Here is a 103,334-nt window from a genome sequence, read left to right as displayed (position 1 = left end):
ACGACCTAGCGCCGATGATAGTATGGATACCCATGTGAAAGTAGGACACCGCCAGACGCCCCATAAGAGAAGAACCCGGTTGAGAGATCAGCCGGGTTTCTTGCGTTGTGGTAAGGAGTAGGAGGCAATGATTATAGATGCCTGCTAGCCAAACATAACAGCAGCCTTGGTGCTGCTGTTTGTATTGATGCTTACTGTATATAGAGTGGATTAGCCAAGTCTATAAAATTTCTGCTGCCGCAATGCTTCGTACAGCACAATTGCAGCGGCATTGGATAGATTCAGAGAGCGGATATGCTCAGACTGAGGAATGCGCAGGCAGTTATTGCTACGTGCCTGAGCGAATTCTGCGGGCAGGCCAGTAGTTTCACGGCCGAATAAAAAATAAATTTCCTGCGAACTATCCCTAAAATCAAACTCAGTGTAGTTGCGTGTGCCATACGTTTCTATCAAGTATACCTGTGCATTAGTTTGAGCTTCTGTCATCTCTATAAAGGCTTCCAGGCTGTCGTGGTAGTGAATGTCTACGTGAGGCCAGTAATCTAGACCGGCGCGTTTAAGCATTTTGTCGTCAGTGGAAAAGCCGAGTGGGTGAATCAGATGCAGGCTGGTATGAGTGCCGGCACAGGTACGGGCGATGTTGCCAGTGTTGGCGGGTATTTGAGGTTGGTACAGGACAATGTGCAGTGGCATTCTGGTAGTTCTTAAAAAGATTTAGTGTATATCAGATTGGATAACTATTGTATTGCAAAATTTCTTCATAAATCTGTGCTCGCTGTCTGGTTATTTGGACAGGCTACACTAATTCATACAACTTTTTAGGAGGTAATGTAAACTTAACTTTAAAAAGAAAAAAGATGAATCAACAAAGACGCGTACGATGGACTTTTAGTGCTGATTTCAAAGCGCAAATGGTTAAACTTTATCAGTAGGGGAAATCGCGCAGTGAATTAGTCAAGGAATATGATTTGGCACCATTTGCTTTAAACCGCTGGATAAACCAATCAAGTAAAAGCGGTTCATTTAAGATTAAAGATAATTGCATTCCAGAACAAAATAACTGATTGCGTTACGCCAAAGAGCCTTAAGCAGCTATGGATCGAAAACGATATCCTAAAGCAGACTGTACTAATCATGGCACGAAAATCAAAAAGTAAACCAACATCGTTATACTGTAGCGGCATTATGGCACGGCTTAGGGATATCCAGACACTATGCCTATTATTAATGCTAAGCAACTAAACAGAAATCGGTTGCTACTTACGCCGATAAAATATTGATTATTTTTAATCGCAGCTATCAATCGTATGGGACTAGGCGAGTTTGTTTTGCCAGACAACAAGCAGGCATCAGCATTTCCCGTCGTTATATTGCCTGGGTAATAGAGTCGCTATCATTGATATCAAAGTATACGCTTAAACGATATCGAGAATAGTTGACGCAGTAGCGTAGCAACTGCTAATCATTTACTACGTCAGTTTGAGATAGGTATCACAAACGGCAGATTATAGTGGCAGACTTAACCTATATTCGTATTAACCATCGCTGGAATAATTTATGTGTGTTACTGAATGTATCTAATCGCCCGCTTGCCGGTTACAGTGTCGGTCAACATACAATAGCAGATATAGTGATGTCTGCATTAAGCCAGATTAAGCAACCATTGCTCTCATTAAATCTATTTCATTTAGATAGCAAAAAGGTGTTTGATGACCTAGTTACTAGATAGATATTTCAACGCATTTAATGTTCAATACTCCTGAGTAAAAAGGGTGTTTATATGACAATGCAGTAATTGAAGTAACATTTAAAAGCATTAAAACTGAGTTTATTAAAGGAGAAAAATTGATGACAAGTGGAAAACTACAACTAGCCTTTGCTATTTATGTTTATTGGCACAATCACAAACGAGTACATTCATTGTTAGACTACTTGCCTCCTGTAGAATTTAACAAACGACTATCCTTTAATTTTATGGTTTGAATCTGTATTGTCATTAAAATAAAACCATTAACTAAATTTAACTTATAATTAATTGCTGTTTTTTTGGAAAATCTGTCATAAATTTAGTAGAATATTTCATTGGTTTAACTTGAATTAAAGGAATGAAAGAAAATTCGTTTAAATTAAAAATTTTTTCATTGTGCAACTATTCATAGTTTTCAAATTTGAACGGCAATTTTTACTGCAAATACACACATACCGGTCAGCTTTCGGTTAATCAGTAAAAATAAACCCTGCTACTGCTAAATTAATTAAATAACATATTATGTGCGCTTAATAAGAGCGCATAAATTTTGCTTATTAAGCAATATATTGAATCTTAAGGAATAAAATGAATCGTATTTACCGATTAATTTGGAGTGCTTTGCATCAGACTTGGATTGCTGTTGGCGAGCTTACTCGTGCATATAAAAAAACAGCCACAGTAAGTGTGGCCATAGCATTGAGTGGCATGGTGTTTAGCACGCAGGCAGCAGCAGAAACACAGATTATTACCCTCCCCGGTGATGGTATAGCGTATGAACTTCAACCACTTGACGATCTGGATGGAATTACAAATACTAATGTCAGCAAAAACGGCACCGATGGGAAAGCAGCTTACATCTTCCAGACAAAGGATGGAACTCTTATCGCAGATAACCCGATTTCTGTAAATTCAGACGTGAGAATTGGTGGTGGTAATGGCGGTAATGGCACTGATGATGATGATGGTGATGGTGGTGATGGTGGCCACGGCGCAGTAGCAATCAGTGGAGATCATCTGCGAATTGAGAATAATGGTTTCATCGGCGGCGGTGCAGGTGGTGAAGGCGGTGAAGGCGGTTATGGAAAAAAAAGCGGCAATGGCGGCAATGGCGCAGTGGCTATCAATGGAAATTATCTGCAAGTTAATAATAATGGTTTGATTTCCGGAGGAAATGGCAATCTTGGTGGCGGCTACGGTGGCAGCGGCGCAGTAGCCATCAAAGGAGATCATCTTAAAATCGATAATCAAGGCTCAATTAAAGGTGGCAATGGTGGTTATGGATTTGATGGGGGTAATGGTGGCAGCGGTGGTGCGGCCATCAATGGAGATGATTTGCAAATTGATAATAGCGGTACGCTTCGTGGTGGTTCAGGCGGTGACGGTCACAGGGGGGACGGGCTTCGCCATGGTGGTCATGGTGGAACTGCAATCATTGGAAATAATTTAACTATTAATAATAAAAATAATGGAATGATTGAAGGCGGCTACGCTGGCAACAATGACTATGGTGGCTATGGTGGCTATGGTGGTATGGCTATTAATGGCAATCAGTTAACAATTGAAAATCAGGGAACAATTCAAGGAGGTGACGGCGGTATCGGTACCGTCCATCATGGTGGTGATGGCGGCATGGCTATTAATGGTAATCAGTTAACAATTAATAATCAGAGAACTATTCAGGGTGGCGAAGGTGGCGCTGGTGATATGCATGATGACAATGGCGGCGATGGTGGCAACGGTGGAATAGCAATTAATGGCGTTCATTTGCATATTGAGAATAGTGATATAATTCAAGGAGGTGATGGCGGTTATGGAGGTCACGCCATAGACAAAAACAGTGGCGATGGTGGCAACGGAGCAGCGGCGATTAATGGTGATGATTTGCAAATCGTTAATAGTGGCACAATTAAAGGTGGCAAAGGTGGCAAGAGAGGTTTAATTCAAGATGACAACGACGACGAGTGGCGCACCGTTAGCGCTAATGACTTATTAGGTAGTAGTGGCAATGGTGGAAATGCCATCAGTGGCAGCAACCTTACCATTATTAACCGCGGGCATATTATTAAAGGTGAAAAAGGAGATAATAGCCAAGGTAATACTTCCGTCCAAGATGGTGCAGCCATTTACTTGTCCGCAGGTAATAGCAGCCTGACCCTTAAAGCAGGCTCTGATATTCAGGGTGATATTGTCCTTGCTAGTGACGCGAGAGCTAGTAACTCCTTAAAAATCATCAGCAAAGCAGAAACCACGATTAATGGCAATTTAAAGGCAAATGATAACACTAATGTTACCCTTTCCGGTAAGCAAGTATCATTCTCAAAAAATGCTGACTTTGGTAATGGAACTACCCTCACTTTTGCCGATGGAATCGACATAAAAGCAGATAAGGCCTATCTGCATGCAGATAAAATCACTTTTAATAATACCAATATTCACCTCAATATCAGCAACTGGGATCAAAGCGAAATTACACTAGCAAGTACCGATAATGGGATCAGTGGTAACTATAATGATAATACTACTACTAACAGCTTATTAACTGCGCATGCTAAAGATTATGTTGGACTCATGCTGGATAATGGACAGAAAAATTTAAAATACGGATTAAAATGGTTTGATGAAAGTGGTGATGGTCATGGCATCTTTGATTTAAGAGAAGATGCAACTCTTAACCTTAATGTTAATCTAACTGGTAACAAGAGTAAAAACGATAATAATTGGGATGGGCAAAGCTTAACTAAAAAAGGGCTGGGCACACTGCAACTATCGGCTAAAAACACCTATAGCGGTGCAACCAACATCAATAATGGTACTCTTAGATTAGCTGTAGCCGATGCTATAGCCCGTACTTCTGAGATGAATATTAAGCCAGAAGGTACCTTAAATCTAGGCGGCAACAACCAAGAAATCAGTCTGATTAAGAATCAGGGAGTAATACTGATCAATGATCTCGGTGCTAGCCGATTGAGCAATGCGGTTACCGTAACAGGTAATATGCATAATAGCGGTACACTGATCCTCAATAATTGTAAAAACTGTACAGGACAAACTTATATTCAGGATGGTAACTGGATTGGTGAGGGGGGAACAGTTCAATTCGGCGCTATACTGGGTGACGATCACAGCATAACTGACAAACTGCAAATCAATGGCACTGCAACAGGCACTACTAATGTTCAAGTAATGAATGAAGGCAGCACCGGTGCACAAACAATAGAAGGTATTGAACTTATCAGCACAACCAGTACAACCAGTGATGCCTTTAAACAGAAAGGGCGTATTATTGCCGGTAGTTTTGAATATCATCTGCAACAAGGAACAAACTCTGGTCAAAATATGAATAACTGGTATCTGACCAGTAAGGTGAAGACAAATTCTGGAGATAATCCATCAGATGCTACTGGAGATGGTGCTGGCACAGGCAGTTCGGATGCTGATAACAGCGGTGGCAACAGTTCTGGTACAGGAAATAATTCGCATTCTTCAAATAAAGAAATTCGCGTTTTTCGTCCCGAGGCAGGCAGCTATGCCAGTAATCTGGTCGCGGCCAATACCCTCTTCAGCATGCGTTTACACGGTCGTCAGGGCAATGGCTGGTACACAGATCCGGTTAGCGGAGAAAAAAAAGACAATAGTGCATGGGTAAGAATTGTTCAGGGACATAATAAAAATACCATGTCTGATGAGCAATCCAAAACCACTGCCAATCGTACTGTGTTCCAGATCGGTGGCGATATTCTGGCCGGATCGCTCGCAGAGTATGATCAGTTGCATATTGGTTTAACCGGCGGTTATGCCAAACAGAACAGTACTACCCGCAACCATCTTTCCGGATACCATTCTGATGGTAAAGTAGAAGGTTACAGTGCTGGTATATATGCTACGTGGTACCAGAATCCGCACGAGCGCAACGGTGCTTACATTGATAGCTGGATTCTGTATAACTGGTTCAATAATACCGTTCAGGGAGAACAGCTTGCCAAAGAAAAATATCACAGTCATGGCATGAGCGCATCACTAGAAACAGGTTATGATTATCATGTAGCTGCATATCAGCTATCTGCTGATATGCAGCATGATATCTACCTCCGTCCGCAGGCGCAGATTCAATGGTCAGATGTTAAAGCCAATGATCATACTGAACGTAATGGCACTCGTGTGTATGGTAAAGGAAACGGCAATATTCAGACTCGTCTGGGTATGCGCGTGTCACTAGACAGACATCATCAGCATAAAGAGTCTGCCAGTCGCATAGAACCGTTTGCAGAGATCAACTGGCTACATAACTCAAAAGACTATGGCGTTAATATGACGGATGCAACAACAACCATCAGGGGACGTCACAATATGGCGGAAATTAAGATAGGTGTGGAAGGACAAATAAAAGACAATTTACGTTTATGGGGTAATATATCGCAGCAGTTGGGTAAGCATGATCAGCGTGATACGCAAGGTATGGCTGGGATAAAATACATGTTCTAAACAGAATTGTTCAGTAATACAAGCAAATAAAAGCACCTCTGATGAGGTGCTTTTTTCGTAAACATTTTTTGATAAATAGTCGAGTTGTAATGCGGAAAGAAGAATGGATTGGCTGAATTAAATGATTTTGAGCTGTTTTAGTGATAGTTTTAGAAAGGCATAAAAAATAGGAGCAAATACCAACCCGATTACGCCAAATAGGGTTTCGGAAAGGACCATGGCAATAAGCAGCTCACAGATGCCGGCATGGATTTTGGTGCCTACTATTTTGGCATTCAGTATATATTCGATTTTGTGAATAATGATTAGGTATGCCAGTACGATGACGGCAATCCAGAATGAGATGGTAAAGGCAACCAGACACATGATGGTATTAACTATCAGATTGCCGATGATGGGTATTAAGCCAAGTATAAAGGTAGCGAGTATCAGGCTTTTACTGAATGGCAGATGGATGCCGAATACGGGTAAGACAACCAGCAGGAAGAGGGCGGTCATGATGGTATTAAACAGGGCGATCATGACTTGTGAGAAAGCGACGTACTGGAATACTAATATCAGGCGGTCGAGACCATCTTTTAGTGCCTGCATGTAGATGGTGGAGGTGGAGGGAGTTTCGGTGATGTTGCGTTTATTTTGTTGATAGCCTGCTATTAAGCCGATAATCATGCCGATGATGATGATAAGTAGTGAGTGGAATAGCTGTTTGATTACTGACTGAAGATAGAGGACATGTTCTTTGATGAAGTTTAGCGCATTGGCACGCAGCTCAATCAGATTATCGGGCAGATAATTACTCAATTCTTTAGGCAATGAGTTGGCAATGCTGTTAAATAGGTTTTGAATGTGGGTGAGGGTTTGTTGCGGGTCTTTGGCAACGCCGATAACCCAACTGATAAGGTAACCAAAGCTGCCAATGAGTAGAGCCATAATGAGCAACGAGAGCAGTAATACGGAAAACAGTTTTGCTTTGTTACCCCAGCGGTGTATTTTTCTGGCCAGAAAATCTTCGAGCTTCTGGGTAAGGGTATAGGTGAGTAAGCCAGAAATAACCCCAGACATGAGATGTGTCTGCATAAATATGATAAAAAATATTGAGTACAGTACTACGAAAAACAGACCAATTTTTTGTTGCTCATTTAACAGCATGATTTATTCCTGATTGGGACTGATTAGGCAGTTTGAATGGTTTAAGGGTACTTATGGTACTGCATGATAATGTTATTTTGTGTAAATAAAACAGTAATGAATTAAGGATAAACCAAGCTAATGATTTTTTATGTTTCGGTATGACAATGATTTATATATTGTTTAACTATTACTGATTGGGCTGATGTGGTTTATTTTGAGCAGAATTCATCCTGCAGGCTGTCCTGCTGCCAGTGATATTCGATTCTGGTTGCAATTTGTTGGGCGGTATTTTTGTCGACTCTGTCTTGTACGAATGCTAGCGCCATGTCCATGCCGGCACTGATGCCGGAGGAGGTGTAGTACTTACCGTCAGTTATCCATCTGGCTTTTTCTACCCAATGTGTTTGTGCAGATGAGGTTTTTACCCAGTCGAAAGCGCGTTTGTTGGAGGTTGCCCGTCGTCCATTGAGTAATCCTGTTTTGGCCAGCAGGGCACTGCCAGTGCATACGGTTAGTACATACTGGCTTTTTTGTGCCAGTAACTTTAGCTGGTTAATAAAATCGGTGTGTTGAATCAGGATGCGGGCGCCCTGTCCGCCGGGGATAAAAAGCGTATCAATATTTGCCGGGATAGCAGTAAAGCTTTCGGTAGCAATGCATACGCCATCCTGATTGCTGATTGAACCACCGTTTTGGGAGTAAAACTGTATATTCCAATCTGGTACTTTGCCAAATATTTCTACAGGGCCGAATACATCCAGTGTTTCAAAATTTGGATAGAGTAGAGTGGTAATTTGCATATGTTTTTCCTTTGTAGCAGCAGGCATAGGGATACAGTAAGCCCGTATGCCGAGTTAAAGCGGTTGATTTGTAAATAGAATAACATTTTCTCGGGCTGGGAGCTGGTTAATTTGTAAGTTGATTAAGAGGATTGTTGTAATTAGGCTTGTCCAAGTGATTTTTATCTGGGCTGGTAGGTAGGGAATATGTTGCAATCAGAATGATAAGTTGAGGCTGAAATGTATATTATGGCCGGATTCGGATACGGTTTTACCCAAATAAGGGTAATATTTTTTATTGGTTGTCGATGGTGAGGTTGAGTGTGGAGCCTTGTTGTTGCCATACTTGCTGTGAGGGCATTTGATGTTGTGGGCATCACGGTTGGGGTAACAGACCAATACATCGAACAGCCGGTTATTATTTGGGACAAACGATACGTTGAGACCGTTGTTCTGAATGTTGTTGGTGTAAAAATATTTGATTAGCAAACAATATTTCCGTCGACAGGCAAAGGTGGCTGGTGTCTTGGGTGTCAAATTTAATGCCATCAGCAAAGCCACTGTTGCTGATGGCGGGATATGTGAGAACCTGATTGTTGTTAAGTTGGGTGGATTTAGTTGTTTTCGATGATACGGTTATTAAGTGGCTGAATAGGCCGGTTATTGTTTTTGGCCAAATAATGAGAGATGTCTTCGATTTCTGCTTTCGACAGGGTAATGGGTTGCCGGAATAATATCCATGTTACTGATTCGCTGCATGGCGGGGTAGTCAGTGAGCCGGTATAGCGGTAGTAACTATGGTTGTGCGGGAAAAGTTGTTCGGGATTGAATAAAATGTCGGTGCTTTCGTTACTATTTTGAGCCAGTTGTTTGAATATGGCCAGCTTTTCAAAATAGGAGTTTTCTTTGCCTTCCTGCACAAATACGCTAACTACAAGATTACTGTGGTCGGCTGCCTGATGAACAAAGTGTAATTCCAGCGGATAGCGTACACCATTGATGGTATGCTCGGCTGGTTCGTGGGCGTGAAACTGAACCAGTGTGTAGGTTTTGTTGTTGTAGGTAAGCGTGCTGTTTGGGCTAAAGTAAAAATGAAGTGAATGGCCGCTATTGGCTATTTTGTTAATGTTGGCATGACGATAGTTAAATTTCAGTTTGGGTAGTTTCTGGTTGGTTTTGCTGGCAAAGATATCAATCGGGGATTGAGTTTTGCCAGTGGCGCATGTTTGCGCACCAGCCATTTTACCCCAGTTTTCCGGGGCATAATCGCCTTGATAACCCCAGTGGGCATGTTCGGCCATGGCTGGGGTAGCCAGACTAAGGTTAAGACATAATACTAAAATGATTTTTTTCATAATGTGAGTAGTGTTGGTTTATTGGGTTATTTAGTTTATTCCTAATTGGTGACTGATTGCACTGTTTTGTTGTGAAATACAAATTTATTGTTAATTTAAGTATGTATCTATATGATGTTTATTTTTTTCTGGTGTAAATGATGTTGACTCTGGATTCTAAATTACCAGCGGTGGGGACAACGATTTTTAGTGTGATGTCGGCACTGGCGGCACAATATGGCGCGCTGAATTTGTCACAGGGATTTCCTGATTACGCGGTTGATCCGAAGTTAATTGGGCTGGTTGAGCATTATTTAGCTGCTGGTGATAATCAGTATGCGCCGATGATTGGTGTGGCTGTATTACGTGAGCGCATTCAGGCGAAGTTTCAGCGGGTGCATGGGCTGACAGTCAATGCTGAGCAGGAAATTACGGTTACTGCGGGGGGAACTGAGGCGATTTTTACGACTATTGCTGCGCTGATTCGCCCGGGTGATGAGGTAATCAGTTTTGAGCCTGCTTATGATTGTTATGCGCCAGCGGTAACTTTGTTTGGTGGCAAAATGATACCAGTACGGCTGACTGCGCCGGAATTCGCTATAGACTGGGATTATGTTAAATCATTAATAACGCCGCGTACGCGACTGATTATTGTGAATAATCCGAATAACCCGGCCTGTCGGGTGTTCAGTATGGCTGACATTGCTGCTTTGGCAGAGGTGGTGCAGGACAGTAATGTTTTTGTGTTAAGTGATGAGGTGTATGAGCATCTGGTTTTTGACGATATTCAGCCACATACGCTGTTAAAACATCCGTTGTTGCGCGAGCGGACTTTTGTTGTTGGTTCGTTTGGCAAGCTGTTACATGCAACTGGCTGGAAGGTAGGTTATTGTGTGGCTGCGCCGGCACTCATGGCTGAATTTCGCAAGGTGCACCAGTTTAATGTGTTTAGTGTGCATACGCCCACGCAGTATGCTATTGCCGATTATCTGGCCGATGCGTCACACTATGAAAATTTAGGCCGGTTTTTCCAGCAGAAACGTGATTTTCTGCTGGCCGGTTTGCATGATTCGCGCTTTAGGGTATATGTGCCTCAGGGAACGTATTTTATTGTGCTGGATTACAGTGCCATCAGTTCTGCGCCAGAGAATGAGTTTGTGCGTGAGCTAGTGATTAAACATCGGCTGGCCACAATACCTTTGGCGGCATTTTATCATGATGGTTTTAGCCAGCAGTGTGTACGGGTATGTTTTGCCAAGCGACAGGAAACATTGCAACAGGCAGTAGAATTATTGTGCGCGGTATAGAACAGAATAGTTAGAAATATGCAGAATAGACCACAGGGAGGAGACTATGGCAATACCTGAATCCAAAAAATGAATTAATAGAAGCGATAAATAAGAATTACGCATTGTTAATCAAAAAATTGATGTCTGTTCCTGTGCAAAAGGCATTTGAACCTCTTATGCAAGGACATGTTAAAGGCAGTACGATGAGTGTCGCACAATTGGTTTCTTATTTAATTGGCTGGGGAGAATTAGTATTGTCTTGGCATGTTCAGGAAGAGAAAGGGCAGGAAATCATTTTTCCTGAAGTCGGTTTTAAGTGGAATGAATTAGGACAATTAGCGCAGAAATTTTATTATGACTACAAAAATATAAATGATTATAATGCGTTACTTCGTCTTTTGGACAAAAATAAAAATGACATAATCAAGCTTATTGAAGGCTTTAGTAATGAAGCTTTATATGAGGTTACTTGGTATGGTAAATACACGCGAGGACGAATGATTCAACTGAATACATCTTCTCCGTATAAAAATGCGTCCGGTCGATTGGCGGCATTACTTAAAAAGCTTGGTAGTTGAGTTGTTCAGTTTTTTTAAGCGGAATTTAACTAGGTCTGACTGGTTAATAAATAATGGCAAATAGCTGAAACAGTTCGAGTTGAAGAGCATGTTTTTCTTTTTATTACTCGGAATAATACCCAGCCTATTATATTTAAGCCCTAATTTGTTATGTTCTTTGTGGTCATGAAAACTACCAGATCAATGAGCATGGAGTAAGTAATATCTGATGCTGTAAAATAATTAAAATGGCATATTTTAGTGTGGGTTTGTGTGCATCTACCATAGTCATTGACATAACGTTGCCCAGACAAAGAATGATTTTGGTCAGTTTTGCTAAGCAGTATCTCGTGCACTGGGAATAACTGTCCCAGAAAGTTCAGCAAAACAATAATGGCAATTATGGATTGGGTTTGACTAAGTATAAGCAGATTCAGATATCAAGTGGCTATTTGTTACGACGTTTGGCACGGGGATGGGTGCTGTCATAAATTTGTGCCAGATGGTTGAAGTCCAGTTTGGTGTATTGCTGGGTGGTGCTGATAGATTTATGACCAAGCAGCTCCTGTACGGCACGGATATCGTGAGCACTTTGTAACACATGGCTGGCAAAACTGTGCCGCAGCATATGCGGAGATAGGTGGCGGTCACTGTCGTGGGTAATCGACCAGACATTCAGGCGATTCTGGATTTGGCGTGTACTCAGGCGTGTGCCACGCTTGCTGGTAAAAACCGCATTCTCGCCGGCAACTGCGTAGCGGTGAGGCAAATAGCGCTGTAAGGCCGCGATACTTTTTTGCCCTAAGGGAACCTGACGCTGTTTGTTGCCTTTACCTTGCACATGTACCCAGTGTTCATCCAGCATCAGATGGTGTAAATCCAGGTATACCAGTTCGCCCAAACGTAAACCACTGCCATACAGCAGTTCGAAAATGGCCTGATCGCGCAGCGATAAGGGGTCATTAGCAGTAGGCTGGTCAAAAGAGTGATTGAGTTTTTCTGCCGGTACCGCTTTGGGTAAGCGGGCGCCGGCTTTTGGTGCTTTAATGTTGCTGGTAGGATTGGTGCTAATTTGCCCCTGCCGTTGCAGAAAATTAAAGTAAGTACGCCATGTGCTGAGTTTGCGTGCCAGTGAAGCAGGCTTATCACCCATGCCACTGAGCTTTTTCAGTGCGCCAACCAGATGCAGACGGGTAACGCAGGCAGAAGTAAGGTTAGCGGGCAAAATCTGACTTAGCTGAATCAGATCACGACTATAGGCAGTGCTGGTTAAGGGTGATAAGCCGCGCTGCTGTAGGTGCTGGAAAAATTCATTCCATAGTATCCAATTCGGAGGTGGTGCTGGCTGCATTTAAAGACTCTGAGCAAGGGCGTTGCGAAAAATTTCCGGCGTGCGGCTGATACGCTGGCGTTGGTAGTTAAAAAAGGCCATGCCAGTTTTTACCATGGCAATAGCTGCGCCATCATTGGCTCGGCGAATGCGGTAAATCAGGCTGAAACCAGTATTACTCAGGTCGATTATACCTAAATCAAAGTCTAGATCGTCACCATAAAAGCTCTGTCCCTGAAATTGCAGAGCTGCATCCAGCATAATCAGGCCGGTGCCACCCACATCCATTTCACTAAAGCCTAAAGAAGCCAGCAAACGCAGGCGTGCTTCATGGCACAGGCGCAGTACAGCATCATTGGCCAGATGGTTACCGTAATTAATGTCGCCGATATGGACACTGATGCGGGTATGAAAGAGCCAGTGTTCAGGTGGTTCGATATACATGCGGTTCATGGATTATCCTTACTGAGTTCAGGCCAGATGGTAGCAGTTTTTGCAACAGTCTGTGGCTGGCTGGTGTTTGCACCAGACAAATTTGTGCTAAGCTTTGCTGGTATTTTTCTGGTTATATTGCTGTTTTTCAGTTTATTAGATCATGGTTTGTTGAGCAGGGAGTATAACGATGTATCACAAAATTATGGTACCGGTAGATGAAAGTGCAGCCGCTATGCGAGCGTTGCAGGAAGCAATCATGCTGGCCAGATTGTGTAATGCTGTCTTGCGTGTGGTTAATGTTGTGGATCTGGCGCAATTTAGCTGGGGTGGGATAGGAGCACTGCCTTCTGAAGACGTACGCAAGGCAGTGAATGCTGCTGGCAAGAAAGGTTTGGAGCAGGCAGAAAAACTGCTTACAGAATCTGGCTTGCAGTATGAGATTGAGGTGGTGGAAAGCGCCGGTGATAAGGTGGCCGATATGCTGATTCAGGAAGCCACCGAACATAATGTAGATTTACTGGTGATGGGTACCCATGGTTTTAGTGGCTTTATGCATATTCTAATGGGATCGGTAGCGGAGGGTGTTTTGCGCCAGTCGGATATTCCGGTGATGTTATTACGAGTACGTGATGATGATTAATTAACTGCCAGCAGTTATCAGTTAGGCCAGACAGTACAGGCAATCGCCATAATTATTCCTGTCTGGCAGTGTGGCATTTGTGCTTTAAATTGTCATGTTTGCCGGCAAGTCATTGGCGCAGATTCGGGTTATGTTGCAGTGACTCAAGCGCAATATTAATAAAATTGGGGGCTATGCTTGTAATATCTATATTATGCGGATCAGTTAGCCATAAGTTGGTCAGCCCTATGAACAGTGCCTGAAAGTACAAGGCAGCCTGCTGAATATTGATGTTGGCTGGCAGAATATGTTGCTGGCTGCACACCTGAAAAACAGCACACAAGTTCTGCCACCATAAATTTTGGTATTTTTGCAACAACGCAACTATGGCACTGTTGTCTGTAGTGTGCTCACAATTCAGATGCAATATATAGCAGAATTTACGGTAATTATGGTCAGTAGCCATGCGCTGAAACATCTGTTTTAACGCCTGCATCAGATTGTTTAATGCATTTGGAGAGCTGGTGTCGATATCATGTTGTAGCTGCTCGCTCAGTTTGCTGAAAACTTGTTGGAATAACGCATCAAACAGGTCTTCTTTATTTTTAAAATGCCAGTATAAAGCACCACGGGTCACACCGGCTGCGCTGGCAATCTCCTGCAATGAAGCACGGCTTACACCGCGCCGATAAAATATATCCAGTGCCGCAGCCATGAGAGCCTCTTTAGTTTGCAGGGATTCCTCTTTGGTCTTGCGCATAATAAATTTCCGTTAATCTGTAAATTAAATTTAGGCAAATCTGTGCTTAATCCATATTGGCATAGATTATTTTGATTAAAATAACTAAAGTATTAAATTTATTACATCTGGTATACATACATTGTTGCATGTATAATGCGCAGCGTAAAGCTATTTTTATTTTATCGTCTGTTGTCGCATTGCAGACTGCCTGATATTTCTGTTCCGGCCGTTCGAGGTGTCGACATCGGCGCTATTTGTGTCATATTTTTTAGCGCAACAGAGTACAAATTCATTTAATTTTTAATTATATATGCACATATTGAGGTGAGTATGGGAACGAGTCGAAGAGCAGATAAATGGCGCATTAGTGCGATAGTACTTGCTAGTGCGCTGGCATTAGCTGCCTGTGGCAAAAAAGACAATGCACCAGCGCCACAAGCGCCAATGGTCAGCGTGCTGACTGTACATCCGGAAACAGTAACTGTAGATACCGAGCTGACCGGCCGTTTAAAACCGATTCGCGAGTCAGAAGTACGTGCCCGTGTTGCTGGTATCTTGTTGAAACGCTTATTTACAGAGGGCACCTATGTTAAAGAAGGGCAGCCACTGTTCCAGATTGACAATGCGCCTTATCTGGCTTCCCTGCAATCTGCCCGTGCCAGTTTAGCAACCGCACAGGCCAATGCAGCCAAAGCTGATGCCGACGTTGTCCGCTATCGTCCGCTGGTAGCCGCCAATGCCATCAGCAAACAGGAATTTGATCAGGCGATTGCACAACAGCGTCTGGCACATGCACAAATTGACAGTGCACAGGCTGCGATTAAATCGGCACAGATTAATGTAGGCTATGCCTATGTACGTGCCCCGATTTCAGGACGTATTGGTAAGGCATTGGTTACCGAAGGTGCACTGGTTGGCCAGAATGATGTTACTAAGCTGGCTTTGATTCAGCAAACCCATACCTTATATGTTGACCTGAACCAGACTGCCGCACAGGCAATGAAAATCCGTCAGGATATTGCTGCGGGCAGAATGAAAACCATCAATGGCGCCGTCGAAGTGGCCATCAAGCTGGATGATGGCAGCGAATACCCACAAAAAGGCCGTCTGCTGTTTACCGACATGACAGTGGATGAGGGCACTGGCGAAGTTAAAGTGCGTGCCGAAATTCCAAATGATAATGATATGCTATTGCCCGGCCAGTTTGTACGGGTAGAAATTCCGCAAGCTGAAATTCAGAATGCCATCGTATTGCCGCAGCAGGCAGTAACCCGTGGTGCCAGTGGTGATACCGTGACTGTGGTTAATGCCGATGGCAGTCTGGCTATTCGTCCGGTAACTGTTGTACAGCAAAAGGGCACAGACTGGGTAATCAGCGGTGGCTTGCGCGCTGGTGACAAAGTGGCGATGGATGGTCTGGCACTGGTGCAGTTAACCGGTGCGAAGAAAGTTCAGACTCAGCCGTGGAAACCGGCATCAGCCAGTGCACCGGCAGGAGCTCCTGCTCAGGCAGCTTCTGCACCCAAGGCCTCTGCGGCATCTGCCTCTCAGGCCAAGTAAGGAATACGTAATATGTCACGATTTTTTATTAACCGACCGATTTTTGCATGGGTGGTGGCGCTGTTCATCATCATTGCCGGTATAGTGTGTATTACCAAGCTACCTGTTGCTCAATATCCAACCGTAGCACCGCCCTCTATTACCCTGACCATTGCCTATCCGGGTGCCGATGCCCAGACTATTGAAGATACCGTATTGTCGCGTATTGAACGTGAGATGAATGGTCTGGAAAATCTGGACTATATGGAGGCCAAATCGCTGTCCAATGGTACAGGTACATTAACCTTAACTTTCTATCCGGGTACCGATGACGATATCGCCCAGATGAATGTGCAGAATGCCCTGTCACGGGCAGAGCCACGTTTGCCAGCTATGGTGAAACAGACTGGTGTACAGATTGCCAAATCACGCAGTAACTTCCTGATGGTAACCATGTATACCAGCGATAATCCCAATCTGACACCGGCAGACATGGCAGATTACGTGGCACGTAACATTCAGCCGGAATTGCAGCGTATTGATGGTGTCGGTAACGTAATGGTGTTCGGTTCCGAACGTGCCATACGTATCTGGCTGGATTCAGACAAATTGCGCAGTGTCAATCTGACACCGGCAGCAGTTAATGCTGCGGTAGCTGCACAGAACCAGCAGATTTCTGCCGGCAGTCTGGGTGCCTTGCCTTCTCCTGACAATATTCAGACTACAGCGACCATTGTCGTTCCCGGCCAGCTAAAAACAGTTGAACAGTTTGAAAATATTATTGTCAAAGCCAATACCGATGGTTCACTGGTACGCCTGAAAGACGTTGCCCGGGTAGAGCTGGGTAAACAGGATTACTCTACTGGTGCGCGTCTGAATGGTAAAGACGTGGTAGGTGCCGGTATTCAGCTAACCTCCAAAGGTAATGCACTGGCAACAGCCAATGCAGTTAAGGCCAAACTGGCTGATTTGCAGAAATATTTCCCGGCTGGCATGAGCTGGTCTGCACCGTACGACAGCTCTACTTTCGTGAGTATTTCCATTGAAAAAGTGGTACATACACTGGTAGAGGCCATCGTACTTGTATTCCTGGTAATGCTGCTGTTCCTGCAAAACATCCGCTACACCCTGATTCCGACCATTGTGGTGCCGATTGCCTTGCTGGGTGCCTTTTCCATCATGTATTTTGCCGGCCTGTCGATTAACGTACTGACCATGTTTGCCATGGTGCTGGTAATCGGTATTGTGGTCGATGATGCCATCGTGGTGGTGGAAAACGTTGAGCGTATTATGGCGGAAGAGCATTTACTGCCCAAACCGGCTACCGAAAAAGCCATGGGACAGATTTCCGGTGCCGTGGTAGGTATTACCGTGGTACTGATTACCGTATTTATCCCGATGGCGTTTTTCTCTGGTTCTACCGGTAATATTTACCGCCAGTTCTCCATCGTTATGTCAGTGGCCATCTTCTTCTCTGCTTTTCTGGCACTGTCTTTGACACCGGCTCTGTGCGCCACTTTGCTCAAGCCGATTGCCGAACACGAGGCCGAGAAAAAGGGCTTCTATGGCTGGTTTAACCGCAAATTTAACAGTGGTACCAAAAAATACGAATCCAAAGTCGCCTATGTACTGCATCGCAGTGTGCGCATGTTTATCATCTACGTCATTATTACTGGCTGTGCACTGTTTGTAATGGGACGTCTGCCGACTTCATTCCTGCCGGAAGAAGATCAGGGTTATTCTATCGGTTTGGTTCAGTTACCACCGGGCGCTACCCAGCATCGTACCTTGGAGACATTCAGGAAGATGGAAGATTTCACCCTCCATCAGCCTGAAGTGAAAAACATGGTATCAATATTGGGCTTCAGTATGACCGGTCAGGGGCAAAACGTAGGTTTGAGCTTTCTGGTACTGAAAGACTGGTCTGAACGTGACGGCGCAGAACACAGTGCCAATTCACTGGCCAAACGCATTACCGGCGCCATGATGGGTTCGGTTCGTGATGGTTATATCTTTGCACTGGTACCACCATCCATTCCTGAACTGGGTACCAGTACCGGCTTCAGCTTCCGTCTGCAGGATCGTGGTGGTAAAGGCCATGAAGCATTACTGGCAGCACGTAACCAGCTACTGGGTATGGCACGTGAAAGCAAAGTGCTGACACAGGTACGCCCGGATGGCATGGAAGACGAACCACAATTGCAGATTGATATCGACCGTGATGCCGCCAATGCACAAGGTGTATCATTCAGTGATATCACCACTGTATTGAGTACTGCGCTGGGTTCCAACTACGTAAACGATTTTCCGAACAAAGGGCGTATGCAGCGTGTGATCGTGCAGGCTGATGTTGCCTCTCGCATGACAACGGAAGACCTGAGCAAACTCACAGTTAACAATGCACAGGGACAATCCGTACCCCTGTCCGGCATCATGAAAACCCACTGGATCACCGGTCCGGCGCAAACTGTTCGCTATAACGGCTATACCGCCATGTCTATTACCGGTAATGCCGCTCCGGGTTACAGTACTGGGGATGCCATGGCCGAAATGGAAAAAATGGCCAGCAAACTGCCGGATGGCTTTGGTTATGAATGGACAGGCCTGTCCAAAGAGGAAAAAGACGCCGGTAACCAGTCTACCGTCCTCTATATGTTCTCCCTGCTGGCAGTATTCCTCTGTCTGGCCGCACTGTACGAAAGCTGGACAATCCCATTGTCTGTCATGCTGGTCGTACCGCTGGGTTTGCTTGGCGTGGTATTGGGTACATGGCTGCGTGGCATGGAAAACGACGTCTATTTTCAGGTGGGGCTGATTACCGTAATTGGCTTGAGTGCCAAAAACGCCATTCTGATTGTGGAATTTGCCAAAGAACTGCAAGAACAGGGTAAATCCCCGCTGGAAGCTGCACTGGCTGCTGCTCACCTGCGTTTCCGCCCGATTCTGATGACCTCTATCGCCTTCATCATGGGCGTAGTACCGTTGTATTTCGCCAGTGGTGCTTCTTCTGCCAGTCAGCGCGCAATTGGTACCAGCGTATTGTGGGGGATGTTAGTAGGCACCTGTCTGGCCTTATTCTTTGTGCCCGTGTTCTATTCAACTGTACGTAGCCTGTTCAGCAGAAAAAAGAACGACAAAGATAGTAATACGCCTGACAATGGCAAAAACCTGCCGATTACTGTAAACAGTGATGGCAGTGCCACCGTACAGCCAGCCGACCAGACAGACAAAGAGGATAAAGCATGAAACACATAGTAAAACCTACCCTGCTGGCTGCATTAATTGCCGGGGTAATGTCTGCCTGCTCAATGGCACCGCGCTACCACCAGCCGCAAGTAGAAATGGCAGAAACCTTTCCCCGTGCAGCCGTCAGCGACCAGCAGGCAGATGCCGTGGCAGCGGCCAATCTGGGCTGGCAGGATTACTTTGCTGATGAACGTTTGAAACAGATTATCAGTCTGGCCTTGACCAATAACCGTGATTTACGTGTGGCCGCCTTAAACGTAGAAGCGGTACGTGCACAATATGTTATCCAGCGTGCCGACCGTTTGCCGGCGCTGGGCGCTACTGGTAATGGTGGCCGTTCCCGTGTCGCGCAGGATTTAAGCGCCATGCGTGATGCTACTGGCCAGCAAACCAGCTATATTGCCGAATCATATAATGTTGGTCTGGGCGTTACCGCATTCGAGCTGGATTTGTTCGGGCGAGTAAAAAGCCTGTCTGATGCAGCCCTGAATCAGTATTTCCAGCAGAAACAGGTGCGCGATTCCACCCAGATTAGCCTGATAGCCAGCGTGGCCAAAGCCTACTTTAATGAACGCATTGCACGGGCACAAATGGATTTATCCAGCCACGTACTCATGTCACGTGAAGAAAGCAAACGCCTCACTGACCTGCAATTCAAAGCGGGCGTGATTTCACAGGTAGAAGTAGATGTAGCCGAAGCGCAAATCGAAACTGCCCGTGCAGATTATGCAGCAGCTAAACAGGCGCGTGATCAGGCGCATAATGCCTTAACCTTGCTGGTAGGCAAACCACTGCCAGATGACCTGCCCGCAGCAGCGCCATTAAGCCGGCAGTTTGTTAATGCAGAACTGCCAGTAGGCTTACCGTCTACCATTCTGTATCAGCGGCCGGATGTGCGTGCAGCCGAATTTGCGCTTAAATCTGCCAATGCCAATATTGGCGCTGCACGGGCAGCATTTTTCCCGCGCATCAGCCTGATTGGCGGCATTGGTTCTGGCAGCAACGATATTGGCCATCTATTCAATGGTCCAAACCGCACATGGAGCTTCACACCACAGATCACCCTGCCTATTTTCACTTGGGGACAAAACAAAGGTAATCTGGATTTGGCTACTGCGCGTAAAAATATCGCCGTGGCACAGTATGAGCAAACAGTACAGGCTGCTTTCCGTGATGTGGCTGATGCACTGGTAGCACGTGATTCGCTTAAAAAGCAGTATGAAGCGAAACTGCGTGGCGAGCAGGCACAAACCAACCGTTACAGGCTCACCCAGCTGCGTTATAAACACGGCATCGCCAGCTCACTGGAACAGCTAGACGCCGAGCGCGACAGCTACGCTGCTCAGCAGGCATTGCTCCGTACCCAGCAAACCCTGCTGGAAAACCGTGCTGATATCTATAAAGCATTGGGTGGTGGGCTGAAACAGCAAACAGTAGCACCTGCTGCAAACACAACCGTAACCACCACAACGACAACGGTGCAGTAATTGTGACCTCAGTCAGGATGGCTGGCTGCATTGTTCCAGCTATCCTTTTAGCAGCGCGAGCAGTGGCTGAAAATATAGCACTGGCTACCATCTGAACGTATCAGTCAGACAGTGCACGGACAAGGCTATAGCAGCCAATGCCTGATTTAACAGCAACATTTTTACCTGCTCGTGCTATACAAAATGATTTAACCCTTGAATAGATTCCGCTTTTCATGGTATAAATCGCGTTTTACAAAATTATTAGAAGTTTGGAGTTAACCATGGCACGTGTATGTAAAGTGACCGGTAAGCGCCCGATGAGTGGCAACAACGTGTCACACGCCAACAACAAAACCAAACGCCGTTTCTTGCCTAACCTGCAATCACGTCGTTTCTGGGTTGAAAGTGAAAACCGTTGGGTTCGTCTGCGCGTTTCTAACGCCGCTCTGCGCACCATCGACAAATTAGGTATTGAAGTAGTATTGGCCGACCTGCGCGCTCGCGGTGAAGCTTAATCATATAGTGATTTAAGGATAGAGCAATGCGCGACAAAATCAAACTGGAATCATCTGCTGGTACTGGCCATTTCTACACCACTACCAAAAACAAACGCACCATGTCTGGCAAATTCGAAATCAAAAAATTCGATCCAGTAGTGCGTAAACATGTATTGTACAAAGAAACCAAACTGAAATAATTGTTTCATACTGGTTTGAAAAACCTGAGCAGTTTATTGCTCAGGTTTTTTTCATTATAGATAATAAAACGCAGATCAGATTTACCGACTAAATAGCCGCACTATGGAAAACAACATGCATGAAGCACATATGGAATTACAGCACCGCATCGAAGAGCTGGAAATACAAAGCGCATTGCAGGAAGAAACCATCCAAAGCCTGAGCGATACCATAGCCCGGCTGCAACAAACCTTAGATTTACAACAGGCACAACTGCGCCTGCTTTACCAGCGCCTGCCAGACAGAGCAGATAGCGGTGGCGAACCATTTAATCCGGCAAGTGAAATTCCGCCACATTATTAACGGTATTAATTATTCAGCTATACGCTAATATGTTCTACTTTTTAACTTTGGTATTAAGGTGAATGGTTTTTTACAGGTATTTTTTGGTTTTAATAATATGCAAATAATGTAATAATTTTTAAGGTGAAAAATAAGGAGATGTATAGTAGTGTGTGGATATATCGCTATATCCTCATCAGAGTTTGGGATAACTATAGCTAATTGAGATCCGCCGTTCAGGAAAGGTTACTTTTGAGAAAAGATACTCAAAAGTAACAACAACACCTCCTTATAGCCCTAACTTTACCATACTTGATTCATCTTGTGTCTGTATTTTAATAAGAAAGTATATTTTATTTAGAATATACTAAAATATTTTGTAAAGACATATAAGATGTGCTAAGAAAAAGACACAAGCACTATGGATAGTGCCTAAATGTATGAAAAAACCTTAAGCTAATAACTTTCAAACAAAATTATGTTGAAAGGGATTATAATGATTAAATATAGTTTGATCAGGCTTAATCTGAATCCTCAATAATTGATTTGTTATCTCAATATCTGGCTAAGATTACACCTGCTGAATCTGATTTGGTTAATACAGATGCAGGGAATATAAAATAAGCTTTTTTATTGGTAAGACTATTTTATTTTACCTCTTGATATATTAATTATTAATGGAGCGCTCATGCCGTCATTTCAATCGCTTATTGAGTTTTGTCAGGATGACTGGAATCGCTATATCCAGCATGATTTTGTACAGCAATTGGGCAAGGGCACGTTAGATAAATCCTGCTTTCAGCATTATTTAAAACAGGATTATCTTTTTTTGATTCAGTTTGCACGTGCATGGGGGCTTGCGGTTTATAAAAGCCATGATATTTTTGAAATACGGCAGGCTTTAGCCGGGCTTAAAGCTATCGTTGAGATTGAACTGGATTTACATATTCAGTACTGCAAGCAATGGGGCATAAGCAAACAGGAGCTTGATAATCTGCCGGAAGCTAAGGCCAATATCGCTTATACGCGTTATATGCTTGATGCCGGACAGCAAGGTGATTTGCTGGATTTGCATATCGCACTGGCGCCCTGCCTGATTGGCTATGGTATGCTTGCGCGCTGGATTCTGGAACAATCATGGTATCTGGCACATAATAATCCTTATCAGAGCTGGATTGAGATGTATACAGGTGATGAATTTCATGCAGCCATGCAAACAGAGATTAACTGGATTAATCAGCGGTTGGCCAATATTGATTCGCAGCGTTTTGAGCAGTTGGCAAAAATTTTTACCAAGGCAACGCGATTAGAGGCTGATTTCTGGCAAATGGGACTGAATAAAAGCATTTAGTGATAAGTAACGTCGCTTATCTATTAATACTGTAGTGTGTAAGTCAAATAATGTATCGCTGTCCAAAGTGATAATTCAATATAGTTGAACTAAACAATTAATTTATTTAAAATTAATGACATCAGCCAACGCTGATTAATCTAATCTTAGAATTGTATTAATATACTTAATTCATATATAAATATGTGAATATGAGCAAGACAATGGATAATTTGTTTATTGGGCGAGAAAAGATATGGAGAAGCAGGCTTTTTCTGAAATAACATTGAGTCAGATTCTAAGAAAATTCTTTCCAAAAGAAAGTGTTAATAATCAGCAGGATACAAATACGTGCAATGCCGTTAAAATGGCCTTAGAACGCATTGAAAATAAGTCTTTATTTGATGAAGATTCTATAAGTTCTTTTTCACTGAAAAATAATACTGTATATCAGTTAAATAGCCTTGAAGCTAAGATAATTGAGCGTAAAATTATTCTCAATCTGAAACAAGTATTTAATATTCAGACTGTAAGCAGAGCTGCAATAGTACAAAGATTAAAACTGATTCTTGCTGAATGTGTTCCTTATATGGTTTACCGTTTGGATATAAAGCAATTTTTTGAATCTTTTCACTCGGAGGTTATTGAGAAAACAATATATAATGATATTAGATTAAGTCCTCAAACTAGAAGATTAGTAAAAGACTTGTTTGGCCGTTATAAATCTCTTAAAGGGAGTGGATGTCCGCGAGGATTGGCCATTAGCTCTGTCATCACAGAAATTTTGATGCAAAATTTTGATGCTGCAATCAGGAATCTATCCAATTGTTTTTTTTATGCACGCTACGTTGATGATATCATAATTATCATATCAAAAACGGAAAATACTAATGAGTTTAAAGGTAATATTGAAAAATTATTACCGATGGGGCTAAAATTCAATGAGCAAAAAACTAAAATTGTAGATATTTTAAAAAATAAAGGCAACGATAATTCATTTAAAAACAAAGGGAAAACACAGAAAAGTACAGTGGTGCAAACTAAAAATAATCCTTTTGAGTATTTAGGATATAAATACATAATATGTGAAGAATTAGAAGAAGGTAACAGAAAAATTATTGTTGATATGGCTGATAAAAAATGCAGTAAATATCAATTTAAAATTATTCGTGCATTTTATGATTTTTATAGAAACAAAGATTGTAAATTATTAGAAGACAGAATTAAATTTTTAACCTGTAATTATAAAATCACAAAAAATTATGGTAGTACTGAAGTACTGGCTGGAATTTATTTTAATTATCCTGAAATTTCAGAAGAACAAGTTGAACAAGGTAATTTAAAGAAGCTGGATAAGCTATTACAAGCCATGCTTTTGAGTAATAAATCCAGATTAACAAAATTAATATCGCCTTTGTTGAAACAAGAAATAAAGAATAATCTGATTAAGTACAGTTTTGTACAAGGTCATAAAAAAAAGACTTTTATTAAATTTGATCCAAAACGGCTTGCTGAAATAAAAAAATGTTGGGAGCACTGAGACACAATGGCTAAGGAAAATTTTTTTATTAAAAAAGGTAATTACGATAGAGTATTGTTAACTGAAACATTACCTTATGAAACTCCAATTATTTTTTCAAATGAAGGCTTATATAAGCAACTCAAACTTGCAGTAAATAATTGTGAGAAAAAAGATAGTTTTAAAAAAAAATTATTAAATGAATATATATTAAAAGAAAGAAAAACGACTAAACCTTTTTTTTACCAGATTAGAAAAAATGAGCTTGAATTTCGCCGTTTAGCATTACTGCATCCTTATAGTCAGAACCAGATAAAGAAATTTTATCAAAAATACGATCAGTTAATTATTTATTTTTGTACTCTAAGTCCTGCTTCATTAAGAAGTCCTAAAGCTGTAGCTAGTAGATTTTACATTAATAATCCACGAGAAAATAAGTATCGAACTAAAACGCAAAAAGTAACTCTACTTGATGATGACATCTATACTAAACATATGCTGTCTTATTTTGCTTATCATGGTTATACGCGGATATATAAATTTTATAATTCAAAAGAATATTTTACATTGGAAAGAAAATTTCCAGTACAAATGACTCTTGATGTTTCAAAATGTTTTGATAGTATTTATACTCATTCCATAGGCTGGGCTACTAAAAGTAAGGAATTTATAAAGAGTAATCTAAACAAATATAATTTTGGAGATAAATTTGATAGTGTGTTGCGTTCTGGAAATGATAATGAAACAAAAGGTATAGTTATTGGTCCTGAAGTAAGCCGTATTTTTGCAGAAATAATTTTTCAGGAAATTGATGTTACGGTAATCAATAATCTAAGGAAAGAAAATTTAAGCTTTGATCGAGATTATACTTTCAGGCGCTATGTGGATGATGTGTTTATTTTTGCACGCACAGAAGAAGAAACCAAACAAATATATACAGAATATGTATATATATTGTCGAAATTTAATTTGCAGGTTAATGAAGCAAAAACGACTGTTAGTCAACGTCCGTTTGTCAGTACAAAAACCAGATTAATTCATGAGGCCAAAAAAATTCTGGACACCTATTTTGATAAATTGGTGGAGAAAGATAATGATGGGGGAAAAGTTCTGGCCAAAATAATATACCCTGAAAAATTTCTAGTATCTTTTATTGCCGCTATTAAAAGTCTTTGCATCCAAAACAAGATGAAATATGATGATATAGCATCGTATATTATCTCTGTGCTTGAGGGATGGCTGTATAAATTAACAAAAATACATCGAGAACCGGAGAAAGCTGAGTGTGGTAAATATTCGGATACTAGCCACCAATCTAAACGTGATGATAAACGGGATATCGATAAGAATTATTATAATGCAATGAGTTTTATTAGTGAGGCTGCATTTTTCCTATATGGTGTAGCTCCTACGGTAAATTCTTCATACACATTAAGTAAGATTATTATTCATATGATTGATTCTGTAGCAGCGTATATTCCGTCGTTTAAAGAGGCAATAGAAAATCAGATATATCATCTTACCTGCCAGTTATTTTTATCTAAATCGAAACGGTCGTATATTGCACATGGTAAGGTAGTTTATCTGGAACTACTGAATATTATGTTAGCTGTAAGAAAATTGGGTAATCAATATCAGCTACCAGAAAGTATGATAAAAGAAATTTTCTGGCAGGATAATTATAATGATTATTTTTCAATAATATCCATTTTGTATTATATTAAAAATAATACTGAATATGATAATTTACGAGGGATAATAATAAAATATATTCAAGAAAAATTATCTGAAATGAATGATCTGGAATCAAATAGTGAAAAAATTCACTTGCTCTTAGATACTCTCAGTTGTCCATATATTTCACGTAAAGTGCGTACTAAGTGGGTAAAGGATGTTATGAAAAAAATTGGCTTTAAAGCTAATGCAGAACAAATTACAGATGAAATGGAGTCATCTTACTGGTTTGTAAATTGGTCGGAAAAAGTGGATTTAATGAATTTTCTAGTGAAGAAAAAATTACGTCAAGTATATTGATTTATATCTATAAATCAATATAAAGGTTTAATCTTTAGATTTGCAATATTCACTTTGTACAACTGCTAAAACGCATAGGCTATAGCTATCTACCTAGGCAATTAGATTAGAGCGAAAACTTGGACTTGCTGATTAACCATAGAGCAAATCATGACAATTGTGACAGGATAACTTGCCTACATTTCTGTACCCAAGTTTTACGCACCTTTATATGCTAGAGCTTTTATAACTTCTTCCTGAAGTTAAGGTTTTAAACTAGACTTAACAAACATCAGTTTAAATCTACGATTTTTTTGCCTCTAATTTCTTCAAGCCTTTGCCATCCTTAATTTTCATACTATTATATTTTTTGTCATTTATAAAAATTTTAGTTATCCCTGCCATTTTTTCGACAAAGAGTCTTAACCAGAATACCAATTTCAGCTTCTTTTAATATAATTACAATTTGCTTCCCCAATTATTTTTTAGGTTTAAATCCTCAGTGAGTTAATGACGAGAATTTTCCACCTTTTTGCTGCACTATTTCAAAAGGTTGTAATAAAGATTTATTCACAAGTATGATTTACTTTTATACGCACTAAAAAATCTTCTGCTAACTGCTGTTGCGATGTATTGATTATTCTTTGTTCTGCGTAAATAGTTGCAGTTCTAGTCGGGCTGTAGCTGTTATTATATAGTCTGATATTAAAGGGGCGCAGTCTGGTAAATTTATTTTGCCTTTGATTTCATAGGCAGTTATCTGGATATGATTATTTTGTCTGTTGTATTTTATTTTTGCTCCGCCGGATTTAAATGTGCCCGGGTTAAATGCAGGACTGAGATAAATATCTAGTTTTTTGTATATAGCTTCATTTATCTGATAATGGATTATCTGCTCCCAAGGGATGGCTTTTTCGAAGCAGGGGAGGACTAATCCTTGCGGTGTGATGGTAAGCAGTGGCGAACCAATACATTGATACATTTTGTAGCATCTGCGTAAACATAAAATACTGATTATTGAAAGGATAATGACGGTTATTAGCCATTCAGAATCGTGTTTTTCATCAGCTATTAAAAAGGCGTATGTTATTAAGATAAACAGGCTTGCCAGTAAGGATCGCAGCAATAATCTGATAATCCCACCCTGTTTTATGGTAACGGTTTGCTGATGATTATTAATGTGTTTTTTTAGATAGTTAATATTGGTTTTTGCTATCTTCTGTATATTTTTTTGGTAATTTGCTTGCAGTGCGTTTGCTTCATGACTGAACAGCTCTGTTAGCAGTGAGGTGGGGCTGATGCTGATGAGCAAACCACACAGGCGATTTAGTTCGCGATATTTAATGGCAGATAGCCGTTGAGCTAAAGTCGGGTGGGTGTCGTAAACAGAAGGTTGCTTTTTTAGCAGTTTGCTAAGTGATGGTATTTCTGACTGTGCTACATAGTGAGTAACATAATCTAAAGGCAGATGGGTTGTATGTGCGTTATGGTAATAATTGTCCAGTGCCTGATTGATGGGCACTTGCAGAAGATGTATTTTACTTAACGCTAAGGCAAGGTACTCTTTGGGGATGATTTTTAAAGCATTTGAATCTGCTCTATATTCTCTGGAACAATTCCATTGCCGTATTGCTCGGTTGAATGAACAGTAAAAATGTTTGGATAACAGGTATGCCGGATAAAATAAACGGGATCGGGAAAAAGAAGTAATTGCTTCGGTTAATCTGTCAATCTGACGATAAAAGTTTTTAGGTAGGCTCAGATCATTGCTGGCAATATGGCTCAATTCATGCGCTATTATGCTGCTTAACTCGGCTAAGGTTAAATAATTGATATAAGTACTATCGAGATATAAGGTATTTCCAGTCAATATGGTTTGGCGCGGATACAGATAAATTGTTTGATTACTTATTTTAAAGCCATGTCCTATGTAAAATACTATATTGTCTGGCATAACGTTTAATTCAAGCTTCTGAGCGATTTGCCTAACCAGTTTCCATAGCTTGGGATTGGTTTCTGGTGTGATAAGTATGCCGTTTACGCTGGCTTCTTCTGTGACATCCGGTTTGTTATAAATTGTCCAAGTGGAAAAGCATAATCCTGCCACGGCAATCAGGCCAATGGCTAACTTAAGCAGTATGACACCATCGGTGAGTATAAAAAGACTGCATGAAAAAGACAGAAAAAGGCTGATGGGCAATATCAGTAGAATAATGCGCATAATGTGTGAGGCACTGGTAAAATTGGTGCACAACTGTTTTCCAGATTTACCTGCTTTTCTGCCCAAGCGTTGAATGAGGAATAAAGCAATCACCCCGGTAAAGATACACACGCCGCCGCTAAGTATGCCACCCATGGCGAGTGGTTTGGCATACGTAAGAGTGAAATTATGCTGTTTAATCTTATTTTTGATTTCACAACGCTGGCAGTGATTATTATGGGTTTCAGGCTGCTGTAGCAATGCTTGCCGCTGTAATGAAAGCTCAATGATTTCCTGATTGATGCTCTCAAGCTGTTGTGGCGAGGGATAGAAGTGAAAGCTTAGGCGAATGCTGATAAGTGGCAATAAAATGATGAAAAAAAAAGATAGATTCGCTCTTTAAGCGAGAATGTATAAGCTGCGGTGTTTTTATTCAAGATAATCACCCTATTACTTTTTTCTGCACTTCTGTGGAAATCGGGATTATTAGCCAGCCAATAATAATTCAGAATCGATGATTTACTAAATTAAATTTATTTTAACCATTCTGCGGCCTAAAAACAATTCAATTGTACCTGCTATGTTTCTCATATTTGATTAAATTTATTTGCTTGGTCAGTACCGGCATGATTATCCGGTTTTGCGCTTCCGTTATTGAGGATGGCGGATAAGTCACCATCATTTGCCAGAAAATCAAAAGTCTGTACTGTGGGTTCGATAAGAGTCCAAAGTACTTCTTTATGATTGAGTCCCTGATCTGTTTTTAATTTGATCAATCCGTGTCCGTCCAGATAGAGGAGGTTGCCCAAAACATGGTCTTGGCTATGTTGTGCTATAAGCTGATCAAAAAAATCCTGTGATGAGGGATTGGGAAAACAATCGGTTAGTTCGGTAAGGATTTTATGCTGGAGAGCACGGTCAAGTTGCATGATTATCTGGGGTTGTTTGGTGGATATGGGATTATCTGCCATTGTATTGGTATATTGGCATTATTCGTTAATAGCTACAACCTACAACTTTTTGGCTATGTATGGAGAAGATATTAATGGGCAGTATTTATTCTGCTGATTATGTCATTATTGGATAAGCATTTAAGCATTGGTTACTGTAAGAGTAAATTCAGAATATAAGCTAAATATAAAGGGCATGTATTTTTATGCATGAATACCAGCCTTATGCTTTTAAATATTTGATTTTTTTAATTTTGAATGGATGATATTTTCGGCATTGATGATGGCTTTTGTCTGTTATGAGTATGCTATCTGTTTGCAATGACTTTCTGCAATGCTGCATTTATCTATATTTACGATGTATTTATATTTGGTAGCGATTGTATGATGCAGATGTAAGTGGTGGCTGGTTAATGTTTGGCTAATATGACTAAAGATTAATAATAATAATTCCCATTAACACTTGTATAAGAGAATCATTATTGATTACAATTGGCCATGTTTATATTAAATTTCGTCAAAAGGGGTTAATTCAATATGCGCCGCTCACCCAAGATTATTGCGCTGGCTATAGCCTGTATTGGTTTTCCAGCAATGGGGTATGCCGAAGGCGAGGCTCATTTGCCAACTGTTAGTGTTGAGGCAAAACGTTCTATGCCGAGTGTATTTAAGGATACTAAAGTTAAGGCAGGGGCTATTGAGAAACAGGGTGCGGTGGATTTAAAAACTGCATTAAAGGATATTCCGGGCGTGGAAGTACTGGATACTCAGGGAACCCGGCAGGGTAATGACAGTATGAATATCCGTGGTCTTAGTGGTAATCGTGTAGCGATGAGCATTGATGGTATTGATTTGCCGGAAGCGAATGAAATGAAGCATACCGGACAGTATGCAATTTTTGGTCGTGGTAATTTTATGGATGTTTCTGCACTCAGTGGTGTGGATATCAGTAAAAATGCCCGTGGCTTTGGTTTGGGTGGCGTGGTGGCTATGCACACGCTGACTGCGGATGAAATTTTGCAGGGAGAAAATCAGGGCGGCTATGTTGATACTCAATACAATAGTGTGGATAAATCTACAGCGGTAACTGGTGCGGCTGCTTTGAAAAGTGGTTACTGGCGTGGTATGGTGCTGGGGACTTATCGTAAGGGTAATGAGTCTGATAATCGTGGTGATGTTGGTGGCAAAGGGGCGTTGCGTACTAAGGCAGACCCTGCTGACCACAACAGCCGCTATTTTCTGACTAAGCATGAATTTGATATTAATGATAAAAATACCATCAATTTTACGGCTGAGTATTTGAGTCGTAATCAGTGGACTGATTCGCTGTCACAGGTTAATCGTTCTTATTCGGATATTCATGGTACAGATGATAATAAGAAGACGCGGTTTTCGCTGGGGCATGATTTTCATCGTGATGAAGGGGTAATTCAAGAAGGTAAAACCCAGCTTTACTGGCAGCAAACCAAAACTGATTCGGTGACTCATCGCGATTATATCCGTGGTTGTAGCAGTATGATTCCAAGTATAAAAAATCGCTGTGCTTTTGAATTTAATAATCAGGATAAGGTATGGGGGTTAACCACTGATTGGCGTGCTCATTTTGATGGCAATGGTTTGAATCAGGACTGGCGTTATGGTTTAAGTTTTGCGCGCCATGAGTTAAGTAGTGACTGGCAGGGATATTATGCTAAATCAAAACCGAATGCTGATAATAAGACTATTCGTGCCAGTATGTATGTTGATGGTGATTTGCAGTGGGGTAATCTGGTGGTAAGCCCCGGTTTGTCTGCGCATTACTATAGTATGAAACCTAATAATAGTGGTTTTTTCCCTGGAACTGATAATAGTATTAGTGAGTTGCGTAAGAAGCATCAAAGTGCAATTACACCGCGTTTAGGTATTTCTTATCAGATAAATCCATTGCTGGTACCTTATTTCCAGTATGCGCGTGGCTTTAATGCGCCATCTCCACAGCAATTGGCCTCTTCGTGGAATCCGGGTAATTACAGCTCTTGGGGCAACCCAAATTTGAAGGCAGAAACGGCCAATAATTTTGAGCTGGGTATACGCGGACAGAATAGTGTATTTGAATATGGCATAGCCGGATTCGATAATCATTATAAGAATTTTATTGATTATGTGAATATTGCTGATCAGGTGTCATTGCCGGCGGTATGGAGTCGCTATCAGACGCTGGTATTGCAGGCTCAGAATTTCAGTAAAGCACATATCTATGGTGGTGAAGCCTATGCTCGCTGGAAATTTGCCCCAGACTGGAAAGCTAGTGGTTCGATTGCTTATTCGCGCGGTTCGATTCGCCAAGACGGTGTAGACCAGCCACTGAATTCTGTTATGCCGGTTAAGGTGAAATTGGGCTTAGCTTATGATAGAGATGTCTGGGGAGCGAATCTGGATTTTACTTATGTAGCCAAGAAAGATGAAAGTGATTTGCAGAACACGGGGTATTACAATCCATCAAGAAGTTATGCTCTAGTTGATTTGGGTGGTTTCTGGAAACCGACTAAGCATTTGAGCTTCCGTGTGGGTGTAAATAATGTATTTAATCAAAAATACTGGAACTGGGCGGATATCGCTTACATGATGCCGAATATGAATACTCAGGCGGGTACTTCTGGCCAGAGTGATGGTAATGCCACCAAATTAACCAAATATAATGCTGACTTCTACTCAGCGCCGGGACGGACATTTAATGTGGGCTTACGCTACACGTTTTAAGTAAATCTGCTACTAATAATAACTTTGTTAAGGAACAAAATATGAGTTTATGGCAACAATATCTGGATAGGAAAGCTGCAGTAGAAGGGCGTATGTATTTCCCGCGTCAGGCTGCGGCTGATTTGGGTGTGAGTGAAGGCGCATTAATGGCGGATGCCCCTGATTCGATTTATTTGGGTAGTCAGATTCGCGAGCTGGTGCTGAAGCTGGAAACGCTGGGTGAAGTGTTGAGTGTGGTACGCAATGATGCAGCGGTGCATGAGAAAATCGGTGTTTATGAGCATGTTACGCTGACTGCGCGCACCGGGCTGGCTTTGAATGTAGGTGGGCTGGATTTACGCTTTTTCCTGCATAACTGGCATCATGCGCTGGCCATAACGATGGTAATGGGCGATAAAACCATGCGCTCGATTCAGTTTTACGATGAATATGGCGTGAATGTTGAAAAGGTGTTCATGCGTGATGATACTAAACTGGAGGCATGGCAGGCGCTGATTGATGAGTTTGCAATCAGTGGTAAGCCGGAATTTTTACCTGCGCCAGAGGTTAAGGTTACTGTACCAGAACCATTGTCACCGGAGCGTGAGCAGGCTTTTCAGGAACGCTGGAATGAGCTGAAAGACGTGCATCATTTTGGTGGTTTGCTGGAAACGTTTAAGATTGACCGTCAGCAGTCTTACCGTCATGCACCTGCCGGCAGCACCAAACAGGTGGATCGCAGTGTATGGGAACAGGTATTAGAGCACGTACAGGCAAATAAGCTGGAAATTATGGTTTTTGTTGGTAACCGCGGACTGGTGCAGATTCAGACTGGTAAAGTGCATAATGTGGTGCGTTCACATGGTTATCTGAATGTACTGGATGCTAAAGTGCCGGAAGAGGGTTTTGATTTGCATCTGCGCGATAGTGATATTGTGGAAACATGGGTAGTACGCCGCCCGATTAGTGAAGGCTATGTTACCTGTATTGAGGGTTTCGACAAGAACCGCCAGACTGTGGTACAGATTTTTGGTCGCCGCGAAGAGGGCAATGATGAAATGCAATCATGGCATCAGCTTATGGATGGCTTGTTAGCTGGCTAAACGGCTACCGCAGGTATGCGTTGCTGTGGCTATGAAGAGTAATCATAAGCTGTAGTAGGCATGCCTGCCGCTATATTGCGAGTAATCAAAAGGGTAAATCATGAAGAAATTACTGTTAGCAGCGGCAATGTGCGCTGCTTTTCCGTTTGCATTTGCTGCCCGCATTGTTACGTTGACACCAGATGTGGCTGATGTTGTGGTAGAACTGGGTGGTGCCAATGAAGTGGTAGGCCGTGAAATGGCTTCTACCAATCCGGCCTTGAAGAATGTGCCCAGTATTGGTTTGTTTCATGGGCTGAGTGTGGAACCGATTGCTGCCAGAAAACCTACTCTGGTTCTGGGGTCGTGGATGGCGCAGCCAACCAGTATTTATGCCAATCTGAATCGGGTGGGCATTGTGGCAGTGAATGTTGCGCCCAAAGATGATATTAATGGCTATGCGGCTGGTATTCGGCAAATTGGTCAGCTTATTGGAAAAACCAGTGAAGCCAATGCATTGGCAGATCGCTGGCTGAGTCAGGTTAAGCAGATGCCGAACACCGGTAAGCGCTATCTGGTTAGCTATGATGGCCGCTTTGTTTCTGGCCGGGGTACCGCGGCAGATGAGTTAATCAGGCGCGCTGGTGGCATCAATGCAGCTGCTGCTATCGAAGGGATGAAGCCGATGTCGCGCGAAGCGTGGCTGGCGGCGAAACCGGATATTATTCTAATTGCCGAGCGTAATCAAAAGTTGGTGGGTGGGATACAAGGCTTAGCAAAGCGGCCGGAAATCGCTGCTTCACCGGCAGCGAAACAGAATAAAATCTATTTTATGCCTTCAAATAATCTGTTTCGCTATGGCCTGAATACGCCGCAGGTTATTTCTAAACTTTATAAACTGGCGCAATAATTATGATGCAAGAGCAGCCTATGGTCAGCACACTTGAACCGACTGTGGTAAAGGGGGTGTTCTGGCCTAAACTGGTTTGGGTTATCGCTGCTGTGTTACTCAGTCTGCTATTGAGCTGGTTTTGTCTGGGGCTGGGCATGGGCGGATGGCAGTGGCCGCAGTCGCTGGATGAAATAACGCTTGGTATCCGGCTGCCACGGGTATTGGTGGCGCTTATTGTTGGCGCTGCGCTGGCTGCTGCTGGTGCGGCATTGCAGGCGCTGTTTGATAATCCGCTGGCAGACCCGAGCCTGATTGGGACTTCTGGTGGTGCAGCATTGGGGGTGATTACTGTTCTGGCCTTTGGCTGGGGGATGGTAACTGTACCTTTAGCAGCTTTTTTCGGTGCACTGCTGGTGTGCTTACTGATTCTGACAGTACATCGTCTGCTCGGTGGCGGTACATTGGGGCTGCTGGTGATGGGTTTTGTGATCAGTGCCTTTTGTGGTGCGCTGGTAAGTCTGATTTTATTTATGTCGGATGATATGGTCTTGCGCAGTGCAACCAACTGGCTGGCAGGTAGTCTGGCTGAATCTGGCTTTACTTCGCCCTGGTATGCTTTGGCTGTGATGTTGCTGGGGCTGGGTTTACTGTTGGTGGTTGGACGGCGGCTGGATATTCTGATGCTGGGTGAAGAAACCGCCATCAGTATGGGGGTAGCGGTAGGCAGTACGCGGATGTGGACGGTTATCGGCGCAGCGCTATTAACAGGTGCGGCAGTGTCATTGGCGGGTATTATTGGTTTTCTGGGCATGATGGTGCCGAATGTGATTGCCCGTAGCTGGGGCGGCAGCCGACGCCGGATTATATTGCTATCTGCTTGGCTGGGAGCGGTATTTTTATTACTGGTAGACAGTGTGGCACGCTGGTTGAGCTATCCGGTAGATTTGCCGGTAGGTATTGTGATTGCTTTACTTGGCGGGCCGTTTTTCCTGTGGCTGTTTTTGCAGCCATTGCGGCGTTAGGAGCTGGGTATGGAGAATTTGTTTACTGTTCGTAATGTGCAGGTGCAAGCACGTAGCCGCTGTATTTTATCTGTACCACAGCTTGATTTGCCGGCCAATCAGCATACCAGTATTATCGGGCCGAATGGTGCGGGTAAATCTACTTTATTGCGTGCGCTGCTGGGCTTGCATGGTACTGGGGTACTGTTACGCGGAGAATCTATTGGCAGTAATTTAAAGCGTGGGCAGATTGCTTGGGTAGGGCAGCACGGACAATATAATTTACCGCTTACGGTGACTGAATATGTGCAGCTTGGCTGTTATCCGCATGGAGGCTGGTTTAAGAAAGCACAGGCATCGACCACAAAATTACAGTATCTGCTGGATGTTTTTGATTTGCGCCCATTGGCACAGCAACGCATTGGCAGTTTGTCTGGTGGTGAGCAGCAGCGTGCTAATGTGGTGCGTGCTCTGTTACAGAATGCACCGGTACTATTGCTGGATGAACCTTGCAATCATCTGGATATTCGCCATCAGCATCGCCTGATGCATTATTTGCGCGAACACCATGCTGAATTCTCGGTCGTTATGGTGTTGCATGATTTAACCATGGCCGCCAATCACGCCGATTTTATTGTATTGATGAATGAGGGGCAGATAGTTGCTTCTGGCACACCGCATGATGTGATGCAGTCTGATTTGCTTAGTGAAGTGTATCAATGGCCAATCCGACGTATCGAAGAGGATGGCAAGCTGTTTTTCCGCATGGCTCATTACCCCGTGCATTCAGCAGTAGCCTGAGTTCACTATGAGATGCATTGATTGAGCTGAATATTCAATGGATGATGAATAATGATGGAGTTAATTTTAGTTTTAAAGTTGTGAAACTACTTGGAAAATTAATTTTTCATTGCTGTTGTCATTAGTTGTGCTCAGTCTTTGCGTTAACGGCCTGTATTCTTAGTTTGCTACAAATTTTAGTGGAAAAAGAGAGCAATGCGGCTATTAGCAGGGGCGTAGTACGGATATTGGACGTATTAAAAGTCAAGTACAAACATAATCAGTTAATTTTGGAAAATTAAATTAATATGAATGGATAGAATGTACGGATAACTGTAGTCATGGTGGAGAAGAGTAATACCCATAAGGCTTGAGCTTTGATTTATGCTGTTATTGATATATAACCATTCTATGCTGTGTATATTGGATACTATTCGCCAGCAAAAAATGATTCGGCATGATTAAACTTGTTTTCTGGTTGATATAATCTGCTCATTGTATAAGTTAATTATGTATTTAATTGCCAATACTGCTGTTTTTACCCTTGGCATTTTGGTTGCAATTGAAGCTTTCAGTATTGGCAGGTGAAAGTGTAAAAAAATTCCGGTATAGTGTATGACACAATTATCTATTTCCCTTTAATCAGGAATTTTATATGCAAAACGCCATGCGTAAATTTTTATTAGGCTCTATGGCTGCGGTGGCGCTTGCTGCCTGTGGTGGTGAGTCTGCTTCCGGTACAACTGCTTCCAGTGAAAGTAAGACAGTAGTCATGGGATTGGATGATAGCTTCCCGCCCATGGGTTTTCGTAACGAAAAAAATGAGCTGGTTGGGTTTGACATTGATATGGCGCGTGAAGCGGCCAAGCGTGCCGGTCTGGCCGTAGAACTTAAGCCGATTGACTGGAGTGCCAAGGAATCGGAGCTTAACAGTAAGCGTGTAGATATGCTTTGGAATGGTCTCACCATTACGCCGCAGCGGCAGCAGCAGTTATTGTTATCCAAACCGTATATGGATAATCATCAGATTATTGTTGTGCGTCCTGATAGTGGTATTAGCACCAAAGCGCAATTGGCAGGAAAAGTGGTTGGCGTACAAGATGGCAGCAGTGCGGTGGACGCAGTAGAAGCTGAACCAAATGTGGCTAAATCTTTTAAAGAGTTGAAGAAATATTCTGATAATGTGACTGCTTTGATGGATGTGTCGACCAAACGCGTGGATGCATTGGTGGTGGATGAAGTGGTTGGTCGTTATTATGTGGCGAAAAAACCGGATGAATATAAAGTATTAAGTGATGATTTCGGTACTGAGCAGTATGCTGTGGCGTTCCGTAAGGATGATCAGGCTTTGGAGCAGAAAATTCAGGCTGCTCTGGATAGTATGAAAGCTGATGGTACATCTGCTAAAATTGCCGCAAAATGGTTCGGTAAAGACATCGTCAAATAAGTGCTGTTTTTACTTTGGAATCAACGCTGCCTGAATGTGCATTGTTCAGGCAGCGTTATTGTTGTTTTAAGGATTACACGTGAATAATGTGTTAAATATGCTGCCGGAATTGTGGACGGGGGCAAAAATTACCCTCAGCCTGTTTGCCATTACCCTGCTGCTGTCTATTCCGTTGGGGCTGGTATTGGCGCTATTGCGTCTGTCTGGCATTAAAGCGCTGGATTACATCGTTAATTTTTACATCTGGGTGATGCGTGGCACGCCGCTGATGTTGCAGATTTTCTTTATTTACTTTGCTTTGCCGGCAGTCAATATTCTGCTGCCTGCTTATACCACGGCAGTAGTGGCGTTTGTACTCAATTATGCAGCCTATTTTGCTGAGATTTTCCGTGCCGGTATTCAGGGCGTAGGTAAGGGACAGTATGAGGCAGCAAAAACACTGGGTATGAGCTATGGTCAAACCATGCGCCGCATTGTTCTGCCGCAAATGTGGAAAAAAATCCTGCCACCATTAAGCAATGAAACCATTACGCTGGTTAAGGATACCTCGCTGGTGTATGTACTGGCGTTGCAGGATGTGATGCGGGTGACCTATCAGTTGGTACAGCGTGAGTTCAATCTGATGCCGTTTTCTGTGGCGGCCGCTTTCTACTTGATTATGACCCTGATTCTGACTTGGGGCTTCCAGAAAATGGAGAAACGCTATGCACGCTACGACGACTGATTTAATGATAGATGCACGCGGTATTTACAAGGCCTTTGGTCAGGTGGAAGTGCTTAAAGGTGTGGATATTCAGGTGGCACGCTCGGAAGTGGTTGCCATTATCGGCTCTTCCGGTTCCGGTAAATCTACTTTGCTGCGCTGTCTGAATTATCTGGAAAAAATCGATGCCGGCAGCATTGCGATTGAAAACGATTTTCTGGTGCAGAATAACAGCCATAACCGTGCTCATTATGTGCCTGAACGGACGATTAAGAATATCTGTGCGCGCATGGGTATGGTATTTCAGCAGTTTAATCTGTTTCCGCATATGACTGTGTTGCAAAACGTGATTGAAGCACCAATCACGGTGAAAAAAATGCAGCGTGACGAAATTGTGCCACTGGCGCAGGAGCTGTTGCGTAAAGTGGGCTTGGAAAACAAACAGGATTGTTATCCGTCGCAGTTATCCGGTGGACAGAAACAGCGTGTTGCCATCGCTCGTGCACTGGCTATGCAGCCACAGATTATGCTGTTTGATGAACCGACTTCGGCACTTGACCCGGAGTTAACCGGCGAAGTATTAAAAACCATGCAGCAGTTGGCTGAAGACAAGATGACGATGGTGGTGGTAACCCATGAGATGGGCTTCGCGCGCGAAGTGGCCAACAAGGTGCTGTTTATGGATAAAGGTGTGATTGTTGAATCGGGTGAAGCAAGAAGCTTTTTTGCCAATCCGCAGCATGCACGGACACAGGCGTTTTTGAGTTCGATGTTGAAGTAATTTAAATACTATTGCATAAATAAGCCTTGGAATTTCCAAGGCTTTTAAATTATTTTGTGGTTATTGGATGGCGGTGATATTGACTTTATGTTGTAATCTGTCTGACAAATTTGACCGATTCAGAAAGCCGGTTTAATCCATAGTTGCTGGTTTTTCTGGTCTATTTTCACGCTATATTTTTTCAGGAAATCTATGCCAAGTAAGCCGTCTGATTCAAATTGGTCCGGCATACCGTCCATAATAGCCGCCTGAATGGGGATTTTACGGATGGATGGGTTAGTCAGAATGATTTTAACTGTCTGGGGATTGCCTTTTTTATTCAGCCGCAGTGTGGCTTCTTCAGATTTGGCTGCGGGTGTTTTATTGCTGTTGTTGAATGATGCTGGCAGTGATTTGCCTTTGATAAAGGTCATTGATGCACCGGTATCCAGAACTAGGCTGTATGGTTTTTTCTGGTCGGTAAGATTGATGATAATGCCTTCTTTGGGATGAATGTTGTAGGGGAAAGCAATCCATTGCTGGTTTATCTGGGCAGAATCCTGACCATCATCGATTATGATTTTTTTGTGCGCAAAATCCAGAGTAAGGATGTGATTCTGAAAGAGTGGCAAACCGATAACTGGCAGGTTGTCATCTGGTGCAGGTGCCTGTTCCTCAGTACTGGAATAACTCCAGCCCCATGGTTTCAGTTCTTCTGCATTGATGTTGTCAAAGTTAAGCCCGTTAATATCTAGATGTTTTATCAGAAATTTTTGTGTTTCATTAATTTTTCCGCTTAAATCCAGACTTTTATTGGTATTTTGGTTTTTGGTCGTATCTGGCAGTTGTTGCAGTGTATTTAGCGGTAAATGCAAGGCTGTCTGTGAACCTGTATCAAGCTGAAACTGGCTTGGTTTGCCATTGATATTTAAGACTACTTTGGCAATATGGGGATCTTTGGTAAAGGTTACCGGTAATACTACTTCTTTTGCCATAGCCATTTTTATGGCTATGCAGATAAAAATAAAAAATAGGCTTGATAAGCGCATGGATTTTATCATTTTTTACAGTATAAGGTAATATCGGTGTTATGTGTTTATACTTGATTAACTGGTGATAAGCAAGAACAAAGAACAATTAAAGTTAATAATCAGCCAGATTGATTATGTGTTTGTTTCTTTTAGGAGGGAGCTATACACTTAGAACGTTTATTTTTAATATTTATTTACTATTAATTTTGTCAGTTGTTAAGATAAAAATATTATTTTTGGTATAGAACTAAAATCTGGATTGAATATTCTTGCTTAGGTTTGCCATGGATTTTTTTTATCAATATCGGAAGTTATTGATAGGTATTTTATTATTATGTGTTGGCTGGTGGCGATTTTCACCTTATTCACCACGGGTGGTTATGCCAACATATTTAAATGATGGTGTGGATTGTTCGCAGTTTCCGCCGATGGCTACGGGTGATGAACCATTGCAAACAGAAATACCAAAAGGAATGCAGCCGTTTGTGTTGCCAAAGGTGAAAATGACTCCTTTGGCCGGATTTAGTATGCCCGCACGTGTACTACATCGCGCTGCTTATCTTTATGATGAATCCGCTAGTATCTCTGCAATTGACTGGTTTGTGGGGTGGGGGTTTATGGCTAATGAAAAGGTAGTAAAGCGTCTGAAATTTGAGCAGAGAGCCCGTTTTGGTGGTATTGCCGGCACTAAAGATGGGGGCTCTATGCCATATTCTTATGATGATATGTACCTGAATGCTTCGAATGTCCATTTGATTCCGGCAAATAAAAAAATAGCTGCTCAGATTAGCGGTATTAAGGTTGGGGATAATGTCCGTGTGGATGGTTGGCTGGTTAGGGTCGATATGGGAAATAGGTATGTGGTATCGTCATTGTCACGCACTGACAGGGGAGCGGGAGCGTGTGAAGTAATACTGGTGTGTAATGTTACCCGGCTTGCTGCTGAAAAAGTATGGCCGGATTATAAGTGACTTTTGATATGGAGGTGGAATGATGTTAGCTAGATGGTTGCTTGCACTGATGCTGGCCGCTATGGCCAGTACGGTATGGGCTGATGTGTATTCAAAAGATGAATTGATTGGTTTTAATCGCGATGCCGCAGCAGGTGGTAAGGGCACTTTGTATGGGCAGTTTGCATTCAGACGAGATGCGGCAAAGAGGGATGAGGCGATCAAGGAGATTGGCTGGATGACGTTGCAGCCGGGTGATTCAATTGGTTTTCATCGGCATGAGCATAATGAGGATACTTATATTATTGTTTCGGGGATAGGTCTGTTTACTGATTCTGATGGTAAGTCTTATCAAGTTACGGCTGGTGATGTGACAATTGCGCGTAAAGGGCAATCGCATGCTTTGGCCAATATAGGTAAGGAGCCGCTGGTGTTTATTGATGTGATTGCTGAGCAATAATTTCAGGTGTAGTTTTACTGCTCAGATGGATAGCCGGAGCGGCATGTTGTTTTTTTGCTCTTCGAAAAAAATGTAATTGGGCAGGGATATTATATATAAACCGTCAGACAATGGTGTGTCTGACGGTTTTTGTGTACGCGGATTTACTCTGCGTCAGCCGCTTTGGCTACGGTTACCATGGCTGGGCGTAATACGCGGTCGGCAAGGGTATAGCCTTTTTTCATAATGGAAACCACGGTGTTGGGTTCCTGTTCGCTGTCTACGCTTTGCAAAGCCTGATGGCGGTGTGGGTCAAGTTTATCACCGGCTTTTGGGGCGATTTCTTTAACGTTAGACTGGTCAAAAGCTTTTTGTAATTCGGTGAGGGTCATTTGTACGCCCATTTTCAGGGCATCAAAGTTGCCGCTCTGGTCTTGCAGTGCCATTTCCAGATAGTCTTTGACCGGCAGCATGGCACTGGCAAATTTCTGGCCGGCAAATTTGTGCGCGCTTTCGAGCTCTTCCTGATGGCGGCGACGCAGGTTCTGTTCGGTTGCGAGTGCACGCAGTTGTTCGTCTTTGAGTTGTCCTTCAAGCTCGTTAATACGTTCCTGTAAGTCTTCGATGGAGGCTTCGGGGGCAACAGTTGGTTCTGTGGTTTCGGTGTTATCGTTAATCTGAGTTTCGTTTTCAGTGTTGTTTTCCGGTTGCATGTTTTTTCCTCGGCAAAAAGGTGAATTATTTGATTAAATTGGGTCGTTGTGGCGCTATTTCAAGCGACTGACGTGGGGTTATGGTGGTTTTTGCTGAGGGTATTTATGGTTTTGTTTTTGTTGTGCAATTTATGCATGGTTTTTTATCTGGGTATTTAAATACCTTATTCATGATAGAAATGTAAATGCCGGATTGGGCGTAGTTTGGCAGGTAGAAAGTTGATAGGCGGACAGGCGCAGATGGTGCTGTCCGCCGCTTTGACTGATGTTAGCCGGTATTACGCAATCCCTGAGCAATACCGTTAATGGTCAGGTGGATAAGCTGGAGTATTTCGCTGTTATCCGGTTGCTGGCGCAGTTGTTGCAGCAAATGAACCTGAAGCCAGTTCAGGGTGTTCAAATAGGGGATGCGCAAGGCCAGTGAACGCGCCAGTGTACGGTTGTCGCTCAGGTAGTGTTGGCGTTGCAGGATGTTGAGTAAGGCTTGTCGGCTGCGCTCAAATTCATTCGCCAACATGGTGTAAATGGTTTGGGCGACTTGCTGATCAGTGGCAAGGCTGATATAGGCTTTGGCAATGGTGAGATCGGCTTTGGCCATTACCTGATCCATGTTGGAAAGCATGGTCTGGAAAAAGGGGCTGTGTTGTGCCTGTTGCTGTAAGCGTTGCAGATTGCTGCTGTCCTGTTCGATGAGGTCGGCTACGGCACTGCCAAAACCATACCATGCTGGTAGCATGAGGCGATTCTGGGTCCAGGAAAATACCCACGGAATGGCGCGTAAATCCTGAATTCTGGCCAGTGTTTTACGGCTGGCCGGACGGCTGCCGATATTGAGGCTGGCAATTTCCTGAATCGGGCTGGTTTGCAGGAAGTAGTCAATAAATCCGGGAAAGGTAATTAGCTGGCGATAGTATTTGAATGCACTGGCAGACAGTGCATCCATCAGTTTGCTGTCGGGCTCACTGTTCTGGGGTGGTAATACGGTGGCTTCGAGGGTGGCGGCAATCAGTGCTTCGAGATTGCGTTCGGCGTTGGTGGGGTCGGCGTATTTGGCGGTGATGACTTCACCCTGTTCGGTAATGCGTATCTGTCCGGCTACGCTGCCGGCTGGCTGCGCCATGATAGCATCGAAAGAAGGTCCTCCGCCACGACCAACGCTGCCGCCACGGCCATGAAACAGACGCAGGCGGATATGATGGCGGTCAAACAGTTGTACCAGTCTGGATTCTGCCTGATACAGTGACCACTGGCTGGTGACGTAACCGCCATCTTTATTGCTGTCGGAGTAACCCAGCATGATTTCTTGCAGGTTGTCGCGGCTGTGCAGGAATGCACGGTACCACGGCAGGTTGAACAGGTTATCCATGATGCCGAGGCAATTGTGCAGGGCATCGATGGTCTCAAATAGGGGAACGATGTTGATACGGCTGGTGGGTTTTTCGTTGCTGATAGTCAGCAGGCCGGTTTCTTTAAGCAGTAATGCGACTACCAGTATGTCGCTAACGGTTTCGGTATTAGAGATGATGAACTGGTTGATGGCTGTTTCACCATAGTGATTTTTGATGCTGGCAGCGGTTTGGAAAATAGCCAGTTCGCGCATGGTATGGGGGCTATACTGGATATAAGGGCTATACAGGGGGCGCTGGGTGCTCAGCTCGCGTAACAGTACGCGTTGTTTGGCTGCTTCGCTTAAGGTCTGGAAAGCTTCAAGACCGGCATGGGTAAACAGTTCGGCCACAACTTCGGCATGTTTGCCCGCATGCTGGCGTAAGTCTATGGGCATGAGATGAAAGCCAAACAGGGAAACAGAACGAATCAGATCAGTCAGTTTGCCATGGCTGAGCAGGGCACTGCCATTTTGTTGCAGCGAGCTGGCGATATTGTTGAGTTCCTGTAGGAGTTCTGCCGGCTGTTGATAGGGGGACAAGCTGTAATGGGGGCAGTCTGGTTGGATACCTAGTTGTTGTGCTGTGGCATGGAGGCGTGCCTGTATATAGGTGAGGGCACGCCGATAAGGTTCTTCTTTATGTGCAGTGGCGGTGTCCGGTGACTGTTCGGCCATCTGGAGAACGGTATGATCAACCTGAACGCGGCGGGATGACAGGGGCAGTAGTTGATGCAGTTCATCCAGACACTGGTGATAATGCTGCAACAGGGTATTAGCCTGAAAGGTGAAAGCTTCCTGTAATGTATCGGCATTGACAAAGGGGTTGCCGTCACGATCGCCGCCAACCCAGCCACCTATGCTGAGTACGTTGGGCAGGCTGGCTTGCGGGTAGACGCTGGCAAGTTGCTGTTGCAGCTTGCGATACAGCGCAGGTACGGCTTTGAAAAAGCTTAATGGAAAATAGGTTACGCTGTTGTAGATTTCATCGCTAACGCTGATTTTGAAATGACGGGTTTCGTCAGTCTGCCATAAGGCCAGCAGGATGGCTTCGGTCTGTTGTTGCAACTGTTCGCTGTGATGTTTGCCAGTATGGCTACGCTCGTTAAGGATAGTACGAATATGACGTTGGAAACAGAGAATGCATTGGCGTTGTACTTCGGTGGGGTGGGCGGTGAGAACGGCACTGATGCTGGTGTGCTGTAAGGTCTGTTCCAGCTCGGAGATGCTGATATGCTGTTGCTGAATCTGATTGATAACGCGAATAAAGCTGGTACGCCCGGGATGCTGGCTGTTGTTTTCATATGCCTGTCGCCGCCGTTCATGATGGGCATCTTCGGCGATGTTTAATACCTGTGCAAACAGGCTGCAAGCGCGAATCAGGTCTTGTTGCTGGCGCAAGTCGAGGGTGGGAAGTGCCTGCTGGATGGTGGTTTGTGGCTGGTTGCCATTGAGTAGCTGGCGTAATACGGTTTGTACGGCTGCGGTAGTTTCGTGTTGCAGGATGTTAAATAATGCCTGAGTCAGAAAGCTGATGTCTGCCAATAGGGGAGCGTCTTTGTGTTTGTCCAGAAGTGGTGTGGGCATGGTTTTCTCGCTTTTGCAGATCGGTATGTTTATGTTCAATAGCTTGCTCTATGATATTACGTGGTGATTCTGCCGGCAATACTGCTGATTTGATAAAGGGTTATAACTACTGCTTCTTAGGTTACAAAAATATATTCTTTCTCAATTGTCTGGACGGCCTTTTATATTGTTGGTGCTTGTAGCACCGCAGAATGATGTCGCTGTTTGGTTTTATGTGTTCTGTTTATAATTTTGGCATATTTTGCTGTTGGGACATAGCCTGAACAAGGTGGTTCCAATTTGTGTCGGTATTTTTTACCGTGCTGCTGCCGGCGTTATTGGTGCCTGTCGGGTCTATGGGAGAAAAAGTTATGCTGTTATTGAAGCAGCCATCTGTATTGCCCGGTTTTACGCTTAGTCTGGGTGTGAGTGTGCTATCGCTGTCATTACTGGTGTTATTACCATTTGCGATGCTGGTATGGACGGTTACTGATTTGGGCTGGCAGGGTTTTGTGCGGGTAATTTTCGAGCAGCGGACGCTTGCTGCGGTATGGCTGACGCTGAAAATGTCTTTACTGGCGATGCTGGCCAGTGTACTGCTGGGGACGTTAGTGGCATGGGTGCTGGTGCGCTATCACTTCTGCGGCAAAGATTTGGTCAATGCTCTGGTGGATTTACCATTTGCATTACCGACAGCGGTAACAGGGGTAGCTCTGGCTACTTTATATGCACCCACTGGCTGGATAGGTGCAATATTTGCCCGATTCGGCTGGCAGATAGCATTTACGCCGACAGGTATTTGGCTGGCATTACTACTGGTTAGCTTGCCGTTTGTGGTGCGGGCTGTACAGCCGGTATTGGCTGAGTTGTCGGGAGAATATGAAGAGGCGGCAGTGATATTGGGTGCATCCAGATTAACAATTATATTCAGAGTGCTGTTACCGGAGGTTTTGCCCGCGCTGGTAATGGGTGCAGGTATGGCTTTTGCCCGTGCCACTGGCGAGTATGGTTCAGTCATTTTTATAGCAGGAAATGTACCGTTTAAATCGGAAATTCTGCCACTGATTATTGTCAGTAAGTTTGAACTGTTTGATTTACCGGCCGCAGCAGCGGTAGCGTTATTTATGCTGATTATTTCTTTTATTATTTTATTTATGCTGAATTTATGGCAATGGCGTTTGAGCCGGCGTACGCAGGGGCGATATTGATGAGTACAGTTAAAACTAATGAGTTGCTCACTGAGCCGCGCTGGCTGCGCTATGTGCTGATTAGCATAACGTTGCTGTTTCTGGGTGTGCTGCTAGTGCTGCCATTGTTGTCGGTATTCAGTTTTGCGCTGGCAAAGGGCTGGCAATTATATCTGGCTGCTTTGACCGATGAGGAAGCACTGGCAGCCATTCGCCTGTCGTTGTTGATTACCTTGATTGTGGTGCCGATTAATGTGGTACTGGGGGTGGCGATGGCATGGCTGTTAACCCATTTTTCTTTTCGTGGTAAGCAATTGTGGACAACATTGCTGGATTTGCCGTTTGCTGTATCGCCAGTTGTTGCTGGCCTGATGTTTGTATTGTTGTTTGGCAGTAATAGCTGGTTTGGTAGCTGGCTAGATGCGCAGGGAATACAGATTGTTTTTGCCGTACCGGGCATGGTGCTGGCTACTCTGTTTGTAACATTTCCATTTGTAGCACGTGAATTAATTCCATTAATGCAGGCTCAGGGAAGCAGTGAAGAGCAGGCAGCACTGATATTGGGCGCCAGTGGCTGGCAAATGTTCTGGCGTGTCACTTTACCCAATCTGAAATGGGCATTGGTTTACGGCATTATTCTGACTAATGCGCGTGCAATGGGTGAGTTTGGGGCGGTTAGCATGGTTTCCGGTCATATTCGTGGCGAAACGAATACTATGCCGTTACTGGTAGAGATGATGTACAACGAATACAACATGGTAGGTGCGTTTGCTGTGTCCAGTTTGTTGGCTTTGCTGGCGTTATGTACTTTGATATTGCAGAAGTTTCTCGACTGGCAGCAGACACGTTTGTGCACAGATGCCCAACGTCGGCAGGTTGCAGTTACGGATTAAACAGTAAGGTACTGTGTTGAGTGGCGATTATGGGTATTCGTATTAAACATTTGAACAAATATTATGGTGATTATCACGCTTTACAGGATATTAATTTACAGGTGCCGACTGGTTCGCTGACAGCTTTGCTTGGCCCTTCCGGCTGTGGCAAGACCACTTTGTTACGCATTATTGCTGGATTGGAACACGCCGATTCGGGCGAACTGTTTTTTGCGGATAAGGAAGTCAGCAATCTGCATGTGCGTGAGCGGCGAGTTGGGTTTATGTTTCAGCACTATGCGCTGTTTCGCCATATGACAGTATTTGATAATGTTGCTTTTGGCTTGCAGGTATTGCCACGCCGCTTGCGCCCGGGTAAAGCAGAGATAGCCGCGCGGGTAGAAGAATTATTACAACTGGTGCAACTGGAGTGGCTGGCAAAGGTATATCCACAGCAATTATCTGGTGGCCAGCGCCAGCGTATTGCACTGGCACGGGCGCTGGCAACCAAACCAAAATTGCTGTTGTTGGATGAGCCGTTTGGTGCACTGGATGCCAAGGTACGCAAGGAGTTACGCCGGTGGCTGGTGGAAATTCACCATCAGTTGAACATTACCAGTGTGCTGGTTACACATGATCAGGAAGAGGCTCTGGAAATGGCTGATCAGATTGTGGTCATGAATCAAGGCAAAATTGAGCAAAGTGGTGTGGCTGCATCTTTGTATGATAATCCGGGGAATGTATTTGTTACCGAGTTTCTGGGTGAAGTGAATGTTTTTGAAGATGCCTGTATTGAACAGGGGCAACTGTGTCTGGGAAACTATTGCGAACCGGTCACCACGGGAAAATCCGTGCGCCAGAATGTGGCTGTCTATGTGCGCCCGCAGGAAATACAGCTATTAACTCATATTCAGGATAATGTGATTGCTGCTGCAATTGTGGAAGAAATATATGTTATCGGTGCACAGATCAGGTTGTGGCTACGGCGACAGGATAATAAACAGCGTATACAGGTGTGGCTGTCACCAGCAGAATTTCGCACACTGGCTCTGCAACCATCACAAACAGTGTGGTTCAAACCACAACGCCTAACCATGTTCAGCTTGCCAGAGCTGGTGGATTATATAATTTAATAGTATGTAAAAATTAAGCTTCAGATTTGCTGTTAATTGATACGTTAATCAGCTGGTATTGGCGATTAATTTATTTCGGGTTATCCGTGCTAATCAATACTTTTGTTTAATATTTTAAATAATTTATGTGTTTGGTTGGTATGTATAGAAAATGACTATTCAGAAACTAGATTATGACTTCTTAGATATTTAAATTTATATGTATATTATATAACAACAGGGCTATCTGGATTTTTCCAATAGCCCTGTTGTTGGATTGTGACGTTTACTAGTTGCTAGCGCGTTCAATAATAGCACCTACGCCACTCAGTTTTTGTTCAATGTTTTCGTAACCACGATCCAGATGGTAAATACGTTCAACGGTGGTTTCACCACTGGCTACCAGACCAGCCAGTACAAGACTAGCCGATGCGCGCAGGTCGGTGGCCATTACGGTGGTACCGGATAACTGTTCCACGCCTTCTACAATAGCGGTATTGCCTTCGGCTGATATCCGTGCTCCCATGCGATTGAGTTCGGGGACGTGCATAAAGCGATTTTCAAAAATGGTTTCTACTACCTTACTGTTACCACTGGCGATGGTATTCATTACCATAAACTGTGCCTGCATGTCGGTGGGAAATGCTGGATAGGGCAGGGTGCGTATATCTACGGCTTTCGGACGTTGCTGCATGTCGATGCTAATCCAGTCGTCACCCGCTTCAATAATGGCACCGGCTTCACTCAGTTTTTCCAGAATGGCCAGCATGGTTTTAGGGGCGGTATGCTTGAGAACGACTTTACCGCCGGTCATGGCTACTGCGCACAGGAAAGTACCAGCTTCGATGCGATCGGGTACTACGCGGTGGGTACAGCCATGTAGTTTTTCTACACCGGTAATGGTAAGAGTAGGAGTACCTATGCCCTGAATATTCGCTCCCATTTTAACCAGACAGTCGGCAAGATCGGTAACTTCTGGCTCCATGGCAGCATTTTCCAGAATGGTAATGCCTTCTGCCAGTGTGGCAGCCATTAACAGGTTTTCTGTACCGGTTACGGTAACCATATCCATGACGATATGTGCGCCTTGCAGACGTCGGGCACGGGCTTTAACGTAACCATGCTCGATACTGATTTCGGCGCCCATGGCTTCAAGCCCTTTCAGATGTTGGTCTACCGGTCGTGAACCGATGGCACACCCGCCAGGCAGGCTAACCTGAGCTTCACCAAAATGCGCTAGTGTCGGTCCTAATACCAGAATGGAAGCACGCATGGTTTTGACCAGATCGTATGGTGCACAGGTATTGTTGATGCCGCTACAGTTGATTTCGAATTCATGCACGTTGTCTGTCAGTACGCGTGCGCCCATGCCCTGTAACAGTTTTTGGGTGGTTTTAACGTCCCGCAGCATGGGGACATTGGTCAGATGCAGGGTATCCCGTGTTAGTAGTGAAGCGCACAGCAAAGGCAGGGCTGCATTTTTGGCGCCGGAAATAATGATTTCGCCGTTTAATGCGCCGTTAGCACGGATTTTTAATTTTTCCATATAAATTCTCAATGATGGCAGTAAAGGCTGTCTGCCGATTAATGCTGTTTTGCTGCCCATTCAGCAGGTGTGGCTGCGGTGGTAATGGATAGTGCATGTAATTCATTGCTGGCAATCTGTTGTGCCAGACCATCTTTAATCATACGATGGCGAGCCAGACGGCTTTTTCCGGAAAAAGCACTGGATACAATCTGGGCAAAGAAATGATGACCGTCGCCTTCAACCTCGAGATATTCGCAGGGCAGAAGGTTGGCAATCATGGCTTTAACCTCTTCGGGTGTTAACATGATGGGCTCCAGAATAGCTATTGAAATGGCGGCTATTATAGCGTTTTAGTTTGTCTAATTGCGTAATTTCCAGCCAGATTTCAGTATGGCGCAGACAAGAATACACAAGCCAATGGCAAAGCTGCCGACTACGCTTAATGCCAGCCAGGGGGAGGAATCACTTTGGCCGAAAAAGCCAAAACGAAAGCCGTCAATGATGTAAAAAACCGGATTGAAATGACTGAGGGAGCGCCAGAATGCTGACAAGCTGTTAATGGAATAGAATACGCCAGACAGAAAAGTCAGGGGCATGATGAGAAAATTCTGGAATGCAGCTAGCTGGTCGAATTTTTCTGCGACAATGCCTGCCAAGAGGCCAAACATCCCCATAATTGCACATCCCAGTAAGGCGAATGTGATTATCCAGCCGACGTGATAAGGCAGAGGTAGGCCGAAGAAAGCTGTTACTGCTATTACACCAATCCCTACCATTAATCCGCGTAGGATGGAAGCACCCACATAGGCGCAGAAGAAAGCAGCTGTACCTAATGGCGGTAATAGGATAAATATCAGATTACCGGTTATACGTGACTGAATCAGGCTTGAGGAAGAGTTGGCAAAGGCATTTTGCAGCATGGACATCATGGCTAGCCCCGGTATCAGAAATGCATTATAGCTGACACCAGGTAGGATATCAGTACGTCCCTGCATGAGGTGAGCAAAAATCAGCTGATACAGCAGGGCAGTCAGAATGGGCGCAGATAGGGTTTGAAAGCCGACTTTCCAGAAACGCAGTACTTCTTTTTTAAACAGGGTATAGCAACCAATGGTATTCATTTTTCGCCTTTCACATGATCGCTGGTCAGGCGCAGGAAGACGTTTTCCAGATCGTTTTCCATTATGTGCAGGTTTCTGACGTTGATGTTCTGGGTTTGCAGGTTTTGTAACAGGGTGGCCAGCTGGCTGTAGTCGGCAAGTTTGAGTAGATAATTGTTACCATCTGCCTGTATGAGATGCTGATGCAGGTTGGCTGGTAGTGGTTGGTCAAGCGTTAATGTCAGTTGTAAATCTGCTTCGCTATCCAATAGGTTTTGGGTACTGTCCAGTGCCACAATTTCGCCGTGTTTAAGCATGGCAATACGGTTACATAACGACTGTGCCTCTTCCAGATAATGGGTTGTCAGAATGATAGTATGACCGGCTGTATTCAGTTTGGTAATGAATTGCCACAGATTTTGTCTTAACTCGACATCTACGCCGGCAGTAGGTTCGTCCAGTACGATGACTGGTGGCCGGTGTACCAGTGCCAGCGCTACCATGACACGACGCTTCATGCCGCCGGAGAGGTTGCGGGTATTGGTATTAGCCTTGTCTGCCAGACCCAGACTGACAATAATTTCATCTATCCATTCGTCATTTTTGCGCAAACCAAAATAACCGGACTGGAATCGCAGCGCCTCGCGTACGCTGAAAAAAGGGTCGAAAACCAGTTCCTGTGGTACGACTCCTAAAAGTTTACGGGTGATATTTGCTTCATGTTGCACATCATGGCCGCAAATGCTGATTTGGCCGGAGCTTAGACGGCTCAGACCGGCCATAGCTGAAATAAGTGTGGTTTTGCCAGCGCCATTGGGACCGAGCAGGCCAAAAAATTCACCTGGCTGCACGCTGAAGCTGACGCCTTTTAAAGCCTTAAAACCATTGGCATAGGTTTTAACAGCTTGTTTGATGCAAAGGGCAGGAGAGGTCATAGGTTAAATGGATATCTGCAATGGTTGGTGATAATGTTCCGCTGATGATTAAGGCTCTGATGGTTTTATTTCTTCGCTCAGTGGCTGATCTTCATCTGCCGGCAGGTTATAGTTTTCACTGGCCCAGCTGCCAAGATCGATCATTTTGCAGCGTTCTGAACAAAATGGTCGGAAACGGTTGGCCGGAGTCCAGACAACGCTTTGGCCACAGATGGGGCAAATAACCGTTGTGATTTTTTCTGTCATTATTTGATTACCGGATCGAAGCTGCACATAACCAGAGTAAACGGAATGTCTGTCGTTAAAACTGATCCGCGTGCCTGTTGTTGTGATGCCTGTAAAAAGCGAATGTGGGTAAAATATTTATTGGCCGATACTTCTGGCAATGCTGCGGCGTTCTGTGCAACATTGATGCCAAGCAGATGGATATTCTGTCCCAGACTATTATGCTGGTAACTGCCGGCTGTCGCCAGACATTCTACTGATAGACTGTTGTGGCGCAGGATTTCCAGTAGCAGATTAATGGCTTCATAAGTGGGTAATAGACTTTGAACCCACTGGCGTAACTGGTTTTCGCGTTCTGCAGGGCTTTTTTGCTGCCAGTAATAATATGAAGGCAAATCATACGGGCTGGTACCACCGGGAACAAACATGCGTTGTTTGATTGCCATCAACCATTCATTTTCACGTAAATGCTGGCCGAATTTCTGCTGGACACTTTGCAGATTTGAAATTGCGGTCTGGATAGTTTCTAGCGCAGCACCACCTTCTTCACCACGCTGCCGTGCCAGACCTTTTTGGCGTTCCAATTCCTGCAAAATATCCAGTTTCAGCTCGGCACGTGCGGCTGCTTCCATGATTTCAAACAGTGAAAACAGTGCACAATGATGTGCCCAGATTTCGCTGCGTATCACGACTTCATGGAAGTGCTTGAACAGGTGTGCGATACGTAAGAAATTGCGCACGCGCTCGGACAAAGGGTGTTCGAAATGGATGAGATCGGTCATAACTTGGATGGTGTTAGAGCTTGATAGTAGTGGTGCTGCTGAATGACTTTCCGGTTAAGTTCCTGCCAGCTGCCATCGTTGATAATAATGTCATCAGCAATGGCTTTTCTGCTGTTACTGTCAGTCTGTTGTGCCATGATAGCATGGATTGCGGTTTCGTCCAGACCACTACGTTGCTGAACTCTCTGAATACATATATCAAGCGGGGCTTCGATAATGAGTATACGTTGTACCAATTGTTGAAATTCTGGTTTTTCTGCCAGTAGAGGAATTTCTATAATGCCATAATGCTGGTTTGAACTGGCTTGCTGCTTGGCTTGTTGCAGAGCTTGCCAGATTAGGGGATGAAGAATATTTTCCAGCAATATGCGGTTGCGAGAATCGGCAAATACCCAGTTACGCAGTTGCTGGCGATCCAGACTACCGTCAGCCAGAAACAGGTTTTTCCCGCACTGTTTGCGGATTGCAGGTAAAGCCAGACCTTGTGGTGCAGTGAGCTGACGGGAAATATCATCTGCATTCAGCACTGGTACACCCACAGCTGCAAAGCAGCTTGCTGCTGTGGATTTGCCACTGCCTATTCCGCCCGATAACCCTACCCAAAATGTCATGCACTGAATCCAGAAAGACGTAACCACCATTGAATTAGTTGGCTAATCTGACTATTTGCTATCCACACAATCCAGCCGGCAATAGCCAGTGCCGGGCCGAAAGCCATTGGCTGACTGCGGGCAACTTTGAGAATAAGTGAGGCAATAATGCCGACAATTGCAGCCATGAATACAATTAATGGCAATGCTGCAACACCCATCCAGGCACCAAGAGCAGCCAGTAATTTGAAATCACCATAGCCCATGCCATCTTTGCCGGTTAGCAGTTTAAATAACCAGAAAAGTGACCATAAGCTCAGATAGCCCAGTGCGGCTCCCCACACGGCAGCAGATAAGGGAACAAACCCGCAGTACCAGTTAAACAGTAAACCAAACCACAGTAGTGGCAAGGTAATCTGGTCAGGCAAGAGCTGGGTGTCAGCATCAATGAAGGTCAGTGCAATCAGCGCAGCAGTCAGTACCAGACCACCTGCTGCGACAGGCGTAACATCATAACGCCAGACGACTGCTGCAAAGGCCAGACCTGTTAATAACTCTACACAAAAGTAGCGGGGACTGATTGATACAGCACATGCAGCGCAGCGACCACGCAAGAGTAGATAACTGAACAGCGGTATATTCTGCCACCAGCGAATTTTGCACTGACAGTGGGGACAGGCTGAAGGTGGGACACACAGATTAAAGCGGGCAGAGTTTTCTGCTGGCAGCTGTAATGCCATCCGTGCTTCAGCCTGCCAGCTTCTTTCCATCATGATGGGTAAGCGATAGATGACTACATTCAGGAAACTGCCAACGGCAAAACCCAATATTAGTGCGACTGCGCCGAAAAACAGGGTATCAGTTAACATCTGTCATTAACCTACCGCATTACCAATATTGAAGAGTGGTAAGTACATGGCTACCAGAATGACACCGACGATACCACCAAGTACAACCATGATGATTGGTTCCATTAGTGAAGATAATTGTGAAACAGCTGTATCTACGTCTTCTTCATAAAATTCAGCGGCCTTATTCAGCATGGAATCCAATGAACCAGATTCCTCTCCGATAGAAGCCATCTGCATTACCATATTGGGAAATAGCTCTGTTGCCTGCATGGCGGAGGTCAGTGAAATCCCCTGATTTACTTTGGCACGGATTTCCAGAGTGGCTTCCTCATACTCAATATTACCTGCTGCGCCGGCTACCGAATCTAATACTTCGACCAGTGGTACCCCAGCAGCAAACAGAGTGGCCATAGTACGAGACCAGCGAGCAATGGTTGCTTTGCGCACAATTTGCCCAAAGATAGGTAGTTTTAACAGCATATGATCAAAGCGTTTTTGCAGGGCTGCTGATGTTTGGAACGTTTTATAAAAGCCAATTCCTGCTATAATCAATCCTATAAGCATAAAAATGCCATAATGCACGAAAAAGTCAGATATATTCATCATAACCTGAGTTAAGCCAGGTAAGGGAACGCCCATCCCTTCATATACCTTGGCAAAAGACGGCAGTACAAACATCATCATGACAAAAATCAGTGCTATGGCGACAATCACTACAACGGCCGGATAAGTTAGGGCACTTTTAACTTTTTTCTTGATACCCTGAGTTTTTTCTTTATATACCGCCAGTTTGTCTAATAGTCCTTCCAGTACACCACCAGCTTCACCGGCACGCACCAGATTGCAATAAAATTTATCAAAATATTTTGGATGTTTGGAAAACGAATCGGCCAGAGATGTACCCTGCTCAACATCTGTACGAATTTCTGTCAGTAACTGAGTCATGGCTGGATTGGAGTGACCTTTGGCAGCGATATCAAATGCCTGCATTAATGGTAAGCCGGACTTCATCATGGTGGATAATTGTCGCGTAAAGACAGTGATATCCGCCTGGCTGATTTTCTTCTGACGCTGTTTCTTGACCTTGGTAATTTGAATAACACGAATCTGACGCCGGTTCAGCTTGGCACGAGCTTCTACTTCATTTTTTGCGACTACCTCTCCGCGTACAATCTGGTCAGTTTTGAGGTTTTTACCTTCAAAATTGAAAGTAGTACCGGCGGGTTTGGTTTTGGATACTGCTATTGGTTTATTCATAGTTTTTCCCACAGTATTGATTTAATTTAATAAATCGGCAATCAGCTTTAATCATTGGTGGTTGCCAGAATTTCGTCCAGAGACGTGATACCTTCCATAACTTTAAGCAAACCGGCATGACGCAAATCAACCAGTCCTTCCTTGAGAGCCTGAGTGCTGATATCAACTTCATTACCGTTGTTCATGATGATACGTTGCATTTCTTCACTGACGGGCATGACTTCATAAACACCGGCACGTCCCTTATAGCCTTTGCCTTTGCAGCGTTCACAGCCCACTGGCCGGTAAAATGTCCAGTCTTTGGCTAGATCTTCATCTGAAAAGCCGGCTTCTTTCAGAGCATATTCTGGCGGACGTTCTGCTGGTGCCTTGCAGGTGCATAAACGCCGTACCAGACGCTGAGCCATAATCAGATTAACTGAGCTGGCAATGTTAAATGGGGCAACGCCCATATTCAGCATACGTGACAATGTAGCCGGGGCGTTATTGGTATGCAGGGTGGAAAAAACCATATGGCCAGTTTGTGCAGCCTTGATGGCGATATCTGCGGTTTCCAGATCTCGAATTTCCCCCACCATGATGATGTCTGGATCCTGACGCAGGAAAGATTTTAGTGCCGCTGCGAATGTCAGCCCCTGTTTATCATTAACGTTGACCTGATTGATACCGGGCAGGTTAATTTCCGCTGGGTCTTCTGCGGTGGAAATATTAACGCTGTCGGTATTAAGTATATTCAGACAGGTATACAATGATACGGTTTTACCTGAACCAGTTGGACCGGTAACCAGTACCATGCCATAGGGGCGATGAATAGCTTCTAGCAGTAATTCTTTCTGGAATGGCTCAAAACCGAGCTGTTCGATATTCAAGGTGGCGGCATCCGAATTCAGGATACGCATTACAATTTTTTCACCAAACAGGGTGGGCAGTGTACTGACACGAAAGTCAATTGGCTTGGCACCTTTGCGAAACTGAATCTGAATGCGGCCATCCTGAGGAATACGCTTTTCTGAAATATCCAGTTTGGACATAACTTTGATGCGTGAGGAAATTTGGCTGCGGATATTCAGAGGCATACGGACTACTTCACGTAATTGTCCATCAACACGGAAACGTATCCGCGCTATTTCTTCATAAAATTCGAAATGGATATCTGATGCACCACCGGCTAGAGCATCCCCCAGTATTTTAAAGACAAATTTAGCAACTGGGCCATTTTCATCATCTTCTTCATCTGCAGACATGGCATTGCTGCCGACTGCTTCACCACCACCGACTGAATCCATGCCCTCCAGCAGACTGGTGGATCCTTGGTCAAGATTTTCCAGTAATTGGCGTAACTGGGTATCACGAACAATAACCAGATTCAATATGCAACCAGCATCAGTGGCAATTTTCTGATAATGTTGAATCAAGGTTGGGTCAGATACAGCGAGAAACAGGCGGTTACCGCGCTTCAATATCGGTACACACATGTATTGCTGCATGATTTTCAGATTGATTAAATTTAACGGTACCAGATTTTGGTTATACAGTTCCAGATTCAAATAAGGAATACTGAATACACTAGACAGAAAGCTGGCCAGCTTATCGGCATTAATGGTACCGGACTGCAACAGTGCCGGTATAACCGGACGTTTCTGTTCCAGTTCCTGACGCAGTTCTTCTGCTTTTTCTGCGTCAATAATCTGGTGTTTATACAAAACCCGAATCAATCCTACACTCATACAAACTAATTCCCGTCTTAATAACTTTTTGAGTTTACTCTGGCTGGCTATTACACCTGTTCTGGCTTCGTTTTACAGTCTGGTGTGCCCAGTATGCTGTTTTGTGACCGGTAACAGAATGTGCCTTTAGTAAATCCATGTTAATGTTTAATTGTGCTAATTATAAGTGAATTTGTGTATTTAAACAGCTTGTATATCTGTTTAGGCACAAATTTCCCAGTAATCTGCATATAACTGTAGTTCCATTTGTTGGCGCCACTCGTTGGCTACCAGCCGGTAAACTACGCGTATGTGTTCTGGCAGGGTAGTACTACAGCGGAAAAACATGGCTTCACATTCACAATTGCTCTTGCGCAACACTGCTTTGATATGACCAGTGCCAACGCTGTGTTGCCGGACTACCCTGAATTCGTCGCAAAAGCATGGTTCGGGAAAGTTTTGCCCCCACACCAATGTGGCCAGTTGTTGTGCAGTGTCTAAATTCAGGTGCTCACTGTCTAATGAACCATCGGTTTGGTAAGTATGATTGAGATCGGCCGGCTGGATAAGTTGCTGGCAGACCGCCTCAAATTCACGCTGGAAAGCTGGCAGGTCTATTCTGGCTATACTTAACCCGGCTGCCATGGCATGTCCACCGAATTTCTGAATGATTTCTGGTCGTCGCTTGCTAACCAGATCCAGTGCATCACGCAGATGTAAACCTGTGATGGAGCGGCCTGAGCCCCGTAACGTTCCATCTTCAGCCTGAGCAAAAACAATACTGGGGCGATGGAAAGTTTCGCGTAAGCGGCCAGCAACAATACCGGTTACGCCCTGATGCCAGCTATCGTGATAGGCAACAATGCTGTAACTGTTTTCTGTATCAATGGTGGCCAGTTGCAGATTGGCCTCGTCCTGCATACTACGCTGAATCTGACGGCGTTCACGATTTAAGTCATCCAGCTGTACAGCTAAGTCTGTTGCGCTTTCCATATCGTCGCTGAGCAGACAGGCAATACCCAGACTCATATCATCCAGCCGGCCTGCTGCATTCAGACGTGGGCCGATGGCAAAACCAAGATCAAATGCCTGTGCCTGCTGTACCTTGCGTTTTGCGACATGAAACAGGGCGCGTATACCGGCCTGCATTTTGTCTGCACGTATCCGCCTGAGTCCCTGCGCTACCAGAATGCGGTTATTCTGATCAAGGGGGACGACATCGGCAATGGTGCCTAATGCCACCAGATCAAGCCATTGGGCCAGATTCGGTTCAGCATGCTGGCTAAACCAGTTATGCAGACGCAGATGGTGGCGTAAGGCCATTAGTAGGTAAAACATAACCCCTACGCCTGCCAAAGCCTTACTTGGGAAATGATCTCCGGGCTGATTGGGGTTAACAATAATACATTCGGGCAGTTGTTCACCGGGTAAATGATGGTCGGTAATCAGAACATCCATGCCCAGCTGTTGAGCCCGCTCTACCCCTGCTACGCTGGCAATACCATTGTCTACGGTAAGCAGTAAATCGGTATTGGCCTGAGCAGCCAATTCAGCAATTTGCGGTGTCAGGCCATAGCCATGGTCAAAACGGTTAGGTACGAGAAAATCGGTTTTGGCGCCCATTGCCTGTAAACCACGCATACCCAGTGCGCAGGCTGTGGCACCATCTGCATCATAATCAGCCACAATCAGGATTTTTTCCTGCTGCTCGATAGCTCGTGCTAACCGCTCACAGGCCGCCTGAATATTTTTCAGACTCTGAAACGGCAGCAGGGCAGACAGACTGTATTCAGTTTCGCTTTTACTTTTAATGGCTCGGGCTGCATATAGTTTGGCCAGCAAAGGGTCAACGCTCTGTGCAAGTAAAGTTTGCTGGGCAACGGTATCAATCGGGCGGGTAAGAATGCGCACCAGTTTCATAAGCTTAATCCGCTAAAAGGTTTTGTTTTGCGCCAGAATGGGGGAAGCCAGGGTTTGCGAATTTTAAGCACACCCGCTTCGCACCGGATATCCAGACGATGAATTTGTCTGTTTTGCAGTGCTGTCAGTAGCGGTTGCCACCAGTCCTGCTCCCATTGTTGCAGTATCTGCGTATAGGTATAAACATCGCCCTGATTAACCGGTAAGCACAATTCCTCGTTAAACAATACAACTTCCTGCTGGCTGGACAGGGAATCGGCTAACCCAGTGTAATTTTCCGGCAAATTGTGTGCATGAAATGCCCATGAGCTGTTGGTATAAAGTAGCGTTTTGTTGTTAGCTGTACCTGCGCTGTCTTGTTCAAACCAGAAACCATTGATTGCGGGCAGACCACGTGCATTACGTTGCAGGTTCAATGGGTGCTGATACAGTAACATTTGCAGTTCGGTTTGCTGTTGCAAAATCAGGGTAGCATCGGCTCCAGCCGGCTTGGTCGTACCATCGATGCGGCCAGACAAATCCAGTAAGGGTGGCAAGGTAAATTCAATGGTCTGTGGCGTGGTAACTAGCCATAAATCCGGTTTTACTGGCCTAAATTGCCAGCCGTCTGCCTGTAACCATGCATTTAACACGTCACAAAAAGCTTTCGCTTCTTCTGTGGTCAGGCCAAGCACTTTTCCATCCAGATACTGAAGCTGATGCATGCCGGCTGTCTGGCTGATGGGGGTGGCAATAAAGCCATAACCATTTGAGTCAGAATTTATTTGTTGGCCTGCCTGTTGCAACCATGAACCTTGCCACAGATATTGGCGGTAAAGCAGGCTTCGGCTAATGGTTTGTGGGAAATATTTGCTCCACTGCCGCAGAGTATTCAGTGCCGGTAACGGTAATTTTGGCACTATAGCTTCCTGATGTGGCCACAATAAGCCCGGTAGGACAAGAGTCAGATGTAAGTCAGCAGGCATGAATACACAACATTTGTAAATAGGAAAGTGATGGTAATAATATCTGGTTAAATCTGTGACGGCGGCTGCAACCACTGCTGTAATAGCAATGCATTATCAATGCTTAACAGCGCAGTATCAGTTGTCGCTGCCTGTGCCAGTAAGGTAGTCTGTCGCAGTAGACCGTCGCGGATAAAATGTAGCCGAACTGTTTCGCCCACATCAATACGTGCCCACTGTTTAGCAAAATCAGTAATGATTTCATCATTAAGGGCAATAAGCTGATCACCAGCACACATGCCTGCATTCTCAGCACTGCCCTGATGAAATATCTGCTGTAGGCTGATACCAAATGCGGCTGATTGAAAACGGGCACCCAAGTCTGCGTAAGCCTGTTCGCTAGGGGGGATATGTTCAACATAAGCACCACCATGCTGACGAGGCAAGGCCGCCCAGTGTAACTGTACCCCAGCCTGTTGCAACTGATCAGCCAAAGGTAAATCAGCGGTAGTCATAATATATTGCTGATAAACCTCGGTTAAATCTATACCAGTGGCCTGTTGGGCGATTGCCAGCCATTCATTTTCAGCCAGACCCATGCCTCGCTCACGCCAGTCGTGATACAGGGCACGCATAATATCGTCCAGATTTTTCTGTTGCCCGGTTTGCTGGCGTATATAGTGATCCAGACACATGGCCGCCAGTGCACCTTTCTGGTAATAGCTGACAATAGCATTGGCACTGTTTTCATTTTGTTTATAGTATTTGGTCCACGCAGTGAAGCTGGAATCGGCCAAACTTTGCTTCAGCCGGCCGGCACCCTGTTGTACCCGGGTAATAGTTTTGGCCAGTAGTTGCAGATATTGAGCCGGGGTAATCACGCCACTGCGTACCAAAAACCAATCATCATAATAAGAGGTAATGCCTTCAAATGCCCATAACAGACGGGTATAGGCTTCTGTATTCAGATCATCGTTGGCAAACACGGATGGAATAATGGATTTTACATTCCATGCGTGAAAATATTCATGACTGAATAATCCCAGTAAGGTGATATAGGCATCGCTATTTTTGCCATCGGTTTGTGGCAGGTCATGCCGGTCTGCCATGAGTGCCGAAGATGATCTGTGTTCCAGTCCACCATAAATGCCGTTTCCAACAAACAATAGAAAGCTGTAGTGCTCAAATGGTGCCGGTGCGGCAAACATGGCTATTTCGCTGGCACATATTTTGGCGACATCATCTACCAGCCGCTGCTGGTCAAACGACGAGAAGTGTCCGCTGATAATAATTTCGTGGTCGATACCGCCTGCTGTAAATGGCAGACGTAGCAGATGGCCCATTTCCACCGGATAATCAATCAGAGCGCGGTAATTACTGGCCTGATAAACCTGTGCCTGTGATGTTTGCGGCATGGTGGTGGCGATGTCCCAGCTTTCTGGCAAACCGGTAATATCTAACTGGCAGGTTTCTTGCTGACGCTGGTTATGACGTAAAAACAGGCAGGCACCATCAAAGAAGCCTCGTTCGGTATTTAAAAATGCGCCACGCACCGAAGTATCAAAGGCGTAAACCAGATAGCTGATTTCCCAATTACCAGCCTGCCCACTGCATACCCAAGTATTTTTATTTATTTGTTCTATTGATGCCGGTGTATGGTTACAATTGGCCGATAATGTGACGATGTGGCGGGCAAAGTCACGGATCATATAACTGCCGGGTAGCCAGTTGGGTAGACTCAGACTGAAATCCTGACTATCTAGCTGGGTAAAACTGAGGCATACTTGCCACAAATGCTGGGTCAGAGAGTGGGGTTGCAAATGATAGTTAAGCATAATCTGTGCCTCAATGAAGCGGGAGGAGGGTGCCAGCGTTTTGCCTGTTAGGAAATTAAAATTATTGGCTTAATCAGCTCAATTAGCGATGATTATTGTTTTTTTGGCTGGGATTTATTGGTTTTGTTCCGGTTAGTCGGAATGTGTTCAGGCTGCCTGAATAATCCGGCGGGTTCAGACAGCCTGTATCTGCTGATAACAGCTTAGGCGAACGGTGTAACTTCCATGCCAAACATGGCGCGGGCGGTGTTCAGCATCTGGCAGCTAAAGCCCCATTCATTATCGTACCATGCCAGCACTTTTACCATATTGCCATTGGTTACTTTAGTTAAAGTGCTGTCAAAAATCGATGCCTGAGGCATGTGATTGAAATCGGTAGAAACCAGTGGCAAAGTGTTATAGCCCAGAATGTGCTGCATACTGCCTTCACTGGCGGCTTTAACGATGGCATTCACTTCTTCTACACTGGTATCGCGTGCCGCTTCAAAGGTTAAATCAACCAGTGAAACATTGATTGTGGGTACGCGAACGGAAAAACCGTCAAATTTACCCTGTAATTCTGGCAGTACCAGTCCCACAGCCTTGGCCGCACCGGTTTTGGTTGGAATCAGATTTTCCACCGCACTGCGGGCACGGCGCAAATCCTTATGCCGAACATCTGTCAGAACCTGATCATTGGTGAAAGCATGAATGGTAGTCATCAAGCCTTTAACCATGCCCAGTCCGTCATTAATGGCTTTGGCGACCGGTGCCAGACAGTTGGTTGTACAGGAACCGTTAGATATCACCGTCATTTCAGGGGCCAGTACCTGATGATTCACACCATATACCACAGTAGCATCCACATCGGCACCGCCGGGTGCTGAAATCAAAACCTTTTTCGCACCACTGTGTAAATGAACACTGGCTTTTTCCTTGCTGGTAAATGCACCGGTACATTCCAGTACCAGATCGACACCTAATTCACCCCAAGGCAGTTCTGCCGGATTGCGGGTAGCGAAAAAGCGGATACGATCGCCGTTAATGATTAAAGCATCATCATCACATGAAACATCTGCGGCAAAACGGCCATGAACCGTATCGAACTTTGTCAGATGAGCACTGGTTTCCAGTGACCCACTGGCATTTACCGCGACAATTTCAAACTGGTTGCGCAGGTTATAGTCATAAATTGCACGCAATACCTGGCGGCCGATACGGCCATAACCATTAATGGCAACTTTTAATGTCATGCTTATTCCTTTTCAAATCAACAAAACCGGTCAGGTGAATTTCGGGTAAAGAGTGCTAAATAGTTTAAATCGCACAAAAAACACCATGTATTATTATAGCCGAACCAGCCTGATTCTACATCAGCATTAGTGTGTTCCTGTTTCAGCAGCGGGTATCGTCGTCAGCATTTGCTGGAAAGCCTGTGCCATGCTATTTATATCCAGCCAGCCCATGGTATTGAATACAAGCAGCAGCATACCCCCTGCCAGACTGGTGACTAAAAAATAGATAATATAAGCCAAGGCTACTTTGAAAACATTTTGCTGGCTGATGCGTACAAAGCCAGTCACCTGCACCACCATTGTCCATATCAGCCAGAAAGATCCCGGGGTGGCTAATGCCTGTGGCCAGTACAGCATCGCAATCATCGGTAGTATCAGCGCCTCAGTAACCAGTACATAACCATACCATTGCCCCGGCTGCTTGCTGTAGTAGCCTAAAATGGTCTGCATTGTCATACCCAGAATGACCCAACGCAACACAGTTAATGCCAGAATGAAAGCGGTTATACCAGCCTGATGTCCCAAAAGTTGCGACATATTGGCCATATTGATCAAGCCCAGTGCCAGCAAAACCGGCACTATAATTAACGGAGAGTAACGATAATGCGTTTTGGGATAAAAACGCAGACGCAGGGCAGCCCATGCGTCTAGAAAAAATTGATACATTACATTAATACCACAATAGTTTGTTAAAAATTACGACAGCCACTTCAGTAATATTGCCAGCTTGTCGTGTAACGCTTGGTGATACGGCGTTCCGGAAATTTTGTCAGTGCTTACAGAATAACCTGTGATTCAGTATAACTGTCTTATTCTATTGCAACATAACAATACACTGGCTAAAAAGCCGATACATGCTTTCTGCATATATTTCAATACAGTGCCGTTTCTCATTGTATTGCGTAATGTCAGAACCGCTGTGTATCGTGAATTTCCGCCGCTTGCAGCGTGTTTTCCATTAAGGTGGCGATAGTCATGGGGCCAACTCCGCCCGGTACCGGCGTAATCATTGCGGCACGTTCTTTGGCAGTCTCAAACTCTACATCACCGCATAACTGTCCGTTTTCCAGTCGGTTAATCCCCACATCTATAACCACTGCACCCGGTTTAATCCATTCGCCTTTGACAAACTCTGGAATGCCGACTCCCGCCACCACAATATCGGCGGCGGCAACTTCCTGCGCCAGATTCTGAGTAGCACTATGACAAATTGTTACAGTTGCACGTGCCAGTAGCAATTCTAATGCCTGCGGTCGGCCGACAATATTCGAAGCGCCAATCACGACGGCTTTTTGGCCAGTTATTTCAACCTGATAAGCATCGAGTAATGTCATCACTCCCTTGGGTGTACATGGGCGCAGTAATGGCATTTTCACTGCCAGACGACCTACATTATACGGATGAAAACCGTCTACATCTTTGTGCGGCACAATCCGCTCCAGTATCTTCTGACCGTCAATGTGAGCAGGCAGAGGTAATTGCACCAGAATACCGTCAACACCGTTGTCTGCATTCATCTCGTCGATCAGTGCCAGTAATTCAGCTTCACTGGTTTGTGCTGGCAGCTCATAGCTGCGTGATTCAAATCCGATGGTTTCACAGGCACGTTTTTTATTGCGTACATATACTGCACTGGCCGGATCTTCGCCTACCAGTACCACAGCCAGACAGGGGCGGTGGAACCGGTTGTCCAGCCGTTGTTGTACGCGCGCAGCCAGATTTTGTAGAATTTGTTGGGAAACTTTTTTACCATCAATGAGTTGTGCGGTCATCAGGATATTCCAGACAGAAAGGAAAGATTATGCTGCTGGTCAGCGGTCAGCAGCCAATATTCAGAAAAATAGTATTGTCGCATTTTTTTTCGGCGGTTTCATCTGCTTTTATCTATTGCCACCAACATAAATCGGCAATAATTCAAAAATATGGCAAAAAAATCTGCTTTACCCCTTGACGATAGTTTTATAGAGCTGTATAGTACGCCTCTCTCGTCGGGGTGTAGCGCAGCCTGGTTAGCGCATCTGCTTTGGGAGCAGAGGGTCGTGAGTTCGAATCCCACCACCCCGACCATATCGACTGAATCCTTATCCGGATAGATTTGAGAGTACGCGCCCGTAGCTCAACCGGATAGAGCACCGGCCTTCTAAGCCGGGGGTTACAGGTTCGATTCCTGTCGGGCGCACCAAAGTTTGAAAAGTTTTTATGGTGGCTGTAGCTCAGTTGGTAGAGCCCTGGATTGTGGTTCCAGTTGTCGTGGGTTCGAGCCCCATCAGCCACCCCACTATAAAAGCCCAAGCCATCTGCTTGGGCTTTTAACTTTTATACGCTATCCTTTTATAATCCGGTATCGCCTGCTAAACTTGATATCTATTACATCTTATCATAATAGTTGCTTATAAAACTGCTATTCCGCTATGAATAAAACTGCAACTGAACTGCCGATGCTAACTATAGCCTTATGTGCCGGAGAAGCATCTGGTGATTTACTGGGTGCTCATCTGATGAATGCCATTCGTGCACGTTATCCGTATGTACAATTTGTTGGTATCGGCGGGCCGCGGATGTTGGCTGAGGGGATACTGAGCTTGTATGATCAGGAAAAACTGGCGGTACGTGGTTTTGTTGAGGTAGTTAAAAAATTACCGGAAATTCTTGCCATTCGTCGCGGTTTGATTCAGGCACTGAAAAAAATCCGCCCGCAGGTATTTGTAGGCATTGATGCGCCGGATTTTAATCTGGGTGTCGCAGAAAGCTTAAAGGATGCAGGTATTGCCACCGTACATTATGTCAGCCCATCTGTGTGGGCATGGCGGCGTAAGCGGGTAAAAAAAATTGTTAAGCAAGTAGATGAGGTGTTGTGTCTGTTTCCGATGGAACCAGAGCTATACCAGCAGGCCGGTGGCCGCGCCCGCTTTGTTGGCCATCCCCTTGCTCAGACTCTACCACTGGTTGTTGACCGAATGGCAAAACGGCAACAACTGAAATTGTCTGAACAGGCACCAGTATTTGTTTTAATGCCAGGCAGCCGGGTCAGTGAAATCGATTTTATGGCGCCACTGTTTTTACAGGCAGCAGAAATTATTCATCAGCGTTATCCACAGGCGCAGTTCTTATTGCCACTGGCAACGACGGCAACGCGGCAGCGAATGCAGGCAATACTGGCTCAGCCAGTCTGGCAAAAATTGCCTGTGCGTTTAATGTCTGCCCATGCGGAAATGGCCTGTCAGGCAGCAGATGTGGCACTGGTTACCAGTGGCACGGCTACGCTGGAAGTAGCTTTATGCCAGTGTCCGATGGTCATCAGTTATAAAATCTCACCCTTAACATATGCTTATGTCAAATATAAAATCAAGGTTCCGTATGTTGGTTTGCCAAATATCCTGTTAGGTCGAGGTGTGGTGCCCGAACTGCTACAAAGTAACGCTACAGCACAAAAACTGGCGCAGGCAGTGATTCACTGGTATGAATCGCCGCAGGAAGTACAAAGCTTGCAGGCTGATTTTTCAACATTGCATCAACAATTACGTTTAAATACGGATGAACTGGCTGCACAAGCGGTCTTACAGCATGCAACGGGGCAAATATGAGTATGGATTTAGGCGTATTACCCAGCCATGCCGGTGTGGACGAAGCCGGTCGCGGACCTTTGGTGGGCAGTGTATATGCTGCAGCAGTTATCTTGCCGGCAGACTATGATTTACCCGGTCTTACTGATTCAAAAAAACTATCTGAAAAGAAACGGGATGCGCTGGCGGTGCTGATTAAGCAACAGGCAACTGCTTGGTTCGTGGCAGCCGCTGATGTAGCCGAAATTCATCAATATAATATTCTGTTTGCAACCATGCGCGCCATGGCTCGGGCAGTAGCAGGCTTGCATATCAAGCCAGCCAAAGTCTGGATAGATGGTAATCGCATACCTGCTGATTTGGCTTTGCCGGCAGAGGCAGTAGTCAAAGGTGATCTGAAAATAGCTGCTATTTCTGCTGCTTCGATTCTGGCTAAAACGGCGCGGGATGCAGAAATGTATGCACTGGATCAGCGCTATCCCCAGTATGGTTTTGCCAAACATAAAGGTTATGGTACAGCCGCACATCTGGCTGCTCTAAAGCAATTTGGCGTATTGCCACAGCATCGTCAGGATTTTGCACCAGTAAAAGCATTACTTGCCCAGGGGAAATGCTTTGGTTGAGATTAGTGCTTGATAACATTTTTCAAACAATCTGTAGATTTTTATGAATTTTATGGTTTAATCAATTGATAGCCAGATTATTTTAGAGATTTACTGGTACGGTAAATGGGCAAGTGAAGTTGGCAATACATTTGTGCTATAAAATAAAAAACGCTTTCCATACAGAAAGCGTCTTAGCTGTGATCTATTTAAAATCAGTCAACAAACTGTTTTTTAATCCGTTCACGCCGCTCTTGTGCTTCAACTGACAGGGTGGCAGTAGGGCGAGCCAGCAGCCGTTTCAGACCGATTGGCTCACCTGTATCCTGACAAAAACCATAATCACCTTCATCTAACTGACGCAGGGAGGCCTGAATCTTGCTCAACAGCTTACGTTCGCGGTCACGGGTACGTAGCTCCAGTGCGTATTCTTCTTCCAGCGTAGCGCGGTCTGCTGGGTCAGGCGTAGTAGCCTGCTCCTGTAAGTGGCCGGCGGTGTTGTTGGCATTATGAATCAGTTCATCCTGAAGTTTCAACAGCAAATCACGGAAGAAAGTTTGATGTTCTTCATTCATATACTCCTCTTCAGGGCCATTCCAGGCTTGGATATCTTGTTCTGTGAGTTTAGCCATTGTACAGTCTTTCTTTTGCGTAGCTCGATTAAGCAATTAGCTCAGGAATTGACAGCTTAATCTGTTTGTAAACACAACAGATGCTGGCTGTCATGCTGTTAAAAAAGTCCGGGCATGATAGCATGTTTTTATATACTATTCGTAATTTTGCATTCGACAACATTATCCGCTAATCAGCCAGTATGAAATTTTGCTGCCCGCCTGTGGCAACCACCATTCCAGACAAAGCCACAACACCAGCAGAATAACTGTCGCAGAAAAATCATATTTTCCGATTCGCAAAAAGGCAAATGGGCGGGTTAGCGGTATATAAATGCGCTGCAAGGTAAGCAGTAATACTGAATAAGGTTTGCTTAAACTTAAAAACATCCGTATTACCAGCCCGATAAACAGGGCATAGCACAGCGCTTTCAGGGAAAACAGAATACAGAATAACAAGCTGGCGGTAATCACACGGGCATCTGGCTGTATCCAAGTAAAGGCAATAAACAGATTGAGTGCTGTAGCCAGATAATAAATGATGATGGTAGCCAGAATACAAGCAACGTCCCAATGTCTCAGTGGCGGCGTGACTCTGCGTAAAGGGCGTATCAGCCAATTGGTACTGTGCACACAAAATTGGGCTAACGGATGCAGAAAAGGTAAATTACCCCACTGTAACAAAAGCCGTGCCCAGCATATGATGGATAGAGCACTGGCTAATAAAAATAATGTTTTACTAATCACACGATACCTTAAGGAGCAAGCTGTTTTTGCATTTCTTCTGCCCGTGCAACACTGGCGGCCACACCATCAACCACTACCTGTGTTAGCTGATGCTGCTCAAAGACTGAAGTAGCCGCAAATGTGGTGCCACCTTTAGAAGTCACATTTTTTTGTAACTGCACAAATTCAATACCGGATTGTTCTGCCAGAGATACCGCACCTTTGAATGTGCCCAAGCTTAACTGGTGTGCTTCTTCTGTGCTGAAACCCTGTTGTATGGCTGCCTGCTGTAGAGCATTGAGAAAATAGAACACATAGGCAGGGCCACTGCCGCTGATACCGGCAATCCGATTAATGCCACTTTCTTCTTCCAGCCATACCACAGCACCAGTGGTACGCATGATATTTTCAGCGACAGCCCTGTCTGCTGCATCTATATCTGCCGGTGCGAATAAACCGGAAATGCCCAGACCAATCTGGCACGGAGTATTGGGCATAATCCGGATGATACGCTGATGATTATCCAGAAATTGGCGCAGAATATCTACAGTTAATCCCGCGGCAATGCTCAGTACCAATGCCCCGTTGAGTATGATACCTGCGGTAGCTTGTTGCATATCCTGTGGTTTAACCGCCAGCACCAAGACATCAGTCGCAGTCAGCTCAGGTAGTTTATCATTGCTGCGTACCTGATAACAGCGACTCAAATGCTCGCGCTTCTCCTGATTACGGTCAATAACTACAATATCATAGCCACCTTGCTTGCTCATGCCGGCGACAATAGCCGACGTCATATTGCCTCCGCCAAAAAAATAAACACTCATATAATTTTCTCTTTGTTATAAAAAAATTGAACAGCTCAACCAATAATACCGCTACCAGTCAAATAAACTAAATCAATATTAATTTTACAATAACTATTAATTGCTGATTACAGACATAAAATATAAATCGTCCCGCAAGCGTATAAAGCCGATATCCGCTTCTGGCATAGATTGATTTAGTTGAAATTTACTGTATTAATCACCTTAACCTTACTGTAAATAACTAAATTTTCTGGATTTTGTGTAAATGGTGTGTTAGTAACGTGCCATATTTTGATTAAAATAAAACCATTCAGGAGATTTATGGTAACGACAAAATCAACAGTCTGCATGACTAGGATTGCCGTATTCTCATGATATTGATAGCTGGTATATTGGGTGCTTGTAACACGCTGCACTCAGAGAGTGAACCACAAAACATAGCGACAGGAAATGCTCAAACTCCAGTTTCAATAGCAGATTATGGTTCCAGAATAGGATTTAAAGGGGATGAAAATTTTGGTGAATTAATGGCTATGAAATTTGGGTATAAGACTGCGCATTGTGTATATAATAATAGCATTCAGCTAAATACTGCACAATATAAAAATTATTCAGATAAGTCGATAAAACAGGTAGTTGCTAAACCAGTTGGTGCTTTCAGTCTGGATAAGGATACTGCCAGCTATACAAATAGCAGACGGTTTATATCTGTGGGTAGAATACCGCACCCAGATGCAGTGCGGGTAGAAGAATTTATTAATTATTTTCCAGATGCTTCGAATGAAAAATTTATACCATTATCCGGTTTCTCATTTGTTGCAACTTATGAATTGACGCTCAGTCCATGGAATGCAGATAAAGTTCTATTAAGAATAAATATTAAAGTAAGAAATATAAATTTAATCAATTGCTAACATCAAATGTGGTGTTTCTGATAGAGACATCCGGTTCGATGTATGGTTCGGACAGATTGAATTTCTTTAAAATAAATTTTGTCTTCTCAATATGGATAATGAAGTGTTAGCATCATTATCATGTAGCCCGAGTGTAATATATTAACTTTCTGCAATAAGAATAAATTATTTCAAATATAACTGAATGTAATTCAATGCATTTACCTATTTCTAAATTGATGAGCGGTTTAAAGAAACGCATGCACATTCTGGCTTGGTTAGCCTTAGTTGCTCTATTTATTGGCCAGTTGGGTTCTATATATTGGATATTTGAACTGTTTTCGCACTTCACCCCGTTTTATGTGCTGTTATTTTTTCTGGTATGTTTTTGTTGTCCAAGTAAAAAACAGCGTTTGGTGTTTGCTATTGTTGCTGTCGCAGGCTGTTATTGGTGTTTAACCCCATGGTTCATTACTCATTCAGCTGATACCACGCAAGCAAAACCTGTACGTTTCTTGAGCTATAACGTGTTGAATATCAATGCGCATATTGATACTGAAAGTAAATGGCTGTTGAGAAATAATAGTGATGTTATTTTTCTGACTGAAACTTCTCTGGCTTGGGGTGCGGCACTTGAGCCTTTGGCAGCAACTACTCAGCATTGTGCTGAGTATAATGATTCTCCCTTTGGTATGGCTCTGTATTCACATCTGCCTTTAAAAAGCTGTGAAGTACGCTATACCGCCGATAACGATATTTATCCCTATATCCGCGCCCAACTGCAAAATGGTCTGGTGGTATATGGTATTCATCCGCCACCGCCGATTACCGCAACTCTGGTAGAGGAGCGCAATAATCAGTTGCAGGCACTGGCTACCTTGATTAAGCAGGAAAAAAATAATGTCATCGTGCTGGGTGATATGAATATCAGTGCTTTTTCACCAGTTTTTCGTGATTTTATTCAGGCAGCTAATATGCATCTGACCAGCCCGCGAGCGCGGCCGACCTGGCTACCAGCTTTGCTGTCGATTGACCATGCACTGGTACGGCAACCAGATAAAATAGTGGCGACAGGGAGCTATAGTTGGCATGGCTCCGACCACAAAGCGATATGGATTAGTTATGTACCATAACATTATACCGACAGGAAAAAAATAAACACCTATCTCGGAATTGGTACATAGTACTATAGCCTCTATCTTTGAATCCTGAACAGGAATTGCTCGACCCGAAAACGATTTCACGAATTATGTCATTAAGCATTATTCAGATTTAACAGTCGCTATAAACACATGGTTTGTAGGGTACGGGTTTTGCTCGTATGTACTTTGTATAAATAACTTATACAGTATCTTATATGCTGCTAAGATAAATATGGATAAATACGTGTGAGAAGCAAGATTCCGGTTTGAGTTGCTGTTATAGGTAATGATTTATCTCGGCCAATATAATCTGCGTATAATCAGCTTTGTTTAGCACGGATGGCTAGTTAGCCAATTATTTTCAAATCTGGCACCCTGATTTACTGGGTTATAAAATGGCATTATTATGAAAAATATACTTTCAATTCAGTCTCATGTGGTTTTTGGCCATGCCGGAAACAGTGCTACAGTGTTTCCTATCCGCCGTTTAGGGGTGAATGTCTGGCCATTAAATACAGTACAGTTCTCCAATCATACCCAATACCGGCAATGGAAAGGTACGGTAATGCCGGCTACGCATTTGCTGGATATTGTTGATGGCATCGCTGCAATAGATGAGCTGAAAAATTGTGATGCAGTACTAAGTGGCTATATGGGTTCAGCCGAGCAGGGCAATGCCATTATTGATATTGTCAGAAAAGTGAAGCAGGCTAATCCGCAAGCTATTTATTTCTCTGATCCGGTTATGGGACATCCGGACAAAGGTTGTATTGTGGCCGGTGGCGTGGCTGAATTTTTGTGTGATATAGCATTGCCACTGAGCGATATGATTGCCCCAAACCTATTTGAACTGGAAGAATTAAACAACAGACAACGCATTCATAATGTTGAAGAAGCTGTTGCTGCCTGTCGTGCTTTATGTAATCAAGGACCGAAGGCAGTGCTGGTGAAACATTTGAGTCGTGCTGGTTATCAGTCTGACCGCTTTGAAATGTTGCTGGTTACTCATGAAGCAGTCTGGCATATTCACCGGCCACTGATCGATTTCGGCGAACGCCAGCCTGTGGGTGTGGGTGATATGACGAGCGGGATTTTTCTGGCGGATTACTTGTCTGGTAAATCGTTGCTTGAATCGTTTGAGCATACTACCGCAGCTGTATACGGTGTGATGCTGGAAACTTTAAAGCGCCAGCAGTATGAGTTGCAGGTGGTCGCTGCACAGGATGAAATTGCTCAGCCAACCCATCAATTTAAAGCTGAAAAAATAGCCTGATCCGCTTGTGTACAATAACCAATAATATTGGTTATTGTAGTTTTATTGCCGGTAAACAATATTTACCGGCATAATACTATCTGATTCTGTTGTTTTTAATTAATTATTTTCTGTTTGTGTGTAGTTGCGCTGGCCAAAAATGGCACTACCTATCCGTACATGGGTCGCACCACAGGCAATAGCAGTATTCAAGTCTGCACTCATTCCCATAGACAGCACATCAACAGCAAATCCGGCTTCACAAAGCTGTTGCAATAAGGTTTGCATCTGGTTAAACTGTTGTCGCAGTTCAATTTCTGTACTGTTGGCTTTAGCCACGCACATCAAACCGCGCAGTTTTAGACGTGGCAAGGTGCTAATGGTGGTAGCCAGTGCCAATAATTCGGCACTGTCTGTGCTAATACCATGTTTATTGGCTTCGGCTGCAATATTGACTTCGATGCAAACATTTAACGGTGCTAAATGTTCTGGGCGCTGTTCATGCAGTCGCCGGGCAATTTTTTCACGGTCAATGGTGTGTACCCATTGTGCCCGTTCTGCCACAATACGGCTTTTATTCGACTGAATATGGCCAATCATGTGCCAGACAATATCCAAATCGGCTAGCAGGCTAGTTTTTTCACTAAATTCCTGTATGTAGTTTTCGCCAAAATCACGCTGGCCGGCCTGATACAGAGTGGTGATATCATTAACAGGGAAGGTTTTACTGACCGCAATTAGTTGTACAGGTTGTGAAGCTGTGGTTTGCTGACGCACACTGGAAATGTCAGCCATCACCTGTTTCCAGTGTTCAATTAGAAAATCTGCATTGTTCATATTGAGTGATATTTTTCAGTTTTTTGGATTTAATCAGGCTGTCTTTGTAAAAATTTTATCGGGATGACAAATATTTTCATTTTAAAGAAACGATAACTTGATTAGAATAAGAATAATATTTAATGCCTGCATGACGTAGGCAAGCATAACGGAGTAAATATGCAGTTAACCGATTTATTGGCCTTCGGCGTTAAAAATAAAGCATCCGACTTGCATCTGAGTGCTGGTCTGCCTCCTATGATACGCGTTAATGGTGATATTCGCCGTATCAATCTGCCTGAACAGAGTGCAGAAGAAGTAGGTAAAATGATTACTTCTATCATGAACGATTATCAGCGCAAGGATTATCAGCAAAATCTGGAAACTGACTTTTCGTTCGAATTGCCCAATGTATCGCGGTTTCGTGTCAATGCTTTTAACACTGAGCGTGGTCCTGCAGCCGTTATGCGTACCATTCCCAGTAAAGTTCTCACGCTTGAGGAACTTAATGCACCAGCAATTTTTCAGAAAATCGCAGAGAAGCCGCGTGGATTGGTGCTGGTAACAGGCCCTACTGGTTCCGGTAAATCAACCACGCTGGCTGCAATGATTGATTACATCAACAATAATGATGCTGGCCATATTCTAACAATTGAAGATCCGATTGAGTTTGTACACCAGAGTAAAAAATCGTTGGTAAACCAGCGTGAATTGCATCAGCATACACTTAGTTTTGCCAATGCCTTGCGTTCTGCTCTGCGTGAAGACCCGGATGTGATTCTGGTAGGGGAAATGCGTGATCCAGAAACCATTGGCTTGGCTTTAACTGCTGCTGAAACTGGCCACCTTGTGTTTGGTACTTTACATACTACAGGTGCGGCCAAAACAATTGACCGTATTGTGGATGTGTTTCCAGCAGGTGAAAAAGAAATGGTTCGTTCCATGCTGTCAGAAAGCTTGCAGGCAGTGATTTCCCAGACTCTGCTGAAAACCAAGGATGGTAAGGGGCGTGTGGCTGCTCATGAAATCATGACCAGTACGCCAGCAATACGTAATCTGATTCGTGAAAATAAAATTGCCCAGATTAATTCTACTTTGCAGACTGGACAGAAGTTCGGGATGCAGACATTGGATCAGAGTTTACAGCAACTGTTGCGCGAAGGTCGCATCAGTATGGAGACTGCCTATGCTAAAGCAGCGAGTCCAGATCAGTTGGTAGGATAATTATCTTTCATTTTTTATTCAGGAAAGCATGTGGCTATGGGTGTGCAGAAAGACTCCGCCAAAGAGTCAGGTTTATCTGATTTACTTGCAGATATGGTTAACCATTATCAACATCCCGTCGCTACCACAGCGACGGTTACCCCGACTTCCAGCGCAGTAGTTACGCCGGTTGTTTCCACCGTTGTATCGGAGCAACCGGTATCGCGGGCTTCACCGGCTAAAGAAAAGACAACAGCACCAGTTGCAGAAAAGATACTTGCTCCTGAAGTCGATAAAACAGTAAAACCCAGAAATATGATGACTAAATCATACACAACAGATGTTAGTACAGGTGCTCCTGCTACTCTGGAGCGGGAAACTATCCATATCCATCCGGTACTGGAAAAAATGGCTGCGGAAGCTGTACGTCTGAATGCCGCAGATATTTTTATCAGCCCGGGCTTTCCTCCGTCCTGGAAAATTGATGGCAAAATCATGCCAGCACCAACCAAGCCTTTAACTGGAGAAGAAACTGCTAAAATTGCCATGTCAACCATGACAGCAGCTCAACGTCAGCGCTTTATGGCAGAACTGGATTTAAATTACACCATAATTGCTAAAAATGGCGTGCGGTTCAGAGTTAATGCCTATCATGAACAGAGTCGGGTTGGCTTAGTGTTGCGCCGGATTACCACCGATATTCCAACTATCCAAAGCCTTTTTCTGCCGAAGGTGCTGGAGGAACTGGTGATGAAAAAACGTGGTCTGATTATTCTGGCCGGGCCTACCGGTAGTGGTAAATCCACCACCATGGCTGCTATGCTGGACTATCGCAATGCCAATTCTGCCGGCCATATTCTGACCATTGAAGATCCGATTGAATACGTCCACAAACCCAAGAAAAGCATTATTACCCATCGTGAAGTGGGTGTAGATACGCTAAGCTGGGACAATGCCATGCAAAGTGCCCTGCGTGAAGCCCCTGATGTTGTCTGTGTGGGCGAGGTGCGCAGTGATGAGAGCATGGCATATGCCTTGAAACTGGCGCAAACCGGTCACCTGTGTTTCTTTACCCTGCATGCCAGTAGTGCCAATCAGGCCATTGAGCGTATTCTGAATTTCTACCCCGAAGAACAGCATAAACAAGTGCAGATGGATCTGGCATTGAATCTGGTATGCATTATTGGCCAGCGTTTGGTCGCGAAAAAAGATGGTAAAGGCCGCCGTGCTGTGGTTGACCTGTTAATCAATACAGCTACGGTTCAGGACTATATCTACAAAGGTGAGTTAATGCAGATAAAAGAATTGATGGCCAAATCAGGTAATGATGGTATGCAAACCTTCGATCAGTGTCTGTTCCAGTTGTATGTTGACGGTATTATTGATTTTGAAGAAGCTTTGCGCCAAGCTGATTCACCTAATAATTTACGCTTGCGGATTAAACTGTATGAGCAGGGTGAAAAGGGTGCCGCAATCTTCAATACAGGAACAGAATTAAACCTGATTTAGGCTGATGTAGGTTCAGTTAATTTGTTTTAATATTATGATTTTATTCAGGCAAAGCAACCAGCTTTGCCTGTTGCATTATAGGCTGCACATCATCCGGCCTGTGAACTGTATTACGGAATAATAAAGCACCATGAAAGCGATGATTCTTGCTGCCGGACGCGGCGAACGTATGCGGCCGCTTACCGATACCACTCCTAAGCCCTTGCTAAGTGTGGGTGGAATACCATTAATCGGCCATCATTTACAGCGCTTACAGTCCGCCGGTTTTCGCGATATTGTGATTAATCATGCGTGGCTGGGACAGCAAATCGAAGCCACTCTGGGCACAGGACATACCTACGGAGTGAATATTCATTATTCAGCTGAAAAAGAAGGTGGTCTGGAAACTGCCGGAGGGATTGCCACTGCCCTAACTTTACTTGGTCGTAAGCCGTTTCTAGTTATTAACGGCGATGTGTTAACCGATATTGATTTTGCACAGGCCTTAAAAATTGGTGAAAGAATACAACAAATGGGTAAGCTGGCGCATTTGTGGTTGGTTGATAATCCGCAACATCACCCAGAAGGCGATTTTAGCCTCACCCAAACAGGGGATGTAACCGAACAACAACCTCATAATCAGACATTAACTTTTAGCGGTGTTGGCGTTTATCATCCAGCCTTATTTAACAGTATCCAGCCACACACACGAGCCAAATTGGCGCCTTTATTGCGTACTGCCATGCAGACAGACCAGGTTAGTGGCGAATATCATGCCGGCTACTGGCTGGATGTGGGAACGGTAGAAAGATTGAATCAAGCCAATCAATGGGTTACTGAAAGTCGTGGCAAATAACTAACAGGTATGACCAATATACGGTAACATTATTTATTCAGCGGGCGGATATTCGTTTTTACAGAATATTTGATTTTCCTGCCGGTGACAATCCTTGTTTTTCCGTGATTAAGCAGTAGTATAAGCATGCAAACACAGCAGTCTGAGCAAACCACTATCCGTATTTTAGGTGTCGATCCCGGAAGTCGTGTTACCGGTTTTGGGGTTATTGATGTCATTGGCCGCCAGCATATCTACGTTGCCTCTGGTTGTATTAAAACTGCTGCGGGCACTACTTTAGCTGAGCGTATTCGGGTGATTGTGCGCAATTTACAAGAAGTTATAGCCACCTATCAACCTACACAAACAGCTATAGAACAGGTATTTGTCAATGTTAATCCGGCAGCCACTCTCGTATTGGGACAGGCGCGGGGTGCGGCAATAGCTGCACTAACACTGGGCGAATTACCGGTATTTGAGTACACTGCCCTGCAAGTAAAGCAGGCAGTGGTGGGGCAGGGTAAAGCGGCCAAAGAACAGGTACAGCATATGGTAGTACAAATGCTGTCCCTGTCTGGTACACCGCAGGCTGATGCTGCGGATGCGCTGGCTGTTGCATTAACTCATGCATTACGCAACTACAGCCTAGCCTCCAGAATTCAGCAGGGGCTAACGATTAAATCCGGCCGCTTCCGTTAAATCCCGTGATCCAGACAACAGCCTGCTATTTTAAGGTGATTAGTCTGCGCATTGAGCAAATTAATCATCCTGCCTGACCATCGTATCGAAAAGACAATAATCAACCTCAATATCTCTGTGTCTTAAACCTATAAGGCAGTAGGTGGCAGATAAATTGTAAATTCATTAATCGGTTGAAGAAGCACACTATACGGATGCTGCTGTTCATCTTCATTAACCAACTTCATTCGGCTTAACAGGCCAAATTGCGCCGATTCAAGTTTGGCTGGTCTCACGTCCAGACGATCATGCCAAACTCGGTAAGTACCCAATTTGCCATTGCGGCGGTAATAGAAACCCGCCAGTGGATGAGTCAGATAGACCAGTGCTGTTTCGCTATCGGGGAACCCCGGAAAATGAAATTCCTGATCAGGTTGCTGGCTTAATTGTACCTGAGCGGGTGCCCAATCTGCCTGTGTATGCATTTCATAGTGCCGGTAGCAGCCAGAATGCTGGTCAAAGTCACAATTAAAACTCATTTTGCCTGGGTGCCACGGTAGCTTCCACACATGGCGCGGTACCATAATAGTCCACGAATCCAGCGTTGTACCTAGAAACCAAACACAACGTTCACCAGTAGTGGTATCAATGATGTAAATCCGGTAATTGGTTTGTCCCATGGTGAAAACAGGAAAAGGATAAACTGCCGAGGTAAAGTCCACATCCATAAATGGCACCACCGATAACAAACCTTTTTCCTGACCATCAATCATGACACTATCTAGCTGGAAACGTGGCGGAAATAATCCGGTAAACTTATGTGCATCAACTGCATAAGTAATAATGGCAAAATGTTTCAACTTACAGTCCACATCAATTCCAGATGGTGCCGGACGTGGATGCAGAAAATCCTTGAATTTAAGTGATGCTAGCATATATGTACCTTTGATTCTTATCCCGAAAGCCTGAACAGCATCAAATCACAGTAGTGTTCACGTGATTAAGTATACATATTAATTTTACAAAAACAAACATAAATTTATACATATTTTCTAAATTAATAATAACTAGCGCAAAAAAATTTTAATTTAAATCTTAAATAAAAAGAAATTTTAAATTTTATTTGAAAAAGAAAATAAAAATAACAAATTAAATTAATAATTTAAATGCATTAAGTCAACATCTATATTTTATATAAATAATATTCGACTATTGTATTTAAATAATCAATTGTTCTATAAGATTACTTTTGTCATAATTAACAAAATATAAAATGTAAAGATAATGTGAATGAATGAGCAAGAGCGCTATGCATGGATTGAGCTGGCATTAACTCCATATATAGGCAGCGAAACATTCCTGCGCCTACTGAACCATTTTGGTTCAGCACAAGCCATACTGTCTGCGAATATTGCTGAAATCAAACCTTTCCTGCTTCGCACGCAGGCCTGCCAGTACTGGCGTAGTGACGAGGCCAGACAGGCAGCAGAAGCCGCCCTGATATGGGAGCAATCCCATGCCAATGCCCGGCTGTTATTGCTGACCGATAACGATTATCCAGCACTGCTGACTGAAGGACTAACACCACCGCCATTATTATTTATCCGTGGTAACAGTCAATGTCTGCACCAGCCTTCGTTGGCCATAGTTGGTAGCCGCCATGCAACACCACAGGCAATGCGCATCGCCCGTGATTTTGCCAAAGCACTAGCACAAAAGGGAATTGGCGTTATATCTGGAATGGCAGATGGTATTGATACTGCAGCCCATCAGGGTGCATTGTTGGGCACGGGGAGTACCATCGCTGTCTGGGGGACGGGAATTGACCGTGTGTATCCGGCACGCAACAAGGCATTGGCTGCGCAGATTGCTGCACATGGCTGCATTATTTCTGAATTTCCGTTAGGTACCCGTTCTCTGGCTGGTAATTTTCCCCGGCGCAATCGCTTGATTGCGGCACTTAGTCAGGGTACGCTAGTAATAGAAGCAGCAACCAAATCGGGCTCATTAATTACCGCACGTCTGGCAGGTGAAATGGGGCGGGAAGTTATGGCGATACCGGGATCGATTGATAATCCTTTAAGTAAAGGCTGTCACGCACTGATTAAACAGGGAGCCAGACTAGTAGAAAACTTGGAGGATATTCTGCAGGAATGTCCTCTGCTCTTGCAAAAATCGCATTTGCAATCATATAGCAGCCAATCTAACCAACAAGTGCCCCCAATCAGTACGCCACCCTCAAACATTGGTAATCCTGAAGATTTATCCTTGACCAGTGCGCCAGTGTCTGCACTCAATCCAATGGAACAGCAGATTCTGGCCGGACTGGGTTACAGTGTAGTTCACCCAGACACACTGGTTACAACACTTGGCATAGCTGCTACAGATGTGTATGCTCATCTTGTGACACTGGAACTTGGTGGCTGGATTACTGCCCTGCCGGGCGGTTGTTATCAACGCATTAAATCTTGAAAGGAAAGCAAGTGATTGATGTAATAGCGTTTTTGATTGAGCACTTTCAAGACGTTGATGCATTCCCTCCGCGTAAAGATCTGGGTGCACTGCTGGAAGAAGTAGGTTTCAATGATGAAGAGATTGGTGACGCATTGTCCTGTCTGGATTATTTGCGTTTTGAACCACTGATTCCGGCAGAAATATTACGCAGCAGTACAGGGACACGCATTTACAACAAGGAAGAACTGGATGCACTGCCACTGGATGTGCGTGGTCTGATACATTTTCTGGAGCAGAATGGTGCACTGAAGCCAGAGCAGCGCGAATTTGTACTCAACGCCCTGATGAACTTACCCTATGAAGACATTACGGTAGACCATGCCAAAGTGTTAGCTTTGTTGGTATTATGGGCACATCGGTCAGAATTGCCGGTACTAATCGGTGATGAATTAATGGCTGCACTCAATGGTGAGGCCATAATGCAGTAAAATTACTGATTGCGATACAGTACTTGAAAGCTTTCAGTCAGTACGTCTGAAAGCTTTTTGCTTTGTCCAAGCGTATTTATTAGAATAAACCAAACTACCAACATATCACAAATACTTAAATTACGAATGTGAGCCTGAACGAATGGCAAAAAACCTGTTGATTGTTGAATCTCCATCTAAAGCCAAGACGCTGAAAAAATACTTAGGCAGCGATTTTGAAATTTTAGCTTCCTATGGCCATGTGCGCGATCTGGTGCCCAAAAGCGGTGCCGTGGATCCGGAAAATGACTTTGCCATGAAATACCAGCTCGTCAGCCGCAATGCCAAGCATCTGGATGCCATTGTTGCCGCAGCCAAAGAGGCAGATACACTGTATCTGGCTACCGACCCAGATAGGGAAGGTGAAGCTATTTCGTGGCATTTACAAGAAATACTCAAATCCAAGCGTGGGCTGAAAAACCTGCATCCAAAGCGGGTAGTATTCCATGAAGTAACCAAAAAAGCCGTGCTGGAAGCAGTTGCCCATCCGCGTGAACTGTCGCAGACACTGGTAGATGCGCAACAGACACGGCGGGCACTGGATTATCTGGTTGGTTTTAATCTGTCGCCACTATTATGGAAAAAAATTCGCCGTGGTTTATCTGCTGGCAGAGTACAAAGTCCGGCATTGCGCATGATTTGTGAGCGTGAGCAGGAAATCCGCGAATTTACTGCTCAAGAATACTGGACTGTACATCTAGACAGCCATAAGGCGCGTACCAAATTTACTGCCAAATTAACTCACTGGCAGGGGCAGAAACTGGAGCAGTTTGATATTCCGGATGAAGCACAGCAACATGAAATTGTAAACGCACTGGCCGGACAGCAGGCACATGTATCCAAAGTGGAAAAGAAAAAGCGTAGCCGTAACCCAGCTGCTCCTTTTACCACTTCAACCATGCAACAGGAAGCAGTACGCAAACTGAGCATGACTACAGACCGTACCATGCGTACCGCCCAGCAATTGTATGAAGGTGTAGATGTTGGACAAGGCGCAGTGGGGCTGATTACCTACATGCGTACCGACTCAGTTAGCCTGTCCGACGATGCCGTAGTTGAAATACGTCATTATATTGACAACAAAATTGGCAGCGAATATCTGCCAGCTGCACCGAAGATTTACAAAACCAAATCCAAAAATGCACAGGAAGCGCACGAAGCTATTCGTCCAACCTCAGTCTATCGTACGCCAGAAGCAGTAAAACCTTTCCTGACTGCTGACCAGTTTCGCCTGTATCAGATGATCTGGCAGCGTGCTGTGGCCTGCCAAATGGCGCCTGCCCGTTTTGATACTACTAGTGTCGATATTGTCGTTGGGAAAGGTATCTTCCGCGTAACCGGTCAGGTACAAACTTTTGCTGGTTTTCTCAGCGTATACGAAGAAGGTGTCGACGACAGCGAAGATGAAGAAAATGCCAAAAAACTGCCAGAGCTGCATGAGGGTGACAACCTGCCAGTAGACAGAATTTTTGGCGAACAACATTTTACCCAGCCACCACCACGTTACTCCGAAGCCAGTCTGGTTAAGGCTCTGGAAGAGTATGGTATTGGCCGGCCATCGACCTACGCCAGTATTATTTCCACACTGAAAGAACGTGAATACGTTACTCTGGAGCAGAAGCGTTTCCTGCCTACTGATACCGGTGAAGTAGTCAACAAATTCCTGACTGAGCATTTCGGCCAGTATGTTGATTACAATTTTACTGCCAGACTGGAAAACCAGCTAGATGACATTGCCGGCGGTAAACGGGAATGGAAGCCAGTAATGCAACAATTCTGGAAAGGCTTTGATAAAGAAATTAAGGCCAAGGAAGATATTCCGCGTGCAGAGCTAACCGCCGAGAATCTGGATGAAATCTGCCCCAAATGTGGTGCGCACCAATTACAGATTAAATTTGGTAAACGGGGTCGTTTTATAGCATGTAGCGGCTACCCAGACTGCGACTATACCCGTAACGTTAATGAAACTGCTGAAGAAGCAGCCAAGGCGGCAGAAGAACCTACCGTAGTAGAAGGGCGTAACTGTCCGAAGTGCGAAGGACAGCTAGTTTACAAACGCGGACGTTATGGCAAATTTATTGGTTGTGCCAATTATCCCAAATGTAAATATATTGAACCACTGGAAAAACCCAAAGACACCGGCATTGAATGTCCGAAATGCCATAAAGGTAGCCTCATTGAGCGTAAAAGCCGCTATGGAAAGCTATTTTATAGCTGTAACACCTATCCAGATTGCGACTATGCAGTGTGGAATCCACCAATTAATGAGTCCTGTCCGCAATGTAACTGGCCAATATTGACCATCAAAACCACCAAGCGACGCGGCACCGAAAAAGTGTGCCCGCAAAAAGAATGTGGTTATACGGAACAAATTGAACCGCCTGCACCAAAAGAATAAAACAAGGCACCTCAAAGTAATTGAAACTACCGAGACTTTCAGAATGCCTGAAAGTCTTTTTTTATCGGAGTTAACTCACGTGGCAAAACTACAGCAACAGCATCGTAATCAGGTACGCATCATTGGTGGCACGCACCGGGGGCGTAAATTAACCTTTCCGGCTGCTGATGGCCTGCGCCCGACTGCCGATAGTGTGCGTGAACGTCTGTTTAACTGGCTAGGGCAGGATTTAGCCGGCATGGCAGTACTGGATCTTTTTGCCGGTAGCGGAGTGATGGGGCTGGAGGCTGCTTCAAGAAGAGCCAGAACAGTTACCCTGATAGAAAAAAATCGTCAGGTGGCAACAGCAATAAAAAACAATCTGCAACAATTGAATTTTAGCCAGGTAGAGCTCATCTGTACTGATGCACAGAGTTTTCTCGCGAATAACCGCCAGCATTATGACGTAGTGTTTCTTGATCCGCCTTATGTCTGGCAGCAATGGCATGAGCTATTAGACGCCATTGTCCCGCATCTGCAGCCACAGGCACGCGTCTATCTGGAAAGCAGTACATTACCCACATTACCATCTGGCTGGCAGCCGCTGCGAGAGGGCAAGTCAGGTATAAGCCGTTTTGAATTATTAACTTACTGCAACGAATAGATAGCATAAACAGATAGCCGCTAACCGGGATAGAGGCAAAATAATGCTATAATCCGCGCCCAATGGTTTTGAGTTAAATTTAACGATAAAGGAAAAACATGTCACTCTTGATAACAGATGAGTGCATTAACTGCGATGTGTGCGAGCCTGAGTGCCCAAACAACGCTATTTATCAGGGTGATGAGATTTATGAAATTACCCCGGAGCGTTGTACCCAGTGCGTTGGACATTATGATGAACCACAATGCCAGCAGGTTTGCCCCGTAGACTGCATCATCATTGACGAAGAACACCCAGAAAGCGAAGCAGAGCTGGAAGCGAAATATCAGCAGTTAATGGCAGAAAAGGAGTAAATTTATTCCGGCTGAAATGCATTTGAAACAGTTAATTATTATTTTGGGCAAAAAAAATTGCTCAATAGACTTGACGAAGATGCAAATGAACATTATCATGCCGTTCTCTTTTGGAGGGATTCCCGAGCGGCCAAAGGGGGCAGACTGTAAATCTGTTGCGAAAGCTTCGAAGGTTCGAATCCTTCTCCCTCCACCAAAATTCCAGTCTTACTTGGAGTAGTTTTTGAGTAAGTATGCGGGTGTAGCTCAATGGTAGAGCAGAAGCCTTCCAAGCTTACGGTGAGGGTTCGATTCCCTTCACCCGCTCCAGATAAGTAAATACCTGCCGTATGCCCATGTAGCTCAGGGGTAGAGCACTCCCTTGGTAAGGGAGAGGCCGACAGTTCAATTCTGTCCATGGGCACCACCTGAATTAAACTAATCATCTTTAGATAGGAAGTAGCCATGGCTAAAGAAAAATTCGAGCGGAGCAAACCGCACGTAAACGTTGGCACCATCGGTCACGTTGACCATGGTAAAACCACACTGACTGCTGCAATTTGTACCATTCTGTCCAAAAAATTTGGTGGTGCAGCGAAAGCCTACGATCAGATTGACAATGCCCCGGAAGAAAAAGCCCGTGGTATTACCATTAATACTTCACACGTAGAATACGAAACCGCAGAGCGTCACTATGCACACGTTGACTGCCCGGGACACGCTGACTACGTAAAAAACATGATTACCGGTGCTGCACAGATGGACGGCGCCATTCTGGTGGTTTCTGCTGCTGACGGCCCAATGCCACAAACTCGTGAGCACATTCTGCTGGCTCGTCAGGTAGGCGTACCTTACATCATCGTTTACATGAACAAATGCGACATGGTAGACGACGAAGAGTTGCTGGAACTGGTAGAAATGGAAATCCGTGATCTGCTGTCTAGCTACGAATTCCCGGGTGATGACATTCCATTGATTAAAGGTTCTGCACTGAAAGCACTGGAAGGTGATACTTCTGACATCGGTGAAGCTTCAATCATGGCTTTGGCCGATGCATTAGACAGCTACATTCCTACTCCGGAACGTGCAGTAGACAAACCATTCCTGTTGCCGATTGAAGACGTATTCTCAATTTCAGGCCGTGGTACTGTGGTTACTGGCCGTGTAGAACGTGGTGTAATCAATGTAGGCGACGAAATTGAAATCGTAGGTCTGAAAGAGACCCAAAAAACCACTTGTACCGGTGTGGAAATGTTCCGCAAATTGCTGGATCAAGGTCAGGCAGGTGACAACGTAGGTGTATTGTTGCGTGGTACCAAACGTGAAGAAGTAGAACGTGGTCAGGTATTGGCAAAACCGGGCAGCATCACTCCGCACACCAAATTCAAAGCAGAAGTTTACGTATTGAGCAAAGAAGAGGGTGGTCGTCATACTCCATTCTTCGCAAACTACCGCCCACAATTCTATTTCCGTACTACTGACGTAACAGGAGCAGTAAGTCTGGCAGAAGGCGTGGAAATGGTAATGCCAGGTGAAAACGTAACCATCGATGTAGAATTGATTCACCCGATTGCGATGGAAGAAGGCTTGCGCTTTGCGATTCGTGAAGGTGGCCGTACAGTTGGTGCCGGTGTGGTTGCTAAAGTTATCGCTTAAAGTTTTGTAGGCCAGTAGCTCAATTGGTAGAGTATCGGTCTCCAAAACCGAGGGTTGGGGGTTCGAGACCCTCCTGGCCTGCCAAAAATCAGACTAATCGGCCATAGGTCGGTTAGTCTTTTTTGTATTAATTAAAAGGTGGTTATATGGACAACAAAACATCGAAAGATGTGGGAACCAAAACCAAAGCGCAATTAAAAGCTGAAGCCAAACAACAACAGCAATTGGAAATCAAACGCAACAAGCGTTTTGATTTTCTCAAATATATCTTATCAGCCATCCTAATTGCCGCTGGTATCATGGCATTCTATGCTTTGGATGCGCAATTACCACTTTACATCCGTTATCTGTTCCCATTAGTAGGAGTAGTGGCGGCCATCATAATCGTATTTTTCTGGAGTGCCGGCGGGCGTGAGCTGACTGCCTATGTACGTGACAGTGTGTCGGAAGCCAGAAAAGTAGTATGGCCCGAGCGCAATGAAACATTGCGCATGACCTTGTTTGTACTGATGTTTGTAGCTGTCTTGTCGATATTTATTTGGGGTGTTGACAGCCTAATTTCATGGTTGTTATTCGACATCTTTATGAAGAGGAGTTAATCATGGCAAAACAGTGGTATGTAGTACACGCTTATTCCGGTTTTGAGAAAAATGTCCAGAAAACCTTGAAAGAGCGCATTGAGCGCGAAGGAATGGGGGAGTATTTTGGTCAGATATTGGTACCGGTTGAAGAAGTGGTGGATATAAAAAATGGTCGCCGCAGCATTACCGAACGCAAATTTTTTCCGGGCTATGTACTGGTAGAAATGGACATGACTGATGCTTCATGGCATTTGGTAAAAAATACTCCACGTGTAACCGGATTTATTGGTGGAACAGCCAATAAACCATTACCTATTTCTGCCCGTGAAGTAGATGCTATCTTGCATCAGGTGCAAAGCGGTGTAGAAAAGCCAAAACCAAAAGTGCTATTTGATGTTGGCCAGCAAGTACGTGTCAATGAGGGGCCATTCAAAGACTTTAACGGCGTTGTCGAAGAAGTCAATTACGAACGTAACAAATTGCGCGTTGCAGTACAGATATTTGGTCGTGAAACACCAGTGGAGCTGGAATTTTCTCAAGTAGAGAAAATTTAACAGCAAGAATACAACACAACTTAACCTGTGCTTGTAAGGAAAAGAAATTTTCTTTATAATCACGGGTCTTGCTTTTGGGAAGCAGCATATGCTGCGTCATACCCGTTTATTTGGAGTCTAAATCAAGTGGCAAAAAAAATTGTAGGCTACATCAAACTGCAGATTCCTGCAGGTAAAGCTAATCCATCTCCTCCGGTAGGCCCAGCTTTGGGTCAACGCGGTTTGAATATCATGGAATTCTGTAAAGCATTCAATGCTGCTACACAAAGTGTAGAGCCTGGCTTACCGGTTCCGGTAGTGATTACTGCATTTGCAGATAAATCATTTACCTTTGTGATGAAAACTCCGCCAGCTTCTATTTTGCTGAAAAAAGCAGCTGGTTTGCAAAAGGGTAGCTCTAACCCGCTGACACAAAAAGTGGGTAAAGTGACCCGTGCACAACTGGAAGAAATTGCCAAGGCTAAAGAGCCTGATTTAACTGCTGCGGATTTGGATGCAGCTGTGCGCACCATCGCTGGTAGTGCCCGTTCAATGGGTTTAGATGTGGAGGGTGTGTAAATGGCAAAACTTTCTAAACGTATGCAGGCTATTCGTGCTGCTGTAGAAACCAATAAATTGTATACTATTGATGAAGCATTGAATCTGGTAAAAGCAAATGCTACAGCCAAATTTGATGAATCTATTGATGTGTCTTTTAATTTGGGTGTGGATGCACGTAAATCTGATCAGGTAATTCGTGGTTCAGTAGTACTGCCTAAAGGTACAGGTAAAACTGTGCGCGTGGCAGTATTTACTCAGGGTGCCAATGCCGAAGCTGCCAAAGCCGCCGGTGCAGACGTGGTTGGTTTTGATGATCTGGCTGCCGAAGTTAAAGCAGGCAATCTGAACTTCGACGTGGTTATTGCTTCTCCTGATGCCATGCGCGTGGTTGGTCAATTGGGTACCATTCTGGGTCCGCGTGGCCTGATGCCAAACCCTAAGGTAGGTACTGTAACGCCTAATGTTGCGGAAGCTGTAAAAAATGCCAAGGCTGGTCAGGTACAGTATCGTACTGATAAAGCTGGTATTGTGCATGCAACTATTGGCCGTGCTTCTTTTGAAGCTGCTGATCTACGTGAAAACTTCAATGCTCTTCTGGATGCAATTGTTAAAGCCAAACCTGCTGCTGCAAAAGGTCAATACCTGCGTAAAATTGCAGTATCCAGCACCATGGGTGCAGGCTTGCGTATTGACAGTGCCTCTGTAAATAGCTAAGAAACATATTAATATTGGCAGTCTGTTTTATTTCAGGCTGCCATCAAAATTCATATAAATGTGTCACATTTATATGTCGGGCTACTTAGAAATAAGTAGATGTCCAAGACCGTAGGGAATCTGTGCTGGTAATGCAGATTTTAAAAATTACCCTACGCAGACGGTAGTCCCAGATAATCTTGTGTAAGCTCTGCTTATGGATGTCTTTTTGGGTTGCCGCGCTGGGTGGAGTAATACTTGTATTGCTCTGTTTAAAAACAGTGGGAGGTAGACCTTGAGTCTCAATATTGAAACCAAGCAAGCAGCCGTAGCCGAAATTGCAGCAGCCATCGCTAATGCACAAACTATGGTTATTGCCGAGTATCGTGGTATCAGTGTTGCTAGCATGACCGAACTGCGTGCCAATGCTCGTAAGGCAGGTGTATACCTGCATGTGTTGAAAAACACATTAGCCCGTCGCGCTGTTGAAGGTACTTCATTCGCAGGCCTGGCTGACCAGATGGTTGGTCCTTTGGTGTATGCGGTATCTGAAGACCCGGTTGCTGCTGCAAAAGTACTGCACCAGTTCTCGAAAAAAGATGAAAAAATCGTACTGAAAGCAGGCTCATATAATGGTGAGTTGCTTGATGTTGCTCAGGTTACAGAACTTGCTTCTATTCCGAGCCGCGACGAATTGCTGGCTAAATTGCTGGGTATTATGCAAGCACCTGTTTCTGGCTTTGCCCGTGCACTTGCTGCTCTGGCTGAGAAAAAAGCTGGCGAAGAAGCTGCATAATTTTCATCCCCTATATATTTAAATTTTCATTCTCAATTATTGGAGTTTAATAGCATGGCTATTACTAAAGAAGACATCTTGGAAGCAGTTGGTAACCTGACCGTTATGGAATTGAACGACCTGGTTAAAGCTTTTGAAGAAAAATTTGGTGTTTCCGCAGCTGCTCTGGCTGTTGCTAATGGTGGTACTAATGGTGGTGGTGCTGCTGCTGAAGAAAAAACTGAGTTTGATGTAGTATTGACTTCTGCCGGTGCACAGAAAGTTGGCGTGATTAAAGTTGTTCGTGCTATCACTGGTCTAGGTCTGAAAGAAGCTAAAGATCTGGTTGACGGTGCTCCTAAAACCCTTAAAGAAGGTGTTTCTCAGGCTGAAGCTGACGACATCAAAAAACAACTGGAAGAAGCCGGCGCTTCTGTCGAAATCAAGTAATTTCAGTTGTGTTTTACAGGCTGGTAGCTTAGGCTACCAGCCTGCTTTCGCTTGTCTACCCTAAGCGAAGTTTTATAAATATTTACAAAAATGCTTATAATTTACTTAATTTTACCATATCTATTTTAATAGTTGCCTGAGTATTTATAAAACCTTACTTGCCAAACCTCCCTACTGGAGACTGTTCATGTCCTACTCTTTTACTGAAAAAAAACGTATCCGTAAAAGCTTTGCCAAACGTGCCAATGTATTGGAAGTACCGTTTCTATTAGCTACACAGTTGGATTCATATACGCAGTTTTTGCAGATGGAAACTCCTTTTGACCAACGTGCTGATACTGGTCTTCAGGCAGCCTTCCAGTCTATTTTCCCAATTGTTAGTCATAACGGTTATGCCCGTCTGGAATTTACCCATTATGTGCTAGGTGAACCTCTATTTGATATTCCTGAATGTCAATTACGTGGCATTACTTATGCTGCGCCATTGCGTGCGCGAATTCGTCTGGTAATTTTAGACAAAGAATCATCCAAGCCAAACGTGGTTAAAGAAGTTCGCGAAAATGAAGTATACATGGGTGAAATTCCATTGATGACACCTAGTGGTTCATTCATTATCAATGGTACTGAACGTGTGATTGTGTCGCAGTTGCACCGTTCGCCAGGCGTATTCTTTGAGCATGATCGCGGTAAATCTCACTCTTCTGGTAAGTTGCTGTTCTCTGCTCGTATTATTCCTTATCGCGGTTCATGGCTTGATTTTGAGTTTGATCCGAAAGATCTGCTTTATTTCCGTATTGACCGTCGCCGTAAAATGCCGGTGACAATTTTACTGAAAGCGCTAGGTTTCACACCGGAACAGATACTGAATATGTTCTATGATAAAGAACAGTACTTCTTATCTAGAGATGGTGTACATACTAATCTAGTACCGTCACGCCTGAAAGGCGAAACCGCCAAATTCGACTTGGTCGACAAAGACGGTAAAATATTGGTACAGAAGGGTAAGCGCATCAATGCCAAAAATATTCGTGACCTTGTTGCTGCTGACATTAAATGGCTGGAAGTTGAACCGGAAAGCCTGATTGGCAAGGTGCTGGCTGCTGATGTCATTGTGCCTGATACTGGTGAAGTACTGGCCAAAACCAATGATGAAATTACCGAAGAATTACTGGCACAGTTTGATATTCAGGGGGTTAAGGAGATTTCTACTCTGTATATCAATGATCTGGATCAGGGTGGCTATGTTTCCAATACCCTGCGTACGGACGAAACCGACGGTCAGCAGGCTGCGCGCATTGCCATTTATCGCATGATGCGTCCGGGTGAACCACCAACCGAAGATGCAGTGGAAGCGTTGTTCAACCGTCTGTTTTTCAGCGAAGACAGTTATGACCTGTCACGTGTTGGCCGGATGAAATTCAACACACGCACCTATCAGCAAAAATTGCTGGAAGCACAACAGGAATCCTGGTATGGCCGCCTGATGACACAGACCTTTGTCGATGCCGATAAAGAAGGTAACCATGTTCTGACTATTCCGGATATCGTGTCAGTTATTGCCACGCTGGTAGAGTTACGCAATGGTCATGGTGAAGTAGATGATATTGACCATTTGGGTAACCGTCGCGTGCGTTCAGTTGGTGAGTTGGCTGAAAACCAGTTCCGCAGTGGCTTGTCACGTGTGGAGCGTGCCGTAAAAGAACGCCTGAATCAGGCTGAATCAGAAAATCTGATGCCACATGACCTGATTAATGCCAAACCGGTTTCTGCTGCCATTAAGGAATTTTTCGGATCCAGTCAGTTATCACAGTTTATGGACCAGACCAACCCACTGTCTGAAGTAACCCATAAACGTCGTGTATCTGCCTTGGGCCCGGGTGGTCTGACCCGTGAACGTGCTGGTTTTGAGGTGCGTGACGTACATCCAACCCACTATGGTCGCGTATGTCCGATTGAAACACCAGAAGGCCCGAATATTGGTTTGATTAATTCACTGGCTGTTTATGCTCGTACCAATAAATATGGTTTTCTGGAAACACCTTATCGCCGTGTAGTGGATGGTAAGGTAACCAATGATATTGACTATCTGTCTGCAATCGAAGAAGGCCGTTTTGTCATTGCTCAGGCTAATGCTGATCTGGATGAAGAAGGCCGTATTATCGGTGATCTGGTAACTTGTCGTGAAAAAGGTGAAACCATTATGGCGACACCAGACCGCGTACAGTATATGGACGTGGCTACCGGTCAGGTGGTTTCTGTGGCAGCTTCTCTGATTCCGTTCCTTGAACACGATGATGCAAACCGTGCTTTGATGGGTGCTAACATGCAACGTCAGGCAGTACCTTGTCTGCGTGCAGAAAAACCACTGGTAGGTACCGGTATTGAACGCTCAGTTGCAATTGATAGTGCTACTGCTATTGCGGCCAGCCGTGGCGGTGTGGTTGAGTATGTCGATGCCAACCGTGTTGTGGTGCGTGTCAATGATGACGAAGCTACCGCTGGTGAAGTAGGTGTGGATATTTACAATCTGGTGAAATTCACCCGTTCCAACCAGTCTACCAACATCAATCAGCGTCCGGCCGTACAGAAAGGCGACGTTATTGCTCGCGGTGATGTGATTGCCGATGGTGCTTCTACTGATTTGGGTGAGCTGGCACTGGGGCAGAACATGACCATTGCCTTCATGCCATGGAATGGTTACAACTATGAAGACTCAATTCTGATTTCAGAACGGGTAGTTGCCGGTGATCGTTATACATCTATTCATATCGAAGAATTGAATGTGGTATCCCGTGATACCAAACTGGGTGCAGAAGAAATTACCCGTGATATCCCGAATCTGTCTGAACGCATGCAAAATCGTCTGGATGAGTCTGGTATTGTTTACATCGGTGCTGAAGTAGAAGCCGGTGATGTATTGGTGGGTAAAGTAACACCTAAAGGTGAAACTCAACTTACTCCAGAAGAAAAACTGTTGCGAGCCATTTTTGGTGAAAAAGCCAGTGATGTAAAAGATACTTCCTTGCGTATGCCTACGGGCATGAGTGGTACCGTTATTGATGTGCAGGTATTTACTCGTGAAGGTATTGAACGTGATAAACGTGCCAAAGCGATTATTGATGCTGAGCTGAAACGCTATCGTCAGAACCTGACTGATCAGTTGCGCATTTTCAATGATGATGCATTTGATCGTATTGAACGCCTGATTCTGGGACAAAAAGTTAATGGCGGCCCCTTAAAACTGGCTAAAGGTGCAGAAGTTACTAAAGACTATCTGGCATCATTGCCAAGCCGGCACGACTGGTTTGATATTCGTCTGAGCGATGAAAGTATCGCCAAACAGGTAGAGCTGATTAAAGAAAGTTTGCAGGCCAAACATGAAGAATCAGATGCCATGTATGAAATCAAGAAGAAAAAACTTACCCAGGGTGATGAATTGCAACCGGGTGTACAGAAGATGGTTAAGGTATTTATTGCCATTAAACGTCGTCTGAAAGCCGGTGACAAGATGGCTGGTCGCCATGGTAATAAGGGTGTGGTATCGCGCATTCTGCCAGTTGAAGACATGCCGTACATGGCTGATGGCCGTTCAGTGGATATTGTGCTGAACCCGCTGGGTGTGCCAAGTCGTATGAATATCGGTCAGATTCTGGAAGTGCATCTGGGCTGGGCCGCTAAAGGTATTGGTGAACGGATTGACCGCATGCTGGCGGAAAAACGTGCTGCTGATGAGATTCGTGCTTTCCTTGAGAAAGTGTACAACAGCAGTGGCAAGAAAGAAGATCTGTCGCAGTTTAATGACGAAGAAATCATCAATCTGGCACAACATCTGCGTAAAGGGATGACTGTTGCTACGCCGGTATTTGATGGTGCGGAAGAATCCGAAATCAAAAACATGCTGGCACTGGCCTATCCGGAAGACGATCCGGAAATCCAGAAACTGGGTTTCAACGATACCCGTACCCAGATGACACTGTATGATGGCCGTACCGGTGAAGCATTTGACCGTAAGGTAACGGTAGGGGTAATGCACTACCTCAAACTGCATCACTTGGTTGATGAGAAAATGCATGCCCGTTCAACTGGTCCGTACAGCCTGGTAACACAGCAGCCACTAGGTGGTAAAGCTCAGTTTGGTGGTCAGCGTTTTGGTGAGATGGAGGTATGGGCACTGGAAGCTTATGGTGCTGCTTATACCTTGCAGGAAATGTTGACTGTGAAATCAGATGACGTTACCGGCCGTACCAAAATGTATGAAAACATCGTTAAAGGCGAATACAAGATTGATGCCGGTATGCCGGAATCTTTCAATGTGTTACTGAAAGAGATTCGCTCTTTGGGCTTGGATATGGATTTGGAACGTTACTAACCGACACCGGTCGCATGCAGTGTGTAGAGACTGCATGCGGCATCGTCAGGAGCAAATATGAAAGCTTTATCAGACTTATTTAATCCGCTGCAAAATGTCAGTGCCGAAGAAGAATTTGACGCGATCAAAATCGGCATTGCTTCGCCGGATACCATTCGTTCTTGGTCGTACGGTGAAGTGAAAAAGCCGGAAACGATTAACTACCGTACCTTCAAACCGGAACGTGACGGCCTGTTCTGTGCCAAAATTTTTGGCCCGATTAAAGATTATGAATGTTTGTGTGGTAAATACAAACGCCTGAAATTCCGCGGTGTGACCTGTGAAAAATGTGGTGTAGAGGTGACTTTGTCCAAAGTGCGTCGTGAGCGCATGGGGCATATTGAACTGGCTGCACCGGTTGCACATATCTGGTTTCTGAAGTCGCTGCCATCCCGTCTGGGTATGGTATTGGATATGACTTTGCGCGATATCGAACGCATTCTGTATTTTGAAGCCTATGTGGTAACCGACCCCGGTCTGACTTCATTGCAGCCGCGTCAATTGCTTAGTGAAGAAGAGTTCATCAGCAAATATGAAGAATTTGGTGGTGACTTTGAAGCCAAGATGGGTGCAGAAGGCATTCGCGATTTGTTGCGTGCCATGGATATTGCTCATGAAGTGACTGTACTGCGTCAAGAGCTTGAGTCTACCAGCTCCGACACTAAAATTAAAAAAATTGCTAAGCGCTTGAAAGTGTTGGAAGCATTTCAGCGCTCCGGTATGAGACTGGAGTGGATGATTATGGACGTGCTGCCAGTATTGCCACCGGATTTGCGTCCGCTGGTGCCGCTGGATGGTGGTCGTTTTGCCACTTCAGATTTAAATGACCTGTATCGTCGCGTCATTAACCGTAATAACCGTTTGAAACGTCTGCTGGAATTGCGTGCACCGGATATCATCGTCCGTAATGAAAAACGCATGTTGCAGGAAGCAGTTGATTCGCTGCTGGACAATGGCCGTCGTGGTAAAGCGATGACTGGCGCCAACAAACGTCCGCTGAAATCATTGGCTGACATGATTAAAGGTAAAGGCGGTCGTTTCCGTCAGAACCTGCTGGGTAAACGTGTCGACTATTCTGGCCGTTCAGTGATTACCGTAGGTCCTTACCTGCGTCTGCATCAATGCGGTCTGCCGAAAAAAATGGCTCTGGAACTGTTCAAACCGTTTATTTTCCACAAACTGGAACAACTCGACCCAACAGTAACCACCATTAAAAAAGCCAAAAAAATGGTGGAACAGGAAGAACCGATTGTATGGGATATTCTCGAAGATGTTATTCGTGAACATCCGATTTTGCTCAACCGTGCACCAACCTTGCACCGCTTGGGTATTCAGGCTTTTGAACCGATTCTGATTGAAGGCAAGGCCATTCAGTTGCACCCATTGGTATGTACTGCATTTAATGCCGACTTTGACGGTGACCAGATGGCCGTACACGTACCATTGAGTCTGGAAGCGCAAATGGAAGCGCGCACCCTGATGCTGGCTTCCAACAATGTGTTGTCGCCAGCCAATGGTGACCCGATTATCGTACCGTCACAGGATATCGTATTGGGTCTGTACTATATGACCCGCGACAAAATTAATGGTAAGGGCGAAGGCAGCCTGTTTGCTGATGTGAAGGAAGTACACCGCGCCTACCAGACTCGTCAGGTAGAACTGGGTACCAAAATTACTGTGCGTTTGCGTGAATGGGTGAAAAACGGTCAGGACGAATTCGTACCAGTAGTAAACCGCTACCAAACTACTGTTGGTCGTGCACTGTTGTCAGAAATTCTGCCAAAAGGCCTGTCATTCGAGCATATTAATAAAACGCTGAAGAAAAAAGAAATTTCCAAGCTGATTAATGCTTCGTTCCGCCGTTGTGGCTTGCGCGATACAGTGATTTTTGCCGACCATCTGATGTATACCGGTTATGCATTCTCAACCCGTGCCGGTATTTCAATCTGTGTTGACGATATGCTGGTACCAGAAAGCAAACCGCAGTTTCTGGCAGAAGCTAATACCGAAGTGAAAGAGATTGAAGACCAGTATCGTCAAGGTCTGGTAACCAATGGCGAGCGCTACAATAAAGTAGTCGATATCTGGGGTCGTACCGGTGATAAGATCGCCAAAGCGATGATGGATAATCTGTCTACTCAGAAAGTAGTTGACCGCGAAGGCAATCTGGTTGATCAGGAATCGTTCAACTCCATCTACATGATGGCTGACTCCGGTGCCCGTGGTTCTGCGGCACAGATTAAACAGTTATCAGGTATGCGCGGCTTGATGGCAAAACCTGATGGTTCCATTATCGAAACACCGATTACCTCCAACTTCCGTGAGGGTCTGACGGTATTGCAGTACTTTATTTCTACCCATGGTGCGCGTAAAGGTCTGGCCGATACCGCATTGAAAACCGCTAACTCCGGTTATCTGACCCGTCGTCTGGTAGACGTGACTCAGGACTTGGTAGTGGTAGAAGATGATTGTGGTACCAATGATGGTTTTGTCATGAAAGCCGTGGTGCAGGGCGGTGATATTATCGAATCACTGCGCGACCGCGTATTGGGTCGAGTGACTGCTGAAGACGTGGTGGATCCGACCAGCGGTGAGACACTGGTGGAAGCCGGTACCCTGCTAAACGAAAGTCTGGTGGATTTGATTGACAATTCCGGCGTCGATGAAATTAAAGTACGCACGCCGATTACCTGTAAAACCCGCCATGGTTTATGTGCCAAATGTTACGGACGTGACTTGGCACGCGGTAAACTGGTGAATGCTGGTGAATCCGTGGGCGTGATTGCAGCGCAATCCATTGGTGAACCGGGTACCCAGTTAACCATGCGTACTTTCCACATTGGTGGTGCCGCTTCACGAGCAGCTGCTGCCAGTCAGGTAGAAGCAAAATCAGGTGGTACTGTGCGCTTCTCCAGCCAGATGCGTTATGTTGCCAACAACAAAGGTGAGCTGGTGGTAATCGGTCGCTCATCTGAAATCGTGATACATGATGATATCGGTCGTGAGCGTGAACGCCATAAAGTACCTTACGGTGCCTTGCTGCAAGCCAAAGATGGCGGTGTGGTGAAAGCTGGCCAGACTCTGGCTACCTGGGATCCGCATACTCGTCCGATGATTACCGAGTTTGCTGGTCGTGTTCGCTTTGAGAATATCGAAGAAGGCGTGACTGTAGCAAAACAAACCGACGATGTAACCGGTTTGTCCACTCTGGTGGTGATTGATGGTAAACGTCGCTCGTCTACCCAGTCCAAATTGTTGCGTCCAACTGTAAAACTCTTGGACGAAAAAGGCGAAGAAATTCGCATGGCTGGTAGTGAAACCGCTGTTTCCATGGCATTCCCAGTAGGTGCAGTGATTACCGTACGCGAAGGGCAGGAAGTAGGTAAGGGTGATGTGCTGGCGCGTATTCCGCAGGCTTCATCCAAAACCCGCGATATTACCGGTGGTTTGCCACGTGTGGCCGAGTTGTTTGAAGCACGTACCCCGAAAGATGTGGGTATGCTGGCAGAAGTAACCGGTACCGTATCCTTTGGTAAAGAAACTAAGGGTAAACAGCGTCTGATCATCACTGATGCAGATGGCGTTGCTTATGAAACCTTGATTTCTAAAGAAAAACAGGTGCTGGTGCATGATGGTCAGGTGGTTAACCGCGGTGAGGTGATTGTTGACGGTGCAGTGGATCCGCACGATATTCTGCGCTTGCAGGGTATTGAAGCACTGGCGCGTTACATCGTGCAGGAAGTACAGGAAGTGTATCGTCTGCAAGGTGTGAAGATTTCCGACAAGCACATCGAAGTGATTATTCGCCAGATGTTGCGTCGAGTGAATATCGCTGATGCTGGTGACAGCCACTTCATTACCGGTGAGCAGGTTGAACGCGGTGATGTCATGATCGCCAATGAGAAACTGCTGGCCGAAGGCAAGGAGCCGGTACGCTTTGATAACGTATTGCTGGGTATTACCAAAGCATCGTTGTCTACCGATTCCTTTATCTCTGCGGCTTCCTTCCAGGAAACTACCCGTGTACTGACTGAAGCAGCAATCATGGGTAAACGCGATGATTTACGCGGCCTGAAAGAAAATGTGATTGTAGGTCGTCTGATTCCGGCTGGTACTGGTCTGACTTACCATCGCAGCCGTCGTCAGAAATGGCAGGAACAGGTAGCTGCTGAAGCGGCTGATAAAAGCGAATAAGCTTGAATATCTGTTCTAACCAAAATAAAACCGCTGAATGTTTTCAGCGGTTTTATTTTGTGTATGAATCCTTACATTGTTGTTTTTCTGGTGAATTAAATAGAATTAAAAATTGATTATCTTGACCAGCAATGTTTTGAAATGCTAAAATTGAACACTTTGCCGGCATGGTGTCGGCATGTATTGACTCAACAGGATAAAGAGAAAATATGCCTACTATCAACCAATTGGTACGCAAAGGACGTCAAGCTCCGGTTTACGTCAACAAAGTACCTGCTTTAGAGGCTTGCCCTCAAAAACGTGGTGTGTGCACCCGTGTATACACTACTACCCCGAAAAAACCTAACTCAGCTTTGCGTAAAGTATGCAAAGTGCGTCTGACCAATGGTTATGAAGTGATTTCATATATCGGCGGTGAAGGCCACAACTTGCAGGAACACAGCGTAGTGCTGATTCGCGGCGGTCGTGTAAAAGACTTGCCGGGTGTGCGTTATCACACCGTTCGTGGTTCTTTGGACACTGCTGGTGTGAAAGACCGCAAACAATCCCGTTCTAAATACGGTGCTAAACGTCCTAAATAAGTGGACGCATCGGCAGAATAACTGTCGAGTAAGTGAATATTTACATAAATATTCGTGGGCAATGCCCAACTGAATAGTTTAAGGAAATTGAAATGCCAAGACGTAGAGAAGTCCCAAAACGTGACATATTGCCAGATCCGAAATTCGGCAGTATCGAATTATCCAAATTCATGAATGTGCTGATGATTGACGGTAAAAAATCTGTTGCTGAACGCATTGTATATGGCGCTTTAGAACAGATTGCCAAAAAAACCGGCAAAGAAGCCATTGAAGTGTTTAACGAAGCTATTGCCAATGCCAAACCGGTTGTAGAAGTAAAAAGCCGTCGTGTTGGTGGTGCAAACTATCAAGTTCCTGTTGAGGTTCGTTCTACCCGCCGTCTGGCTCTGGCCATGCGCTGGGTACGCGATGCAGCTCGTAAACGCGGTGAGAAATCCATGGATTTGCGTCTGGCAGGTGAATTAATTGATGCGGCAGAAGGCCGCGGCGGTGCATTGAAAAAACGTGAGGAAGTACATCGCATGGCTGAAGCCAACAAGGCCTTCTCTCACTTCCGCTTCTAATGCAGAAAGGCAATTATTGTGGCTCGTAAAACCCCTATTGAACAATACCGTAATATCGGTATTTCTGCACACATTGATGCTGGTAAAACCACCACTTCAGAACGTATTCTGTTTTACACCGGCATGACCCATAAACTGGGTGAAGTACATGACGGTGCGGCCACCACCGACTGGATGGAGCAGGAACAGGAACGCGGTATTACCATTACTTCTGCTGCCGTAACCACCTTCTGGAAAGGTATGGCTGGCCAGTTTAAAGAACATCGCCTGAATATTATTGATACCCCGGGACACGTGGACTTTACCGTTGAGGTAGAACGTTCTATGCGTGTACTGGACGGTGCAGTTATGGTTTACTGTGCTGTGGGTGGTGTACAGCCTCAGTCTGAAACTGTATGGCGTCAGGCCAATAAATACAAAGTGCCACGTCTGGCCTTTGTAAACAAAATGGACCGTCAGGGTGCTAACTTCTTCCGCGTGGTTGAACAGATGCAAACCCGCCTGCGTGCCAATCCAGTACCGGTTGTGATTCCGGTGGGTGCTGAAGACGGTTTCGAGGGCGTGGTAGATCTGCTGAAAATGCAGGCTATCGTATGGGATGATGCAACTCAGGGTTTGAAATTTGAGTATGCAGATATTCCTGCCGATCTGAAAGACGTTGCTACAGAATGGCGCGAAAAAATGGTTGAAGCTGCGGCTGAAGCCAACGAAGAACTGATGGAAAAATACCTTGGCGGTGAAGAGCTGAGCGAGGAAGAAATCGTTGCTGCGTTGCGTGCCCGTACACTGGCTGGTGAAATTCAGCCGGTATTGTGTGGTTCTGCCTTTAAGAATAAAGGTGTACAGCGTCTGCTGGATGCAGTGGTTGAATACCTGCCCAGCCCGACGGACATTCCGCCAGTGGCTGGTGAAAAACCGGATGGTGAAAAAGACAGCCGTAAAGCCAGCGATGACGAGAAATTCTCTGCTTTGGCGTTCAAACTGATGAACGACAAATACGTTGGTCAGCTGACTTTCATCCGCGTGTACTCTGGCGTGGTGAAATCTGGCGACACCGTAGTAAACTCAGTTAAAGGCACCAAAGAACGTATTGGTCGTCTGGTACAGATGAAAGCCAATGACCGTGATGAAATCGAAGAAGTACGTGCCGGTGACATCGCAGCTGTGATTGGTTTGAAAGATGTGACTACTGGTGAAACCCTGTGTGATTCTGATGCGCCAATTATTCTGGAACGCATGGAATTCCCAGAACCAGTGATTCACGTTGCTGTTGAACCAAAAACCAAAGCTGACCAGGAAAAAATGGGCTTGGCTTTGAACCGTCTGGCTAAAGAAGACCCGTCTTTCCGTGTGAAAACTGACGAAGAATCTGGTCAAACCATTATTTCCGGTATGGGTGAATTGCATCTGGAAATTATTGTAGACCGTATGAAACGCGAATTTGGCGTAGAAGCCAATGTGGGTGCACCACAGGTAGCTTATCGTGAAACCATCCGCAAATCAGTGGAATCCGAAGCCAAATACGTGAAACAGTCTGGCGGTAAAGGTCAGTATGGTCACGTGGTTATCACCATGGAACCTCTGGAACCAGGTGGTGTGAACTACGAGTTCATCGACGAAATTAAGGGTGGTGTGATTCCACGCGAATTTATTCCGTCTGTGGACAAAGGTATCCGCGATACCATGACCAATGGTATTCTGGCCGGCTATCCAGTAGTGGATATCCGTGTACGTTTGACTTTTGGTTCCTACCATGATGTAGACTCTTCGCAAATCGCGTTTGAACTGGCCGGTTCCATGGCATTCAAAGACGGTATGCGCAAAGCTTCTCCAGTATTGCTGGAGCCAATCATGGCGGTTGAAGTGGAAACACCGGAAGATTACATGGGCGATGTAATGGGCGACCTGAACCGTCGTCGTGGTATCGTGCTGGGTATGGACGATGATGGTATCGGTGGCAAGAAAGTTCGCGCCGAGGTACCTCTGGCAGAAATGTTTGGTTATTCAACCGATCTGCGTTCTGCTACTCAGGGTCGTGCTACCTATTCCATGGAATTCAAGAAATACGCAGAAGCACCAAATAATGTAGCTGAGCAGGTTATTGCTGCCCGTAAAGGCTAACTTATTTACCGATAACCTGAAAGTAGCTGTACTTTCAGGTTATCATCGTTCTTTAATTGATCTTTATTCAAGGAAACTTAGCTCATGGCTAAAGAAAAATTCGAGCGGAGCAAACCGCACGTAAACGTTGGCACCATCGGTCACGTTGACCATGGTAAAACCACACTGACTGCTGCAATTTGTACCATTCTGTCCAAAAAATTTGGTGGTGCAGCGAAAGCCTACGATCAGATTGACAATGCCCCGGAAGAAAAAGCCCGTGGTATTACCATTAATACTTCACACGTAGAATACGAAACCGCAGAGCGTCACTATGCACACGTTGACTGCCCGGGACACGCTGACTACGTAAAAAACATGATTACCGGTGCTGCACAGATGGACGGCGCCATTCTGGTGGTTTCTGCTGCTGACGGCCCAATGCCACAAACTCGTGAGCACATTCTGCTGGCTCGTCAGGTAGGCGTACCTTACATCATCGTTTACATGAACAAATGCGACATGGTAGACGACGAAGAGTTGCTGGAACTGGTAGAAATGGAAATCCGTGATCTGCTGTCTAGCTACGAATTCCCGGGTGATGACATTCCATTGATTAAAGGTTCTGCACTGAAAGCACTGGAAGGTGATACTTCTGACATCGGTGAAGCTTCAATCATGGCTTTGGCCGATGCATTAGACAGCTACATTCCTACTCCGGAACGTGCAGTAGACAAACCATTCCTGTTGCCGATTGAAGACGTATTCTCAATTTCAGGCCGTGGTACTGTGGTTACTGGCCGTGTAGAACGTGGTGTAATCAATGTAGGCGACGAAATTGAAATCGTAGGTCTGAAAGAGACCCAAAAAACCACTTGTACCGGTGTGGAAATGTTCCGCAAATTGCTGGATCAAGGTCAGGCAGGTGACAACGTAGGTGTATTGTTGCGTGGTACCAAACGTGAAGAAGTAGAACGTGGTCAGGTATTGGCAAAACCGGGCAGCATCACTCCGCACACCAAATTCAAAGCAGAAGTTTACGTATTGAGCAAAGAAGAGGGTGGTCGTCATACTCCATTCTTCGCAAACTACCGCCCACAATTCTATTTCCGTACTACTGACGTAACAGGAGCAGTAAGTCTGGCAGAAGGCGTGGAAATGGTAATGCCAGGTGAAAACGTAACCATCGATGTAGAATTGATTCACCCGATTGCGATGGAAGAAGGCTTGCGCTTTGCGATTCGTGAAGGTGGCCGTACAGTTGGTGCCGGTGTGGTTGCTAAAGTTATCGCTTAATCAGGAAGAATATAGATATGAAAAACCAGAAAATCCGTATTCGCCTGAAAGCTTATGACTACGCTCTGATTGACCGTTCTGCTCAGGAAATCGTGGACACTGCCAAACGTACTGGCGCTGTGGTAAAAGGCCCGATTCCTTTGCCAACTAAAATTGAACGTTTTAACTTGCTGCGTTCTCCACACGTGAACAAAACTTCACGTGAACAGTTGGAAATCCGCACTCATTTGCGTTTGATGGACATTATCGACTGGACCGATAAAACCACTGATGCATTGATGAAACTGGACTTGCCTGCTGGTGTTGATGTAGAAATCAAAGTTCAATAATTAATTGAACGCTAAAAAAAACGGACTTGATATTAATCAGTCCGTTTTTTTTATTTAATTGCAGCGAGTAATTGCCTAAGTTTATGGACTATATTTTTTAATAATCGAATCCATTTTTTGATTTAAAATAAAATATTTAATTTTTGAATAATCGGTCATGACCGAATTGTAAATACCCCATAGTTAGTACAAAACAGACGTAGAAAATCATGCTGCCTGTTTTAGTGTTTTATACTCAATCGGCGTCATATTATTTAGTGCCTCATGAGGTCTTTCGGTGTTATAAACTGTTAGCCATTCTTCGGTTACCTTTCTTGCCTGTTGCAGA

At 44.6% G+C, this 103,334-nt stretch carries 88 protein-coding genes, 7 tRNA genes and 1 pseudogene; 62 read left to right on the top strand and 34 right to left on the bottom strand.

All coding sequences use genetic code 11. From position 1 onward, the window contains the following. Nucleotides 1-210: 210 nt before the first annotated feature. Nucleotides 211-693, bottom strand: coding sequence for a tRNA (uridine(34)/cytosine(34)/5-carboxymethylaminomethyluridine(34)-2'-O)-methyltransferase TrmL (trmL, locus tag MJ764_RS08380; RefSeq protein ID WP_239326111.1), 483 nt, complete (start codon nt 691-693; stop codon nt 211-213). A 1,101-nt stretch (nt 694-1,794) separates the two neighbouring features. Between trmL and MJ764_RS11650 the strand changes: the two genes are divergently transcribed. Both MJ764_RS11650 and MJ764_RS08375 read left to right on the top strand, forming a co-directional pair. Then, a complete protein-coding gene (locus MJ764_RS11650) occupies nt 1,795-1,983 on the top strand; it encodes an IS3 family transposase (protein WP_420853944.1) in 189 nt (62 codons plus the stop codon). Nucleotides 1,984-2,335: 352 nt separating this feature from the next. Continuing rightward, the gene (locus MJ764_RS08375; protein WP_239326110.1) at nt 2,336-6,232 is read left to right on the top strand and encodes an autotransporter outer membrane beta-barrel domain-containing protein; all 3,897 of its coding nucleotides are present in this window, start codon (nt 2,336-2,338) and stop codon (nt 6,230-6,232) included. A 117-nt stretch (nt 6,233-6,349) separates the two neighbouring features. Here the strand turns inward: MJ764_RS08375 and MJ764_RS08370 are convergent, their stop codons facing one another. The 3 genes from MJ764_RS08370 to MJ764_RS08360 all read right to left on the bottom strand — a co-directional run bounded on the left by MJ764_RS08370 (nt 6,350) and on the right by MJ764_RS08360 (nt 9,497). Further along, entirely contained in the window at nt 6,350-7,381 is a 1,032-nt protein-coding gene (locus MJ764_RS08370; protein ID WP_239326109.1) for an AI-2E family transporter, read from the bottom strand. 191 nt (nt 7,382-7,572) lie between these two features. Then, the gene (locus MJ764_RS08365; RefSeq protein ID WP_239326108.1) at nt 7,573-8,163 is read right to left on the bottom strand and encodes a DJ-1/PfpI family protein; all 591 of its coding nucleotides are present in this window, start codon (nt 8,161-8,163) and stop codon (nt 7,573-7,575) included. Between the two features lie 593 nt (nt 8,164-8,756). Further along, nucleotides 8,757-9,497: a carbonic anhydrase gene (locus MJ764_RS08360; RefSeq protein WP_239326107.1), complete on the bottom strand. Its 741-nt coding sequence runs from the start codon at nt 9,495-9,497 to the stop codon at nt 8,757-8,759. Between the two features lie 137 nt (nt 9,498-9,634). Between MJ764_RS08360 and MJ764_RS08355 the strand changes: the two genes are divergently transcribed. Then, nucleotides 9,635-10,783 carry a methionine aminotransferase gene (locus MJ764_RS08355; RefSeq protein ID WP_239326106.1) on the top strand — a complete coding sequence of 383 codons (1,149 nt, stop codon included), beginning with the start codon at nt 9,635-9,637 and terminating at the stop codon, nt 10,781-10,783. 46 nt (nt 10,784-10,829) lie between these two features. Next, nucleotides 10,830-11,343 (top strand): annotated as a pseudogene (locus tag MJ764_RS08350) (ClbS/DfsB family four-helix bundle protein). Nucleotides 11,344-11,770: 427 nt separating this feature from the next. Here the strand turns inward: MJ764_RS08350 and MJ764_RS08345 are convergent. Next, entirely contained in the window at nt 11,771-12,673 is a 903-nt protein-coding gene (locus tag MJ764_RS08345; RefSeq protein WP_239326105.1) for a tyrosine-type recombinase/integrase, read from the bottom strand. Next, the gene (locus MJ764_RS08340) at nt 12,674-13,105 is read right to left on the bottom strand and encodes an acyl-CoA thioesterase (protein ID WP_239326104.1); all 432 of its coding nucleotides are present in this window, start codon (nt 13,103-13,105) and stop codon (nt 12,674-12,676) included. Nucleotides 13,106-13,274: 169 nt separating this feature from the next. Between MJ764_RS08340 and MJ764_RS08335 the strand changes: the two genes are divergently transcribed. Next, nucleotides 13,275-13,727, top strand: coding sequence for a universal stress protein (locus MJ764_RS08335; RefSeq protein WP_239326103.1), 453 nt, complete (start codon nt 13,275-13,277; stop codon nt 13,725-13,727). A gap of 109 nt (nt 13,728-13,836) precedes the next feature. Here MJ764_RS08335 and MJ764_RS08330 read toward each other — a convergent pair whose 3' ends face one another. Then, nucleotides 13,837-14,466 (bottom strand): TetR family transcriptional regulator, encoded by a 630-nt coding sequence (locus MJ764_RS08330; protein ID WP_239326102.1) that lies wholly within the window; start codon nt 14,464-14,466, stop codon nt 13,837-13,839. A gap of 312 nt (nt 14,467-14,778) precedes the next feature. Here MJ764_RS08330 and MJ764_RS08325 point away from each other — a divergent pair, with 312 nt between their 5' ends. From MJ764_RS08325 to drt3b, 9 genes are all read left to right on the top strand, one after another. Next, nucleotides 14,779-16,008, top strand: coding sequence for an efflux RND transporter periplasmic adaptor subunit (locus MJ764_RS08325; protein WP_239326101.1), 1,230 nt, complete (start codon nt 14,779-14,781; stop codon nt 16,006-16,008). 12 nt (nt 16,009-16,020) lie between these two features. Next, nucleotides 16,021-19,233 (top strand): efflux RND transporter permease subunit, encoded by a 3,213-nt coding sequence (locus tag MJ764_RS08320; protein ID WP_239326100.1) that lies wholly within the window; start codon nt 16,021-16,023, stop codon nt 19,231-19,233. Beyond that, a complete protein-coding gene (locus MJ764_RS08315; RefSeq protein ID WP_239326099.1) occupies nt 19,230-20,720 on the top strand; it encodes an efflux transporter outer membrane subunit in 1,491 nt (496 codons plus the stop codon). Before MJ764_RS08320 ends, MJ764_RS08315 begins: the two co-directional genes overlap by 4 nt. Nucleotides 20,721-20,983: 263 nt before the next feature. Beyond that, on the top strand, nt 20,984-21,217 hold the full coding sequence (gene rpmB / locus MJ764_RS08310) for a 50S ribosomal protein L28 (RefSeq protein ID WP_037406798.1): 234 nt from the start codon (nt 20,984-20,986) through the stop codon (nt 21,215-21,217). Nucleotides 21,218-21,243: 26 nt separating this feature from the next. After that, complete coding sequence (gene rpmG, locus MJ764_RS08305; RefSeq protein WP_025329834.1) at nt 21,244-21,399, top strand: 50S ribosomal protein L33; 156 nt, start codon at nt 21,244-21,246, stop codon at nt 21,397-21,399. A 115-nt stretch (nt 21,400-21,514) separates the two neighbouring features. Further along, nucleotides 21,515-21,742, top strand: a complete 228-nt coding sequence (locus MJ764_RS08300; RefSeq protein WP_239326098.1) for a SlyX family protein — start codon at nt 21,515-21,517, stop codon at nt 21,740-21,742. Between the two features lie 667 nt (nt 21,743-22,409). Then, nucleotides 22,410-23,072 (top strand): thiaminase II, encoded by a 663-nt coding sequence (gene tenA, locus MJ764_RS08295; RefSeq protein ID WP_100149374.1) that lies wholly within the window; start codon nt 22,410-22,412, stop codon nt 23,070-23,072. A gap of 235 nt (nt 23,073-23,307) precedes the next feature. Then, nucleotides 23,308-24,591: an antiviral reverse transcriptase Drt3a gene (drt3a, locus tag MJ764_RS08290; RefSeq protein WP_239326097.1), complete on the top strand. Its 1,284-nt coding sequence runs from the start codon at nt 23,308-23,310 to the stop codon at nt 24,589-24,591. Between the two features lie 6 nt (nt 24,592-24,597). Next, on the top strand, nt 24,598-26,604 hold the full coding sequence (drt3b, locus tag MJ764_RS08285; protein WP_239326096.1) for an antiviral reverse transcriptase Drt3b: 2,007 nt from the start codon (nt 24,598-24,600) through the stop codon (nt 26,602-26,604). A 616-nt stretch (nt 26,605-27,220) separates the two neighbouring features. Here the strand turns inward: drt3b and MJ764_RS08280 are convergent. Both MJ764_RS08280 and MJ764_RS08275 read right to left on the bottom strand, forming a co-directional pair. After that, entirely contained in the window at nt 27,221-29,149 is a 1,929-nt protein-coding gene (locus MJ764_RS08280; RefSeq protein WP_239326095.1) for a M48 family metallopeptidase, read from the bottom strand. 221 nt (nt 29,150-29,370) lie between these two features. Continuing rightward, a complete protein-coding gene (locus tag MJ764_RS08275; RefSeq protein ID WP_239326094.1) occupies nt 29,371-29,712 on the bottom strand; it encodes a hypothetical protein in 342 nt (113 codons plus the stop codon). A 558-nt stretch (nt 29,713-30,270) separates the two neighbouring features. On the opposite strand from MJ764_RS08275, the gene MJ764_RS08270 reads away from it, so the two are divergent. From MJ764_RS08270 to MJ764_RS08235, 8 genes are all read left to right on the top strand, one after another. Then, entirely contained in the window at nt 30,271-32,472 is a 2,202-nt protein-coding gene (locus tag MJ764_RS08270; protein WP_239326093.1) for a TonB-dependent hemoglobin/transferrin/lactoferrin family receptor, read from the top strand. A gap of 41 nt (nt 32,473-32,513) precedes the next feature. Then, nucleotides 32,514-33,554 (top strand): hemin-degrading factor, encoded by a 1,041-nt coding sequence (locus MJ764_RS08265; protein ID WP_239326092.1) that lies wholly within the window; start codon nt 32,514-32,516, stop codon nt 33,552-33,554. A gap of 100 nt (nt 33,555-33,654) precedes the next feature. Then, nucleotides 33,655-34,443 (top strand): heme/hemin ABC transporter substrate-binding protein, encoded by a 789-nt coding sequence (locus MJ764_RS08260; RefSeq protein ID WP_239326091.1) that lies wholly within the window; start codon nt 33,655-33,657, stop codon nt 34,441-34,443. A gap of 20 nt (nt 34,444-34,463) precedes the next feature. Then, nucleotides 34,464-35,447, top strand: a complete 984-nt coding sequence (locus tag MJ764_RS08255; protein ID WP_239326090.1) for a FecCD family ABC transporter permease — start codon at nt 34,464-34,466, stop codon at nt 35,445-35,447. A gap of 9 nt (nt 35,448-35,456) precedes the next feature. Continuing rightward, nucleotides 35,457-36,227, top strand: a complete 771-nt coding sequence (locus tag MJ764_RS08250; protein ID WP_239326089.1) for an ABC transporter ATP-binding protein — start codon at nt 35,457-35,459, stop codon at nt 36,225-36,227. A 634-nt stretch (nt 36,228-36,861) separates the two neighbouring features. Beyond that, nucleotides 36,862-37,653, top strand: a complete 792-nt coding sequence (locus tag MJ764_RS08245) for an amino acid ABC transporter substrate-binding protein (RefSeq protein ID WP_239326088.1) — start codon at nt 36,862-36,864, stop codon at nt 37,651-37,653. A 79-nt stretch (nt 37,654-37,732) separates the two neighbouring features. Further along, nucleotides 37,733-38,377: an amino acid ABC transporter permease gene (locus MJ764_RS08240; RefSeq protein ID WP_239326087.1), complete on the top strand. Its 645-nt coding sequence runs from the start codon at nt 37,733-37,735 to the stop codon at nt 38,375-38,377. Continuing rightward, nucleotides 38,358-39,137 (top strand): amino acid ABC transporter ATP-binding protein, encoded by a 780-nt coding sequence (locus MJ764_RS08235; protein ID WP_306807384.1) that lies wholly within the window; start codon nt 38,358-38,360, stop codon nt 39,135-39,137. Before MJ764_RS08240 ends, MJ764_RS08235 begins: the two co-directional genes overlap by 20 nt. 119 nt (nt 39,138-39,256) lie before the next feature. Here the strand turns inward: MJ764_RS08235 and MJ764_RS08230 are convergent, their stop codons facing one another. Further along, nucleotides 39,257-40,117, bottom strand: coding sequence for a pepsin/retropepsin-like aspartic protease family protein (locus tag MJ764_RS08230; RefSeq protein ID WP_239326086.1), 861 nt, complete (start codon nt 40,115-40,117; stop codon nt 39,257-39,259). A 410-nt stretch (nt 40,118-40,527) separates the two neighbouring features. Here MJ764_RS08230 and MJ764_RS08225 point away from each other — a divergent pair, with 410 nt between their 5' ends. Next, nucleotides 40,528-41,118: a hypothetical protein gene (locus MJ764_RS08225; RefSeq protein ID WP_239326085.1), complete on the top strand. Its 591-nt coding sequence runs from the start codon at nt 40,528-40,530 to the stop codon at nt 41,116-41,118. 49 nt (nt 41,119-41,167) lie between these two features. After that, a complete protein-coding gene (locus tag MJ764_RS08220) occupies nt 41,168-41,557 on the top strand; it encodes a cupin domain-containing protein (protein WP_238791231.1) in 390 nt (129 codons plus the stop codon). 143 nt (nt 41,558-41,700) lie between these two features. Here the strand turns inward: MJ764_RS08220 and grpE are convergent, their stop codons facing one another. Continuing rightward, complete coding sequence (grpE, locus tag MJ764_RS08215) at nt 41,701-42,249, bottom strand: nucleotide exchange factor GrpE (protein ID WP_239326084.1); 549 nt, start codon at nt 42,247-42,249, stop codon at nt 41,701-41,703. A gap of 268 nt (nt 42,250-42,517) precedes the next feature. Next, nucleotides 42,518-45,220, bottom strand: a complete 2,703-nt coding sequence (gene ppc / locus MJ764_RS08210; RefSeq protein WP_239326083.1) for a phosphoenolpyruvate carboxylase — start codon at nt 45,218-45,220, stop codon at nt 42,518-42,520. Between the two features lie 350 nt (nt 45,221-45,570). On the opposite strand from ppc, the gene cysT reads away from it, so the two are divergent. The 3 genes from cysT to MJ764_RS08195 are packed head-to-tail and all read left to right on the top strand — an operon-like array spanning nt 45,571 to nt 48,391. After that, entirely contained in the window at nt 45,571-46,407 is an 837-nt protein-coding gene (gene cysT / locus MJ764_RS08205; RefSeq protein WP_239326082.1) for a sulfate ABC transporter permease subunit CysT, read from the top strand. After that, nucleotides 46,407-47,279 (top strand): sulfate ABC transporter permease subunit CysW, encoded by an 873-nt coding sequence (gene cysW / locus MJ764_RS08200; RefSeq protein WP_239326081.1) that lies wholly within the window; start codon nt 46,407-46,409, stop codon nt 47,277-47,279. The genes cysT and cysW overlap by 1 nt, the downstream gene beginning before the upstream one ends. Nucleotides 47,280-47,308: 29 nt before the next feature. Further along, nucleotides 47,309-48,391, top strand: a complete 1,083-nt coding sequence (locus MJ764_RS08195; protein ID WP_239326080.1) for a sulfate/molybdate ABC transporter ATP-binding protein — start codon at nt 47,309-47,311, stop codon at nt 48,389-48,391. Between the two features lie 268 nt (nt 48,392-48,659). Here MJ764_RS08195 and murA read toward each other — a convergent pair whose 3' ends face one another. The 16 genes from murA to folD form a co-directional block, all read right to left on the bottom strand. Further along, nucleotides 48,660-49,916, bottom strand: coding sequence for a UDP-N-acetylglucosamine 1-carboxyvinyltransferase (gene murA, locus MJ764_RS08190; protein ID WP_239326079.1), 1,257 nt, complete (start codon nt 49,914-49,916; stop codon nt 48,660-48,662). Nucleotides 49,917-49,954: 38 nt separating this feature from the next. Further along, nucleotides 49,955-50,203 carry a BolA family protein gene (locus tag MJ764_RS08185; RefSeq protein WP_239326078.1) on the bottom strand — a complete coding sequence of 83 codons (249 nt, stop codon included), beginning with the start codon at nt 50,201-50,203 and terminating at the stop codon, nt 49,955-49,957. 54 nt (nt 50,204-50,257) lie between these two features. Further along, on the bottom strand, nt 50,258-51,019 hold the full coding sequence (locus MJ764_RS08180; RefSeq protein ID WP_239326077.1) for an ABC transporter permease: 762 nt from the start codon (nt 51,017-51,019) through the stop codon (nt 50,258-50,260). Next, a complete protein-coding gene (locus MJ764_RS08175; protein ID WP_239326076.1) occupies nt 51,016-51,933 on the bottom strand; it encodes an ABC transporter ATP-binding protein in 918 nt (305 codons plus the stop codon). Before MJ764_RS08175 ends, MJ764_RS08180 begins: the two co-directional genes overlap by 4 nt. 48 nt (nt 51,934-51,981) lie before the next feature. Beyond that, on the bottom strand, nt 51,982-52,179 hold the full coding sequence (gene yacG, locus MJ764_RS08170) for a DNA gyrase inhibitor YacG (protein WP_239326075.1): 198 nt from the start codon (nt 52,177-52,179) through the stop codon (nt 51,982-51,984). Continuing rightward, a complete protein-coding gene (gene zapD, locus MJ764_RS08165) occupies nt 52,179-52,940 on the bottom strand; it encodes a cell division protein ZapD (protein WP_239326074.1) in 762 nt (253 codons plus the stop codon). The genes yacG and zapD overlap by 1 nt, the downstream gene beginning before the upstream one ends. Beyond that, a complete protein-coding gene (gene coaE / locus MJ764_RS08160; RefSeq protein ID WP_239326073.1) occupies nt 52,937-53,551 on the bottom strand; it encodes a dephospho-CoA kinase in 615 nt (204 codons plus the stop codon). Before coaE ends, zapD begins: the two co-directional genes overlap by 4 nt. Beyond that, nucleotides 53,548-54,399, bottom strand: coding sequence for a prepilin peptidase (locus MJ764_RS08155; RefSeq protein WP_239326072.1), 852 nt, complete (start codon nt 54,397-54,399; stop codon nt 53,548-53,550). Before MJ764_RS08155 ends, coaE begins: the two co-directional genes overlap by 4 nt. Nucleotides 54,400-54,405: 6 nt before the next feature. Beyond that, nucleotides 54,406-55,638, bottom strand: coding sequence for a type II secretion system F family protein (locus tag MJ764_RS08150; protein ID WP_239326071.1), 1,233 nt, complete (start codon nt 55,636-55,638; stop codon nt 54,406-54,408). A gap of 47 nt (nt 55,639-55,685) precedes the next feature. Then, nucleotides 55,686-57,365, bottom strand: coding sequence for a type IV-A pilus assembly ATPase PilB (gene pilB, locus MJ764_RS08145; protein WP_239326070.1), 1,680 nt, complete (start codon nt 57,363-57,365; stop codon nt 55,686-55,688). Nucleotides 57,366-57,566: 201 nt separating this feature from the next. Beyond that, entirely contained in the window at nt 57,567-59,264 is a 1,698-nt protein-coding gene (gene recJ / locus MJ764_RS08140; protein ID WP_239326069.1) for a single-stranded-DNA-specific exonuclease RecJ, read from the bottom strand. Next, nucleotides 59,261-60,229, bottom strand: coding sequence for a hypothetical protein (locus MJ764_RS08135; protein ID WP_239326068.1), 969 nt, complete (start codon nt 60,227-60,229; stop codon nt 59,261-59,263). Before MJ764_RS08135 ends, recJ begins: the two co-directional genes overlap by 4 nt. A gap of 47 nt (nt 60,230-60,276) precedes the next feature. Next, nucleotides 60,277-62,043: a M61 family metallopeptidase gene (locus MJ764_RS08130; RefSeq protein WP_239326067.1), complete on the bottom strand. Its 1,767-nt coding sequence runs from the start codon at nt 62,041-62,043 to the stop codon at nt 60,277-60,279. 203 nt (nt 62,044-62,246) lie between these two features. Continuing rightward, nucleotides 62,247-63,275 carry a type I glyceraldehyde-3-phosphate dehydrogenase gene (gap, locus tag MJ764_RS08125; protein WP_239326066.1) on the bottom strand — a complete coding sequence of 343 codons (1,029 nt, stop codon included), beginning with the start codon at nt 63,273-63,275 and terminating at the stop codon, nt 62,247-62,249. Between the two features lie 126 nt (nt 63,276-63,401). After that, entirely contained in the window at nt 63,402-63,983 is a 582-nt protein-coding gene (locus MJ764_RS08120) for a hypothetical protein (protein WP_239326065.1), read from the bottom strand. Between the two features lie 242 nt (nt 63,984-64,225). Then, the gene (gene folD / locus MJ764_RS08115; protein WP_239326064.1) at nt 64,226-65,089 is read right to left on the bottom strand and encodes a bifunctional methylenetetrahydrofolate dehydrogenase/methenyltetrahydrofolate cyclohydrolase FolD; all 864 of its coding nucleotides are present in this window, start codon (nt 65,087-65,089) and stop codon (nt 64,226-64,228) included. A 217-nt stretch (nt 65,090-65,306) separates the two neighbouring features. Here folD and MJ764_RS08110 point away from each other — a divergent pair. The 5 genes from MJ764_RS08110 (at nt 65,307) to rnhB (ending at nt 67,503) form a co-directional block, all read left to right on the top strand. After that, nucleotides 65,307-65,384, top strand: a tRNA-Pro gene (locus MJ764_RS08110). 38 nt (nt 65,385-65,422) lie between these two features. Then, nucleotides 65,423-65,499, top strand: a tRNA-Arg gene (locus MJ764_RS08105). A gap of 20 nt (nt 65,500-65,519) precedes the next feature. Beyond that, a tRNA-His gene (locus tag MJ764_RS08100) sits at nt 65,520-65,595 on the top strand. A gap of 133 nt (nt 65,596-65,728) precedes the next feature. Continuing rightward, the gene (lpxB, locus tag MJ764_RS08095) at nt 65,729-66,901 is read left to right on the top strand and encodes a lipid-A-disaccharide synthase (RefSeq protein WP_239326063.1); all 1,173 of its coding nucleotides are present in this window, start codon (nt 65,729-65,731) and stop codon (nt 66,899-66,901) included. Beyond that, nucleotides 66,898-67,503: a ribonuclease HII gene (rnhB, locus tag MJ764_RS08090; RefSeq protein WP_239326062.1), complete on the top strand. Its 606-nt coding sequence runs from the start codon at nt 66,898-66,900 to the stop codon at nt 67,501-67,503. Before lpxB ends, rnhB begins: the two co-directional genes overlap by 4 nt. 194 nt (nt 67,504-67,697) lie before the next feature. Here the strand turns inward: rnhB and dksA are convergent, their stop codons facing one another. From dksA to proC, 3 genes are all read right to left on the bottom strand, one after another. Next, the gene (gene dksA, locus MJ764_RS08085; RefSeq protein WP_037407116.1) at nt 67,698-68,114 is read right to left on the bottom strand and encodes an RNA polymerase-binding protein DksA; all 417 of its coding nucleotides are present in this window, start codon (nt 68,112-68,114) and stop codon (nt 67,698-67,700) included. A 162-nt stretch (nt 68,115-68,276) separates the two neighbouring features. Then, nucleotides 68,277-68,840 carry a YggT family protein gene (locus tag MJ764_RS08080; protein ID WP_239326061.1) on the bottom strand — a complete coding sequence of 188 codons (564 nt, stop codon included), beginning with the start codon at nt 68,838-68,840 and terminating at the stop codon, nt 68,277-68,279. An 8-nt stretch (nt 68,841-68,848) separates the two neighbouring features. Further along, nucleotides 68,849-69,643: a pyrroline-5-carboxylate reductase gene (gene proC, locus MJ764_RS08075; RefSeq protein WP_239326060.1), complete on the bottom strand. Its 795-nt coding sequence runs from the start codon at nt 69,641-69,643 to the stop codon at nt 68,849-68,851. Nucleotides 69,644-69,996: 353 nt separating this feature from the next. Between proC and MJ764_RS08070 the strand changes: the two genes are divergently transcribed. The 3 genes from MJ764_RS08070 to pdxY all read left to right on the top strand — a co-directional run bounded on the left by MJ764_RS08070 (nt 69,997) and on the right by pdxY (nt 72,933). After that, nucleotides 69,997-70,539 (top strand): VWA domain-containing protein, encoded by a 543-nt coding sequence (locus MJ764_RS08070; RefSeq protein WP_239326059.1) that lies wholly within the window; start codon nt 69,997-69,999, stop codon nt 70,537-70,539. A 194-nt stretch (nt 70,540-70,733) separates the two neighbouring features. Beyond that, a complete protein-coding gene (locus MJ764_RS08065; RefSeq protein WP_239326058.1) occupies nt 70,734-71,651 on the top strand; it encodes an endonuclease/exonuclease/phosphatase family protein in 918 nt (305 codons plus the stop codon). A 415-nt stretch (nt 71,652-72,066) separates the two neighbouring features. After that, nucleotides 72,067-72,933: a pyridoxal kinase PdxY gene (pdxY, locus tag MJ764_RS08060; protein ID WP_239326057.1), complete on the top strand. Its 867-nt coding sequence runs from the start codon at nt 72,067-72,069 to the stop codon at nt 72,931-72,933. Nucleotides 72,934-73,032: 99 nt separating this feature from the next. On the opposite strand, the gene MJ764_RS08055 is transcribed toward pdxY, so the two are convergent. Then, the gene (locus MJ764_RS08055; RefSeq protein WP_420853943.1) at nt 73,033-73,749 is read right to left on the bottom strand and encodes a YggS family pyridoxal phosphate-dependent enzyme; all 717 of its coding nucleotides are present in this window, start codon (nt 73,747-73,749) and stop codon (nt 73,033-73,035) included. Between the two features lie 159 nt (nt 73,750-73,908). Here MJ764_RS08055 and MJ764_RS08050 point away from each other — a divergent pair, with 159 nt between their 5' ends. From MJ764_RS08050 to ruvC, 4 genes are all read left to right on the top strand, one after another. Beyond that, on the top strand, nt 73,909-74,952 hold the full coding sequence (locus MJ764_RS08050; protein ID WP_239326055.1) for a type IV pilus twitching motility protein PilT: 1,044 nt from the start codon (nt 73,909-73,911) through the stop codon (nt 74,950-74,952). Nucleotides 74,953-74,982: 30 nt separating this feature from the next. Continuing rightward, the gene (locus MJ764_RS08045; RefSeq protein WP_239326054.1) at nt 74,983-76,440 is read left to right on the top strand and encodes a PilT/PilU family type 4a pilus ATPase; all 1,458 of its coding nucleotides are present in this window, start codon (nt 74,983-74,985) and stop codon (nt 76,438-76,440) included. Between the two features lie 130 nt (nt 76,441-76,570). Then, entirely contained in the window at nt 76,571-77,275 is a 705-nt protein-coding gene (gene murU / locus MJ764_RS08040) for an N-acetylmuramate alpha-1-phosphate uridylyltransferase MurU (protein ID WP_239326053.1), read from the top strand. A gap of 126 nt (nt 77,276-77,401) precedes the next feature. Then, nucleotides 77,402-77,953: a crossover junction endodeoxyribonuclease RuvC gene (ruvC, locus tag MJ764_RS08035; RefSeq protein WP_239326052.1), complete on the top strand. Its 552-nt coding sequence runs from the start codon at nt 77,402-77,404 to the stop codon at nt 77,951-77,953. Between the two features lie 128 nt (nt 77,954-78,081). Here ruvC and MJ764_RS08030 read toward each other — a convergent pair whose 3' ends face one another. Then, nucleotides 78,082-78,867 carry a YqjF family protein gene (locus tag MJ764_RS08030; protein ID WP_239326051.1) on the bottom strand — a complete coding sequence of 262 codons (786 nt, stop codon included), beginning with the start codon at nt 78,865-78,867 and terminating at the stop codon, nt 78,082-78,084. 355 nt (nt 78,868-79,222) lie between these two features. Here MJ764_RS08030 and dprA point away from each other — a divergent pair, with 355 nt between their 5' ends. The 23 genes from dprA to rpsJ all read left to right on the top strand — a co-directional run bounded on the left by dprA (nt 79,223) and on the right by rpsJ (nt 103,006). Further along, nucleotides 79,223-80,404 (top strand): DNA-processing protein DprA, encoded by a 1,182-nt coding sequence (gene dprA / locus MJ764_RS08025; protein WP_239326050.1) that lies wholly within the window; start codon nt 79,223-79,225, stop codon nt 80,402-80,404. An 11-nt stretch (nt 80,405-80,415) separates the two neighbouring features. Further along, nucleotides 80,416-80,874 carry a Smg family protein gene (locus MJ764_RS08020; RefSeq protein ID WP_239326049.1) on the top strand — a complete coding sequence of 153 codons (459 nt, stop codon included), beginning with the start codon at nt 80,416-80,418 and terminating at the stop codon, nt 80,872-80,874. A gap of 142 nt (nt 80,875-81,016) precedes the next feature. Beyond that, a complete protein-coding gene (gene topA / locus MJ764_RS08015) occupies nt 81,017-83,311 on the top strand; it encodes a type I DNA topoisomerase (RefSeq protein ID WP_239326048.1) in 2,295 nt (764 codons plus the stop codon). Nucleotides 83,312-83,354: 43 nt separating this feature from the next. Continuing rightward, a complete protein-coding gene (gene rsmD / locus MJ764_RS08010) occupies nt 83,355-83,954 on the top strand; it encodes a 16S rRNA (guanine(966)-N(2))-methyltransferase RsmD (protein ID WP_239326047.1) in 600 nt (199 codons plus the stop codon). A gap of 98 nt (nt 83,955-84,052) precedes the next feature. Continuing rightward, nucleotides 84,053-84,307: a YfhL family 4Fe-4S dicluster ferredoxin gene (locus tag MJ764_RS08005; protein ID WP_100090165.1), complete on the top strand. Its 255-nt coding sequence runs from the start codon at nt 84,053-84,055 to the stop codon at nt 84,305-84,307. A 112-nt stretch (nt 84,308-84,419) separates the two neighbouring features. Continuing rightward, nucleotides 84,420-84,503, top strand: a tRNA-Tyr gene (locus MJ764_RS08000). 39 nt (nt 84,504-84,542) lie between these two features. After that, nucleotides 84,543-84,616, top strand: a tRNA-Gly gene (locus MJ764_RS07995). A 22-nt stretch (nt 84,617-84,638) separates the two neighbouring features. Then, nucleotides 84,639-84,713 (top strand) — tRNA-Thr (locus MJ764_RS07990). A 38-nt stretch (nt 84,714-84,751) separates the two neighbouring features. Beyond that, nucleotides 84,752-85,942 carry an elongation factor Tu gene (tuf, locus tag MJ764_RS07985; protein WP_100090166.1) on the top strand — a complete coding sequence of 397 codons (1,191 nt, stop codon included), beginning with the start codon at nt 84,752-84,754 and terminating at the stop codon, nt 85,940-85,942. Nucleotides 85,943-85,950: 8 nt separating this feature from the next. Next, nucleotides 85,951-86,026, top strand: a tRNA-Trp gene (locus MJ764_RS07980). Between the two features lie 62 nt (nt 86,027-86,088). After that, nucleotides 86,089-86,541 (top strand): preprotein translocase subunit SecE, encoded by a 453-nt coding sequence (gene secE, locus MJ764_RS07975; RefSeq protein ID WP_239326046.1) that lies wholly within the window; start codon nt 86,089-86,091, stop codon nt 86,539-86,541. 2 nt (nt 86,542-86,543) lie between these two features. Next, a complete protein-coding gene (gene nusG, locus MJ764_RS07970) occupies nt 86,544-87,077 on the top strand; it encodes a transcription termination/antitermination protein NusG (protein WP_025329893.1) in 534 nt (177 codons plus the stop codon). 126 nt (nt 87,078-87,203) lie between these two features. Next, nucleotides 87,204-87,635, top strand: coding sequence for a 50S ribosomal protein L11 (gene rplK, locus MJ764_RS07965; protein WP_239326045.1), 432 nt, complete (start codon nt 87,204-87,206; stop codon nt 87,633-87,635). After that, nucleotides 87,636-88,331, top strand: a complete 696-nt coding sequence (gene rplA, locus MJ764_RS07960; RefSeq protein ID WP_100090168.1) for a 50S ribosomal protein L1 — start codon at nt 87,636-87,638, stop codon at nt 88,329-88,331. It begins immediately after the preceding gene. A gap of 274 nt (nt 88,332-88,605) precedes the next feature. Next, nucleotides 88,606-89,106, top strand: a complete 501-nt coding sequence (gene rplJ / locus MJ764_RS07955; RefSeq protein ID WP_100090169.1) for a 50S ribosomal protein L10 — start codon at nt 88,606-88,608, stop codon at nt 89,104-89,106. A gap of 54 nt (nt 89,107-89,160) precedes the next feature. Continuing rightward, nucleotides 89,161-89,535, top strand: coding sequence for a 50S ribosomal protein L7/L12 (rplL, locus tag MJ764_RS07950; protein ID WP_239326044.1), 375 nt, complete (start codon nt 89,161-89,163; stop codon nt 89,533-89,535). Between the two features lie 187 nt (nt 89,536-89,722). Further along, nucleotides 89,723-93,904, top strand: a complete 4,182-nt coding sequence (gene rpoB, locus MJ764_RS07945; protein ID WP_239326043.1) for a DNA-directed RNA polymerase subunit beta — start codon at nt 89,723-89,725, stop codon at nt 93,902-93,904. A gap of 57 nt (nt 93,905-93,961) precedes the next feature. Next, nucleotides 93,962-98,137, top strand: a complete 4,176-nt coding sequence (gene rpoC / locus MJ764_RS07940; RefSeq protein ID WP_239326042.1) for a DNA-directed RNA polymerase subunit beta' — start codon at nt 93,962-93,964, stop codon at nt 98,135-98,137. 209 nt (nt 98,138-98,346) lie between these two features. Then, entirely contained in the window at nt 98,347-98,718 is a 372-nt protein-coding gene (gene rpsL / locus MJ764_RS07935) for a 30S ribosomal protein S12 (RefSeq protein WP_025329900.1), read from the top strand. 92 nt (nt 98,719-98,810) lie between these two features. Continuing rightward, entirely contained in the window at nt 98,811-99,281 is a 471-nt protein-coding gene (gene rpsG / locus MJ764_RS07930) for a 30S ribosomal protein S7 (RefSeq protein ID WP_100090173.1), read from the top strand. An 18-nt stretch (nt 99,282-99,299) separates the two neighbouring features. Next, nucleotides 99,300-101,402: an elongation factor G gene (gene fusA, locus MJ764_RS07925; RefSeq protein ID WP_239326041.1), complete on the top strand. Its 2,103-nt coding sequence runs from the start codon at nt 99,300-99,302 to the stop codon at nt 101,400-101,402. Nucleotides 101,403-101,486: 84 nt separating this feature from the next. Then, nucleotides 101,487-102,677 carry an elongation factor Tu gene (gene tuf, locus MJ764_RS07920; RefSeq protein ID WP_100090166.1) on the top strand — a complete coding sequence of 397 codons (1,191 nt, stop codon included), beginning with the start codon at nt 101,487-101,489 and terminating at the stop codon, nt 102,675-102,677. A 17-nt stretch (nt 102,678-102,694) separates the two neighbouring features. Further along, nucleotides 102,695-103,006: a 30S ribosomal protein S10 gene (rpsJ, locus tag MJ764_RS07915; protein WP_025329903.1), complete on the top strand. Its 312-nt coding sequence runs from the start codon at nt 102,695-102,697 to the stop codon at nt 103,004-103,006. A 207-nt stretch (nt 103,007-103,213) separates the two neighbouring features. Here rpsJ and MJ764_RS07910 read toward each other — a convergent pair. Then, a partial coding sequence (locus MJ764_RS07910; RefSeq protein WP_239326112.1) for a transposase occupies nt 103,214-103,334 on the bottom strand: 121 nt, incomplete at its 5' end.

This window comes from Snodgrassella gandavensis (assembly GCF_914768025.1).
Lineage (GTDB): Bacteria > Pseudomonadota > Gammaproteobacteria > Burkholderiales > Neisseriaceae > Snodgrassella > Snodgrassella gandavensis.
Note: the sequence above shows the minus strand (reverse complement) of the source record. Positions and strands in the feature narration are given on the sequence as shown.

Coding starts and splice junctions, on each gene's coding strand:
- trmL (WP_239326111.1), bottom strand. CDS start 693: ATGCCACTGCACATTGTCCTGTACCAACCTCAAATACCCGCCAACACT.
- MJ764_RS08375 (WP_239326110.1), top strand. CDS start 2,336: ATGAATCGTATTTACCGATTAATTTGGAGTGCTTTGCATCAGACTTGG.
- MJ764_RS08370 (WP_239326109.1), bottom strand. CDS start 7,381: ATGCTGTTAAATGAGCAACAAAAAATTGGTCTGTTTTTCGTAGTACTG.
- MJ764_RS08365 (WP_239326108.1), bottom strand. CDS start 8,163: ATGCAAATTACCACTCTACTCTATCCAAATTTTGAAACACTGGATGTA.
- MJ764_RS08360 (WP_239326107.1), bottom strand. CDS start 9,497: ATGAAAAAAATCATTTTAGTATTATGTCTTAACCTTAGTCTGGCTACC.
- MJ764_RS08355 (WP_239326106.1), top strand. CDS start 9,635: ATGATGTTGACTCTGGATTCTAAATTACCAGCGGTGGGGACAACGATT.
- MJ764_RS08345 (WP_239326105.1), bottom strand. CDS start 12,673: ATGCAGCCAGCACCACCTCCGAATTGGATACTATGGAATGAATTTTTC.
- MJ764_RS08340 (WP_239326104.1), bottom strand. CDS start 13,105: ATGAACCGCATGTATATCGAACCACCTGAACACTGGCTCTTTCATACC.
- MJ764_RS08335 (WP_239326103.1), top strand. CDS start 13,275: ATGTATCACAAAATTATGGTACCGGTAGATGAAAGTGCAGCCGCTATG.
- MJ764_RS08330 (WP_239326102.1), bottom strand. CDS start 14,466: ATGCGCAAGACCAAAGAGGAATCCCTGCAAACTAAAGAGGCTCTCATG.
- MJ764_RS08325 (WP_239326101.1), top strand. CDS start 14,779: ATGGGAACGAGTCGAAGAGCAGATAAATGGCGCATTAGTGCGATAGTA.
- MJ764_RS08320 (WP_239326100.1), top strand. CDS start 16,021: ATGTCACGATTTTTTATTAACCGACCGATTTTTGCATGGGTGGTGGCG.
- MJ764_RS08315 (WP_239326099.1), top strand. CDS start 19,230: ATGAAACACATAGTAAAACCTACCCTGCTGGCTGCATTAATTGCCGGG.
- rpmB (WP_037406798.1), top strand. CDS start 20,984: ATGGCACGTGTATGTAAAGTGACCGGTAAGCGCCCGATGAGTGGCAAC.
- rpmG (WP_025329834.1), top strand. CDS start 21,244: ATGCGCGACAAAATCAAACTGGAATCATCTGCTGGTACTGGCCATTTC.
- MJ764_RS08300 (WP_239326098.1), top strand. CDS start 21,515: ATGCATGAAGCACATATGGAATTACAGCACCGCATCGAAGAGCTGGAA.
- tenA (WP_100149374.1), top strand. CDS start 22,410: ATGCCGTCATTTCAATCGCTTATTGAGTTTTGTCAGGATGACTGGAAT.
- drt3a (WP_239326097.1), top strand. CDS start 23,308: ATGGAGAAGCAGGCTTTTTCTGAAATAACATTGAGTCAGATTCTAAGA.
- drt3b (WP_239326096.1), top strand. CDS start 24,598: ATGGCTAAGGAAAATTTTTTTATTAAAAAAGGTAATTACGATAGAGTA.
- MJ764_RS08275 (WP_239326094.1), bottom strand. CDS start 29,712: ATGCAACTTGACCGTGCTCTCCAGCATAAAATCCTTACCGAACTAACC.
- MJ764_RS08270 (WP_239326093.1), top strand. CDS start 30,271: ATGCGCCGCTCACCCAAGATTATTGCGCTGGCTATAGCCTGTATTGGT.
- MJ764_RS08265 (WP_239326092.1), top strand. CDS start 32,514: ATGAGTTTATGGCAACAATATCTGGATAGGAAAGCTGCAGTAGAAGGG.
- MJ764_RS08260 (WP_239326091.1), top strand. CDS start 33,655: ATGAAGAAATTACTGTTAGCAGCGGCAATGTGCGCTGCTTTTCCGTTT.
- MJ764_RS08255 (WP_239326090.1), top strand. CDS start 34,464: ATGGTCAGCACACTTGAACCGACTGTGGTAAAGGGGGTGTTCTGGCCT.
- MJ764_RS08250 (WP_239326089.1), top strand. CDS start 35,457: ATGGAGAATTTGTTTACTGTTCGTAATGTGCAGGTGCAAGCACGTAGC.
- MJ764_RS08245 (WP_239326088.1), top strand. CDS start 36,862: ATGCAAAACGCCATGCGTAAATTTTTATTAGGCTCTATGGCTGCGGTG.
- MJ764_RS08235 (WP_306807384.1), top strand. CDS start 38,358: ATGCACGCTACGACGACTGATTTAATGATAGATGCACGCGGTATTTAC.
- MJ764_RS08230 (WP_239326086.1), bottom strand. CDS start 40,117: ATGGCTATGGCAAAAGAAGTAGTATTACCGGTAACCTTTACCAAAGAT.
- MJ764_RS08225 (WP_239326085.1), top strand. CDS start 40,528: ATGCCAACATATTTAAATGATGGTGTGGATTGTTCGCAGTTTCCGCCG.
- MJ764_RS08220 (WP_238791231.1), top strand. CDS start 41,168: ATGCTGGCCGCTATGGCCAGTACGGTATGGGCTGATGTGTATTCAAAA.
- grpE (WP_239326084.1), bottom strand. CDS start 42,249: ATGCAACCGGAAAACAACACTGAAAACGAAACTCAGATTAACGATAAC.
- ppc (WP_239326083.1), bottom strand. CDS start 45,220: ATGCCCACACCACTTCTGGACAAACACAAAGACGCTCCCCTATTGGCA.
- cysT (WP_239326082.1), top strand. CDS start 45,571: ATGCTGTTATTGAAGCAGCCATCTGTATTGCCCGGTTTTACGCTTAGT.
- cysW (WP_239326081.1), top strand. CDS start 46,407: ATGAGTACAGTTAAAACTAATGAGTTGCTCACTGAGCCGCGCTGGCTG.
- MJ764_RS08195 (WP_239326080.1), top strand. CDS start 47,309: ATGGGTATTCGTATTAAACATTTGAACAAATATTATGGTGATTATCAC.
- murA (WP_239326079.1), bottom strand. CDS start 49,916: ATGGAAAAATTAAAAATCCGTGCTAACGGCGCATTAAACGGCGAAATC.
- MJ764_RS08185 (WP_239326078.1), bottom strand. CDS start 50,203: ATGTTAACACCCGAAGAGGTTAAAGCCATGATTGCCAACCTTCTGCCC.
- MJ764_RS08180 (WP_239326077.1), bottom strand. CDS start 51,019: ATGAATACCATTGGTTGCTATACCCTGTTTAAAAAAGAAGTACTGCGT.
- MJ764_RS08175 (WP_239326076.1), bottom strand. CDS start 51,933: ATGACCTCTCCTGCCCTTTGCATCAAACAAGCTGTTAAAACCTATGCC.
- yacG (WP_239326075.1), bottom strand. CDS start 52,179: ATGACAGAAAAAATCACAACGGTTATTTGCCCCATCTGTGGCCAAAGC.
- zapD (WP_239326074.1), bottom strand. CDS start 52,940: ATGACCGATCTCATCCATTTCGAACACCCTTTGTCCGAGCGCGTGCGC.
- coaE (WP_239326073.1), bottom strand. CDS start 53,551: ATGACATTTTGGGTAGGGTTATCGGGCGGAATAGGCAGTGGCAAATCC.
- MJ764_RS08155 (WP_239326072.1), bottom strand. CDS start 54,399: ATGTTAACTGATACCCTGTTTTTCGGCGCAGTCGCACTAATATTGGGT.
- MJ764_RS08150 (WP_239326071.1), bottom strand. CDS start 55,638: ATGAATAAACCAATAGCAGTATCCAAAACCAAACCCGCCGGTACTACT.
- pilB (WP_239326070.1), bottom strand. CDS start 57,365: ATGAGTGTAGGATTGATTCGGGTTTTGTATAAACACCAGATTATTGAC.
- recJ (WP_239326069.1), bottom strand. CDS start 59,264: ATGAAACTGGTGCGCATTCTTACCCGCCCGATTGATACCGTTGCCCAG.
- MJ764_RS08135 (WP_239326068.1), bottom strand. CDS start 60,229: ATGCCTGCTGACTTACATCTGACTCTTGTCCTACCGGGCTTATTGTGG.
- MJ764_RS08130 (WP_239326067.1), bottom strand. CDS start 62,043: ATGCTTAACTATCATTTGCAACCCCACTCTCTGACCCAGCATTTGTGG.
- gap (WP_239326066.1), bottom strand. CDS start 63,275: ATGACATTAAAAGTTGCCATTAATGGTTATGGCCGTATCGGCCGCCAG.
- MJ764_RS08120 (WP_239326065.1), bottom strand. CDS start 63,983: ATGTATCAATTTTTTCTAGACGCATGGGCTGCCCTGCGTCTGCGTTTT.
- folD (WP_239326064.1), bottom strand. CDS start 65,089: ATGACCGCACAACTCATTGATGGTAAAAAAGTTTCCCAACAAATTCTA.
- lpxB (WP_239326063.1), top strand. CDS start 65,729: ATGAATAAAACTGCAACTGAACTGCCGATGCTAACTATAGCCTTATGT.
- rnhB (WP_239326062.1), top strand. CDS start 66,898: ATGAGTATGGATTTAGGCGTATTACCCAGCCATGCCGGTGTGGACGAA.
- dksA (WP_037407116.1), bottom strand. CDS start 68,114: ATGGCTAAACTCACAGAACAAGATATCCAAGCCTGGAATGGCCCTGAA.
- proC (WP_239326060.1), bottom strand. CDS start 69,643: ATGAGTGTTTATTTTTTTGGCGGAGGCAATATGACGTCGGCTATTGTC.
- MJ764_RS08070 (WP_239326059.1), top strand. CDS start 69,997: ATGATATTGATAGCTGGTATATTGGGTGCTTGTAACACGCTGCACTCA.
- MJ764_RS08065 (WP_239326058.1), top strand. CDS start 70,734: ATGCATTTACCTATTTCTAAATTGATGAGCGGTTTAAAGAAACGCATG.
- pdxY (WP_239326057.1), top strand. CDS start 72,067: ATGAAAAATATACTTTCAATTCAGTCTCATGTGGTTTTTGGCCATGCC.
- MJ764_RS08055 (WP_420853943.1), bottom strand. CDS start 73,749: ATGAACAATGCAGATTTTCTAATTGAACACTGGAAACAGGTGATGGCT.
- MJ764_RS08050 (WP_239326055.1), top strand. CDS start 73,909: ATGCAGTTAACCGATTTATTGGCCTTCGGCGTTAAAAATAAAGCATCC.
- murU (WP_239326053.1), top strand. CDS start 76,571: ATGAAAGCGATGATTCTTGCTGCCGGACGCGGCGAACGTATGCGGCCG.
- ruvC (WP_239326052.1), top strand. CDS start 77,402: ATGCAAACACAGCAGTCTGAGCAAACCACTATCCGTATTTTAGGTGTC.
- MJ764_RS08030 (WP_239326051.1), bottom strand. CDS start 78,867: ATGCTAGCATCACTTAAATTCAAGGATTTTCTGCATCCACGTCCGGCA.
- dprA (WP_239326050.1), top strand. CDS start 79,223: ATGAATGAGCAAGAGCGCTATGCATGGATTGAGCTGGCATTAACTCCA.
- topA (WP_239326048.1), top strand. CDS start 81,017: ATGGCAAAAAACCTGTTGATTGTTGAATCTCCATCTAAAGCCAAGACG.
- rsmD (WP_239326047.1), top strand. CDS start 83,355: ATGCCTGAAAGTCTTTTTTTATCGGAGTTAACTCACGTGGCAAAACTA.
- MJ764_RS08005 (WP_100090165.1), top strand. CDS start 84,053: ATGTCACTCTTGATAACAGATGAGTGCATTAACTGCGATGTGTGCGAG.
- tuf (WP_100090166.1), top strand. CDS start 84,752: ATGGCTAAAGAAAAATTCGAGCGGAGCAAACCGCACGTAAACGTTGGC.
- secE (WP_239326046.1), top strand. CDS start 86,089: ATGGACAACAAAACATCGAAAGATGTGGGAACCAAAACCAAAGCGCAA.
- nusG (WP_025329893.1), top strand. CDS start 86,544: ATGGCAAAACAGTGGTATGTAGTACACGCTTATTCCGGTTTTGAGAAA.
- rplA (WP_100090168.1), top strand. CDS start 87,636: ATGGCAAAACTTTCTAAACGTATGCAGGCTATTCGTGCTGCTGTAGAA.
- rplL (WP_239326044.1), top strand. CDS start 89,161: ATGGCTATTACTAAAGAAGACATCTTGGAAGCAGTTGGTAACCTGACC.
- rpoB (WP_239326043.1), top strand. CDS start 89,723: ATGTCCTACTCTTTTACTGAAAAAAAACGTATCCGTAAAAGCTTTGCC.
- rpoC (WP_239326042.1), top strand. CDS start 93,962: ATGAAAGCTTTATCAGACTTATTTAATCCGCTGCAAAATGTCAGTGCC.
- rpsL (WP_025329900.1), top strand. CDS start 98,347: ATGCCTACTATCAACCAATTGGTACGCAAAGGACGTCAAGCTCCGGTT.
- rpsG (WP_100090173.1), top strand. CDS start 98,811: ATGCCAAGACGTAGAGAAGTCCCAAAACGTGACATATTGCCAGATCCG.
- tuf (WP_100090166.1), top strand. CDS start 101,487: ATGGCTAAAGAAAAATTCGAGCGGAGCAAACCGCACGTAAACGTTGGC.
- rpsJ (WP_025329903.1), top strand. CDS start 102,695: ATGAAAAACCAGAAAATCCGTATTCGCCTGAAAGCTTATGACTACGCT.